Origin of the sequence: Orrella marina (assembly GCF_003058465.1) — a bacterium.
GTDB lineage: Bacteria > Pseudomonadota > Gammaproteobacteria > Burkholderiales > Burkholderiaceae_B > Algicoccus > Algicoccus marinus.
This window is the reverse complement of sequence record NZ_CP028901.1, coordinates 979,759-1,095,101: the sequence shown is the minus strand read 5'-3', so window position 1 is coordinate 1,095,101 and position 115,343 is coordinate 979,759. Positions and strand designations below refer to the sequence as shown.

Sequence of the window (115,343 nt, the reverse complement as noted above, 5' to 3'; positions counted from 1 at the left end):
CTGCGGTGTTGTTGTGGAACTCACGGTGCCTCACTAGCGCACTGAGTCTGGTCAATTCAACTATTCAAGATCATCGAAGTTCTTGCAGGATCAACACTAGCCAGAATTGCATCTGCTGCTTGAGACCACCGAAACGGTTTGGCGCTATGTGTGTTGTGGCTATCGATAAATATCTTGATGGTTTCTCGCAGATCTTTGACGCTGGTGAAGCACCCGTGATACAGGGTGTTGCGCTCCGGTTGACCTGTCCATCGCTCGATCACATTAAGCCAGGACGACCTGGTGAGCGTGAAATGCAGTTTGACGCGAGGATGCTTCTCCATTGAAGGTAAAAGGTCGGCTGCAAGGCGCTCAGGCGGCTACTGGCAAGTCGCCGGGTCAGGGCTTCAGTTTGTCCCGTGGCCAGATTCACCTATGATCTGGCTGCACCAGGGAAGGTGATGCTTTTGTGAAGGGCAGTGTTTTTAGTAACCGGTCGTAGCCAGTAAGGCAATTCCGGTGGTTTGTTGACACGAACCCTTTGTTCAACCAGTGCAAACATCCCTGCTTGAGCAATTGGATTGGGCGAATCGGCCTGCCAAGGCCAATACTCTCAGGGTGTCCTACGGGGCACCCTTTTTCATGGCATGCGATATCAGAGTGTGGCCACTATTCCTGGCTTGTCCTGTCTCTTTCCTTGTCCAATCGCAATCACTAGAAATGACCCGGCACGTGCGACTGTGTGCTGACCTCACCGACTTCACAAACTTCCTTTGCTGGTCAGGCCGTGCTGATCGGAATGACCAGCGTGTCGAGAATCTGCTCTATGCACAACTGCGTTGCTCGCACGATCCGACAGCCGTATCCCTTACCAGAAAGATCCTAAACCTCTTTGCAAGCCACTTTGCTTGCATCTCTTAATAGGTCAAATTGTCTGGAGGTCATATGAATGCAAAGCATTCGGGGCAGTAACGGCACGGCAGGTGGACAGCGCCTTCGCCGTCCAGTGACTTGCCAGACAATCTCCTTTACTTCACGTTCACGACCCGATGCAATTGTTCAGATGCCTGGGCACAGCCCTCTGGCACCATGTACTTACCCAGAAAAAAAGCCCCATACCTGTTGGTATCATGCCCGTTGGCACAATTGACAACAGCCACGAATGTTGTCAGAATAGCCAACATGAAAGCGGAACTCATCTACGATTTCAAAAACGTGACACCAGATGGCGGAATCATCCAGATGATCGTCTGGAAAGTTCCAAGCCCCGTGCCTCCCACCACGCACGGCTTCAAGTACCGCCTTGTGTATATCGTGCAAGGGCTGCGGGTAGTCGGATTCGACAACGAGCGCGGCAAGGGTGACCATTGCCACCTGGACGGAAAGCAGCTTCCGTATGAGTTCTCCAGCCTTGAAACGCTGATTGAAGACTTCATTCGTGAGGTCGACAAAAGGAGGAAATGACCATGGAACGCAAGCTGACAATCACAACACAGCGCGACTGGAAGAGCGCCCTTCGCGAAGCTGGCGCAACCGCCTCCAAGGGTGTTCTGAGTGGCCAGTACCAGGGCGAGTCGCTGAATTTCGAGTCACCGGGCGCGTTCTTCTCACGCCTGACAGCCAATCGATGGGCGATGCTGGCCGAGCTTCAAGGCGCCGGCGAAGTGGGTGTGCGTGAACTGGCGCGGCGCCTGGAACGTGATGTGAAACGAGTTCACGAAGATGCGATGGCACTTGTGGAGCTTGGCCTGCTGGAGCGCTCTGCGTCAGGTGCCCTGATCTGCCCTTTCTCTGACATCCATGTCGACATGCATATGGAGAAGAAAGTGGCCTGAGGGCCTGCTCGAGCCATCTTGACGTTCTCCGTGTTGTTTCTGGCAGAGGACTTTGACGTAAAGCGCTTCCCTTGCCGCCCGTATCAAATACCAGCATTATTAGCATTCCTGAATTTGACCTTTATCTGGCGTGCGAACCGCTATCGAGGTTGATATGTCTTCTCTCACATACCGGTGTAGGAGAAAAATCAAAACAAGCGTCATCACGCAGATGGTGCTGTTTTTGACTTGACAAGGAAGAAGATGGTGATCTGTGGACGCCCTCTGTCCACCTGGTCAACACACAATAGCGTGACTGGTCAGCCATGATCGCGTGTAGGTTTCGCTCCTGAAAAGAGGTGAGGTCTCGCCCTTGTCGGAAGTGACGGTCCAGGATCGATGTCAATCAATCACGGCCGACCGGCACGATGGATGGACCCATGCCGATGTTCGCGAGCGGAGTGCCATGTCAATGTGCTGCTCCAGGCCCCAGAGCGGCACCAGGCTCTGAAAACATGGTCTGCATGCCACCCCACTTCTTTCCTTGTCATGTCGAAAGTTGAAAAAGCGACCTGGTCGCTCGGCTTTTGCTGATATCGCTGGCTCCATATGCCGGACAGGCCATACAGGTCCGTGCGACCGGAATGCCTGCCAGTGAGTCCAGTTAGTACAAGATTTTCCTGCGCTGCCCACGACCAGCAGCAATCTTCTTTCGAAAAATTTCCTATACCTCTTTGCAAGCCACTTTGCTTGCATCTCTTAATAGGTCAAATTTTTTGGAGGTCGGATGTCAATAAATAAATCTGGGCAGGATCGGACGGCGTACGCGCTGGCATTGTGCAAGTTTCTCGGGTACAGCCTGGAGGAGGCAAAGCAGCGCCTCGCAGACCGGGACGGCAGTTCCGGAGAGGTGTACTTTTCGGACTGGATGATTGAGAAGCTCGAGGCCAATGCGAACGTCAAGTCGTCTTTGGCTGAAAGTGGCCATTCGAGTGTCGGGCAACGCATCATGCTGGCACGCGACTATCTTGGTCTGACCAGCGATGTCATTGCAGCCGATATCGGGGTAGAACTCGCCTTGGTCGAAGCGTGGTTCAAGCGAGGCACCAGCCCATCGAGGCTTGAGGCGCTGGCATCACTGCTTCGCGTACCGGTGTCATGGCTTTCCAGTGGTTCTTCGGAGGAGCTGCCTGCTGACTCTCATGTGGGTGTCTGCTGCGGCCCATCTCTGCGTCACTGGCTCGAGTACCTGTTTGGCATGACTCAAGCCACGATGAGTGAGCTAACCGACTCTGTGCCAACGGAAGAGCTCGGTTCTGTCCTTGAGCAACAGGTGCGGTCCAACCCTCATCTTGCAGCGGCAGCAAGGCGGTGTGGCGGTCGCTGGAAGATCTGCGGATCAGCTCTGCGGTTTGTTCCATGGGCTGACTCGCCGATGGCCTGGGTGCATCAGCACACCTGATATTTTGAGGTCAGTATGATCTGGACTCGGTGTCTCGCCAGCGCGGATGATCCGAGAATTGGTTGGCCCGAGCGATTGTCTCATCCGTTGCAACTGCACCGGTATGAAGCGAGAACCGGGTCGCGCAGCCTGTGATGGCTGATACTCAAAGGGTGTCCTTGCGGGCACCCTTTTTTCGGACAGGCATCATGGGTGCAGGCCCAATGGTCGCTGCCTCGACAAGCCAACTTGAACCAGACACGACCGGTACATGTTGAGTGTTCGTGGAGTCTCGTGACCCCAATCACTTCTGATTGCCTCGATATGATCCACCGCGAAGATGTGCGATGTTTGCGTTCACAAATCTGGCACACCAGCCCGACAATCACCGCTCATGGCCCTCCTCTCTCCTGCGATGGAACCCGTAATCACCATCGAGATTCAGGGTGTCCGTGAACGATCACAGGGCCTCGGACCCGGCAACGAAAACGCATATGGCATTGAATGTTTCAGGGCTCCTGACCACGTACCGCAATCACTTCATAAATCAATTGATCAGCCTGGCTTCGTGCCTTTGAGTGGGCATGGGATCTTGCTTGCGTGGCACTCGCGGTGCATCCATTCACGAACGTAAAAATGCGCATCATCCGTATCACGGGCTCCCGCAAAGCTGTACCTTCCGGCAGCTTCTGCCTGGGATTGATTCTGCCAGGAGCGCCAGTGCAAATGTATGGAACTTGCCGTGCTGCCGAGCGGGTTTCAGAAAGAATACATGGGGTCAACAATCGGGTCACCAATGCACGAGACGCTGGTTTCTGAGACAGCAGGCCTGTGCTGGGTTACCCGCCTTTTTTGGCCTGCCTGAGTTGGGGGCAAATCCCCACCTGCATGACTCTACTCTTACGTCGGCGGCCACAAGGGACCTGCCTGCCTACAGCCCTTGGCCAGAGGCCGGGCTGACGAGTAGGTCGATATGGGGATATGCCGCACCCTGCCACTGTGTTCCTGGGGGGGCTATGGCCTTGCCCACGCTTCGCGTACTGATCCCGGGGTGTGCCTCTGTCCGGCCTACACAGTAGCGGGTGTTTCAGCTGCAAGGTAGCAACCAGGGTAATGCCGCAAATATGTCGTTTCAGCTGGTCAGGAAATAGCCGCACCAGCACCATTTGAACCAGCGCCTTTGCTGCTGTTGGACTGGCTGTGTCGAGCCGTTTGCGCAGGCTGACGAGACGGACTTTCCGGGCCATGTGCACACCTCATCACGCGCGCCCGGAGCTGGCGAGACTGTGCCAAAGCCAGCAGGCTGTAGATGGCCAGCGTATCACCTGTAATGAAGTGAAACAGTACAGCTTCCAACTGGGGGCGTAACCTTCCGGGGAATACCCCGTCCTCGGTATACACAAACTCGCAGCCTTATTCCGGCAGTGCCTCGAATTGCAGTCAGGTGAGGATCATGGGGTGGTCATAGGGTGGTCGCATCGTGGTCGCATGGTAACCGCGATGTGGCCTTGTCAGTTGCTTCCCGGGCGCGACCCTCATCGCAATCCAGCAGGCTCGGAAAGGATGGTCCGATCGCCTTGACGGGAGTTTCCCTCGAGCTGATCAGCCAGCCAGGTGAACATCGTTCTCGCACTCACGCTGCCTCCTGACTCGACAATCATCGTATACCTGCCATGTCCGTTTTTGGCTGGCTGAAACGAAGGCCTAACCCTCCGGAATAAGTGCCGTACGGTCCGTGGCATTGAGAGCCGCGCAGGAAGAATGTACGTGTGCTTTGCAATGCTCGTCAGATGTCTTTGGGTATTCCTGCCAGTGACATGAATGAATGCGGATTGGTATCTGTTCCGTGCGCGGCGCATGCCTGCTGGTTCTACCGATCGGTGGCAAGGCTGAGTCGTTCCTGACACCCAAAGCAGATCACTCGATGTCGTGCTGGCTTGATGCTCGATGGTCTGTGCAAAAATGTTTCTGTGATCCGCCCTGGAAGCTAACCGGCAGGGCCATCAGGCCATGCCCCTGCACCGTGAGAGCAATGCCATTCACCCATAACCGAGCATCTATTGTCTCTGGATGAGCTGGGCAGATCCCAGCGCCACGGCGTTCAAACTCCACGCACTGTGAGCATGACGGTCGATCCAGATAATGAGTCAGGATGGTCCGGCATCTTGGCCAGGCCGGCTGGCAGATCGGCAGTCCGTCAGACACCAGTCGGAACATCCGGCAGTACCTATGCAGCCAGTCGAAACGCAACTCAGGAACTGCCTGGGACCACCCCTATCGTGAAACATCTGGTCGTGACACGGGAGTTTCCCAGTGTCATTCCAGGCAGAGGATCTGGCAGCCAGAGAATGGTCATTCCGGCAGCTGGACATACCTTGGCGTAGACTTGGTTCCGCCTTGCCGCAGATGCCCGCTTGCACAGTCGACACGGGTGGCCGACTGCGCGACACAGTCTTTGCTCTGGCGTGTTCACAAGGCTGGTGGTATGGCCGCCCCCGACCGATCGACTCGCAGACCGGGCAGCTCGATTGCCTGCGCGAAGCTCCATACCTTGGCGACTCTGAAGGTAGGCCCCTGCGTCGGTCACCCCGGAAACGGAGTTGCCTGCACTCGCCATCCAGTCCAGCAGTCGGTGAGTCAGACAGGTGTTCATCCCCACATGCGCCACTGAAGGCTGTTCGCCTGCCCACTCTTATCCTTGTCAAGTCAATGGCCATGCCCCGGGCAACCCTATATGTACAGTTCACTGGGCGCACGTTTGAGCGCAAACATGTCGTGAACCACTGACAGGTCGAGCTTTTTGTGCATGATGGTCAGCAACAATCCGGTCATTCGGGTGTTGGCCCTACCCTGCATCACCAGATAAGCCCGAGATAATTAGTGTAAAAATAGTGTACGGGACCCAGAAATGCACAAGGGGCTACAGTCTTTTGAACTGTAACCCCTTGATTTATATGGTCGGGACGGTGGGATTCGAACTCACGACCCCTTGCACCCCATGCAAGTGCGCTACCAGGCTGCGCTACGCCCCGAAAGAACGAAAGTATATCAGAAAACTTATCAGCTGTTTTTGATCGGTGGAACGCGTATCAGACGTCAGAGAGCAACTTCGAAATGGCAGTCAGTTCCGCACGCAAGGACTGCAATTCCTGAGCACTCAGTCTGACTGCTGCATCTGGATCGATCTGCGCATCCCCTCTTCCATCCGCAAGACGATTTCGGGCACCACTGATGGTGAATCCCTGTTCGTACAGTAATTCGCGAATCTTTCGGATCAGCAGCACTTCGTGGTGCTGGTAGTAGCGGCGGTTTCCGCGGCGCTTGACCGGATTGAGTTGTGTGAACTCCTGCTCCCAATATCGAAGCACATGCGGTTTGACCCCGCAAAGGTCACTGACCTCACCAATGGTGAAGTAGCGTTTGGCCGGAATGGTCGGCAATGGCTGTTTGGTCGTGTCGTTCTGGTTCATGACTACGAATTTGATCCTTGATCAGTCATTCTATACCCATTGCCTTGACGTCTGGCAACACCAGACCGCCGGATTCTTCAACAACGCCTTTGAGTTTCTGGCTGGCATGAAACGTCACCACGCGTCGTGGCAGAATTGGGATCACCTCCCCGGTCTTGGGGTTGCGTCCGGGGCGTGCAGGTTTGTCGCGTACTTGAAAATTTCCAAATCCAGACAGTTTGACCGTATTGCCTTCAGTCAGAGCGTCTCGAATCTTGTCAAAAAAAGTTTCGACCAGATCTTTGGCTTCGCGTTTATTCAGACCAACCTCTTCAAACAGCAATTCAGCCAGTTCGGCCTTGGTAAGTGTTTGTGACTCTGACATGTTGTTCTCTTTGGTTCTCTGGTGGTGCCGGGGTGATTCTTCTTACCTGGGCCTTGCATTATGTTGCGCCTGAAGAGCTTCACGCAGTTTCAGCATGCTGGCATCAACGCGTTCATCTTCAAGCGTAACGGCCGGGTCTTGCATCCACACCCGGAAGGCGAGGCTGACCTGGCGCTTGATGTCCGGACTGGTCTGCGACTGCTTGTCCTGCCAGACATCAAAAAGAGCAATCTCCTGAACAATCGACAGTTCAGGATCATTCCTCACCAAAGCTCTCATGGTATCAAGTAATTGGTCTGCAGGTGTATCCGCATCAACCCATAGTGCCATGTCGCGCTGAACGACTGGCTGCTTTGACAGCGCTTTCGGAGTGGGCATGCGAACAGCAGACAGGCTGTCAACCGGTAGTTCGAACATGACCGGTGCACTGGACAGTCCCTGGTCTCTCACCCAGCGAGGATGCATTTCACCCAACCATCCTTGTTGCGCACCATCGAGCATCACCCGCGCGCAGCGACCTGGGTGAAACAACGGATGCTCAGCAGCTTCGAATTTCAGGTCCTTCGCTCGGGGCCATAAAGGACTTCTACGTCACGCTTGACGTCAAAAAAGTCGACTTGACGGGCCGTCAGGCCCCACTGTTCGTAGTCAGCCGGTCCCCAGGCTGCACCTGCCAGGCGCAATGGCTGGCTCACACCTGCAACAGACAGATCTCCATCAGTTACGGACTCATCGCGCCAGTAGACACGGCCCAGCTCGAAGACTCTGACCCGAGTCTGACGTCGGTTGGCGTTGTAGGCAATATTACTCACCAGCCCCGGCAACAGGCTTGAGCGCATGACGGACATCTGGCTTGCAATCGGGTTCAGCAGTTCGATCGGATTGTCATGACCCAGCCACTGACGCTCCCAGTCTGCTTCCACGAACGAAAAGTTGATCACTTCCTGATAGTCGCGGGCGCAGATCGCCTGGCGTAGCACTCGCCCTGGCCGATACGTTTCCGGAACGAAGTCCATTTTTGCGGTGGCCAGCGGTGGTTTTGCGGGGATCTCGTCAAATCCGATCAGGCGAGCAACCTCCTCGATCAGATCTTCTTCAATTTCCAGATCGAAGCGATAGGACGGCGGCGTGACCGTGAACACACCCGCTTCAAAAATCCATTCAAGACGCAGGCTGTCAAACGCTGCGCCAACCTGTTCTTGAGTGCAATCGATTCCAAGTACTTTCTGGCAGCGGGCAAGACGCATCTGAACAGGCTTGCGCTCGGGCAGATTGATGATCTGATCATCCAGCGGGCCTGCATGGCCTCCGCATATATCGATCACCATCGACGTCAGGCGCTCAAGGTCTTCGACGATATTCGCAAAATCCACACCTCGCTCAAAGCGGTGCGCGGCTTCGGACGCGAGCTTCAGTTCGCGCGTGCGGCCAGCAATGGACTCGGGCCACCAGAATGCGGCCTCGAGATACACATCTGTCGTGTCGAGCGACACAGCTGTTTTGTCGCCACCCATGATGCCAGCGAGACTCTCAGCCTCGTCGCCACATGTGATAACACCCAGACCGGGGTGGAGCTCGACAGTTTCCTCGTTCAGCAGTTTGATTGACTCGCCCGTTCTGGCCCAGCGGACACAAAGGCGCGGCTCGGAGAGCTTGCTCAAGTCGAATACGTGTGTTGGACGACCACGCTCCAGCATCAGATAATTGGAGATATCAACCAGTGCTGACACACTACGCTGCCCTGCACGCTCAAGCCGTTGCACCATCCAGTCGGGGGTCTGGGCTCTGGCATTCACGCCACGGACAACACGCCCCGCAAAACGTCCACATAGATCAGGCGCTTGTATGTCCACTTCAATCCGGTCACTGATCGTCACAGAAGCCGGCTCCGGCTTGCGATCCGTAGCAGGTGTGTGTGTAATGGCAGCGACTTCCCGTGCGACACCGAGGATGGACAGGCAGTCAGCTCTGTTTGGTGTGAGCTTTAGAACAAACACCGTTTCGTCCAGCGACAACGCCTGCCGAAAATCTGTCCCGGGGATCAGATCCGCCGGAAGTGGCATCAGACCAGCGTGGTCTTGTGACAGGCCCAGCTCACGTGCGGAACACAGCATGCCAAAAGATTCGACACCTCGCATCTTGGCGCGACCAATCTTCATGCCGCCGGGTAGTACAGCACCAATGGCTGCCAGCGGTACAACCAGCCCTGCCTCGGCGTTCGGTGCGCCGCATACGATCTGCAGCATCTCGGGTTGTCCGGCGTTGACGCTGCAGATGCGCAGTTTGTCAGCGTTGGGGTGTGGCTCAACGGATTCGATACGCGCAACGACCACACCGCTAAAGGCAGGTGCGACCGGTTCGGTTTCTTCCACCTCCAAGCCAGCCATGGTCAGGCGATGAGCCAGTTCTTCTGTCGAGCAGTCAGGATTGACGAATTCTCTTAACCAGGATTCAGGAAATTGCATGCTTTATCTCGTCTGGGATCGCAGATCAGCGGATCGCGGAATCAGTGGAGTGTGATCGGTCGATGACACTCCGACAACAGAATCAGTCGGCGAACTGCGCCAGAAAGCGCAGGTCACCCTCAAAAAACTGGCGCAGGTCGTGCACACCGTAACGCAGCATTGTCAGGCGTTCCAGTCCTGAGCCGAATGCGAAACCAATGTATCGCTCGGGGTCCAGACCGAAGTTTCTGACCACCGTGGGGTGAACCTGCCCGGCCCCGGAGATTTCGAGCCAGCGACCCTGATTGGGACCCGTGGTAAATCGCATGTCGATCTCGGCCGAGGGTTCCGTGAACGGAAAAAATGACGGCCTGAAACGGATTTCCAGATCGTCTGTTTCAAAGAAACAGCGCATGAAGTCCGTGTACACGCCCTTCAGGTCGGCAAACGAGATGTTCTCGTCAATCCACAGACCTTCAACCTGATGGAACATGGGCGAATGAGTTGCGTCACTGTCCACCCGGTAAGTTCTTCCTGGAGCAATCACCTTGATCGGAGGCTTGTGCATGCGCGCATAGCGAACCTGCATCGGGCTGGTGTGTGTTCGCAGCAGTAAAGGCAGTCCTTCCGAGTCCTTCATGTCCACGTAGAACGTGTCTTGCATGGACCGTGCAGGGTGATTCAGCGGATTGTTCAGGGCAGTGAAGTTGGTCCAGTCGTTCTCGATCTCCGGGCCATCGGCGACCGCAAAACCGATCGACTGAAAAATGGATTCCACTCGCTCCCAGGTGCGGATGACCGGGTGAACCGATCCGCGCCCACGTCCACGGCCTGGTAGTGTCACATCAATCGTCTGCTCGGCAAGCTGGGCAGCTAACGCTGCGTCGGCCAGTGCCTGGCGACGTGCTGTCAGGGCCGCTTCAACCGCTTGCTTGGCCTGGTTGATGCGGGCGCCTTCTTCGCGCTTCTGTTCAGGTGAAAGTTGAGCCAGACCTTTCATCATGGCTGTAATGGCGCCCTGTTTGCCAAGGAACTTGGCCTTGGTGTTCTCGAGGCTGGCGCTGTCATGGCAGGCCTCGAATGCCTGACTGGCTTGCCCAATCAAATCATCTAGCGTGGTTGACATCGGATATCCGTGGTTGGAGAAAGCGGTTCACGAAAATAACCTGGAAACAGGCAATGGACTGTGTCTGGTACTGCCAAATTCTATTGCGCTCTATTGTGTTCTGTTGCGATCGTGCTTTCATCAGCTTGCGCCGGAACCCCAGGCTTTCAAGCCACAGTCAGGTATCTGACCTGACTCGTCTGCCGGGACCTGGTCGCCATTGTACGAGCCTGCATCACGCTCCGCCTGGAACTTGTCTGACAGAATGTTTGATGCATCGAGTATCGACACATCCCGGTTATCCGGGATCACCGACGGTGCATTTCAAGTCTGATTGCAACGGCAGCAATGCCTGCAAAAGGAAACGGAGCCAACCTGGCCCCGTTTACCTGATGCGTCAAAGCGCAACCATTTCACTCTATCGTGATCAGGCTGCCAGAGCTGCTTTGACCTGATTGACGATGGCCGCAAAACCAGCCTTGTCACGAACTGCCATATCGGCCAGAACCTTGCGATCAAGGTCGATCGAAGCCTTCTTCAGCCCGGCAATGAAGCTGCTGTAGGAAACACCGTGCTCACGCACTGCTGCGTTGATACGGGTAATCCACAGAGCACGGAATGTGCGCTTTTTGTTGCGGCGGTCACGGTATGCGTACTGACCAGCACGCATAACTGCCTGCTTGGCAATCCGGAATACATTACCACGGCGACCACGATATCCTTTGGCGGCGGCGATAACTTTCTTGTGACGAGCCCTTGCGGTGACTCCACGTTTTACGCGAGGCATACTTTATTCTCCTATCAAGCGAAGGGCATCATGGCGCGAACGGCGGCCACGTTGGACTCATGAACCGCTGTCGAACCGCGCAACTGACGCTTGTTCTTGGTGGTCTTCTTGGTCAGGATGTGGCGCTTGAACGCCTGACCACGCTTGATGGAGCCACTGCCCCGTACTTTAAAGCGCTTGGAGGCGCTTTTCTTGGTTTTCATCTTAGGCATGATGAGATTCCTGTTTTAATCAGTCACCTGGGTGGCATCCAGACCTCTGGAACGCACTTTGATACCCGGAGACGCTTTCTTGGGGCTTGTCACCCGGAAAAGTGACTCACACCCGATTCGCTTGCGGCTTTTGCCCAAAAAAGCTAAGCGCCACATGCGACGTATGCTTGCGACACACTTTTTATGGCTTTAGCTTTTTAAGCGAAGCCTTTGATTATAAACCAAATCGAACTTTGATGCGCAACACCCGCCCGGTTTTGCCTGTCAGTGCTCAATCAATTGTTGAGCGGAACGCCTGATGTCGCATCCTGACAGGCGACGGCCCGCTGTCAGTTCCATGCGCATCAGGCGCGATCCGCCTGCCTTGTTCCTTGAGTCTTTTGTCTGCACAGGACCTTCGGATCAGCCCTTGTCGTTCTCCAGAGCGGTCACTCTCATCTCGAGTGCCTGAATCTGCTTTTCGAGCGCATTGGTACGCTTGATCGCCTCGCTCAGCATGTCTGCCTGAATATCAAACTCTTCACGCGTGACCAGATCAAGCTTGCTGAATGATTGCGTCATGAAGGCGCGAACGTTGCGCTCGACATCGGCCGCGGGACTGCGGGCGATCAGGTCCGATACGTTTTTCTGAAACGCCTCAAGCCAAGGGTTGGATTGCATGAAACACCTCCATCAATGTGAAACAGCGCAAGTTTAGCGTTTGCGGGTGCGTTGTCCCTTCAAGGAACGACGGACAAGGCACTGTTATGGAGACTGTGCCAAGTTCAACACGACTTGGCAAGCATGGGCCGACTTTCCATGCGTCATTCAGGGATTATCCCGAGTGTGTGTTTGCACCCGCCCCACCGTGATACAGCCAGGCTTCGCGCGACGGTTCAGACGACCTCGCGTCCTCGCAAGCGCTAACACGCGGACGATGAGTATCAGGAGTGGACGTATTCATCGTCATCGGGTTCGAGCGTCATCTATCTGGCTGGATTCGTGCGCCGAGATGGCGCACGCACCAGTCTGGTGCAACCAGATGGATGCGTTCGTTTGCTTTGGTGCACCGTTGTGATGCACAAATCCTGAAACGAAGGTTTTTATGCTGTCGCGCATCAGGTGGTTACAAAGAACACCAGAGCACAAGCAAAGTTGGCATGCGAATTGCTTGATGTGATTCACCCGTACCTGAAACTGAGGAATGACCATGAAACTCATCATAGCGATCATCAAGCCGTTCAAGCTTGACGAAGTCAGAATCGCCCTGTCAGCACTGGGTGTGCAAGGGCTCACCGTGACGGAAGTCAAGGGTTTTGGACGTCAGAAAGGCCATACCGAGCTCTACCGTGGTGCTGAATATGCGGTGGACTTTCTGCCCAAACTGCGCATCGAAGCTGCTGTGTCAGACGACATCTGCGAGCAAGTCATCGAGACCATCGAGCAGTCCGCGAGGACCGGCAAGATTGGCGACGGCAAGATATTCGTTGCCGAACTCGGAGAAGTCGTTCGAATCCGCACGGGTGAAACCGGCGAAGCCGCCCTATAACCCAAACAATCACTGGAGCTTGAAATGGATAAAGCAGATGTCTCATGGATAATCGTCTCGACGGTGTTCGTCATCTTGATGGTATTGCCCGGGCTGGCCCTCTTCTACGGTGGCCTGGTTCGTTCTAAAAACGTGCTGTCCGTGCTGATGCAGGTCATATCGACCTTTTCGCTGGCTGTTGTCTTGTGGTTTATCTACGGCTATAGCCTGGCCTTCACAGACGGCAACGCCTTCTTTGGGGGCTTGTCCCAGTCGTTCTTCTCGAATATGTTTGATCCTGCGAGCGGCGAGTTTGCGCTGGCTGGTTCGATCCCCGAGATTCTGTTCGGTTCGTTCCAGGCAACCTTTGCTGGTATCACCTGCGCGCTGATCGTTGGATCCTTCGCTGAACGTGCGCGGTTTTCTGGGGTGCTGATCTTCACCGCCATCTGGATGACCTTCTCTTACATTCCTATCGCACACATGGTCTGGGGTCCTGGCGGCTTCTTGCTTGAGCGTGGTGCACTGGACTTTGCAGGTGGCACGGTGGTTCACATCAACGCCGGTATTGCTGGCCTGGTGGGTGCCTATGTGATTGGCAAGCGGATCGGTTTTGGTAAAGAGCCCATGCAGCCCCATAACCTGCCCATGACCATGATTGGTGCATCGCTTCTCTTTGTTGGCTGGTTCGGCTTTAACGGTGGCTCGGCGCTGGCGGCCAACGAGACAGCAACGCTGGCTGTGTTCAACACACTGATTGCAACCGCTGCCGCCGTGCTGGGCTGGACGTTCACTGAGTGGGTCGTGAAAGGCAAACCTTCCATGCTGGGTGCTGCATCCGGTGCTGTGGCGGGTCTGGTCGGCATCACGCCTGCGGCAGGTCTGGTTGGTCCGTTTGGCGCCTTTGTGATCGGTGTCGTATCAGGCGTGATCTGCGTCTGGGGTGTCAATGGTCTGAAGCGACTGCTACGTGCCGACGATTCTCTGGATGTCTTTGGTATTCACGGAGTGGCTGGTATTGTGGGTGCGATTCTGGTCGGTGTCTTCAATGCCCAGGCATTCGGCGGTCCTGGTCTGGAGTCGGCTGGCATGATCTGGGGTCAACTGTGGGTGCAGATCGAGGGTGTCATCATCACCATCATCTGGTCCGGTGTTGTTGCCTGGATTGCTTACAAGATTGCTGACGCACTGGCTGGTATCCGTGTGCCAGAAGATGTCGAACGCGAAGGTCTGGACATCAACAGCCACGGGGAATCGGCTTACCACAGCTAAACCGGTTCAGTGAGTCGCAGTGATTGTTAGCACAATCACTGCGCATCCACCCAAAAGAGCTGACCAAAGCCCCCAACGAGACGTTGGGGGCTTTGTCTTTAGGGCAAGTGTCCGCGCAAGATCTGCCGCTTGTTCTTTGCTTTGATGTGCCTCGCCAGGTCACCGTGTGCGATGCAAAAGCACGCGGTGACCTGGCAGTGTCAGCTAGACGTGTCAGTTAGCAGTGTTCATTGCAAGCGACTATTTGTTACCCGGACCGCTGGAATTTGTCGACGAACCCGCACCCGATTCGCTTTTGGCGACAAAATGATGAGTCGAGCGCGCTCTTGGATGTATGAAGTGATGACCGTCTTCCATGTTGTGTGCTTTGATGTGCACGAGGTCAACTGCCAGCTTCTTGCCTTTCTTGTCATGCAGTGCATAGACGATGAAGGGAATCGCGGCCACAACCAGAAAGCTGATAATGAGCAGCTCCAGATATGTGTCGTGGTTGGCCGCACCGGGCAAAGAGCTGGGTGGAACAAATGAAACTAAAAACGCCAGCAATGAAATCACAAATCCCGATCCGGCCAAGACAACTTTAAAGCCCTTGCTACCAGGCACATGAAACGCCCGCTTCTTGTCCGATTGCTTCAAAATCAGATGGATATATCCCAGAAACAGCATGAAATAAGAGCAAAGATAGATCAGCACGGTCAGCGTAAGCGCAATCATGAAGGACATATTGCTGCCGCCACCGGTGTTGGTCAGCACGATGAGCGCAACCGTCGTGATGCTCAACTGGAAGATGACCAGATTAACTGGCACATCGTTCTTGTTCACCTTGGCCATGCTGTGTGGCAGGATACCCTTCTGTGCGGTCACGAACATACCGCGTGAGGGTCCTACGATCCATGCAGCGATCTCGGCCAGTACACCAAGTACCAGCAAGGCCGCAATCACACGAACAGCCCATTCAAGTCCACTGCCAAAGTGCCTGACGAGCACCTCGAAAGTCTGCACCACACCGGCCGACAGGTTGATCTCGTGCAACGGGATCACTGCCGCCACAGACAGACCACCAATCGAACTCAGGCAGATTGCCGCAATCATCAGCATCACGATTGCGATCGGATAGTCCCTGCCGGGATTCTTCATTTCATTGACGTGCGTGGCGGACGCCTCAACACCCATATAACTGAGGATAAAGGCAACGAACACCACCAGAGTTCCCAATTGAGTGAAGTCCGGGAAGAACGTGGCAGCACTCATTTCGACGGCTAAAGGTGCTCCACTCATAAGATAGGAAATGGCCAGAAACACCAGAATGAGGGCTGGCAACAGAATCCCCAGAAAAAATCCCGCCTTGGCAATCTGTGCGGTGTGTTTGGTACCACCGAACTGCGTCAATGCCAGACCCCACAAAATCACCAGGCCAGCGATGGTTTTGACCGTCGGATCAGTGTTCAAGGCTGGCCATGCCAGAATATAGGATAAAGCACCAAGCACGAAATAGAGCATCGGAATAAACCCGATTGCGATCTGTAGATAACCAAAAGAGATGGCTGCAAAGCCCCATCGTTCGCCCAGCGTATTGCTGACCCAGGCAAATACCCCGCCCTCTTCCCAGCCTTCAACAGTGGCCATTTCAGCTGCACACAATCCGACCGGAATGAACCAGAGTAAACCACCCAGAAGCAGAAAGAACACGAGGCTAAACCCCGAGGTTGCAAATGTCGGGTACTCGTAAACAGCCATCACCATTGAGGCTGTGATCGCAAAAAAACCTAGCAAACTGAGTTGCTTTGCAGTGTTAGCAGGCGCTTGCGCCATGACGTTCTCCGAAAAAAGTCGAACACACCCGAACTCGCTCGATCGCACATCGCCCCGACTTGCGTCGAGTGATTCCTCGTATAGCCATCGAGCACATGAATCATCGATAGAGTTAGCGTCAGGCCGCAGAGACTGCGTTCCGCGATTGGCCTGATGTGAGAACCCACAAACCGCCGGGGTCATCCGCACCAGGCGGATAACCCCAATCTACCTGGCAGATCATCTGAAATCTGATCTGCCTCCCTGCTGGTGTACTACCGATCAGTGGCTGTAGCCACTACCTTCTTCTTTAGACAACGGCGTTGTCACTGGATGCTTCTCGAAGTAATCCAGTGCGCGGCGCATATCATCCAGCAGCAGAGAGGCCAGATCCATGCTGACGCCGTGGCGAACCAGGATCCGCTGAACCACCAGATCCTCACGCTGAGCGGGCATCGAGTAGGCCGGGACCTGCCAGCCACGACTGCGAAGACGATCGGCGAGATCGTAGAGCGTGTAGCCACCGATGGCAGCACCTTCCTTGAGCTTCCAGGCCAGCGCGGGAATTCCTTTCTGACTGTCGCCGTCAAACAGAATCTCGAATGGGCCCATTTTGGCAATCTCGGCCGCGAGGTACTGGGCGGTCGCATAGCATGCGTTGTGGATTTTGGCGTAGCCTTCACGTCCAAGTCGCAGGAAGTTGTAGTACTGAGCAATCACCTGCCCGCCTGGTCGCGAGAAGTTCAACGCAAACGTGGGCATGTTGCCACCCAGGTAGTTGACGTTGAAGATCAGATCTTCGGGCAGATCCTTGGCCTCACGCCAGACGACCCAGCCCGCACCCAGCGGCGCCAGACCGAACTTGTGACCTGACGAGTTGATGGATTTGACCCGTGGCAAACGGAAATCCCACTCAATGTCAGGTGCGCAAAACGGTGCCAGGAAGCCGCCGCTGGCGCCATCGACGTGAATCGGAATATCCAGACCAGTATCGGCCTGCAACTTGTCCAGTGCATCGTGCACTGCTTTGACGGGTTCGTACTGGCATGTGAAAGTCACTCCTAACGTAGGCACCACACCAATTGTGTTTTCGTCGACGCGCTTAAGTACTTCTTCCGGGCTCATGATCAGGCGATCACCTTCAAGCGGAATCTCACGCAATTCAACATCGAAATAGCGGGCGAACTTGTGCCAGCAGATCTGAACTGGTCCGCAGACCAGATTGGGACGATCGGTGGACTTGCCTTGTGCCTTGCGTTTGTTACGCCACTGCCATTTCAAGGCCAGGCCGCCGAGCATGGCCGCTTCCGAAGAGCCGATGGTCGAGCACCCAAGGGTTGTTTCCGCTTCTGGTGAGTTCCAGAGGTCAGCCAGCATGGCCACGCAGCGACGTTCGATCTCCGCGGTTTGTGGGTACTCGTCCTTGTCGATCATGTTTTTGTCGATCGAAAGTGCCATCAACTCCTGGATTTCGTCATCAACCCATGTCTGACAAAACGTAGCGAGATTCTGGCGTGAATTGCCGTCAAGCATCAACTCGTCGCGTACGGCATTAAACACATTGCGCGGATTCTCTTCGCGTTGCGGAAACCGGCTCTTGGGCAGGCTTCGGGACAGTTCCTGAGAAGCGTAAACGTCATCGAACGCCGATGCGTTGCGATTGTCAGACGTGTCATTCATGGTCGATCTCCTTGAAAAAGTAATATGCAATCTGGTTGTACAAACGCCCATTCATCCTCTTCTGCACCTGTATCGACCGTATCGACCAATACCGAGCCAGGCAGAGGCGGAAAGCGAGTCCAGGTGTATGACACCTTGTATGGATAGAGCGCAATCTGTCTTGCGTTACCTTGTTTCTCAACCGCCTGGCAAAAACCCGGGCCAGACGCCGTTATCATGCTCAAAAGTTGTAAGTCACCCCAAAGCCACCTTGCGGCTGAAAACTCCAGCCACCGACCGAGTCTCCCCATACCTGGTTCGAGTACTTCACCTGTACAAAGACATTGAATGACAACTTGTCATTGACGTTATAGGTCAGCATCAACTGAGGCAACGCGAAAAGGATGTAAGTGCTCTTGAAGTTGCCTGCCTGCACGGTAGGCCCAAGCCATTCATACTGCGCGTTGCTGGCGATGAAAGGTTCCCAGGAGCCATTCCGGTTTGAGGCCATGAATGGGTCGAGACCACCAATGAAGTTAAACGACAATGAGGTGTTCTGGTCGAACTTGAACAGCGTATTCTGATACTGCAGCCAGGCTAGCGCCACAAAATAGTTGGCACTGCTGTAGTTGCCGTTAGGCCCGCTGATCTGCAAGGCGCCGCTGTACCAGTCCTTGAATGCGTAGGCATTGAGCGTGAACGAGAAGTTGCCAGGCAAATCCCAGTTGGTGAGTAACCCGATACCGGCCGTGTTGATACTGCCTGACCCGCCCTGCGAATTCCATGCATGGACATACTGCGGTGCCAGTGCGAACTGGGTCGCCTTCAGGAACTCCGATCTGGGCAGATACTCCGAGAAATCAAAGAAGGTCTGGCCGTATACGTAGTTTGTGGAAGTGCCGGTCATGTTCGTCTGGTTCTCGAACATGACCGACGAACTCCAGTTGACCTTTGAGTCCCCTAACTTGCCGTAGTTGTAGGTCAATGTGCCTGCGGGTTGCGAGAAATACTCGTACTGTTGATTGGGTGCCCCTGTGTAGTCGTCATACAGTCCCCAGGTGCGGTCCCACACGAGGTTCAAATTCCATTTCGGTGCGAAGTTGTAGTTCAGCGACAAGGAAGGGTGTGCTGTCGCGGTTTTGTATCCACCTGAATTGCCGTAAAACGTTTGCGTCAGGCCAATCGAACCATTGGGCTTGAACCCCGGATCTGCCTGGGCAATTCCTGAGCACAGCAACAATGTGCCAAGTCCTGTCAAAAGTGATCTGCTCATTTACGCTTCCTTAAGCGATTTCCGTGTCTCAGAGTTTTGGCGTTATTCGTATCTGGCCTGATCGTCATATAGAGATCTTGCCAGCCACCAGCGCCATCACCACTGCTGCATCAACGATTAGCAGGATCAGCAGGTATAAAAGCTCGACTTTTGTGAAGATCGGTTGCCCGTCCTTCTTTTCGGTGCGCGACCAGATGTATACCGGCAACCCCAGTGTCATGAGGATGGGTACCAGCACGACATACTGCATCTCGCTGGCGTAGATGATGAACAGACAAAACAGCGAACCCAGAATCCCGCTCCAGAGCGCCATACCACGGCTCGCACCGCGGTAACTGCCATTCATGCAGCTTTTGGCAATGAATAACGTGGTGGTAATGTAGGCAGGCACCACCATCAGGGCGCTGATGTTGTACATCGTGTTCCAGGCATTGTTGGAAAAGTACACCAGCAACATCGCCACTTGCATGACAGTGCTGCTGACCCACAGGGAAACGCTGGCAGCATCGTTCTTGTTGGTTCGCGCGAAAGCTTTGGGAAATGCACCATTCTCGCCAGCGGCCATGGGGATCTCCGCGCATAGCATGGTCCATGCCAGCCAGCCAGCCAGTACGGAAATGATCAGGCCCACACTCATGAGCCAGTTACCCCATGCCCCATGGACCACATGTTGCAGAACCCCTGCCGTGGAGGGATTGGCCACCTGACTCAGTTCGTTCTGTGTCATGGCACCAAATGGCAACACAGAAAGCAGCATGTAAATGAAGAGGGCCAGTACGAAGCCCAGCAGCGTTGCCTTGCCAACATCATTGGTGTTGCGGGCTCGACCAGAGAGCACCACAGCGCCCTCTACACCAATGAACGCCCACAAGGTCACCGTCATCGGTGCCAGTATCTGAGACATCAACGACACAGATACCGTTTCCTTGTTGACCTCGGTGACAATCTGTGGGTCCGTTCCCCATACGTTCGTCAGCAACTGGGAGTAATCAATCATGACACCCAGAATCAGGACGAACAAGATCAGTGGTACGAGTTTGGCGAAGGTGCCGACCGTGTTGACAAAACCCGCAACTTTGGTGCCGGAAAGCACCAGGTAGTTGTAACCCCAGATCAGAATCGAACCACATATGATGGAGTTCAGGTTGTTGCCATCCGTGAACACGCCCGGAAAGAACTCGTTAAACGCATCCATCAGAATGACCGCAAACGCGACGTTGCCAAAGCAGGTCATGAGCCAGTAGCCCCAGGCTACGTTGAACCCGATGAATCGTCCAAATCCTTCCTGTGCATACATGTACACCCCGGCCTGCAGGTCTGGGCGGGCATCAGACAGCAGCCGAAAACAATTCGCGATGAAATACACGCCCACGCCAGCGATAATCCAGGCCACGGTGACCGGGCCAACGGCCGAGCTGGCGGCGGTGTTTTGTGGAAGACTGTAAACGCCACCGCCGAGCATCGAGCCGACGACGATTGCAATGAGTGCGATCAATCCGAGCTTGGCGGTTTGGTCGGTGCCTGATGAGGAACTCGTTGATTTGTCTGACATGACGGTGTTTTCCAGAATAAGCATGCGATCCGGCAGGATCCGCAGCAACTCAACAATGACTGACCTGCCACTTTTTTTCTCGTCAGATATATGCGGCTGGCTGGTCAGTCATGCCTGTATGGGTGCTTCCCTTCGACTATCTCTTGTCTTATTGACGGCCTTTCTTGTTCGATGAACTTGCTGTTTTGCGCAGTCGGATGTGCGAAGGCAAAGCGGTGGCCTCACGCTCATCCTCAATGATCGCGCGCACCCAGTAATCACCGTTCTGATCGACGCTCACGCCTTGAATCTCGTGTTCGAATCCGGGAAATTCCTTATCGAACGCCTGTAAGGCCTGTAAATATCCAATGATGCCGGTATCGTCGTCCGGCAGTCGCTCGCCAGGCATAAGAACAGGAATGCCCGGTGGATAAGGTACAAGCATGCTGGCTGCGATTCGTCCGGCAAAGTCTTTAAGTCGTACACGTTCGGTTTTGTAGCGCACCACCTTCTGATAGGCTTCGGCTGGTGTCATGACCGCCTGAGTAGTCGTGCTGACAGCGTCACTGATGTGCTTCATGAGGTCGAGTTTGCGCATGGTGTCATGCATCGACTGGCACAGTTCACGCAAGGTCATGCCTTGATAGCGACTGCCTGTTCTGCTCAGTGACGGAATCGCGTCAAGCGCCATCACGCCATTGTCATAACTTTTCTTGAACGCCAGCAAGCTTTCAATTAACGTGCCCCATTTTCCTCGGGTGGTGCCAACCGAGAACAGAATCAGCAAGGTATAGTCACCTGTGCGGGCCACCTCGGTGCGCAGATCGTCCAGGAACTTGGTGACCACGTATCCGGGAATGCCCATATCCTCGTACTGGCCCTGCGCAGTGATACCCGGGCATGTGATCGAGACCTTCACCGGATCGAGCATGCAGTCAGTCTGATCGATGTCCTCATCACTAAATCCGTGCCAGGTGTCACCGGCACGCAGACACCAGTTCTCGGGTGTATGGCTGAGTATGCTGATAGGGGCATCCTGGAAGGCAACTTGCTCGCCCGACGTCGGATCTTTGACAACGGTGGGTTGCAAAACATCGAAGAACCAGTCCGTCGGATTGCTCTGGATCAGATCCTGTTTGACCTTCACCACAGTCTGACGAAACGCAATCGCCTCTTCGATCGACTCTTGCACCAGCGAATAGCCAGCATTGCCTTGCATCATGCTGACCGCCACGTCGATCGAAGCAATGATCGGATAGAACGGAGATGTGGTTCCGTGCATCATGAATGCATCGTTGAAATCATCAAAGTCCAGCGGTGCCCGGTCGCTGTGCTTGACGTGAATCATCGAAGCCATGGAGAGCGCTGGCAGCATTTTGTGGGTCGAGTGAACCGCAAAGATGGTGGGACGATCCGGGGTCTCGTCACCGATGTCCATTGCAAATCGATCACGATACAGCGGATGAAAGCGAGCGTAGGCGTACCAGGCTTCATCGAAGTGCAATCGCGGCACGCTCGCTCCAAGGTGCTCGACAACGTCCCTGACGTTGTAACAAAACCCGTCGTAGGTGCAGTTGGTCACCACGGCGTAAGTGGGCGATGGACTGACAGCCCCTTGCGTGATCTGGCTTTGGGCTATGAGCGTGTCGATTGCAGATTTCTGGAGCCTGTGAGTGGGGATCGGTCCAATTAACCCGTAACCATTTCGGGTAGGCGTGAGGTAAACGGGCCTGGCTTGTGACAATGTCAGGCCATGGTTCAGAGATTTGTGGCAGTTTCGGTCCACAATCGCGATTTCGTTCGCACCAACAGCGCCTTGTACGACAATCCGGTTTGACCCGGATGATCCTGCAACGCCGTAAAATGTCCAGTCGGCTCCAAACAACTTCGCAGCGATCTCTTCAGACTGCTTCGGAGGGCCAGCATGAATAAGATAGTCGCCCATTTCGGCGGTCGCAACCCCGATGTCGGCACGCATGATGTTCTCACCAAAGAAATTGATGAACTCGACACCGACAGGATGCTTGAGATAGGCCATGCCACCCATGTGACCGGGGCAGTCCCAGTAATAGTCACCATCCTGGGTGAAGTCTTTCAATGTCTTGAAGTACGGCGGCAGCAATGATTGAGCATAGCGATGAACCGCGGTGTATACCCGGTTGGCGGTGAAATCAGCCGTTTCCGAATAAAGATGAATGTGCTCACCTGCTTCGCGCAATACATGCAGCGGAATGTCCGTGGTGAGTCCGGTCTCACTCATGATGAACACAGGGACGTTCTCGTTGCGTTGGCGGATTTTTGTCACAATCGAGTCAAACTGGCTTGCCATCTGCGGATGATTCGGGTTCCACAGAATCGCGATCGCACTATAGCGGGGGCTCTCGCCGATGTATCGGTTGCCATCGGCGGTGTCGGCTGCGCAATGAATTTGAAATCCTCTGGCCTTGAGTGAAGATTCCAGTGCGCCGATCGCATGTTGCACTGGATCAGAACTGGCAAGCTCACGCGACAGTATCAAAAGTATGTTGTGATTGAATTGCATGCAAGCACCCCTTGGTTAGTTTGAAAGCTCGGCCGTACTGCTGAATCGCTGAATTGGCGTGACTCACACCGTCATGGTCTGTCTGGTTTTCGTAACGCTGTTACGCGCCCGAAGACATCATGTGTTTACAAAACCAGTTTCCCTGAAACAAACAGCGCAATCACGATCAGGTCGACCACGCCAAGCACCGCGAGACCCATCCACTCCCATTTATGCAATGAACTGGCCGACAGCCCCTGCTCCTTTCGGGCAACAAAATAAAAAGGAATGCCGAGCGTCAGTAACAACGGTGTCATGGCGACATCATCAAAACTGCTCGCAAACAACATGAACAGACAGAAGCCGACCCCGATCAGGCCAGTGGTGAAGGTGAGCGACTTGCCGGCAAGTTCCTGATTTGCCCGCTTCTGTTCAAGGCTGAGCTTGCAGAGAAACAGTGAAGCTGCAAAGTAGGCAGGCAGAACGGTGATAGCTGAAATGGCCAGCAGATCAAGCCAGGCGTGTTTGGCGAAGTACACCATCAACAGAATCACCTGCATGATGGAACTGCTGATCCACAGCGCCGAAGATGCGGCCCCGTGTTGATTCTTGGTAGCAAATTTTTTAGGAAAAGTCCCGTTGATCGCTGCGACCATTGGAATCTCAGCGCAGATCATCGTCCAGGCGAGCCAGCTGCTCAGAATTGAAACCAGTACCCCAGCGCTGATGAACCACTCCGCCCAGGTTCCCATGAGATAGTTCATGACACCCGCGGTTGACGGGTTGTCAATTGCGCTTAATGCTGGCTGACTCAAGACACCGAACGGCAATACCGAAACCAGAAGGCAGATCACCAGAGAAATGACAAACCCGATGAAAGTCGCCCGTCCGACATCAGCTTTGTTTCGGGCACGTCCAGACAATGCGACGGCTCCCTCCACCCCAATGAAACACCAAAGGGCCACATAGAGCGGTGCCAGAACTTGCGAGGTGATCGATCCCAGCGGCTTCTCGTGGACGGCTGGGTGAGTGCCCCACACGTTTTGAAACAACTCGGCTGAGTCAAGATAATAGACAACGATTCCCACAAAAAACACCAGTGGGATGAGCTTGGCGACGGTACCGATGAAGTTGATCGATCCAGCAATCATGGTGCCGCGCAGTACCAGTGAATGGAAGCCCCAGATGAGCAAGGACGCGCCGATGATCGAAGCCACATTGTTGCCGCCGGTGAAATCCCCTGGCATGAAATAGTCCATGACGTCCATGACCATGACGGCAAAGGCCACGTTGCTAAACAGGGTCATGAGCCAGTAGCCCCAAGCCACCAGAAAAGCGGCAAGTGATCCGAAACCTTCGCGCGCATACATATAAATACCGGCCTGAAGATCGGGGCGAACGTCGGATAAAACGATGAAAGTCCGGGCGATAAAATACATACCGAACCCGCAAATGATCCATGCGATGACCACAGGGCCGACCGCGGACTGTTGTGCCATGTTCTGCGGCAAACTGTCGACCCCACTGCCAATCATGGAGCTGACGACAACCGCAACCAGCGCAAACAGGCCTATTTTCTGTTCGATGTGTGGTCCGGCATCGACTTTGGATTGACTAGCCAAAATGGCTCTCCACGTAGATAAGAAGCACGCACACCGGTATCAGATGGAACCTGGTTGCATGCCCTCACATCAAGGAAGGCATCGGTGTCTGGGAAGTGACAAACTAAAATTCAGTGAGTCAGATCGAATTTTTTCTAATCTTAACTTAGCGCGAGGCATCTACGCAACGCAAGAACCTGAAATATAGGGTTTGTCTCTAGATCGCCTGCTAATGACAGTGACTGCCCAGTAGAGAGTTCCATCAATACAGGTCAACATAAAGCATAACGGTCAGATGACTCTCATGTTTCCCGGAGGGAAGCCATCATGGCCAGATAAGCCTGTCGCACCGCTCTGATATTGATAGCAGAGCAGCGCGCAGTGCTCACGCAGCTTGCGGGCTCTCGAACCGCAAGCACACGCTCGAGGTGAGGCACACCGGACTCGCCAGGGCCGGCGAGATCACCATCTGGCGAATTCTGAACGAGAACGCAATCGAGCCACAAAAGACTCGGTACGACCCCGAGCGACAGTAGCCGGAATCACCGTCCTTCAGGCAGGGGAGGATGTCAATGTTGTGTGCAAGGATATTGATACGTACTATCCACACGAGTCGGTCAAACGGTTTGTTCTGGACAAGCACTTTTCGCACGTTTCAAAGAAGACCATGGCTTATCTGGCCACGCGCCCTGGTCAGCTTAAATACGTCCGCACACCCAAACGTGGATGGTGACTCAATCTGATCGAAAGTGCATTTTCGAAGATGGCAAGAACCTTCTTGCGTCACATCCGGAACGATTCGCTCGAGTGTTCGTCAGGTCGCACAAGCAGTGATTGTCAGCCTTTTGTCAAACGCCAGGGATTGATCAAAAAAGGGAGTGCATTGTGATGAACAGAATGAAGATGCCGCATGGCCGTTTTACCTTGAACACAAGCATCCGGGAGAATACGCCCTTCAGAAAGATGCCGCGCAACATATCCACAGGATCTGGCCTGGTGCGATCGTCGAGTCACTTGCTCTCTTTGTGCTCTTACCCGGCAAGTGACTCGGGATCAATGCTTTGAGCCCGGTTTAGAGAGATTGCGACCTTGGTCCGCAAGGCATTGGAATGCGCTCGCAAGATCTCCTGCTTCACATCGAGCAGCTGCCGTGGATGCATGGAGAACTCAGTCAGACCGAGCCCGAGCAGCAAACGAGTGAGGTGAGAGTCTCCGGCCATCTCGCCGCAGACCGAAACGGATTTTCGGAATCGCTCCCCGGCATTGATGGTCGACGCGATCAGTCTCAGGACAGCCGGGTGCAAAGGGTCATAAAGCGCCGATACGTCGGAGTCTGCGCGATCGATACCCAGAGTGTACTGGATCAGGTCATTGGTACCAATGGAAAGAAAGTCAAATGCCTCGGCAAAGGGTTCGATCGCGATCGCCATCGCCGGGACCTCGACCATGGCTCCGATCGGCACATGATCGGCAACCGGGATTCCCTTCGCCTTGAGCTCATCACGCACCGCGGCAAGAATCTGCCTGGTCGCATCGACCTCGGCCAGGCTGGTGATCATCGGGATCAGAATCCGTACCGATCCATAGGCCGATGCACGCAGGATGGCCCGCAGTTGAGTGGTAAACAGTTCGGGTCTGGCCAGGCAATAGCGGATGGCCCGCAACCCAAGCGCTGGATTGGTTGAAACCGTTGCCTCCCGTCCAGGGTTTTGTCCGAACCCAGATCGAGCGTACGGATCGTGACCGTGCGCCCGCCCATCTGCTGGGCCACTGATTGATACGCACCGAACTGTTCTTCCTCGGAGGGCAGATCCTGCCTTCCCATGAACAGAAACTCGCTGCGAAACAACCCAATCCCCTGTGCGCCCTGACTCAGTGCAAGTGGCACTTCATCGGGAAGTTCGATGTTGGCCATCAGACGGATTCGCACGCCATCCAGGGTCTGTGCATCCACATCGCGCAGGCGCATCAGACGCGTGCGGTAGTCGTCGTACTCGGTCGACAGTGTCTCGTAGGCTTCGATCTGGCTTTGGGACGGGTTAACCAGAATGGCACCCTGCTGTCCATCCAGAATCAGAAAATCCCCGTCCCGGATCACGTGACGCGCGTTGGCGGCGGCAACAACGGCAGGCACGCCCATGCTGCGCGCAACAATCGCGGTATGGGATGTGGGCCCACCAAGCTCGGTCGTGAAACCGGCAAACTTGGCACCTCGCAAGCGGATCATGTCAGCTGGCGAAATATCGCGTGCCACCACGATGAGTGGCTCATCGGTCTGTGCCATCTCGTCAAGCGTGGCCATGGTGGGGCTACCCGCAAGCACATGCAACACCCGTTCAACGACCTGACGGACATCTGAGCCACGCTCGCGCAGGTACTCGTCTTCCATGGATGAGAATTGCTCGCCAAGAGTCTGCCCCTGGGTGGTCAGTGCCCACTCGGCGTTGTACTGGCGCGCTTCAATCAGCGTCAGTGTTTCATCAGCGAGCAACGGGTCCCCGAGCAGCAACTGGTGCACGTTCAGCAAAGCAGCAAGTTCCCGCGGCGCATCGTCTGGCAACGAGTCGATCAAGGATTGAAGATCTTTGCTGGTGGTTTCAAGCGCCTGCGTGAAACGTGCTTTCTCTGAAAGAATCGCATCCTCGGAAATCCGGTAATGCGGGACTTCGAGCGCGGCTGCGCCCATCACCACTGCTCTGCCCATGGCGTAGCCGCTGGCAACAGCCCGGCCGTACAGGCAGATCATGGGTCCATTTTTGGGCAGTTCAGGCATCTTCACCAAACTTGTCATTAAAAAGTGCTTCGATATCCGTGAGGGCTTGCTCGGCGTCGGCGCCTTCAGCATCAACCCGGACCTCGGTACCCAGGCCAGCTGCGAGCATCATGACGCCCATGATGCTTTTTGCGTTGACGCGACGCTTGCCTTTCGCGATGAAAATCTCGCTGCTGAACTGGCCTGCCAGTTTGGTCAGGCGTGCCGCAGCCCGGGCATGCAAACCCAGCTTGTTGGAAATAGTGACATCAACGTAAGGCATGGAAAGTGTCCCGATTGTAAATTATTCTTTGTTTCTATGATCGTTCTGATAGTCGCACGGATGGCAGTACCTCTAATCACTTTCGCGAGATCAGTCGACACGCATCACCGTTTTCGAGGCGCCCTCAATCACTTGTTGAGCGAGTGACATGATGTCCTGCTCCCGATAGCTGATTGCCCGTAAAACCATCGCCGCGTTGACGCCGGTGATGACTTCGCAGGGAATGCCCTGCTCTCTGGCCATCTCCGCTGCGCTGGTGCAAACATTACAGGGTGAGGCGCCCGGCAGATCCGTCATCATCAAGACGCCAGAGCCCTGATTGAGCACTTTGAGCTGGTTGAGCATGGCACCGCTAGAGTCTTCGGCGCAGGCCCCTGGCAAGACGTCAATTGCGGTGATCGGAGCATCATGTCCAAACACATGCCGGGCGATATCGCGCAGTGCGCTAGCGAGTGGCGTGTGTGCCACAACGACCAGCGCAACAGGCGGATTGCCCGATTGCTTCGGAACGGATTCCCCGGCTGATTCCTGCTGACTGCCTGATGCGGTTGCTTTTGCAGCCACATCAGGCACAGTACAGGCACGCTGAGAACAGTCATCCATACCGGGCAGTGCCGGATCCTCCGGTGGACTGGGATCAGCTGAGCTGACCAGTCGTGAATCAGGCCCGGCGGAGTTCGCCGCCTGATCAGACTTGCTCTGCATGGGATCAACCTCCGCTTGACGCGCCCTTGCCGTCTGATGGCGCGTGTGCGCTGACAGCCTGCTCAAGTGCCTCGGCAAATCGCTTGCCAACGTCGAAATCAGTCTGTTCGGTGATTTCCACAAAACACGTCGGACTTGTGACATTGACCTCGGTCAGATTCTGACCGATGACATCCAGACCAATCAGCAGCAGTCCCCTGGCAGCCAGTCTGGGCGCGACCGCCCTGGCAATGGCCCAGTCGCTGTCACTCAGTGGCTGAGCGACCCCCGGCCACCTGCGGCCAGGTTGCCCCGGGTCTCACCGGCTTGCGGGATGCGTGCCAGTGCATAAGGCACAGGCTCGCCACCGATGATCAGAATCCGCTTGTCACCGTCGACGATCTCGGGAATGTAACGCTGGGCCATGATGCTGCGATGACCCTCGTGGGTGAGTGTCTCGAGAATGGCGTTGCGATTCGGATCGCTTTTAGTCAGACGAAACACACCACTGCCACCCATGCCGTCAAGCGGTTTGACAACGATGTCCTCGTGCTGCTCGTGAAACGCACGGATGCGTGCCATGTCACGACTGACTAGCGTGGGCGCGGTGAACTCCGGAAACTCCGTGATTGCGAGCTTCTCAGGGTGATTGCGGATTGCAGCCCCACTATTGAAGACGCGCGCACCCTGAGCTTCGGCATATTCAAGCAAATGGGTTGCGTAGACGTACTCCATGTCAAATGGAGGGTCCTTGCGCATGACCACTGCACCAAAATCCGACAAGGCGCGTTCAGAAGGCTGATCGGAGTTTTCCCACCAGCCGTGACCCTTGAGATCGGCATGCAGATGCAGGCTGATCGGCTGGGTGCGAGCGCGCACGACACCTTGCTCGATGTAAAGGTCACCGATCTCTGCAATGCTGATCGAGTGACCTCGACTCACGAGGGCACGCATCATTGCAACTGAACTGTCCTTGTAGGCTTTCAGTTGCGCGATGGGGTCGATAATGAAAAGAACGTGAATCATCCGTTCTGAGCGTCCGACTTGTTGCTGGAAGGCTTCTTCTTGGGGGCCAGCACCATGACCATCTGACGGCCTTCTAGTTTGGGCATGGCTTCCACGACTGCCAGTTCAAGCAAATCATCTCGCACACGCTCAAGTACCCGCATACCAATCTCCTGGTGAGCCATTTCACGGCCGCGGAAACGCAGGGTCACCTTGGCCTTGTCGCCTTCATCCAGGAAGCGTTTGAGATTGCGCAGTTTGACCTGGTAGTCACCTTCATCAGTTCCAGGACGAAACTTGACTTCCTTGACCTGAATAGTCTTTTGCTTGGCGCGAGCCTCGGCTTGCCGCTTCTGCTCCTGGTACTTGAACTTGCCATAGTCCATGAGACGGCAGACGGGCGGACTCGCGTTGGGTGCGATCTCGACCAGATCCACGTTTTCCTGTTCGGCGGTGCGCTGGGCGTCAATGGTTTTGACGATACCGAGCTGCTCGCCCTCCAGACCGATGAGTCGCACTTCGGGTACGCGGATATCACCATTGGTGCGATGAGGCTTTTCAGTTGCGATGTCTAGAACTCCTAAAAGTTGATAAAAATACTGCGTTTCAGTTTGTATTGCCAACCTGGCGGTGATCCGCCACGTCTTCTTCAAGCAGCGTGGCAAATGCTTCAGGCGTCATATTGCCATGATCGACGCCACCCCGGGCACGAACAGACACCATACTGGCATCTCGCTCCTTCTCCCCTACAACCAGAATGTAAGGGATCTTCTGCATGCTGTGCTCACGAATTTTATAGGTGATTTTTTCACCCCGTAAATCCGAATCAACCCTAAAACCTTGCTTTCTCAGGCTCTGAGTGATTTGTTGAGCGTAGTGCGCAGATGACTCTGAAATGCAACAGACCACGGCTTGCGTCGGCGCCAACCAGGGCGGCATCGCGCCTGCAAAGTTCTCGATGAGCATGCCGATAAAGCGCTCGAACGAACCCAGGATGGCACGGTGCAGCATCACGGGGACCTTGCGTGTGTCATGTTCATCGACATACTCGGCACCGAGACGGGCAGGCATTGAGAAGTCGACCTGTATCGTTCCGCATTGCCAGTGACGCCCGATGGCGTCCTTGAGCGTGTACTCGATCTTGGGTCCGTAGAAAGCTCCGTCACCCGGGGATACCTCGAACTCGCACCCAGTGTTGCGCAGACTTTCCATGAGCGCCGCTTCGGCCTTGTCCCAGCTTTCGTCACTACCGATGCGCTTCTCCGGGCGGGTGGCCACCTTGTAGAGCACTTCGGTAAACCCGAAATCTGCGTATACCTTCTGCAGCAATGCCGTGAAGGCCGCACATTCGTCCAGTAGCTGGTCTTCGGTACAAAAAATGTGACCATCGTCCTGTGTGAAGCCACGCACGCGCATCATGCCGTGCAGAGAGCCAGACGGCTCGTTGCGGTGGCACTGGCCAAATTCGCCGAATCGCAGGGGCAGTTCACGATACGAGTGCAGGTTTGCGTTGTAAATCTGCACGTGTCCGGGACAATTCATGGGCTTGAGGCCGTAGAGACGGTTCTCGGACTCGGTTGTGAACATATTCTCGCGATAGTTCTCCCAGTGACCGGTTTTTTTCCAGAGTGACAGGTCCAGAATCTGCGGTGCCTTGACCTCCTGGTAGCCATTGTCACGGTACACCTCGCGCATGTACTGCTCGACTTGCTGCCACAGCGTCCAGCCTTTCGGATGCCAGAACACCAGGCCAGGCCCCTCTTCCTGGAAATGGAACAGGTCGAGCTGTCGTCCGAGCTTGCGGTGATCGCGCTTTTCGGCTTCAGCCAGCATATGCAGGTAGGCGTCCTGGTCCTGCCTGGTTGCCCATGCAGTGCCATAAATACGCTGCAGCATCTCGTTATCGCTGTTACCTCGCCAGAAAGCGCCGGCCACCTTGGTCAGTTTGAAGACCTTGAGCTTTCCGGTGCTCGGCACGTGCGGGCCACGGCACAGGTCAATGAAGCTGCCTTCACGATAAAGGCTGATGGTTTCGTTTGACGGAATGGAGGCAATGATCTCGGCCTTGTAAGCCTCGCCGATGCCCTTGAAAAAATCCACGGCGTCATCACGTTTCCATTCCTCACGCACCACTGGTTCGTCCCTGGCGGCGAGTTCGGTCATCTTCTTCTCGATGGCCTGAAGATCTTCCGGTGTGAAAGGACGCTTGTAGGAAAAATCGTAATAGAACCCGTTGTCGATGACCGGTCCGATCGTCACCTGCGCTTCTGGAAAAAGCTCCTTGACCGCATAGGCCAGCAGGTGGGCGGTCGAGTGGCGGATCATGTCCAGGCCGTCTTCGTCCTTGGCCGTGATGATCGCCAGTCCGGTATCCGAGTCGATTGTGTAGGACGTGTCTACCAGACGAGTCTCGCCGTTACGGGTGATGCGGCCAGCCAGTGCGGCCTTGGCCAACCCGGTCCCGATGGAACGGGCCACTTCGGCCACCGTCACCGGAGACGAAAACTCTCGTTGCGAACCATCTGGCAAAGTAATTGAGATCATGCTCTCGGACTCGTCCTTCTGTGTCAGTTAAAAAATAAGTGAATCGGTAAAACCGAGACGTAGGCCCTGTTGATCAACACGTTGCGAATCAACACTCGCGGATCAATAGTGAAATCATTACAAACGTTAAAAATCAGTAAATACCGAAAACCCGGGTGCAGTCAGACAGAGTGCAGTCAGGCAAAGAGCACACACTGTGCGCACACAGTGTGTGCATTCACTGATCGCTCGATCAATGACCGTCTGGCCACTGATAATTACTGATGATTACTGACGGTTACTGATACGACAGTAATCCAGTACTCCTGCTATATCCTGCCCCTCAACTCAAATACTCAGGCAGCCAGCCTTCCTTAAAACTACCCATGGGAAGCCATGCAAGAAACTCAAGGCCTGCATCTGAACCAGCCTGTGAGGCACCGATCAGAATGACCTTGATACTTCCCCGACAGCTTGCGTGGCAGCTTGCACGAAGACCTTCAACAAGGCCCCGTACGCCTGCATTGACTTGTCCAGAGGGAATCTGCGAAACACAACGGATCAACAGCAGCTTTAAACGGGCCTCACCAGGCAGTTCGACATGGAAACGATGACCTTGCAGTCTGCCTCGCTCTCACCTCTCGCTGTCACCTTGCCGTCGGTTTGTCCAGCAGGATTATCCAATATTTACATATGGGCTCGAGTTTAACATTGCGCACCATTATCAGGTCTTGACAACCCTGTTTTTCTGGCTTTTAAGATGTTTTTCAGCTCGATGTGTTGGCCAGCGTTCACAGAATTCGTGCTGCGCGTTGCGGGACTCGTGGCCCATATGGTGGTTTCGTTGTCTGCTCTGTGTCAGATTCCGGCGTGGACTGGCGTCTGGCAACGCCTCTGGAGCCGCTTTGCGAGTTCGCCCCGTTCCAGCTTTCAACAGCATGTCCAGAGACTGGTTGCGCACAGCGCTGCATCAACGCTACGCTCAGTTCTGCAAACAGGCTGACCAGCAGAGAGCCTGCTGCCTCGGCGCCGTCGCAATCCGGCATTACGACACTTCGGGCACGTCTGGTGCTTCTGGTGCTTTTAATCACCCTGTCGACAGGGGTGACGTGGCGCAGGCTCGTCTGCATCCGTTCTGTGTTGCGTAGCCTGTAGCCATCACGCGCTTTTCAAGGAGATTTCTGTGACTGATGTTCCTGCCTATCTGGCATCCGCTGTCAACTTTGCTGTTGCCAACGAGGTTGGCTGGTCTCGCGACACGAAGGGTGTCTGGGGTGTGCATCAAGGTGATCCGCCGCCCTACAACCGGCTCTACGGGCCTGTCCACGAGCGCGGCGGTGTGAGTGGCGTCATTCGGCGAGACGGTGAAGTGATCGCCAGCTGGGGGGAGCCGGATCGTGCAGACCTGACTTTCAGTGTTGCCAAAGCGTACCTCGCCTTGATTGCCGGGCTGGCCTATGACGACGGTCTGCTGCGACCTGAGCAGCGTATTGGTGATGTGCTGCCGGGCATCGGTTTTGATGAAGGGCACAACCGGGAGGTCACCTGGCATCAGATGCTGCAGCAGACCAGCGAGTGGACGGGGTCGTGCTTTGATATTCCGGATCAGGTTGATCACTACCGCAGTCTGGCATTCTCCCCTGCTCCGGACGGTGTGAAGGGACAGGCCCGACCACTACAGGCACCGGGTAGCTACTGGGAGTACAACGATGTGCGCATCAACCAGCTTTCGCTGGCATTGCTGCATTTGTTCAGAAAACCACTTCCTGAAGTGTTCCGCGAGCGCATTGCGGTTCCGGTCGGCATGTCCGGGAACTGGCGCTGGGTGGGATACGATCATGCATGGGTCGATATCGACGGTCAGCGTATGCCAAGCGTTCCGGGGGGATCGCACTGGGGGCTGGCGTGTCGATCAGTGCCATGGATCAGTCGCTGATTGCGGAACTCATGCGCAATGAAGGGACGTTCAATGGTCGTCAGATCCTTAGCAAGGACTGGTTCGATCGCATGAGGGCACCTTGCGAACTTGCTCCGTTTTATGGTTACCTGGTCTGGCTCAATCACGAGCAGCGAATTTTTTCCTCTGTTCCGGATACCAGCTATTTTGCGTTTGGAGCGGGTGGCAACTTCACCTGGGTGGAACCGTCCAGAAACCTATCTGTGATTGTTCGATGGCTTAACGCAGATCAAGCGAACGAGTTTTTCGGGCGGGTCTTGCGCGCTTTTGACGCAAAGTAGAGGATAAGATAACCGAGGACCAAGATAACTGAGGACTAATATAAGCAATATAAGCAGGTCAGGCGTTTTCTTCATGCGATGATCAGAGTGGTCCAGAGGCTCAGGCATGACGGGAGCATTCTGAAGGACCTGTTTTGGCAGGTATGAGAGCCGCTGGCTTCAGACTGATATTGTGCTCTTTATCGTTGTACGCATTTTTTTACTTTTCTTCTTTTCAACCCACCGGAGTCTTTATGTTTCCTGAATACCGTGATCTGATCTCCAAGCTCAAGCACAACGACCACCATTTCACCCGTCTCTTTGACAAGCACAACGATCTGGACCACAAGATCAAGAATATGGAAGACCATATTTCCCCGGGGACCCAGGAAGAGATCGAAACCCTGAAAAAAGAGAAGCTTTTGCTCAAGGATCAACTGTTCGCAATACTGCAAAAACATGAACAGGAATCCAGCGGAAACACCTGACCCGTCTGAACGGTTTGCTGAACAATTCGCCTGACGACCTACGATGATCTACGACTCAACAGCCAGTTACCCACGTGACCTTGTTGGTTACGGTGCCAACCCACCACACCCGCAATGGCCTGGCGACGCTCGCATTGCTGTGCAGTTTGTTCTCAATTACGAGGAAGGCGGAGAAAACTCCGTTCTGCACGGCGACCCCGCCAGCGAGACGTTCTTGTCGGAGATGTTCTCGCCGCCGGCATTTCCAGCCCGACACATGTCCATGGAAGGGATTTATGAGTACGGGTCGCGTGCGGGTGTCTGGCGTATTCTGCGCGAGTTTGAGTCACGCGGGCTGCCGCTGACGGTCTATGCGATTGCCAGTGCGCTGGCCCGTCAACCTGAGGTCACTCAGGCGTTTATGAAGGCTGGTCACGAGATTGCGTGCCATGGACTTAAATGGATCCACTATCAGGATTGCTCGCCTGAAGTGGAGGCGCAGCACCTGCGTGAAGCCGTGCGCATTATTTGCGAGATGACCGGGGAGCCTTTGCACGGCCAGCGACACCTGCATGCTTTGGGGTGGTATACCGGTCGAGACAGTCCCAACACCCGGCAGATCGTCGTTGATCATGGCGGTTTCGAATACGACAGCGACTACTACGGTGACGACCTCCCCTTCTGGATGAAGGTCCGCCGTAGCAACGGAGAACTGGCATCGCATCTGATCGTTCCCTACACGCTAGATTGCAACGATATGCGGTTCGCCCTCCCTCAGGGGTTTTCGCATGCGGATCCGTTCTGGCTCTACCTCAGAGACTCGTTTGACGCACTCTATGCCGAAGGGGATCCGGAAGGCCTGAACAAGCCCAAGATGATGAGTATCGGCATGCATTGCCGGTTGCTGGGGCGACCTGGCCGCATCGGTGCACTGCAACGGTTCCTTGACTATATTCAAAGCAAACCGGATGTCTGGGTCTGCCGACGAATTGACATTGCTCGTCACTGGCGAGCCACTTTTCCCTGTGACATCTGACGTCTGGTCGAGAACGATCAGCTCTGCTCCAATGCGAGCCATCCTTGCCGTTAGCAAGTGCGCGCCCAACCATGGTGCATCGTCTGCACCAAATGACGCATTTGCGAGCCGTGTGACCCGTGTGACCCGTGTGACTCGCCACATGAACCCGGACAAGAGTGAGAATCCATCAAGAAGGAGCGTACCGCGGGCGGATGTCATCGCCTGATCTGGTTGACCGGGGTTTGGCTGGAATTCCAGGGTGACTCCAGGGGGATTCCAGGACAAGAACGCCAGACTTCCCGGGATCGAAGTCTGGCACGCGTCTTGCTGGACACCCGTCGCGGCACCCCGGCACGCGAGTTCTGGTTGCCGCCATGTTGTGGGTGACAATGACACGCGGCCACGACCGGCCACAGGGCAACTCATCTCGGGGGGTTGCAAGTTCGGCAGGCGTGTACCAAACTCTTGCACAACCTTGAACAACTTTCGCGCCGCGTTTTACTCACCACCCCCAGTGCTTCGAAATCAACTTTCTGGACAGACCTGTCATGACAAGTGCCAAGACGAGTGCAATCGATCAAACATCACAACCTGCTCAACCGGGTCATCCACCTGGGTGGAGCGTGCCCGAGACGTTCCCTTGTCTGAAACCACTGAGCGAACAGGAGCAGTCACTTGCCCTTAAAACTGCGTTGACCCATCTAGGGCATGCAGCCTGGCTCGAGGATGCTTTCAAGGGTCTGGGTTCCGGTATGACGCTCGCCTGTTTGAGAGAGCGAATCGCGACGGCCGTACTCAATGCAACTTTCGAGCAGCAAGAGGCGATTCTGAAAACCCAGATGGCGACCCCCCTGCCCGCTGCGCTTGCCCAGTCTGCCGAACGCTACGTGCAGCAATTCGGCTGGCCGCATCTGGTTGCGCTCGCCGGGCCCAGACGAGCCGGGATGACGCACGAAACGCTGGCCAGTCAACTCGAGCGCCGTCTGGCCCACCCCGTTGATCATGAAAGACGTGTCAGCGTACAGGAGGTCTTGCGCACCCTCGAGATCGCATTCGATCCGTTACTTAACACAGAGCCCGTTGTTGGAGATCGTCTCTGGGACTGGCACGAGGATCTGACACGGCATAGCGATCAGGAAGGCGCGTTGACCGTGACGTTCATGACCGCTGCGCATCAACAGGTCGCGCTGGATCTGGCCGACCGGATGAGCCAGTGTGGGTGCGATGAGGTCCACATCGACGATCTCGGCAATGTCGTCGGTGTGTACCATGGCCAGGATCCGGAGGCGCCCAGATTATTGACGGGCAGTCACTATGACACCGTGCGCAATGGCGGTCGCTACGATGGTCGTCTCGGAATATTGCTGCCGCTTGCATGCATTGACGTCATGCATCAGCAGGGAATCCGCCCTGCACGCGGGATCGAGGTGATTGGCTTTTCTGAGGAAGAAGGGCAACGTTTTGCGGCGACGTTTCTGGCAAGCGGGGCTGTAACAGGCAAGTTCAACTATGACTGGCTGGATCAGACCGATGCAAATGGCATCAGCATGCGAGAGGCAATCGAGGCGGCCGGCCACAACATTGAGGGCATTGCATCGATCAAGCGCGATCCCGCCAGATACCGTGGATTCGTCGAAGTGCACATTGAGCAGGGCCCGGTTCTGAACAACAAGGGACTGTCTCTGGGAGTGGTGACATCCATCAATGGTGGCGTACGTTTCAAGGGACAAATCAAAGGGCTTGCGGGCCACGCCGGAACCACGCCAATGATCCAGCGCCAGGATGCCGCCTGTGCAGCGGCACGCATCATCTTGCTGGCCCAGCAGTGCGCACTTGCGCATCCAGGGTCGGTTGCCACCGTAGGGATGCTTCAGGTCCCGAACGGATCAATCAATGTGATCCCGGGGTTGTGCGAGTTCAGCCTGGATGTCCGGGCGCCCACGGACGCGCAGCGCGACACTGTCATTGCAGCCATCGTAAAAGGAATCCGGGAGATCGAGGCCTCAGAGTCGGTCTGCGTCATCTTGAACGAAACCATGCGTGTGGCCGCTGCTCCGAGCGACCCCGCGATGCAGCAACACTGGGATAACGCAGTTCGTAGTCTGGGATTACAGCCGTTTGAGTTGCCAAGTGGCGCGGGTCATGACGCAATGAAGCTTGCGACTGTCATGCCACAGGCTATGCTCTTTGTCAGGGGAGAGAACAACGGGATTAGCCACAACCCGCTGGAATCCACGACTAGCCATGACATGGAGCTGGCAACGGCCGCGATGCTGCATCTGATCCAGTCAGTCTGATCCGGATCAGGCCCCGTCATCACGCGACGCAGGGTATGGCTGCAGGTCCAGTAGTGCCTGACTTCTGGTGCCAGATTACTTGCAACCACTGTCTGGCGCCCTACTCCTCGTGCACTGCGGCCGTTACTCTGCATTGATCGCTCTCACCGCTGGCATGTTGCTTGCTTATGGATTCTTATGGATTCTTTGCTTACGCATTGAGTTCCCGCATGTAGTGCCCGCAGTAATCACGCTCCACTTTATCCAGATAATCAAGCAACACACTCTTTCCGTTCCAATTCACCATGACACAACATTCTGGCCTCTCGCACCAACAGACCATGAACCAGCAGATCAATACGGCAGTGGCTTCTTCGTCCGAATCAACACCGAAAGAGGTTCTGATTGACGCGTGGGTTGCCCAGCATTTTGAGGAGGAGGTTGCCCTGCTCCAGAAGCTGGTTCAGACACCCACAGATACGCCACCTGGTGACAATGCACCACATGCGGAAGTCACGGCCAGATATCTCGAGTCACTGGGCTGGACGGTCGAACGCTTTGCGGTGCCTGCTGCTGATGTTCAGGCCGCAGGCATGCAGAGCATCACCAACCTGATCGTGCGTCGGGACTATGGCAGCGGCGGCCCGACCATTGCGCTCAATGCGCATGGTGATGTGGTGCCTCCAGGCGATGGCTGGACGCATGACCCGTATGGCGGCAAGATTGAGAACGGCTTCCTCTATGGTCGAGCCAGCGCTGTCAGCAAGAGCGACTTTGCATCCTATATTTTTGCCATCCGTGCGCTCGAGGCATGCGCACGCCCCACAAAAGGTTGCGTGGAACTGCATCTGACGTATGACGAGGAGTTTGGTGGCGAACTAGGCCCCGGATGGCTGCTTCGCCACGGGCACACGCATGCGGACATGATGATGGCGGCAGGATTCAGTTATGAGGTTGTGACCGCGCACAACGGTTGCCTGCAGATGGAGGTGAGCGTCTGTGGAAAGATGGCGCATGCGGCCATACCCGATACCGGGGTCGATGCTTTGCAGGGTGCGGTACACATACTCCAGGCCCTGTACGCCCGCAACAAGGACTACAAGTCAGTTTTTTCGGGGGTGCCAGGCATCACGCACCCTTACCTGAATGTCGGACGTATCGAAGGTGGAACGAACACCAATGTCGTGCCGGGCACAGTGAGCTTCAAGCTTGATCGCAGGATGATCCCCGAAGAAAACCCGTCCGAAGTCGAAGCGGAGATCCGTGAAGTCATCAGCAAGGCGGTTCAGACCTTCAACGATCAGAACTATCCGGGTCAGGACGGTGTGCAGGTTTCGATCAGGCGGCTATTGCTCGCTCACGCCATGCGTCCACTTCCTGCAAGCCAGCCGCTGGTCACAGCCATTCAAAAACATGCGCAGTCAGTCCTGGGTGAAGCCATTCCTGCTGTCGGCACACCGCTTTACACGGATGTGCGCCTCTATGCGCAGCACGGCATTCCAGGTGTCATCTATGGCGCAGGGCCAAGAACGGTGCTTGAGTCCAACGCCAAACGCCCGGATGAGCGAATTGCCCTGGCTGACCTGAAGGCTGCCACATGCATTGTTGCCAGAACACTGGCAGACCTTCTGTCCGACCCAGGTTCGGAACCACTATCGAGTCAGACTGCACAAGCGTGATTGCGCGCCCACTGCCAGACGTTCATCTCACTGACGCGATGACGGCAAGCGAGCAGGCGGGTCTCCAGACGCGCTGGTCTTCAAGCGCTTACTTGGCAATATTGCCGGGGAAGCACAGACCGCCGGTGATCTCGATCGTGGTCGCGTTCAGTGCTTCATTTTGCGCACAGTAGGCGATCATGTCGGCGATTTCCTGCGGTTTGATCAGTCGGCCAAGATGTACGTCCTTGAGGATGGCCTGCAGGGCGTCCTGGTTCATCTCGGTCAGAATTTTGGTCTCGGTGTAGCCAGGTGCGATACCGACACAGCGGATGTGCCGGATCTTGCGCAGCAGAAACTCGCCCACAATGATCTTGGGGAAGCGCTCGAGTGCCGCCTTGGTGGCAGAGTAGTTCAGCTGCCCAACCTGTCCGATCTTGTTGACTGACGAAATCGGTACGAGCAGACCATCCCATCCGCCGTTGACCATTGCCTCGGCTGCATCACGCAGCGTGAGAAATGTGCCAGTCAGATTGACGTCGATCACCGAGTTCCACTTATCAAGACTCAGCTTGCGCGAAACCTTTCCGGTCTCGCGATCAAGGTTGAGCATGGTGCCATCCCGAATGATGCCGGCGCAGCTGACTGCGATGTTGAGTTGACCAAATGTCTCGACTGTCCTGGCGACAAAGCGGGCAGTGTCTTCCTCTGATGTCACATCGGCGGCAATCGCAACGCACTGTCCACCGGCAGCCAGTATGTCCTGCATGACGCGTTCGATCTGTTCTTCATCCCGATCGACCAGGGCAATGCGGGCGCCTTTGGCTGCCAGGGTCTTTGCGGTGGTCTCACCGATTCCGCTGGCTGCGCCAGTTACCAGAGCAACACTGTTTTCTAATTGCATAGGATCACATCCGTTCGTGGTTCAAATGGACCGCAGTGCATCTTGCGGCGCAGCAAAGTTTAGCAGTTGCAGCGCAGCATTTTTGTTGCGACAGATCAGGATTAACCCAAACAAAAGCTTTGCTTTCGGAGTCTCCACCTGACCGACTGACTGCATGTGTTGGTCCCTGCCCCTGACCGGTCTCGCCGCGTGCTGTGCCACCTCTTGTCATGTGGCGTTGGTTCGCCGACACTTTAAACTTGCCGTGGCGCGGATCATGAGGCAACGCGGCGTTGATCAGTGGGTGTCATGAGTGGCGACTGACCTGGGAAGAACTCCACAGGCTGTCTCAGGACTTCATGTCTGCAATTTCTAATTTTCTCCTGCACCGTTTTCATTTGCCGTCATTGCATTAACCGAGTTCCGTGAACATCCCTCCTGTTTCAGATCTTTAGCGCACTTTGCTGCCCGCCATGTGTTTCACGTACTTCACATCTTTCGCTTTTTCACTTTTTAACGAATCTTGATTCTCTGTCGAGGAGCCCTCATCCATGCCATCCACTCCATCCCCAGTCGTCTCACCTGATTCGCCGGTTTCGGGTGCGATGCCCGCCCTGCGCGTCGATCTCGTCAGTGACACCTCGACCCGACCTTGCCATGCGATGCGGCAGGCCATGGCGCAGGCGCCAGTTGGCGATGAACAACTGGGTGAAGACCCAAGTGTCAATGCATTGACAGCCCGTGTCGCCGATCTGCTGGGCAAGGAGGCAGCCTTGTTTCTACCCAGTGGCACCATGGCCAATCAGATTGCGCTGGCGGTTCACTGCGATCGGGGTGACGCGATTCTGGCCGCCCGAAACTCGCATATCATCGAGTATGAAGGAGCCGGTGCGGCGGTGTTTGCGGGGGCATTTGTGATGGGCATTGACTGTCAGGACGGGATTTTCGGGGTAGAGGATCTTGAAACCCAGTGGCGATCACAACGGGTCAAGACGCCGAGATCCCGGGTGGTGTCTGTCGAGCAGACCAGTAATCTTGGCGGTGGCTCAATCTGGCCACTTGAGGTGCTACAGGATGTCTCTCGATTTGCGAGGGCGCATGACCTCGTAATGCATATGGATGGAGCTCGACTGATGAATGCGGTCGTCGAAAGCGGTGTGAGTGCGCGTGACTATGCCGCTACCTGCGATTCGGTCTGGCTGGATCTGTCAAAGGGGCTCGGGTGTCCGATCGGAAGTGTGCTGGCTGGAAGCCAGGCCTTTGTTGACCAGGCCAACGTGTGGAAGCATCGTTTTGGTGGAGCGATGCGCCAGGCGGGCATTGTGGCCGCCGCCGGTTTGTACGCACTGGAACATAATATTGACCCGCTCGCCCACGATCATCGCAGGGCCCGAACATTCGGTGCGTTCCTTAAGAGCCTGGACGGGGTGCGTCTGATCCATGAGAAGATCCAGACCAATCTGGTGTTTTTTGATGTGAGCGGCACGGGTAAGCGGGCACCGGATATTGCCCGGTCTTTGCTCGATCACGGGGTGAGGATTGGCGCATCATCTGACACACGGATGCGAGCAGTGTTTCATCGGGATGTCGATGACGGCGGGCTGGATTTGGCCATGAAGGCAGTCAGCCATGTGCTTTGCGAATGAGTATTAACCTGAATCTGTTCGAGACGTTTCTGGTAGTGGCCCAGGAACTGCATTTCGGGCGGGCTGCGAGACGGCTCAATCGATCTCAGTCACCCATCAGTCGCCAGATCAGTCAGCTTGAGCATGAACTCGGGTTCGAACTATTTCGGCGGAGTACCCAGAGCGTCGCATTGACACATGCAGGTCAGGTTTTGCTCAAGGAAATCGCACCAGCCTTGGAAAAGGTTCACGAGGCGGTCAGGCTCGCGAGGCGGGCATCCCAGGGTGAGGTGGGTTCGCTTGCGCTTGGAATCAACCCGTCCATCATGTTCGGTGTGTTGCCAGGACTACTTGAGCAGTTTCGTGCCAGGCATCCCGACATTACCATCAAGATGCACATGCGCTCGAAGTTCGAACAACTGCAGGCGCTCAGGAACGGTTCGCTGGATGTCGCGCTCGTTCGCTCGTTATCTCAGGATGCTGAGTTTTGTTATGAGTTGCTGCTAAGCGAACCCATGGTGGTGGCAATGGGACCGAAGAATCCGCTCGGTGCAAAAACGGAAATACAGCTGTCCGATCTGAAGGGGTACGGCTTCATAACCTACACTGGTCAGTCACAGATGAGTGCCAGCGATCTGATCCTGGCAGCCTGTCATCAGACAGGATTCGCACCGCGCATCGTGCAGGAAACAGACGACATGCAGTCGGCAGCTGCGATGGCCGCGCTGGATGTGGGTGTCACACTCATCGCGGCCTCGCTTCACAAGCTGGGTCTCGCCGGCTTGGTTTGCCGGCCTGTCGTGGCCGGAAATGCCCGGCTCACTGTACCTTTGTATGCCGCGTACCGACGAGGCATACCAGAGCCACCTCTGAGCAAGTTTCTGGAGATTGCCAGGCAGGTCTGTCGTGCCTGGTCGCCCGGTTCCCTGCCTGGTTGATCAGTTCGGTTCAATACCCAGTTGCTTGACAAGATCGCCCCAGCGGCTGGCATCCGACTGCATGGTACTTTGAAGCTCTGAAGGCGTCATGACCAGTGGCTCGATCTTGATTTTGCGGAAACTTTCCTGCACATCCGGATCATTGATCTGAGTGGCGATGGCTGCAGACAGTCTCTGGATTGCGGCATCCGACATGCCTTTGGGTGCGAGAATGCCATACCACCAGTCCACCTCGTAGCCGGGAACGGCTGAGTCGCCAATCGTCGGCAAATCAGGGAAGGCATCGGTTTTTTCCGACGTGGCAACAGCGAGCGCACGCAAACGACCGTCCGCAACAAACGGCGCGGCCGAAGTCGAACTGTCAAACATCAGATCGATCCGACCGGCAACCAGATCCATGATCGCGGGTGCCGATCCGCGGTATGGGACGTGGGTTAGATCCAGGTCTGCCATGGCGGCAAACATTGCGGCGGCCATGTGCAGCGAGGTCCCTGTTCCTGCCGAACCGTAGGTGACCTTACCGGGGTTGGCCCGGGCGTCTGCCAGCAGATCCTCCACGGACTGGTACGGCGAACTGGCTGGGACGACCAGCACGTTGGGCACCACGGCCATGGTCGCCACTCCATCAAAATCAGCGAGTGGATCATAGTTCAACTTGCTATGCAGATGGGGTGCAATGACGTGGCCCATGGCCGTACCCAGCAGTGTGTGGCCGTCATTCATCCGCGCTGAGGCTTCTGTCCCGACCACGCCTCCTGCACCCGGTCGGTTCTCGACCACAAACGGCTGGCCCAGTTCTTTTTCCAGGCGAGGCGCGATGAGCCGGGTCATGGTATCGATTGCGCCGCCTGGCGTGTACGGAATGATGATTCGCACAGTACGCTCGGGCCAGTTGTCCGCGTTCTGGCTGGCCACCGGTGCCGCAACAAATAGTGCGGTAGTTCCGATCAGCAGGGATTTACCAAGCGACTTACGTGGTTTGGTCGAAACGATCCATTCGAGGGTTTGTTTGCAAATCTGTTTCATGGTTGTCTCCATTGTGGTTGTGTAGTGCAAACGTGTAAGCAAGAAATCGGGTATGAAGAAAGCTGCCTGATTGATCGTTCTAAATGAAATTTCAGATTTAAGGATCGGTGGACTGAGGGTGTCTGAATCCTGAAGACTGATCCCGGGCGTTCATAATGTGGTTTGTCCAAGAATGCCTATGCCTCAGACCGGACCACCAGACCATCGATTGCCACCCCTCCCTTGTTGTGAAGGACGATGGGATTAATATCGATCTCGGTGATTTCCCCGGCAAGGGCTGCCGCCATTTCGGACACTCTGGCGACTTGTTGAGCGAAATGTTCGATGTCGCACGGTTTGGCGCCCCGGACACCATCAAGAAGTTTGCGCATCTTCAGCCCATCCAGATTTCGACGCACTTCCTGTGCACTGACAGGTGCCAGACTGACAGCGACATCTTTGAGAACTTCCACCAGCGTGCCTCCGAAACCGTAGACAATCGTGGGTCCGAATGCCGGGTCGAGACGGGTACCAACGAACATCTCGACACCCGGCTCGATCATTTTCTGGATACTGATGCCCTGAATGCCGTTCGGTAAATCCAGCCCTGATACCGAGTTCAGGATGTCGACGTAGGCCTTGCGTACCGCCTGTTCGTCCTGGAGAGCGAGCTTCACGCCGCCGACATCGGACTTGTGCTGGATGTCCGGTGCTTGAATCTTGGCAACCACCGGGTATCCCATTCGGGATGCGCTCTCGGCCGCTTGCCCGGGTGACGTGCACAGCGCCTCTTCGTTGCACACAATGCCCCAGATCTGTAGCAGGTGGCGGGTCTGCGTTTCCGTCAGACATGCCCCAGGTGAAAACCCCTGCAAATAGTCCCTGGCTTGTCCGGTGGCTGCTTGCTGGTCGAACCCCTCGGTGGGGTCTGATGTGTGGCCGAGCGTTTCCTGATTGGCCAGTTCACGCCTTTTGCGCCCGTATTCAAACCAGAGACGGTACGCACTCATGCACCGGTCAAGTGATCGAAATACGGCAAGGGTGGTACTCTGGTCATAAACCCGGGATCCAATGCCTTCGTACCATTCGTTCATCCATACAAGGCTCAGCGGCTTCTCGAGCCGCCCGGCCAGTTCACTGATACCTTGCGCGCGACGTATCGCTGGTTCTCCATGTGCAGATGGCATCAGTATCACGATCCCTGCAAACCCGGTATCAGCCGCGAAAATCTCCACGCACTCTTCGTACATTCCTTCATCACGGATGGACTCGGCAGTGATGTCAGCAGGATTGGCAAAACTGGCAAACGCCGGCAAGCGCTGACGCAAGGCCGCAGCGGTTTCGGGCTGGGGTTCTGGCAGGCTGATTCCGTACGTATCGGCCTTGTCAGCGGCCATGACGACCGAACCACCTGACCCCGAGATGATGCCCACGCCTGAGTCCATCGTCGGAGTTCCTGATCGCGCGAAAAACACTGCTGTTTCTAGTAAAGCTTCAAAACAGTCGACCTGGATTGCACCTGTTCGTGCAAACAACGCCTGGTAGGTTGCGGCGTCACCGGCCAGCATGCCAGAGTGCGATAGTGCTGCTTTCTGGCCGGATTGAGTCACCCCGATCTTGTAGACCACAACTGGCTTGCCAGCTTCGAACGCGCGTTGCAGCGCCGCACGCAAGCGGGGACCGTCCGGCACACTTTCAAACAATGTCGCAATTACCTTGGTATGCGGATCATCGATCAAGTAGTCAATCAGATCGGCGATATCCACGTCGCTAGAATTGCCTGTGGAAATCAGGTGGCTAAAGCCAACTCCGCGGTGCATGGCCTGAAACACGACGTATCCGAGCGCACCACTCTGCCCAACCAGCCCGACGTCACCGGGTACCAGTGGAAGCAACTTGACGCTAGGCAGGATATTGCAGCTTGCCCCGGATCGAACATTCACAATTCCGGTGCAGTTTGGACCCAGCACGCGAATGCCTCGTGTCCGCGCGATCTCGGCAATTCTGTTCTGCAGGGCGATGCCTTCAGGGGTTCCAGTCTCCGCAAACCCTGACGAGAATATGATGGCACTGGGTATTGCGCAGTCTGCAGCCTGAAGCAGGACATCGGGAACGGCTCGCGATGGAACGGCAATGCAGACGCAGTCTGGTTTCTCCGGGAGTGCCTGAAGGTCTGGATAGCACGCATAGCCGTTGATCTCTTTGTACTGAGGATTGACAGCACAGACTTTGCCTCTGAAATGCTGGGCGAGATTAGCGAGTACTGCTCCGCCGAATGAGCCCGGTTTTGGAGAGGCACCCACCACGGCAATGGTGCCTGGGTTGAGCATGGACTGAAGTGGGTGAGTCATGATGTCGAGTGGCAAGGGGGTTAAGTGATCATGAGAAGACATATGGTTGTGACTCGATTCAATCAGGTCCATGACCGTTTGAGCCAGCGACCGCCATCAACGGTCATGTCGCAGCCTGTAATGAAATTCCCGGCACTTGATGCGAGAAATGCGCAAGCCTGTCCGATATCATCTGTTTGCCCGAAGTGCCCGACTGCAACCCGCTCGAGTTCCTTTTCTGCCTGACCGCGTTCCTCATACAGGCGTGCAAGGCCTTCGGTATTCTCGATCGGGCCAGGCAGGACGTTGTTGACGCGAATGCCATGAGGGCCCCATTCGACGGCCAGACTTCTGGTCAGCGTTGTGACGCCGGCTTTGGCGGAGGCTGCGTGGGCACTGCCAGGCCATCCCGAGAGCACCTGCGCCAGAGAGATGTTGATAATCCGCCCACCGAACGTCGATTGCCTGAGACCTTCGAAGGCTGCGTGGCAATAATTGAACGTGCCGTTCAGGTCGATATCGATCACCGCTTTCCAGCCATTGGGCGAGAGTTTTTCAAACGGACAATGAAAGTTTCCGGCGGCGTTGTTCACCAGAATATCGATGGCACCGAAGTGCTCGATGGTCCTTGACATGACATCAGTGGCTGCCTCATAGCTGCGCACATCGGATGCAATGGTCAGAATCTCAGCATCCGTTTCGGCCAGCAAGCTCCTGGCCTCATCCAGCTTGTCAGCTTTTCTGCCCACGATGACCAGCTTCGCGCCCAGCAGCCCAAAAACCTGCGCAATGCCCAGGCCAATGCCGGAGCTGCCGCCGGTGACGATGGCGGTACGCCCTTTCAAGGTGGATGGGTTCAGAACAAGGCGTGATGCAATGTCCTGCGTTGGGACTGGTTTGTGTTCCATATGCTCCTCCTGCATGCCGATTGTGATGTTGTTGTTAGCGTTTGATGCTTGTCCAGTGTAGAAGTCTTGCTGCAACGTCTTTTCCGGAATCGGCAACGCTTATTGTCTTTTTTGCAATATGCAAGCATCTGGATTGAAAGTTCGCTTGAAGAGCATCCCGACACTCAGGAACAAAGATCTCATCAGTGACCTCCGAAACATCAGATATGGCCGGTCAGGCATGAAATTTGCTTATCTTGTTCTTGCTTATCTTGTTCTTTTTTGTTTGCTTTCCCGTATTTGCTTTGGGATGCAGAGTCGGGCGATGCGCGATACCCAGCCCTTCTAAGGTGGGCGACACAAACTGATGGAGACAGCACTGTGCCAGAATCTTGCAACCGTTCCCCAGATGCAACCCGGCCTGGGGAATACCGGATCGTTCCCCGGATTGTGGTCGCTCAGCCGCTAACACCAGAGGTGTTTGCACCGTTTGGTGAGGTCATTGTCATAGAGCATGCTCCGGGCAGAACTTATTACGATCAGGCGCTTGGCAACCTTCGCCAGACGGCCAGACCCAGCGTCTCGATCATGGTGGCACAGCCTGTGCCATCCGACACGCCGCTCGTCATCAAGACGCTGGAGCGGCACGAATACTCCTCTCAGACATTTATTCCAGTTGCCGATGTTCAATGGCTGGTGATAGTCAGTCCTCATCTGCATGCGTCGCAGGGACCCGGACCTGATATCGATAAAACGAAGGCTTTTATTGCAAATGGGCAGCAAGGGGTCACCTATCGACCTGATACCTGGCATCACGGTCTGACGGTGCTGGAGGGCAATGGCCCGTTCGCCGTCTTCATGTGGCGTGACGACTCCTCTACGGATGAGGAGTTTGTGGACGTTCTGCCTTTCGAGGTCAGATGGCCTTGAGTGCAGCGACTGGTGTGAATGGTGCACGCCGTGCTTTTATGCTGTGTGTACGATTTGTCATTCTTTGCTTTATAGATCCCGGCCTCTGACCTGCACCTGTGCAGTCAGCAAAGCTGGCTTGATGGTCTGGCCTGATGGTCTGGCCTGATGGTCTGGCCTGATGGTCTGACTTGCCTGTAGACGGATGAAACGCCACTCAGCCCATCAGCGAGGTGACTGCTGATGGGCAGATGGATGCCAGGCAGTCGTCAAACGATCGCTTTCAGCGCAAACTACGTTAAAAAATGTTGCATCTGGCCTTAAAGTTGTTTTTTTTCATCGTATCATTGGGTGGGTTTTAGTCCACTTTCCGCCAGTTACACTCCTCCCACTGCCTGATGACACTTGTTCTGATCCTTGCATTGCCATTTCTGGGAAGTCTGGTTGCCGCATGCCTGCCCGAGAATGCTCGCAAGCTCGAGTCATGGCTTGGCGGAATGATCGCACTGACCTGTGCTGTTCTGCTCGCAAGCCACTTCCCATCCATTCTTGACGGTGAAGTCTCGCGCGCCAGCGTGGCCTGGATGCCCGAACACGGCGTGAACCTGAGCCTGAGGCTAGACGGGTTTACCTGGCTGTTTGGCATGATCATCACGATACTCGGCGCTCTGATTTCCCTGTACGCACGCTACTACATGTCGCCCGACGATCCGGTCGCACGCTTTTTTGCGTTCTTTCTGGCCTTCATGGGTTCGATGCTAGGTGTGGTCATGTCGGGCAACCTGGTGCAGCTGGCGATTTTCTGGGAGTTGACCAGTCTGTCTTCGTTCATGCTGATTGCCTACTGGCATCACCGGATTGATGCCAGGCGTGGGGCTCGTATGGCACTCACGATCACTGGTGCGGGCGGCTTGTGTCTGCTTGCGGGCATGCTGATGCTCGGACATGTGGTCGGTAGCTACGATCTGGACGATGTGTACGCAGCCGGTGATGTCATCCGTAACCATGAGTGGTACACCGCGATCGTGATTCTGGTTGCCCTGGGCGCACTCACAAAAAGCGCGCAGTTTCCATTTCACGTCTGGCTGCCCAACGCCATGGCTGCACCCACTCCTGTCTCGGCTTATCTGCACTCGGCGACCATGGTCAAGGCTGGCGTCTTTCTGCTGACGCTTCTGTGGCCGGTTCTGTCAGGTACCCCGCAATGGACGTTGATTCTGGGTACTGCCGGTGCGGCCAGTCTGTTGCTTGGCGCTTATGCCGCGACGTTTCAGACGGATATGAAGGGCGTGCTGGCCTACTCCACGATCAGTCATCTTGGGTTGATCACGTTGCTGCTGGGTATGAACAGCACGCTCGCGCTGGTGGCGGCGGTGTTTCACATCATCAACCACGCCACCTTCAAGGCGTCACTTTTCATGGCGGCGGGGATTGTCGATCATGAAACCGGTACGCGCGACATGCAGCGTCTGTCGGGGCTGGCGCGCAGCATGCCGATCACGGCCACGCTGGCAGTGGTTGCCGCAGCCGCCATGGCGGGGGTGCCGCTCCTGAATGGTTTCATTTCCAAAGAGATGTTCTTTGCCGAGACAGTCTATGCCAGTGAGCATGGCATGGTCGGCGTGGGTTTACCTTTGCTGGCAGTGGTTGCAGGCGCCCTCGGTGTCACGTACTCGTTACGATTCATCCGCACTGTGTTTTTTGGCAAGCCTGCGCAGGACCTGCCGCGTGCACCCCATGAGCCGCCGCTTATGATGCTGATCCCGAGCGCGATTCTGGTGCTGACCTGCCTGGTGGTGGGGATGCTTCCAGGGGTGCTGCCGGGTGTGTTCCTGCATTCCGCGGTCGATGCTTTGCTTGGCGACAATGCGCCGGTTTACAGCCTGTCGGTCTGGCACGGGCTCAACCTGCCCTTGTTGATGAGCTTTGTCGCGCTGGTCTGCGGGATTGCAGTGTTCTACCTGTTCAGAGCCCGCCAGCATTCTCATCCCGGAAAAACGCCGTTCATTCACCGCCTCAATGGCGAGGCAGTTTTTGAAGCCATAATGGAGTGGCTCGACCGGTTTAGTGGATTTGTCTTGAAGTGGACCCAGTCGCCACGCCTGCAGGTGCAGTTGTTCATCCTTGTGCTTGTGACACTGCTGGTCGCGATGCTACCGCTGTTGCGCGGTGAGTGGCTCAAGCCAGAAGTCTGGACCACGCCGGAGCCGTTCTTTGCCATGCTGTGGATTGGCGGCGTGGCTTGCGCGATTGGTGCCGCGGTGCGCGCCAAGTATCATCGCCCTTCTGCGCTGCTGCTTGCGGGTGGTGCCGGGCTCTGTACGGTCATCACGTTTGCCTGGCTGTCTGCACCGGATCTGGCACTGACCCAGCTCACTGTCGAGGTGGTTACCATGGTGCTGATCCTGCTCGGTCTGCGCTGGTTGCCACCGCGGGTCCCGGTTGAGGGAGAGGACGAGACCGCAATCCGCAATGTGGTGTTTGCGTTCTTGCGGCGTTCACGCGACTTCATTCTGGCGATTGCGGCCGGACTCGGTTTCACCGTGATTGCCTATGCCATCATGACCCGGCCACGGCCTGATGGAGTGTCATCTTTCTTTGTGGAGCAGTCCATTCCGCTAGGTGGCGGGGCCAATGTGGTGAACGTGATTCTGGTCGACTTCAGGGCATTCGACACGTTTGGCGAAATCACCGTGCTGGCGATTGTCGCGCTCACGGTCTACGCACTGCTCAGGCGGTTTCGGCCCCCTCCAGAGACGTTGCAACTACCCAAGGCTCGACAGTTCAATGTTCCTGATCACACCCTGTCAGACCGGTTCGGTGAGCCGAGTACCGATGCCTTGCTGCCTGACGGCGTGATGCGAATTCCTTCAGTGCTGGTACGACTGCTGCTACCGCTGGCCGCCATGGTGTCGATTTATTTTCTGATTCGTGGTCACAATTTGCCTGGCGGTGGATTTGTCGGTGGCCTCATCATGGCCACTGCTATCATCATTCAGTACATGGTAGGCGGTGTGATCTGGGTGGAGTCGCGCCAGAATCTTCACCCTCAGACTCTGCTCGGTGCTGGCCTGCTGGCTGCGGGTAGCGCCGCCATGCTGGTCTGGTGGGTGTCCAAGCCATTCCTGTCGTCGGTCGCACTGGATCTGGCGTTGCCCCTGATCGGTCACGTTCATTTGTCATCGGTGTTGCTATTCGATATCGGGGTCTACACGCTGGTGATCGGTGCCACGGTCCTGATGCTGATTGCACTCGCGCACCAGTCAATACGCGTGCACCGTCGGACCTCAAACAGAGTGGATAACCGCGGAGGCAGAAAGAACGGCCTGAAAGCCAGCCGAAATGCCGGCCACGGGACTGGTAGAAAAAATGCAGACAACAACGCTCAGTTACTTGAAGATAAAGCTGTTTTTGGGTCATCAGCAACTACCACGCCTGGCTCGACACCTGATCTGAAGGAAGGGCACTGACATGGAACTGATACTGTCTCTGGCCATCGGTGTTCTGGCAGGTTCGGGAGTCTGGTTGCTGCTTCGGCCCAGAACATTTCAGGTCATTATTGGACTGTCGCTGATCTCTTACGCAGTGAATCTTTTCATTTTTGCGATGGGGCGCATCACGCTGGGCTCTCCGCCGGTGATCGATACCGACTGGGCTGCTGATGTGGCGCACTATGCCGATCCGTTGCCGCAGGCTCTGGTACTTACCGCCATCGTGATTGCATTTGCGACCACGGCATTGTTTCTGGTGATCCTGCTGGCAGCCCGCGGCTTGACCGGAACCGATCACGTTGATGGAAGGGAGACCAACAAGTGACCGGTCTCATGAGTCATCTGCCTATCTTCCCTGTCATCGTCCCGCTGCTGGTAGGGGCGCTCATGTTGTTGTTGCGTGATAGCAGCCACGCATTGCGCACGCTCCTGGGGCTGGTTGCGATTCTGACTCAGCTCGCTATCGCCATTGCTCTGCTTCTCTATGTGGGTGGCTACGTCACAGGGCCGTGGCCCGATGGCGTCGGTGTCTATCTGCTCGGTGACTGGCCGGCACCCTTTGGCATTGTGGCTGTTGTTGACCAGTTGTCAGCGATCATGCTGCTCCTGACCTCCGTGCTGGGGCTGGCAACCTGGCTATACGCCATCACCAAGTGGGATCGCGCAGGTGTGCACTTTCATCCCCTGTTCCTGTTCCTGATGATGGGTCTGAACGGTGCATTCCTGACCGGCGATCTGTTCAATCTGTTCGTTTTCTTTGAAGTGCTGCTGGCTGCATCCTATGGACTGGCATTGCACGGCTCCGGACGTCAGCGTGTACGGGCGGGCCTGCATTATGTCGCCGTCAACCTGGTGGCGTCGTTTCTGTTGCTCATCGCCATGGCGATCATTTATGGCATTGCGGGGTCATTGAACATGGCCGATCTCGCGGCACGCGCGGGTGAACTGAGCGGGCCAGACAGACGGTTGTTCGAAACCGGAGCTGCGATCCTCGGCATTGCCTTTCTGACCAAGGCGGCTGCCTGGCCACTGAACTTCTGGCTACCCGCGACGTATACTGCGGCCGCCGCTCCGGTGACTGCCGTGTTTATGATTATGACCAAAGTGGGCGTGTATGCCATGCTGCGGATCGGTTCATTGTTGCTTCCGACGGGTGCGCCTGCCGGATTTGGTGGTGAATGGATGTTTCCGCTCGGCATTGCAACCCTGTGCTTTGGGGTGGTCGGGGTCATTGCCACCCAGCCCCCGCAGCGTCAGGCCAGCTATTGCGCCATCATGTCCTCGGGCACCTTGTTTGCGGCACTCGGCATGCCTGGCGTGATGTTGACTGGTCCGGCCCTGTTCTACCTCATCTCGTCGGTGCTGGGTCTTGGTGCGTTTTTCATGTTGCTGGAGATGATCGGGCGTACCCAGCGCTTTGGTGCACAGGTGCTCGCCGTCAGTCTGGAGGCATTCAAACTCACTGACCCCAAAGCGGCCGACAAGAGCGACGACGTGGTCGGCGTAGCCATGCCCGCGGTGATGGCATTTCTGGGACTGTCGTTTGTGGCGTGCGCACTGATCATTGCCGGGCTGCCTCCCCTATCGGGTTTTGTGGCCAAGTTCACACTGATCGCTGCCGCGCTTCAGACCGATGCCGGCACCTTGCGCGACAACACCTGGATTTTCATGGGTGTTGTCGTATTTTCCGGTTTTGCGAGTCTGATTGCGCTGTCTCGCACCGGTGTTCGTTTGTTCTGGAACTCGAGCAATCTGATCATTCCGCGACTGCGAGTGAGCGAAGCCGCACCGGTGACCTTGCTGATCGTGGTCACCATTGCCATGTCGGTCTGGGCCGGCCCGGTCATGCAGTATCTGGATCGAACGGCCAGTTATCTGGACAATCCTGGCGCCTATATTGATGCGGTTCTGAGCCAGAACCCGGGGCGCACAATCATTTCCTCGGAGCGTTTGCCATGAGGAGCCTGATGCAATGGTTTTATCTACCGACGTTGCTGCTGGGACTCTGGCTACTGCTCAATGACAGCCTGTCTGTCGGCAACATTGTGCTGGGGTTGATTCTGGCACTTTTCTTCGGGTTCGGTTCGTATGCGTTGCGCCCGCTCAGAGCCAGGCTATCGAGTCCGCTGGTGGCCTTGAAACTGGTGTTCAGAGTCGCACTCGATGTGCTGCGCTCGAATATGGAAGTGGCCAGGATTGTCTGGTTCACCCGGGATCAGGCTACGCCGGGATTCATCAGGATTCCACTTACCATGACCGATCCTCATGGACTGGCGGCACTGTCGTGCATCATCACTTACACCCCGGGTACAGTCTGGTCCGAATTCGTTCAGGAAGAAGGTCTGCTGACCCTGCATGTTCTCGACCTGAAGGATGAAGCGCACTGGATTCACAAGATTCAGCACGATTATGAACGTCCGCTCAAGGAGATATTCAAGTGAGCTCGATTGTCAATCTGGCCTCCATCTTCGCGCTGGGCTGTTTTGTGCTGGGCATCATGCTGGCGGTGTACCGTCTGAGCACGGGCCCCACCATGGCAGACCGGGTGCTGGCACTTGACACCATGTATATCAACGGCATGTTGGTGTTGCTCACACTGGGTCTGAGATTTGATTCTGCACTGTACTTTGATGTGGCCTTGCTGATCTGCGTGTTTGGTTTCGTCGGGTCGGTTGCGATGGCAAAGTTTCTGTTGCGTGGGGAGGTGATCGAGCCATGATGACAGACCTGCCCTTGTGGGCCGAGATCATTGTCTCGCTGCTACTGGTGATCGCCGGGTTCTTTGCGTTCACGGGATCGCTGGGACTCATCCGCCTGCGCGACTTCTACAGCCGCATCCATGCCCCTACCCTGGGCAACACGCTGGCGTCGTTTTGTGTGGTGGTCGCCATCATATTGACCGCGTTCTTTACCGAAGACAGGTTTGTAGCCCACACCCTGTTGGTGAGCTTTTTTCTGATCATCACCTCCCCTATCACAGCGATGTTGCTCATGCGGGCAGCCATCAAACGGGATGTCCTGCGCGAACTGCAAAAGCAGTCGGACAAGACCAGGGAACGGGCGAATGAGCAAGGCAATACCGAGGCTGGCAAGACGCCGTAAAAGGATGCAGGCAGCTTGACCGGTCTTTTGACCGGCCGCTGAACCGCGCTCTGGCACCAGGGCCTGAGTTACTGGGGGTCCCCCCAACCTCGCACCTTCAGCCTTCACTTCTTCACCGTGCGCTTTCTCACCTGACATTTCGCGCCAGGGGAATCGGAACCGGATTGCGCGGAATCACCTGGAATCACCTGGAATCACCCGGGTCAGACGATGCTGGACTTGCGCAGAGAATCAATCGTTTCTTCGTTATATCCGAGATTCATGAGTATCGCCTCGGTATGCTCACCCACACGGGGCGGGGGTGTCCGGATCTCGGGTCCGTCAGTCTCGAACTTGTAGGCTGTTGCCAGAGGTACGGTGATGCCTTTCGACAGACCGCACTCATCGGCAGAGAAAGATTTGAAATAGGCGCGCGTTGCGACCTGCGGATCTTTGACGACGTGGTCAACCGTGACGACCTCGCTTGCTGGCACCCCGGCCTCGTTCAGGGCACATGCCCAGTGACTAGCCGGGTGCCTCAACAGTGCACGAGCGATGGCGTCTCGCAACACTTCGGTATGTTGGCGTCGCGTTGCCGCATCTTTGAATCTTTCATCGCCGAGCCAGTCGCCGAGTCCGACTGTTTGCATCAGGTGTTCGAACTGGTGTTGTTCGTTGATTGCGATTGCCAGCAATCCTTCGCTTGTTTCGAATGTGGTGGATGCCGGAGAGCGACTTGGGGCTTCGTTTCCTCGCCGCCCTGGCACTGTGCCGCTATTCATGTGCGTGGTTAGCAAGGAGGCCATCAGACTCAGGTTTGTGTCGAGCATCGAAAGATCGATGTGCTGGCCCTGACCGGTTCGTTGCCGGTGAAACAGTGCGGCCGCAACGGCAAATGCACCTGCGTGACCCATTGCGTAATCCACAACGGGTGGCCCCGCTTTCAAAGGACCACTCGCATCGGTTCCCGTGACACTCATCAGTCCTGAGGCTGCCTGGATCACACTATCGTATGCCGGGTACCTTGCCTTGGGGCCCTTCTGTCCATAACCAGTCACCGAACAATAAATGATGCCGGGATTGACCTTTCTGGCATCTTCATACCCGATACCCCGTCGGGCCATTGAGCCCGTTCGAAGGTTTTCGATAACGACGTCAGCACTTTGCACCAGTTTCAGGAAAATCTCCTGCCCTTTCGGTGTATCGATGTCCAGCGTCAGCGAGCGCTTGTTGGAACCCTGCGTAATGAATGATGGAGACATGCCCGCATTGCCAAGAATCACATCACCTTCGGAACGCCAGCGAGTGGACTCGCCTTTTATGACTGGCTCGACTTTGATGACGTCTGCTCCAAGCAGAGCAAACTGGTAGGAAAGGTAGGGTCCTGCAAGAACCCGTGTCAGATCAATAATCCGAATTCCTTCAAACGCCTGCATATGATGTTCCTTTTATGAATTTTCCCGCCGGTTCGAACGCGAGCCTCGCCTGCGAACTGAACTATGCCATGGAGGGCGTCTGCCTCCATGGCATAGTGGAGCAATCCTGTCGCTCAGTTGATGATTGCGCCACTACTTTTAACCAGATCCCTCCAGAACTTGTTGTTTTCCTGAAGGAACTCAGAAAACGCTGCTGGCGACGCAGAAACCTTCACGTCGGTGCCAGCCGATTGAATATTCTTTTGAACTTCTTCATTCATCATGGCAGACTCTATGGCAGTGAAGAGCTTCTCGACAACGTCTTGTGGCGTGTTGGCAGGCGCAAAGACGCCATTCCACTGGAAGATCTCGTAGCCTGGCAGCCCAGCTTGTGCCATGCCCTCCAGTTCTGGCACGAGAGCAGTCGCCTCACGGGTAGTAACTGCCAAGCCAACCAGTTCGCCACTCCGGATCAAGCCAAGCGAGGTGGGCGTTGTCGCGAACGTGACCTGTGTATCACCAGCAAGGACAGACGTCACGGACGCTGCGCCGCTTTTGTAGGGCACATGGGTCAGGTCAACGTCCGCCTCCTGCTGGAAGTAAACACCTGCCAGATGCGGGCCAGAACCAAGACCAGACGAGGCGAAGTTCAAAGCGCCAGGATTCTCTTTTGTCCTGGCGATCAAGTCAGAAACCGAACGAATCCCCAGATCCTTGTTGACAGCGAGTAACAACGGGGCGGTCGTTACCTGCGCAACCGGTGTGAAGTCGCTCTGCGTGTAATCGAGTTTCGGGTTGATGGCCGGGCTGATGGTGACGCTGCTTGCACTGGTGAAGAGTAGCGTGTAGCCATCTGGTTTTGCCCGGGCAACATAGCTCGCGCCAATCGATCCGCCGGCGCCGGGCCTGTTCTCAACGACAACAGACTGCCCCAGCTCCAGAGATAGCTGTTTTGCGATGGCGCGTGCAACCACATCTGTCCCGCCACCCGCACCGAACCCAACTATCAGGTGAACAGGCTTGTCTGGAAAGTTATCTGTTGTCGCATGACTTGCGCTGGTGGAAAGAAGCAACAGGATTGACATCGCGAGGCTTGAACTGATCAATGAATGTTTCATATTTGTCTCCTTGTGGTCTAGCAGCAAACGCCGACAGGAGACAACAATAGGTTGCAGAGAATGTCAGGGCAAATGCAAATCTGCATGTCAGAATGCAAGATTCACATACTGAAACCGGACTCAGGCTACAGACTGGGCGTTTGGCTGTATGGCAAGTTGGTGCGATTTAGCGCCTGTTGGATCTGAATCCGGGTGATATGCGGAGCAAATAATCGAATCAGTTCATACGTGAAGTTTCGCAGGTAACTATTCGGGCGCATTACGACACACAAGCTGCTAGAGCTGAACAGGTGACTCGCATCCACTCTGCGCAATCCTGTATCTTTGTCCGGATCGAAGGTGACCGAGGCCAGTATCGCGATGCCAAGCCCCATTTCGACATAAGTCTTGCTGACGTCGGCGTCAATTGCACTGAGTGTGACTTTGGGTGTCAATCCCGCGGCTTGAAACGCACTGTCAACCACAGATCGACCGTTGAAGCCCTCTCCGTAGAGGATGAGGGGATACTGGCAAATGTCCCCAAGTGTCAGCGGGTGTCGGCTCAGCAATGGATGGCCTGGTTGCGTAACAACAATGCGCTGCATCTGATGGCAGGGCAACTGAATGACATCGTCCCGATCGTACACTTCTGCACAGACGGCCAGATCAGCTTGCCCCCTGGCGACCATGTCGCAACACTGGACGGGGCTTCCCTGCAACAACGTGAGCTCTACTCGATCATACTGAGCCATGAAACGCTGGATTGTCCGAGGTAGCGTGTAGCGGGCCTGCGTGTGGGTTGTGGCTAATGTCAGCGTACCGACGTCCTGGTCTTTGGCGTCTTGCGCGAACCGGCGAAGGTTGCTCGCGTCTCCTACGATGCGGCGAGCAACCTCGACAATAAACTCACCATGGGGCGTGAGTCGAAGTAGTCTGTTTCGACTCCGTTCAAACAGAATCGTGCCGAGATCCTCTTCAAGTTGCTGGATTTGTCTGCTCAAGGCCGGTTGCGAACGATGTAGTGCAAAAGCTGCGTCAGACAAATGCAAGTCTTTGTCAATGATTTCGCAAAGTGCTTTCAGGTGGCTGAGCTTCATTGCATCCTTTCCGGTGAAATCGACTGAAACAGACACGGTAAGGCAGCAGACCGCGCCACATTCGCCCGCTCGGCGCAAACGCGTCGCCCGAAATCCGCCAGGTGCCGGTTTGGCCCGGTCAGCACCCGTCAGTCGTCACCCGTCAGTCGTCACATATCGGGTTAATGTCATGACCGACTGCTTTCTTCAGGCGGTTCTGATTCTTTCCTGACGGCGCATGGTCCAGAGCCAGGTCAGACCCACTGCGATCACGACCAGCGGCACGATGGAACCCACATTGAGCCAGAACCAGCCTCGCGTGGTGACCAGTGCACCGGAACTGAAGGATGAAACGGCCATGATGAAAAACACGCTGAAGTTGATGGCAGCCTGGGCCTTGTCTTTCTCTTCAGGTCTGTAGGACTGCATCGCCAGGTTGGTTGCCCCTGTGAAGAGGAAGTTCCACCCAACACCTAGCAAGAAGAGAGAAATCAGGAACTGCTCATAGGAGGTACCCGAGAGTGCCACCACCACACAGACAATGTTCAGCAGCAGTCCCACCCACATCACTTCCAGTGTGCCGTAGCGCTTGATGAGTGAACCTGTAAAAAATCCCGGGGCAAACATGCCGATCACATGCCACTGGATAACGGTTGCCGATTCGGCAAACGAGAAGCCTTGCACATCCATGGCAAGCGGAGTGGCCGCCATGAGAAGATTCATAACGCCGTATCCCAGCGAGCCACCGATCATTGCAACGATGAAGATGGGTTGACTGATGATCTCTGACAGTGGTCGGCCCGAACTGCTCGTGGTTTGCGACCTCACTTCATCTGGAAACGAGATCTGGGTCATGACGATCAACCCGGTGATCCCGACAATCGTGAGAACCAGATAGGGGCCCAGGAATGGGACAGCCATGATGTCCTTGGACCATGAAGCAAGGTTGGGTCCAGCGACCGCGCCGATCAGACCCCCAGCAAGTACCCAGGAAATGGCTTTCTCGCGATGGGTGGCAGCTGTCAGTTCAGGGGCCGCAAAGCGGTAGAGCTGGCCATTGGCACTGTAGTAGCCCGCGATGAAGGTTCCTGCAACCAGAGTCCAGAAACTCTGGCTCCAGGCCGCATAGGCACAGATGAGCGACGATAAAATTGCCACCAGCAAACCGATCTGGAACGATCGCTTGCGTCCATAGCGGCTTTGCGTCCTGGCCACTAGCGAAGTCGAGAGCGCCCCACCGACCACATAACCCATGACGGGCAAGGTCGCCATCCAGGGAATGGGGGTCAGGTTGAACCCGACCAGTCCGTTGATAGCGATGAAAGTGACGTTGTTGATCAGAAACAGTCCCTGGCACAGGATGAGAAGAACCAGATTCTTGTTAAAAAAACGCGGGTCAGTTGTCATGGGTGTCTGAAATATGGGCCAGTAGCCGGGTCAGCTCAACGATCAGGTGCGACGCTCGATCAGCGGCTGTGTTTTAAGGAATATTCTATAAATTAGTAAACAATAATACTATCTGGCGAACCTCAGATCAGAGAACAAGGTGTCGCCAGACTCATTGAGCTGTCTCACATCCTAATCAGCCCGGATTTCGAATCCGGGCTGCGCACCTGGCTTCAAGTACTCACCTGGCCCGTGATTGCAGGTGTGCAAGGACCTGCTCGGATACAGGCACCCCTTCAGCAAGCGCCTGTCGATAACGATCGAGCTCGATTTCGCCAGGGACAATCACTGGACGGTCCGGATCCGATGCCGGGGTGTCATGCAGAATCCCTGCAAAGTCCTGCATCCGCTCGGTCAGCCACTCTGTGGAACCCAGTTTGCGCGTATCGATCAGCAAGAAAAAATGGCCAAGTTTCGATGGCTCACCCGGCTCATCAGACCAGGACTTCACGTGAGTGAGGTAAGACGAACCGGATAGCAATCCTGCAAACAGATCCACGGCCAGCGCGAGCCCATACCCTTTGTGTCCCCCAATGGCGAGCAGAAACCCGCTCAAGGCCCTGGCCGGATCGGAGGTCGGTCGCCCTTCGATATCGGTGGCCCAGGTGTCGGGAATGGACTCTCCTTTCTGCATGGCCTGACGTATCTTGGCGCGCGCGGCCACGCTTAAGGCCATATCGAGAATGAAGGGATCTCCCCCAGGGTTGGGAACGCCAAACGCCAGAGGGCTGTTACCCAGCCTTGATTCCTTGCCGCCCCAAGGGGCTATCGTCAGGCTGGCGTTGCTGCAGATGAAGGAAGCGAAACCTTCCTGTGCTGCCAGGTAGCAATACGGTGCGATCGGCCCGAAGTGATTGCTGGCGCGGGCGAACACAGCCCCTACCCCGGCGTGGCGTGCCTGTTGCATTGCCTGGCGCAGACTGATTTGTCCGACCAGCGGCCCAATGGCGTCGTCCCCATCCACTCGACTCATGGCCAGCCCGACCTCTTCAATACGAATGTCGGGGTCACGCTTGACGCCGCCAAGCTCGATGCGTTCACCATAGGACTGCACGCGGCTCAATCCATGGGTATGCAGGCCAAACATATCGGCCAGGACCAGAATCTCGGCAGTTTGTTCGGCATGCGACGGGCTCAGTCCGTACGACTGCAAGGCACTGACAGCGAGTGCTGTCAGCCGGGTCTGTTCAATTCTGTCCACGATGCTGCTTTCCACGTTAGGTTGTCTGGTGTTCGTACTGGTTCCTGCCACGGCGATTGGTCGACACGTCGAGCCATCGGAGTTGTGCCGGCGCTTGCGATGGTGGCGATCTGGCGCCAGGGCCTCTCGTCATTTCGCTTTCATCGTCTTGACTTGATGCATCACTCCTACCACCACCTCGGCGAGGGCCCAGAGAACGAATGTGCAGTATGCACGGCGGCATGATGTCGGGCAACAGGATCGTGTGTGATCATTGAGAGAAGGTACGTGCGAAGTGGCCTGCTTAGCCGGGAATTAGCCGGGAATTAGCCGGCAGTATGAGACATGAGGGATGTTGCCCACGGGCAGCGCTCCAGGGACGTCCGCTCGTCAGAGTTCCAGGGATTTATCCAGCAACGAGTACCGCAACGAGTACGCAAGCGTGTCTGGAAGTCAGTGGATGTGAGTGACGGGATATTCGGTTGAGTTGTCTGGAGCGACGCGCCCACGCTACGACCGATGTTTGTCTGATTTCTGAAACATTTCAGCTGTCTGGTCCATCACGCGGAACACTCAGGGTTGTCTAATCTGCAAAATTGTTGATTTTGCTGTTAGCCTTGGCGCAGCCATATCAGGCGAAGTGCGATGTTAGTAGTACCAGGTGTTCAGGAAAGTGTACGCAGTACCGCGTTGCCAGCCCCTACCGTGTCACAGCCTGCACTTTGTGATGCGATTGTTCAGTTAGCTGCGTGCGGTATGCTCCATGCATACTGTTCTGACCGCCCAGGATCAGTACGGGTAGTTTCAACGTTCGAAGTTTGATGATCAATCACTGCTGTCCGGTTAACTTTCGAATAATTTCAATTGCTTAGGAAGATCGGTTCGTTCATTCTGGTCATCAGTCTCTCGAAAGACGCATAAAAGCTGGGTTTTCTCGAAGACAGACACCGACAGAATCTGTAGCAAAGTGTAGAGTGAGGCCTCAATTTGAAGTTCCTTTTTCACAATGGCAATCAGTACGTAGGTCGAGACAGCGCACCAGATCTGCGTCTTGACCGCGTTCTCGCTGTTGCCCAGGAATTTCTTGATCCTGAGGTGTTGCTTGATCCACTTGAAGAACAGTTCGACCTGCCAGCGATTCTTGTAAAGCGTGGCAATCGTCAGGGGCGCGAGCGCAAAGTTGTTGGTCAGAAAGACCAGCGTTTTGCCCGTCGTGGGATCTTTGAACCGGATCCTTCGCAGTTGCTCTGGGTAGTGTCGTGCGGCAAGAAATCCGTTGAACACCACCGTCTGATCGCAGATGACGCCACTCTGTCGATCGGTACGCCGCGAGTAGATCCTTCGCATCCGGGTATTGGACTTGGCTCGGGTGACAAAGAACGCGCCGCGCTGATGCATCGCAAACAGACGAGCAAAGTCGAGGTAGCCGCGGTCCATGACATAGAACGAACCTGCCTCCACAGGCATGACGTCGAGCACGTTGACGTCGTGCATCTTGCCGTTGCTGATATGGATGAAAGCCGGGATGCTTCCTCGAAGATCGAGCAGTGTATGCATCTTGACCGCTGCTTTGGTCTGTCGAAAGCTGGCCCAGTCGAACAGACTCAGGCAGAGGTCGATCGTAGTGGAGTCCAGTGCATAGACTGTGTTCTTGAGATCGAGGCCGACCAGATCCGTGTCGCTGTACAGTTTGCGGGCACGTTTGATCAGCAACGCCGCAAGATCGGACCAGATGCGCCAGTCCCGAGACTCGTTGGCATCGGCCAGGGTCGAGCGACGAATGCTGTGACGAAAGCCCATACCGTAGAGCTTGCTGGGATGTGCACCGAGCGTGACTTCGATATCTCTCAGACTTTCTCGCCAGGTCAACTGCGCAAAGGCCATGACTCGAAATTGCTCTGCACAGCTCAACCGGCGAACCCGTGTGTTGCCACCGTAGCGCTCGACAATCCGGCCAAAGCTCGTCCAGGGCACGAACTCCATGAGTTGCGCAAACAAGGTCTTGCCGACGTTCATGAGCCACTCCCAAAAGGTCTACCCTTTCGAAAGTACTCAAAAATGAAGAATTCAGTTTCAAATCGGCACCAAACAAAATCGTCTCGAAAGCCGCGCCAATACTGGCTTTCACTGAAAAAATTACCGGTTTAACCGGACACTAGTGATGATCAATATATCGTTCTTTCAGTCCATACCGGAGATAAATCATGAACAAGCCCAGTCTTCACAAGCTGTCGGCAGTCGCGCTACTGACCGGTGCAATGGCGATGAGCATTGCGCCTGCACCCGTGTCAGCCCAGAAGGCTCCGTTCGAGAACGCAACCATGATGGTTGGCTTCTCGGCTGGTGGTGGTACTGACACCACGACCCGTACTGTTGCCAACCAGGTTGGCCTGGACAATGAGGGGCTGGCGATTGCAGTATTGAACCGTCCCGGTGCCGGTGGTGTAGTGGCCCAGCAGAGTCTGTTGACGGCACCCAAGGATGGATCCACCATCATGCTGACTTCCGTGGGGCCGCTCACGGTGCTGCCTCATCTGTCAAAAGTCGGCTTTGATGTGAAGCAGGACTTTGTCCCAATCTCGATGGCCGTGAACTTTCCCAACATCCTGGTGGTTCCGTCTTCGTTAGGTGTCAAGACATTTGACGAGTTCATCGAGTACGCAAAGAAGAATCCTGGCAAGGTGAACTACGGCTCTTCAGGGATTGGTGCTGCTTCGCACATGGCAGGCGAGATGCTCAACCAGCGGGCTGGCATTGACATGCTGCACATCCCGTACAAGGGTGGAGCACCCGCAATGAACGACCTGATCACCGGTCGGGTGGATGCCTACTTTGGCGTACCCTCTTCAGTCAAGCCGCACATCGAATCTGGTGCGCTGATCCCCATCGCATCGTCTGGTGAAACGCGTTCGATCCATTATCCGGACATCCCTGCGCTGGGCGAACTCTATCCAGGATTTAACGCAACCAACTGGTACGCATTCATCGGACCGGCTGGCATGCCGCCCGAGACAGTACAGTGGTGGAACCAGGCAATCGTCAAGGCTCTCAAGAACCCGGATGTGCAGGAGCGCCTGAGCAAGGTGGGCCTGGATATTGAAACCTCGACGCCCGAGGAACTTGCCAGGATCATCGACAGCGAGTCGCAAATGTGGTCTGCCATCATTCAAGAGCGTGGTATCAAGCTCAACTGATGTGAACAATGCAGGTGTGGGTGTGATCAGTCGATTTCGCTGATGAGCTTGCATCGGACCTGACTCTGCCAGAGCAATCAGATCGATGTGATTCACCGAGTTCACTGCAGATCGATCCGATCCACCCGTTTTTATGATGCGCCTGTGACAGTGATGTCCGGGCGCATTGTTTCTGGGTCCAGGGACACTGGCGAGCCGTCTTTATGTCGAAACGGTGGTCTCGGGACCACTCCAGCGCAGTGGCAATCTCTGGATGGCTCCGAGCCTGTTCCTGTTCGCTGTCGACACACTGACCAGTATCCCTGAATCCATCGAACTTTCCGATTGAGCGTATCAAACATGTCTGTAGCATCCCGAAGCGATCCCGTCGCCGTTGAGCTGGCCCGTCGAATTGTGAGTTTTGAGGTTGACCGTATTTCTGAGCAGGCGATTGAGTCATCCAGACTGGCGATACTGGATACCGTCGGTGTCACACTGGCGGGTGTGAATGAAGCGAGTGTTCGCAAACTGATGGCGGCCATCGGTGTCTCTGGCGAGTCCGGACCGGCAAGTATTCTTGGTACACGATTACGGGCAACCCTGCTCGATGCTGCCATGGTCAACTCGACCGCGTCGCATGCGCTGGATTACGATGATTTCAGCCAGCCAATGGGCGGTCATCAGTCGGTTCCGCTTGTCTGCTCGTTGCTGGCGCTGGCTGAGCAGGAGGCGCGTTCCGGACTGGATCTCATCCGGGCTTATGTGATCGGGATTGAAACCGAGATTCGTGTTGCCCGATCCGTGAATTTTCATCACTACGACAAGGGATGGCATCCAACTGCGACCATCGGTATCTTCGGGACGGTGGCAGCATGCGGTTACCTGTTGAGTCTGTCTCAGGCGCAGATGGCGACTGCGCTGGCGATCGCCACCTCCATGGCGAGTGGGATCAAAGCCAATTTCGGGACGATGGTCAAGCCATTGCATGTCGGCCAGTGTGCGCGCAACGGCCTGCTCGCCGTCCTGCTGGCGCGCGAAGGGTTTGATGCCAACACCACTGCCTTTGAGCACAAGCAGGGATTTTTCAATGTCTTTAACGGTACAGGCAACTTCAACCCCGACAGAATATTCGAGGACTGGGCTGATCCGCTTGAGGTGCTTGGCGAGCAGATGGGTCTGAAGCAGTTTCCAAGCTGTGGTAGCGCTATTCCTGCCGTGACCATGATGCTGCAACTGCGCAAGGAGGAGGCATTTTCTCTTGAGGATGTTCAGGCCATCGAGATCCTGTTACACAAGCGACGCCTGGTCCATACCGATGATCCGGATCCGGGAACGCCTATGGCCGCAAAATTTTCGGCTCAATATGCCGTGTGCCGGGCACTGGTCAGTCAGGCCGTGAGGATTGCCGATTTCGAGGGGGATGCATTTCACGATCCAGAGGTCCGGGCCATGATGGCGCGTTCTACGACTCGCGCGCATCCCGACATGGCAGACGACTCACCAAACCAGTTCGGTGCCGAGGTTCGCGTCACCCTCGTTAACGGTACGGTTCTGTCCAGAAAAGTCGATAACCTTCCGGGTCGTGGCATTCACTATCCAATGACTCCGGCGGAGTTGTGGGATAAATACAGCGACTGTGCACAGGTCTCTCTTCCGTCTGCTTGCGTCAAGGCGTCGTTTGATCGTCTGCTGGGTCTCGAGAAACTTCGAGATATCCGCGAACTCACTGCTTTGCTTCGTCCCTGACGCACAGGCCGCTGACCTGGTCCTGAACCCTATAGCGGTCGGGCAAGCAGTGCGAGCAAGGGTTCGACTGTTTGCGCTTTGTCGATCGTTTCGGTCAGTCGAATGTATTCATCAATGGTCGAGCTATTCAGAATCCCGCCAACGACGTGTCTGAACTTGTAAACCACTTCATCATGGGACAAGGGATTCTCAGGGCTGCCACGGCGGTTCAGGATCTCGTGGTGGACTGTTCTACCGTCTGTCAGGTCAATCTGCACCCTGGCTGCATGGCGGTAGCCAGGGCCCATGGCATCAATCTCCGGGTCGACTGATGCTTGAATCTTCTGGATAAAGTTCATGATCGCTGGATCGGTGATTCGGCTCTGGTCGTACTGGGCAACGAATGCCATGCCGTCCAGTGCGGTGACCGCGATACCGTAATAGAGATTCATCTGTGCCGCGGTGACGCCTTGCGCCCGGTACTCCCAGGCACAGTGGGTGTGAGTCATCTGGCTCACGCCAATCCTGACTTCACGAATCTGATCCGGGGCGATTGAGTGGGTTTGAAGCAAATGGGCAAACGCATCCAGCGCACTGTGAATACTGGTGACGCAGGCGTGAGGTTTGTATCCAACCTTTGCCGTTTCCCACTGGACTCCCAGGCCATCGAGCAGTCGTGAATAGTTCGGTTTGCTGGAGTAACTGTTCAGATAGCCGCCATAGGGTGCCTCCAGAACGTCCTCGATGCCTGTGAATCCACGTGCTGCCAGCAGGGCTGAGTAAACACCGCTCTGCGCTGCCCGGCCGCTATGAAACCGCTTGACCATGGCGCCTTCTTGCGCTGCCATCAGTCCGCCTGCCTGGGAGCCCACAATACCCAGCGCATGTAGCGTTTGCTCGGTGTCTAGATTCATCATGCGTGCCGCGCAGGCTGCCGCCACAAACACGCCCGATGTCCCTTGCGGGTGGAACCCGCGAAAGAAAAGGTCCATGGTCGCCGCGTTACCGACCCGGGTGCCGAGTTCGTAGCCGGCAACCATGCCAGTCAAGACATCCTGTCCTGAAACAGATTTGGCCCGTTTCTTATCACCCACCGTCGGGGAGAATCCGGTTCGTGCGAGCTGCGCATAGCCGAGCACAATGGGTGTTGCAATCGAACCGGCGTGGATGATCGATTCCTTATGGATATCGTCCAGCTCAAACGCATGACCGGCAGTCGAATTGACCAGCACTGCATTTGAGAGGGATGTCCAGCGATCCGTCCCCCAGATCGAGACCTGCTTCACGGATTCTTCAAGGTCAACCATGTCGCTGACGTGACGCGTCCAGGGTAGTGTCGCCCCATAGAGACAGCATCCGATACTGTCCAGCATGCTGGTTCTCATGCGAGCGATGACTTCGTCAGGAATATCGTCAAACATGAGACTGGAAACAAACGTCGCAAGCGCTCTGCTCTGGCCCTGGCCGGGCTCTGCTCCCACTGCCGTCGTGGTACTGGTGTTTTCGTCTGGACCTTGGTATGAAAGGTCATTGCCTGTTGAATACCCGGTCTGGCTGCCTGCAGTTGTCATGTTGTCGTATTCCCCGTCCAGTCATATGGTGCATTGTGCGAGGTGAGGCCCCGAAAAGCCTTTCTCGCTGGCATAGCTCGCTGACACTGCTGTGCCGCATTAACGCATCCTCCCCCGCCAGGAGCAAGTCTGCTAACGGCTTCGCATCTGATTGCGTACATGATACGGTGTGCTCTGCCCGACCGGATAAACGCTGTGAACTGCTGCGTACATCAAGGAGAACGTTCGGATCGGTGTAAACCAGGCGAGGCGTTGAGGTCAGTCACCCGCGAAGCAGTATTCCAAAAAGAACAACTCAATGGAACGATGCAAGCCGTCCCAGGCTGCCAGGGGCCTTGAAGGGCCGCCGTATCGGCGATACGTGTACGTGGAGTGGTGCACAGCGACTTGATGTATATGGATTGGTGCACCTCACCGCACTAGTTACTCAGAGCTGATTGGCAAATGCGGTCAGCGTGTTATCAATCAAATCCGTGATCAGGTCGATCTCCTCGCGTGTCACAATCAAAGGTGGCGCAACCATGAGCCATTCTCCGTAACGCCCCTGGGCGGTCCGCCGTGAGTACAGGAGCAGGCCTCGTTGCATGGCAAGGTTCACGATGGTCGAGATGGCATTGATGCCCCCCGGGAAAACAGTTTTGGACGCTTTGTCAGAAACGATCTCCAGCGCCATGAGCAAGCCTTTGCCGCGCACGTCACCGATCACTTCGTGCCTGGTCTGCAGGGCAAGAAGCTTCTCACGAAGATACTCGCCCATAACGGCCGAGTTATGAGGGAGATCATTGTCAATCGTTTCCTGCATCGTTGCCACGCCGATCGCACATGAGAGCGGATTCGACGAGTAGGTGTGGCCGTGCATGAATCCGCCAGTTGATGAAATTTCTTCCACCATCGAACGGGATGCAAGCACTGCACCAAGCGGTGTGTATCCCGAAGCAAGACCTTTGGCCAGTGTCACCAGGTCTGGCTGCACATTCTGAAACTGGTGCGAGGTCAGAAATGTACCTGTTCGTCCGACACCACTCATGACCTCATCGAAAATCAGCAGTACACCATGGCGGGTACAGATCTCCCGGACTCGGCGGCAGTAGGCTTCGGTCGATACCAGCGCGCCTGTGGCGAGCCCTCCAACGGGTTCCATGATGAACGCCAGCACGGTCTGAGGCCCTTCTTGCTCAATGATGTTTTCAAGTTCGTCCGCACACGCCATAGCATAGGTCTCGGCCGTCTGACCATCCGGTATCCGGTAGCTAAACGGTGCTGGAGCCTTGGGCATGATCCGGGTCATCACACCGTACATACCTTCTGATACGAAGTCTCCGCTCACGCCGACTGCACCGAGCGTCGATCCGTGATAACTCGGATTACGGGAAATAACCTTCCAGCGCGACGATTCTCCCCGTACAACGGCGTGTTGCCGGGCCAGTTTCATCGCAGCTTCGGTGGCTTCGGAGCCGCCTGACACAAAAAATGCGCGTTCCAGTCCCGGTCCAGCGTGTTGAGCAATCAGATCGGCGAGCTGCGCGTTCGCGTCGTTCTCAAAGAATAGCCTGCTTGCATAGGAAACCTTTTCCATCTGGCGCATCGCTGCCTGCATAACACGCTGGTTGCCATGTCCAATGTTGACGGCAATCGGACCGGAGGATGCATCCACGTATCGCTTGCCTGTCGTGTCCCAGAGGTAAATGCCCTCTCCTCTGGCGACCGTGGGTCTTCGGGCCTCAGTGGGACTCTGGTAGAAGAACTGAACCGGGCCTCCTTGTCGAGGGCGTGCGTCTGCTGAACTGGAAGGATGGCTTGCAGTGCAGGACTGGGATGGGCTGCCAGATTCGCTTCTGTCTGAGGATGTTCGCGTACTCATCGCATTTGTCCCTGATCATCCATCGCGGCCATCTGGTCTACATTGTTGTCAGACTGTGTGCTCTCATTTGCGCGCATTGAGCTCACCCTCAAACAGCCTTCCGTACTGGTCCACGAACCGTTGCACTGCCCGCGCGAGTGCATCGAATTCGGTGTCGCCCATGGGCAAGGAAAGATTGAGCATGCCCCGACGAGTCGGCCAGATATTCTGCTCCAGCAACTCAAAGTAGAACAGGTCTCTAAGCACTGCGTTGCTGTGGGTTAAATCGCGGATGCTTCGTACCGGTTCAGACGTCATGTGCACGTTCATGAGGGACCCTATGCCGGTGAACTGCATCGGAAATGGCGCGTTTTGCGCGATGCGATTCAAACGCGTGCGCAAAACATCTCCCCGCTGGTTCAGTGCTGTAGCCGCTTCCTGGGTGTACACCTGACTCAAACCGGCCGCGCCGGCACTCATCGTGAACACGTTGTTGTTGAATGTGCCCGCATGCGCAACATAGCCTGGCTGTAGCGGGTCGTAGATCTGCATCAGATCCTGCCGCCCACCAAATGCGCCAAAGCTAAAACCGCCGCCGATGTACTTTCCCAGTGTCGTCATGTCAGGGGTGATGCCGTGCAGTTGCTGCAATCCACCGCCAGAAAGCCGGGAGGTCATGACCTCATCAAAGATGAGCACCACGTCGTTCGCTGTGGTCCAGTCTCGGATCGCCTGCAAGAACGCAGGCTCGGCAACAATGCACCCGGCAGAGCCTTGCATGGGTTCGATCAGAACGCATGCAAGGTCATCCGCATTGGCACGCAGTAACGCTTCTGTGCCTTCCCAATCGTTATACGGAGCTCGGACGAACTCGTACGGTGCCACGATCGGACTAGGCGTTGCACCAAACATCAGTACGCCGCCATGATAGCCCCCTTCGAACACCATGACTTTCGATCGCCCGGTAACCGCGCATGCCGTAGAAATCGCGTACAGATTGGCTTCGGTTCCGGAGTTGGTGAAGCGGACCATTTCAACACTCGGGAATCTGGAGCAGATCAGGCTGGCGAGCGTCTCCTCCTGGGGGATGTGCCCTCCCCTGACCCATCCGCTATCGAGCGCGTCGACAACGGCTTGTCTGATCACCGGGTCGGAGTGCCCGTATAGGCCGGCGGTGAATTCTCCGAGATAGTCGATGTAGGTGTCGCCGTCGATTGAGGTGACTTGGCATCCCTGCGAGCAGACCAGTGTGATAGGGAACGGGTCACTGAAAAGGACGGTTCGAGTATTCCCGCCAGGCATCACCTTTGCTGCTTTCTGGTGTTGAGCCAGGCTCAACGGATTACGATTTCGGTAGCGTTCGTGAGCTTGTTCAAGCGCGTGATTCTGAGCGTCGGAACCGGCTCGGTCTGACTTGTCCTGATGTGTTTGCTGGGTTGACTTCGTGACTGCTGTTGCCGTGCCGGACATGGTATCTCCTGAAGAGGTGGGGTGCGGCTTGGAGGAATTATCACGACCTCATATGTAGTATGGAGTATTGCCCGGGTCAAGCTTTGGTACATGGCTCAGATCTCTTGTATGCCTTTGCGTGCATACCTCTGCGTGTCTGGAATGCATGTTCCCCGCGGATCCATCCATGACAACAATGCCGGGCGAGTTTCCAGCATCTGTGCTTTTGCAGGCAGAGCCTGCTGGTAAAGGGGGCCGAGCCCCTTTATTTCATCCATTGAATGAAATCTATAATTTAACCGCTTGATATAAAAAGTTGTTTAAACAAACGTTGGAAATCCCCCTGCTCTGCCGGGGTGGCAGTAGAAGTTTGACATTTACGGGAGTCCATCGATGAAACTATCCGGGTGAGCCGCCAAGCACACTCGAGAAAAGGAGTTTCACGATGGACGAGTATGAAAGCCTAAGCCATAGCCGTTGGGAGTGCAAATACCATGTGGTGTTTATTCCCAAGTGTCGAAGAAAGACGTTGTATGTCAGTTTGAGAAAGCACCTGGGTGAGGTGTTCAGGCAGTTAGCCCGTCGTAGGGAGAGCGAGATTCTGGAGGGTCACCTGATGCCAGATCATGTGCATATGTTGATCGCGATCCCGCCGAAGTACGCGCTCTCCCAGGTGATTGGGCACATAATGGGCAAAAGTGCGATTCACATCGCCCGGGTGTATGGACAGAGGAGGCGAAACTTTGTCGGGCAGCACTTTTGCGCCCGGGGGTATTTTGTTTCGACGATTGGGAGTGACGAGGGGGTCATTCGGCGTTACATCCAGGATCAGGAGAAAGAAGACTCTCGACTGGAGTAATTGAATCTGCCCTGAATCTGGCCACCGAACGGTGGCACAAGACACGGAGCCGCGTTAGCGTCTTTGTAAAGCCGCTTTGAGCGGCTTACAAATGAAGGCCCCCGGCTTTGCCGGGGGCTTGTTACTCAAAATCTTTTGGTTACGTCAGTTATTGGTTCACTTGTGAATCAGGTCAGGATTATCCTTGACCAAGGCTCTCCATGACGCAAGCTGCATCTGAATCTCTTCCCGCAACGCTGCAATCGAGCTCCACTCAGAAATACCACCGATTTTAGAGACACGTGCGACAAACTCAGGGTCCTCTGTGACGGCCTTGGTCGCAGCATTGATCTTCTCCGCCAGTTCATCCGGGATACCAGCCGGCGCGTAGACGGCAAACCAGGTGTCAAGCTGAAAATCGATTCCGTTCTCGGTAAACGTCTCGTAGCTGCCGTACGCAGGGAGTCTTTGCTTTGAACTCAGACCAATTGCCTTCAAAGACCCCGCCTCGACCTGAGGGATCAGAAGTGGAGCGAGCGCAAACACCATGTCAACCTGACCACCGATAGCAGCGGTCGTTGCCGGACCACCTCCTTTGTATGGCACGTGCAACAAGTCCAGGTTGGTCTTGTTTCGCATCAAGGCGATGTAATGATGCAGCTGCGCGCTGGCGATGGTGTACTTGCCGGGACTTTCTGACGCAAGCTTCTGCAACTCTTTGACAGTTGAGAATGGAGCATTGGGATTGGCTGCGGCCATAAAAGTCAGTCTGGTGATCATGCTGATCGGAGCCAGCTTCTTCTCGGGATCGAAAGTGGGCTTAGGACCGAGGATGGTATTCAGATAGGGACCAAAGCTACCAAACAGCAGCGTGTAACCGTCTGGTTTGGCAGTTGCAACAATGCCTGAGCCGATGTTGGTTGCAGCCCCCCCTTTATTGTCGACAACGACGATACCGTCGAGCTTGGATGCGAGAGTATCTGCATAGATGCGGCCGATCATGTCAGTCGTCCCTCCGGCAGGGTAAGGGACTACCAGACGAATCGGTTGCGACGGGAAATCAGGGCTGGCTACGGCCGGAACTCCTATGGCGGTCATTCCGGAAACTGCGGCTGTCAGGAGTATTTTTTTAAGTTTGAACATTCAGATGTCTCCATCGTCATCATTGTGGTTGCTTCACAGATTGAGCGAGACTTGTCAGGGCGGTTGACTTCAATGCTCGAAAGGTACCACCCACTGATCAGAAAAAACTGATTGTCAGCTCACTTGCTTCGCTCAATCATGTCAGGTGGCGAATTGCCATCGTTATCATCACTGATTGGTGTGCGATGGCATGATTCAGTCAGGCTGCATGCCCTTCTTCCAAACGGGCGAGATAAGAAAAACGGAATTCACGTGCATTCTCAAATACTTTGGGGAGTGGTCTGCCATTCTCCAGTGTCAACCAGGTTCGTAACAGATGACGTTTCATGCCGGGGTCGTCATGATCCAGATACTTAGTTCTTGAGTGCAGAATACCGTAGTTGTTGCCCATCTGGATGTCACCTGCCTGCATGCTGAAACTCAGCTGAAACTCCGGGTCATGACAGATCTTCTCGAAAAGGTTCATGGCTTCAATCTGCTGTTCAGTAAGCCTTGGAACTTCTTCAAATCGCTGGGCCGTTTCGATGTAGCGCCGTTTGTAAAGCGCGCTGACCTTCCCTTCGTGCACATTCATGATGGGAATGCTCTGAATCTTGAGTCCGAGCGGATGCTGCTCGCGGGTATCGAAATGGAAAGGTTGTTGAAGGACCTCCACCAAGTCTGGACGTGTTCTGAGGATCTCGTTGAAGATGGTGGCAACGCTGACCAGTTTGCTAATACCGCCTTCTTTTGCCGTGCGAAGGCACAAGAGCATGAAGGCGTCCCCGCCGTCATTATGAAACGACAGCTCATCATCAGTCTGGAATCCACGCACCTCACCAGTCGTTGCGACCTTCCTGCCGGTGTTGGTCACGTCGTGCAGAAGACTGCCTGCCTTGTCCTGTGGCTGCGGAGTGCCCAGGTGTGAGGCAAGCGCCCAGAAGATCTTTCTGGCCTGGTTCAGTGAGTACTTCTGAACCGGGACTCCCCGAAGCACGGCAAAACCCCTGCCGCCCTCAAGTTGCTCCCTGATATCGACAAATTTCTTGTCAATCAACGGCAGCTTGAAGTCTTCCTTTCCCATGTTTAGCAAATCTGGAAAGGTCACCTCCTTTCCTTGGGCGATTGCATCAATTTCTTGTAACTCGGCCTCAGTGAAACGTGTGACCCAGTCATCCCTTCCTTCGAAATCCTTTGCGGTCCAGGCTTGCAAGCCTGTAAAAATCGAACTCATCAGATGTGTCCCCTTGACCTATGCTTTTTGTAATCAGTTAACTTGGCGTGTTGTGTAACACGGGGACCGACCGTACCACTGAGGGCTGGGTGAGGACAACAGTTTCTATCCGAAAGCAGTGATATCTGGAATTAGTCGACAGAAACTGGGTTCAAATCTCGTCACAAGAGCCTAAGCTTGGGTTCCAGGTCGATCTCAATGAGAATCTTCGGGCAATGCGGATCAAGCCGGTGTTGCGTCCTCGGTCATGCATTCTATGCTGCACAGCCTTTGCTGCTCCTCACTGTCCGTCATGGCATGAAGAAGATGAAGTGACCAACTCAATGTGGGGGCTTGATCAACTGCGCTTGCTGGTGTCGTCAGAAACCGGCAGAGGTCGATGATGTCGCAACGATGCGTGTCAGCCATCACATCAAATAGAAGGATATGGGACGGGACCGGGCGACAGAACTCTGTCAGTGCACGGAGACAGAGCACAAAAACAAAATTGGCCGTCCGGTTTCCACTTTTTTGGAGTGGACCTGAACGGCCAATTTTTGAATACTGGTAGGCGGTATTGGAGTCGAACCAACGACCTCCACGATGTCAACGTGGCGCTCTAACCAACTGAGCTAACCGCCTGCGAGAAAAAGATATTAACAATAAACGACCCTGTCTGTCAAAACACCCTGCGCAATCCTGAAAGATGCTCGAAGAGTCGGTGATATTTGTCTCAGTTTTGCAACAAATTCTGTTGACGCTTGACGTCTGCACGGCGGACAGCCTCAATGAAGGCACGCATCTTGATGGGGCATTTCTCCCCCGGTGCGAGTTCGATTCCGCTACTGATATCGACGGCCCAGGGTTCGATTGTTGTCACGAGCGACCCGACGCTCTCTACGTTCAGCCCCCCGGAAAGAATGACCGCCCTGGATTGCCCGTCATTCTTGATGTCATCGAGCAGACTACGGTCAAATCCGTGTCCACTGCCTCCGTAGGCTGGGGTATAGCTGTCAAACAACCAGCCTTTGGCGTTTCCGTATGCATGGCAACTAGCCAGCAGCGCCTGCGCTGTATCCATGCCCGGTGCACCGACCCGGAATGCTTTGACATACGGCCAGGCAAAGGTGTCGCAATATTCCGGGGACTCTGCACCGTGAAACTGGAACAACCCAGGCTGCATGGCATCGATCACCTCGTGAACAAACGCTTGCTCTGGTTCGACAAAGAGTGCCACCGTGGTGACGAAGGCCGGAATATCCTTCACCAGACGGTGAGCCGCTTCGGGGTCCAGATACCGTTTGCTTTTTGGGTAGAACACAAATCCCAGCGCGTCGGCACCCAGCAAGACTGCGCTCTCGACATCTTTCTGGCGAGTAAAGCCGCAGAGTTTGATGCGAGTTCTGTGATGAATCGGCCGGGTCGTGTCTTCTGATGCGTGGGTCATGTCAAGATTCTGGGTTGTGCGCATAATTCCTGACCGGGAGTTGCAACGTGTCGGTGTCGCACCGGCCAGGTGTCTGGGCCTTGTTCCATGTAGGTAGTATGAATCGGATTTTACGGTCGAACAGGCTCTAGACGGTCAAATGGAACGGGTCAGGACCGGATTAGATAGGCTTATGAGTCAAGTCAGTGCTCTGCTGGGCCTGTAGGACTGAGGGCTGGCTGCCGACACTCAAAAGCGGCAGGATGTCCGGTTGTTCCGGTACTTCAAGCAGTTCGGGGGATAGTCTACCCCCGTCAGATAAAGCCCGCCTGCGGCATAGGTCGGCGCGGCAACGGTTCTGTCCTTAGCCTTGATCACGGCTTTGAAATGTTCCAGCGTGGTCTTTCCCTGGCCAAGATAGACCAGTTCACCAACCAGGTTTCTGATCATGTGATGCAGAAATGCATTGGCTGAAAACCGGAGAATCACAAATGTCCCTTCACGCTCCACCGTCGCCTGTGTCATGGTTCGAATGGGACTGGCTGCCTGGCACTGTGAGGAACGGAAACTGGAGAAGTCGTGTTCCCCAAGCAGCAACTGGGCGGACTCATGCATTCTGTCGGCATCCAGCGGTCTGAAACACCAGCCAGCCTTTCCAGCCCATAGCGGGTGGCGAACGGGTGTGTTCAGTATCACGTAGGTGTAACTGCGGCTTGTCGCTGAAAACCGGGCATGAAATGCCTCAGAGACGGGGCTCGCCCATTGAACGCTGACTGATTCCGGCAGATGGCTGTTGACCCCCTGACCCAGGCAATCGGGTCCCGTTCGAAGGGTGCATCAACATGAACCACTTGTCCGAGTGCGTGTACGCCGGTATCAGTGCGACCTGCACAGATCGTGGGAAGCTTCTGGCCGGCAAAGGCCTGAAGCGCCACCTCGAGGGCATCCTGTACGGTCTGCCCACCGGTCTGGGTCTGCCAGCCACGCCAGGCGGTGCCATCGTACGCAATGCCGAGTGCGACACGCCTAGTCGGATCTGTCATCACCGGGAACGGCCTTTGCCTTTTGAGCGATTGCCCCCCGTGCGAGCGGATTTGCTCGCAGTCGAGCCGGTTTTACCCTTGTCTTGAGCCTTGTCCTGAGCCTTGTCCTGAGCGCCACTGCTGACCGATGAGTCAGAAGAGCTATCGTCGCGAACAGACGCAGCAGTGGCCACGGATGAGGCCGAAGGGGCATCTGACGGAGGGTCATTCAGATCGAGGCTGATTCCCTTGAGCTTGCTTTCGAATGCTTTGGCCTGAGGACTTTCTCCAATGGGCGGCAATTCCGGGGTTGATGGGTTGTCACGAGTGGTGTTTTCACGAATGGCTGATGAGCGCATGATCCAGGCAAATATCAAAGCAAAAAGCGCCAAGATTAACGCACCTGCAGCAAGTGTGTTGTCCGAGATCCATTGACGGACCTGCTCCACTGGACTGTCCGAGTTCACGACAGACGTCTGATCGTCTGCGACAGGGCTTGATCCTGACACTGAACCTGAGTCAGGCCTGGCCGTTGACGTCGTGCCTGCTGAAGAACCATTCGAAGAACCGTCCGAAGAACTGTCCGCGGAGCTATCCGAAGACGTGCTGCTGCCAGGCTCCGCCTCACCCGCCATTTCGCCGTTGACGCCCGATGGCTTCTGAGAGCCAGCACTGGATCCGGACCCGCCGCTAACAGATGCCGCTGCTCCTGAGCTTGAATCCGGACTTGGGGTTGCGTCAGCAGTCGCACCTTGCCCAGCGTTCGAAGCGTTCGAAGCGTTTGAAGCGTTTGAAGCGTTTGAAGCTTTCTCAACGTTCGAAGCACCTGAAAGACTGGCACCGGAGGATTTGACTCCATTCCTGGTGGTATCACCAGAAGCGACTGCGCCCTGCTCGTCGCTGTCCTGCACGCCAGCGTCCGAGACTGCCGAACCAGTCACTGCATCTGTTGCCGAGCGCGCCTGTGAAGCGCCATCCTCGGTCTGCCTACCTGATGATCCATTGGCACTACCGTTCACACTATTTGAGGCGCCAGATCGGCTGACCGATCCATCAGCGGCACTTGACGATGGTTCTGAAGACGATACCACTCCTCCAGCACCTCCTGCTGCCCCGTCTCCCCCGCCGTTTTTCAGGCCGTTTTCTCCACCGCTTGTCCCGCCGCTTGTCCCACCGCTTGTCCCACCGTTTGCCCGGGCGTTGGCCTCACTTCCAGCACCACTTCCAGCGGTGCTTTGAGGCCTGCTATCGGAGCCGCTCGCAGTGGTACTTCCCGCGGTGTTGTCCAAAGTACCTGGTGAAGAGGCAGAGGATGTCGCTTGTTGATCGGAGGAGCCAGAGGCGTCTGCTGCCTGTCCATTGATGCTCTGCCCATTACCTGTGTTCTCGGCACCATTCGCTTGATTGTTCTGTTTGCTCTGGCTGGCCTGATTGTCCTGGCTGCCCTGAGAACCATTAGTTCCATTACTTCCATTATTTCCATTACTTCCATTGCTTGAAACCGGCTGGGCGCTGGCTGTATCTGTGACTGTTCCGGCAGCTGCGAGCGCGCCTTTTAGTGCCTCGATATTGCGTTCAAGGTCCTCGGTTCTCGATCGTTCGTCCTGTCTGGCAAGCTCCTGGCTACGCTTCTGATCCGCAGCGACGTTAGCCGCAGCTGAGCCAGATCCTGATCCAGTCTCTGCTCCTGAGATCCCGTTGCCACCGCCAGAGGTCGAGTTGGCTGTCGTTGCGCCATTCACACCTTGACTGGCAGGGTCGACCGATGACAATCGGACACGATCGACCACAGGCGGGGCGGGTAACTGCTTCGCAGCAGACTCTACTTGCCCACTCGATTTCGCGTCAGGGGCTTCGGCAGCTTGTGCTGCTGTGCCGGGTGCTGCCGGAATGACATTTGTACCAGGACGGCCACGCGATGCGTTGTACGCCCGGACGTGGGCAAGATACTGTTGACGCGCGTAGCGCGCATCAACCGCAAGCACCTGAGCCGCTGATGGGATATTAAGTGACTCGCCAGCGCGCAGAAGATTCATGTTCTCTTCGATGAATGAGCGCTGGTTCGCCTGGTAAAGCGCCCAGAGAGTCTGATAGAGCGTCGCACCCTGAACAGGGAACTGTTTTGCGATGTCGATCAGTGTGTCGCCACGCATCACGTCATAGGTCTGGCCTGCAAGGCGCACTGGAGGTGCTGCATGCGAGATGACGCTGGACTGCACCAGCCGCTGAGTAGTCGCACTGCTGACATGAATCAGCAGATCAACAACGTTGGATGCAGGCGATGCGTTAGCCCGCACCTCAATGACACGGCTGTTTGGTTCAGGTCCGTCGATCACCCTCGCCGATAGTCCGGAAAGCGCAACAGGTGGAGTCAGTCCCGCCTGCACCCACTGTTGTTCATTTGCCACACGAACGTTCAGACTTTGCACTTCTTCACGCGTCAGGTCACGCAGCGGAATGCTCAGTCGCAGGGGCTGACCGGGGCAGAATCCAGGTGAGCACGGCCAATTTCCATCGCGCAAACAGGGCCCGCGACGGATACCGCCAAGCCGACGGCAAGCACACGCAGTATCGCCAGGCTCCGCCCACCTGATGGCTGGATATCCCTGTGCCGGGTCATAAACGAGTATTTGACGGCACTGGAGAATCCAGTATTTTTAGAACCTTTTTCTTTGTTGATCATGTGGCTGGCGTTCGAACTTAAAGAAATCTGTGAAGCTGATGACCGATATGAATCACGCTGCAGGATGGGCGCATCTGGAGTCTGGCCAAGGCTGGACTCGTACCGCGCGCCATGCCGGTACGGCAGGAAAGTGTCCTGCTCGATCTTGTCGGGTCGTCTCATTAAGGGGATCTTGAATCAGGCGAGGATGCTAACTAGCGGCGTACACTGTAACAAATCGTGAGATTCGTTACTCATACTCTGCCACTGAAATGCCTTTGAAACAAGACAAGCAACACTTGGCGGCTCGCAATACCCTGCCCCCGGAATCAGTCTCAGACTAAAAGACGTCGGTCTGAGTCGAGCGTATGCTCAGACCACCAGGCGGCCAGGCCGGATCATTGCGGCGCGACCAGCAGGGCTGTGCTCAATGACCCCTGAAAATTAAAATCGGTCGCACTGGGATGTTCCAGTACGACCGATTCAGTTATCAGCCCGCAGCCCGCAGCCCACAGACCGCAGCCCGAACTGCGCCGCCTTGCGAGCGAGATGCTCAGGCGCGCTTTAGTACGATATTGAGCATGCGACGCAAGGGTTCGGCAGCACCCCAGAGGAGTTGATCACCCACAGTGAAGGCGCTCAGGTACTGAGGACCCATCAACAGCTTGCGCATGCGACCAACCGGTATGTCCAGCGTGCCTGTTACGGCCACTGGCGTGAGGTCCTTCATGGACGCTTCTTTGGTGTTGGGAACGACCTTGGCCCAGTCCGTACCCTGCGCGATCATGTCGTTGATCTCGTCCAGCGGAACGTCTTTGGTGAGCTTGATGGTCAGTGCCTGGCTGTGGCAACGCATGGCACCGATTCTCACGCACAGGCCGTCGATCGGGATAGCCGGGACATCAAACCCATCACCACGACCGAGGATCTTGTTGGTTTCAACGCCACCCTTCCATTCTTCACGGGAGACACCGTTCTCCATGTCCTTGTCGATCCATGGGATCAGGTTGCCCGCAAGTGGCACCCCAAAGTGTTCCTGTGGCAACTGGCCGCTGCGCTGAAGATCCAGCACACCGCGGTCGATTTCCAGAATCGCTGAGGCAGGATCGTCCAGCAGACCTTTGACCTGGCCGTTGATCAGGCCAAACTGGGTCAACAACTCACGCATGTGCTGTGCACCACCGCCAGAGGCAGCCTGATAGGTCATGCTCGTCATCCACTCGACAAGCCCGGCTTTAAAGAGGCCGGCCATGCCCATGAGCATGCAGGACACGGTGCAGTTTCCACCGGCAAACGAAACCACACCCTTGGAGAGGGCTGAATCGATGACGTTACGGTTCACGGGATCCAGAACAATGATGGTTTCGGGATCCATCCGCAGCGTGCTCGCGGCGTCGATCCAGTATCCTTTCCAGCCCGCTTCGCGCAGTTTTCCATAAACAGCAGTGGTGTAATCACCGCCTTGGGCAGTCACAATGACGGGTAGCGATTTGAGGGTGTCAATGTCGTAAGCGTCTTTCAGCTCACCGCCACCCGCCCACTCGGGAGCCTTGCCACCCGCGTTGCTTGTAGAAAAGAATACCGGGTTGAGCGCCGCAAAATCGTTCTCATCACGCATACGCTGCATGAGGACGGAACCGACCATGCCACGCCAACCCACGAAACCGACTGATTGATTCATTCAGGACTCTCGCTTTTGTTGTCGTGCAGTCCGGAAATGAATCACGGACTGCGGTTAAGTCAAACGCCCTATCATAACGCGGCCAGTACCGCATCACCCATTTGACCCGTCGAGACCTTGTGGGTACCGGGTTCATAGATGTCAGCGGTGCGTAGACCGTCAGCCAGCACTTTGCGTACCGCTGCCTCGATGCGCGCAGCCGCTGCTTCCTCGTTTAATGAGTAGCGCAGCAGCATCGCTGCCGAGAGAATGGTGGCAAGCGGATTGGCCAATCCCTGGCCGGCGATATCCGGTGCCGAGCCGTGACTGGGCTCATACAGACCCTGTCCCGATTCGTTCAAAGAGGCCGATGGCAGCATACCGATCGAACCAGTGAGCATGGCTGCTTCGTCAGACAGAATGTCACCAAAGAGGTTGCCGGTCACGATCACGTCGAATTCCCGTGGTGCACGAACCAGTTGCATGGCAGCGTTATCGACGTACATGTGCGAAAGTTCGACTTCCGGATAGTCCTTGGCCACTTCGATCACCAGGTCACGCCAGAACTGCGAAGTTTCCAGCACGTTGGCCTTGTCCACACTGCACAGCTTCTTGCCACGCTTCATGGCCGCCTGAAACCCGATATGGGCGATCCGGCGAATCTCTGTCTCGGCGTAGCGCATGGTATCGAACCCCTCACGCTCCCCCTTGAAAGGGCCGTCTTCGGCTGTGCGCATGCCGCGCGGCTGACCGAAGTAGATGTCGCCTGTGAGTTCGCGCAGGATCAGAATGTCCAGCCCCGAAACCACTTCAGGCTTGAGTGACGAGGCGTTGGCCAGTTCGGGATACAGGATCGCCGGGCGCAGGTTGGCAAACAGACCCAATGCTTTTCTGAGACCCAGAATAGCCTGCTCGGGCCGGTGCTCACGTGGCAGCTTGTCGTACTTCCAGTCACCGACGGCACCAAACAGCACCGCTTTGGCGCGTTTGGCCAGCGCCAGCGTTTCGGGTGGCAGCGGGTGACCGTGCAGGTCATACGCCGCACCACCGACTGGTGCGGTTTCCAGTTCCAGCGGCAAACCCAGCGCGGTCAGCACCCGGGTTGCCTGTTCCATGATTTCGGGGCCAATGCCGTCGCCCGGCAGGACTGCAATCAAGTGGCTCATTAGCGGGCTCCTACGGGTTGAACGTCAAGCCATGGATGGCGGGCCAGACGTTCGGCTTCAAAGGCGCGGATCTTGTCTGCATGCGTCAAGGTCAGACCAATGTCATCCAGACCATTGACCAGTGAATGCTTGCGGAACTCGTCGATTTCGAAACTGTAAGCTCGCCCATCGCCAGTGCGAACCACTTGCTCGGGCAGGTCGATCGTGAGCTCGTAGCCGTTAAATCCGTTGACGTCGTCAAACAGGCGGGCGACCTCGAGCTCGGACAGGCGGATGGGCAGCAAGCCGTTCTTGAAGCAGTTGTTGAAAAAGATGTCGGCAAAAGACGGTGCAATAACGGCCCTGAAACCGTACTGCAGCAGCGCCCAGGGCGCGTGCTCACGACTCGATCCGCACCCGAAGTTTTTGCGTCCGAGCAGGATTGACGCACCTTTGTAACGAGACTGGTTCAGCACGAAGTCCGGGTTCAGCGGACGCTTGCTGTTGTCCATGCCGGGTTCGCCATGGTCCAGATAGCGTAGTTCGTCAAACAGGTTGGGACCAAAACCCGTGCGCTTGATGGATTTGAGAAACTGCTTGGGAATGATGAGATCGGTGTCGACATTCTCGCGATCAAGCGGCGCGACCAGACCCTTGTGTACGGTAAATGCTTGCATGCTAAATCCTAATCTTTGACGTGTTCCTGCAGATGATCGGCTCTCAATGAGATCCGATTATCTGGATGGAAACTTAGCGAAACGAACGCACATCCACAAAATGCCCTTCAACGGCTGCGGCGGCTGCCATGGCCGGGCTCACGAGATGAGTGCGCCCGCCCTGCCCTTGCCGGCCTTCGAAGTTGCGGTTCGAGGTCGATGCGCAACGCTCGCCGGGCTCCAGGCGATCGGCGTTCATGGCCAGACACATGGAGCAACCAGGCTCACGCCATTCAAATCCAGCTTCGATAAAGATCTTGTCCAGACCTTCGCGCTCGGCCTGCATTTTGACCAGGCCGGAACCCGGGACCACCATCGCCTGCTTGACGTTGGAGGCGACTTTCCTGCCACGCGCGACTTCGGCGGCAGCGCGCAAGTCTTCGATGCGCGAGTTGGTACAGGATCCAATGAACACCCGGTCTACCTTGATCGAGGTGAGCGGCGTATTGGGTTCAAGGCCCATGTACTGAAGCGCACGCTCCATGCCACCACGGCGCACAGCATCTTTCTCCTTGTCGGGGTCTGGCACACGGGCATCAACCGGCAACACCATTTCGGGCGACGTGCCCCAGGTGACTTGCGGCTGGATCTGGGTGGCGTCTATTTCGACCACCCGATCAAACTTCGCACCCTCATCCGTGTGCAGTGTGCGCCAGTAGGCAACCGCAGCATCCCACGCTGCCCCTGTCGGGGAGAATGGACGCCCACGGAAGTAGTCAATTGTCTTGTCGTCAACGGCTACCATGCCTGAGCGTGCACCGGCTTCAATGGCCATGTTGCATACCGTCATACGGCCTTCGATCGACAGATCGCGAATGGTGCTGCCACCGAACTCGATCGCATAGCCCGTGCCGCCGGCGGTGCCAATGACACCGATCACATGCAGGACCACGTCCTTGGCGGTGCAACCCTTGGGCAGCTTGCCTTCGACCTTGACCAGCATGTTCTTGCTCTTTTTGGCCTGCAGGGTCTGGGTGGCCAGCACGTGTTCGACTTCTGACGTTCCGATACCGTGCGCGAGCGCACCAATCGCGCCGTGGGTGCTGGTGTGCGAATCACCACAGACCACGGTCATGCCTGGCAGTGTTGCGCCCTGCTCCGGTCCGATCACGTGCACGATGCCCTGGCGCAGATCATTCATCTTGAATTCGGTCACGCCATACTTTTCGCAGTTGTCGTCCAGCGTGTCGACCTGCAGTTTGGAGATCGGATCGTCAATGCCACCGGCGCGGTTGATGGTCGGCACGTTGTGGTCCGCCACGGCCAGGTTGGCACTCACGCGCCACGGCTTGCGACCGGCGAGCTCAAGACCTTCAAATGCCTGGGGGCTGGTGACTTCGTGCAGGAGATGACGATCGATGTAGAGAATGACCGTGCCATCTTTCTCCTGATGCACGACGTGTGCATCCCAGAGCTTGTCGTAGAGTGTTCGTTTCATTTTGAAATAACCATCAATAAGTGCTTCGGAATCTGTGTTTCTGAATCTGTACGGACTATATCAGTCGTGCGGGCGTTCGAGTATGTCGTCGATCGGTCCCGCATCAGTCTTTCATCTGGCATGAATCGAGTTCGCGCTGGGCAAATGCCGCTGATCGACTTGACCAACATTCGTGACTGACTTCTGTCAGCAATCCATGTCACCGAATTCTGATTCGACTGGGTCAACCAATGATCATACCCGGCAAGAGGACTTTGCAAGCCGGCGAGCCGGAAAATTGATCATCGCCTGACGACATCACGAAGGTATTTTGCCTGAACGTAGCTGGCCCAAAAAGGACGACCCTTCACTTGATATTGCACATCGTCCGAGCATATCGACAATGCAATGCAAGGCAAGCTATCCCACACAGTGAGTCGTACATCGTCGTGACAGTCCCAGTCATACGATTGCCGATCACCGATTACCGACCGCCATTATTTTGAGGCAAATCACACGCGTCAAGCCATCACCTCGGACCCATCAGACTGGGATGTGAGAGCGCTTGCTCCAGATGGATTGAACGGCGATGCCAGCGATGTGTTGGTCCGGCTCCACTGACCTCACTCGCTGATCGCGATCACAGATTGTTAAAGCGTCCGACGGACTGGATTTGCCCAGACCCGTGTCGTTCCTGGCAAACAGGCCGCATCAAGACAGTCAAGCGCTGACTGTGAGTCGTCAACTTTGCGTGAGCTCTGAACCGTCATCTGTGCCATGCGGCAATTTTACGCACGGACAAACGTGTACCGTACGGGTATTGCCATTTCTTCCAGCCCCCTATTCTGTTGGTTCACCTCCGACCGTGCTCCGGCGCCAAGGGCATCCAGGCATGGCATGCAATGCCGAGACATGGGATGCGGCAGTACCGGAACACGGGAGGATCGACTCAACGTGAGTGGATTGAAACGGCTGTATGCATATTGATTCCAGTTATCGCCTGTTATTGGCAAACGAAGTGATGGTTCGGGACTTGCTGGCGCTGCCTGAGCTGGCGTTTCTCTCAGCGACGATGGATCTTGACTCCCTGATCCAGGTCCCGTCGGACATGGTCTCTAACACTGGCACCCAGCGTCGTGCCGATCTGGTGTGGCAGGCGCGCGCCATGGATGGGCCGCATGCCCGGGCGCATCCCCATGTCTACGTCCATATCGAGCACCAGTCCAGCGGTGATCCGCAGATGGCGTTGCGAATGCTGACCTACCGTGGCTTGATCTACGAAGGGACGCTGGGCAAGGCCGGCGCTCAGTGGCTGCCAGCGCTGATACCGCTCGTGCTCTATAGCGGCGAGGAGCCATGGAAAGTGGACACGGAGGTCAGAGACCTGGTTGTTCCTGTGGGTAATCAGCTCGAGCCGTTTCAGCCTAAATTAAAGTATTGCTTGGTGGATCAGAAGCGACTGGTCGAGCGCTGGGCGCGCGACAAAGCGCCGGGTGGCGCGTCTGAAGTCAGGCCAGACCAGCGCGACGGACAAGCCCAGTGTAGTGAGGTCGCACTGGCTGTCGACTCTCCGGATCTTTCGAACAATCTGGCGTGGTTGCTGTTTCGTCTGGAACACAACAACGGGGTCGAGGATGCACTCGAGTTGTTGCGCCAGGTGGACCGGGTGACTGCGCAACCTCGATACGAGGAAGTGCGCAAGGCATTTGGTTGCTGGGTCCGCACGGTATTGCTGCGCCAGGTGGCCACAGCGAATGAAGATCAGGAAAGTCTTGCAAAAGCGGGTTTCAAGGAGATGATTGACATGTTGGCAGAGAGATCGCACGGATGGCATCACAAGTGGATGCGTGAGGGCATGGAGAAAGGGATCGAGCAAGGACTGCAGAAGGGTCTGGAACAAGGTCTGGAAAAAGGCCTGGAGCAAGGTCTGGAGCAAGGCCAGCGACGTATGCTTCGGGCCATGCTGGTTCAAAAATTCGGTCCGGTTGATGAGGCCGTCCAGAACCGGATTGAACAAGCCAATCGCGAGACAATCGAGCAATGGGCCTTGAATGTCCTGAATGCGTCGCGTATTGAGGACGTGTTTCGGGACTGAACAATCCACACAAAAATCCATCGGCTAGGTCGGGTGAGACACCCAGGCTCCAGGCCAGGGAATAGAATGGCCAAGCCGACGATCAGCTGATTGGTTTCGTGAACCATGCCGGGCCGGAAGATCCTGATGTTCCGGTTCGGATCAGGGCTTAAACAGTTTAATCAGAGACATGCGTAGGCCCCAGAGTACATCTGCCTTTACCTCCCGACAGACATGAGCAGCTGCCCAAGCACGAGCATCAGTGACTTTTGAAGGTGCCGCCATCAGGCGTGGAAAACAGTCACGCTGCTTCTCTCGGCCTCAATATCCCCTTGGCAATGGTGTTGCGCTGGATTTCGCTCGTGCCAGTGACGATTCGGTAGAGTCGTAGTCTCCTGAAAATGAATTCGACGGGATGGTTTTTGGTGACACCCACGTTGCCGTGAATCTGCATGGCCTGGTCCGCGACCCGGAAGCAGGCTTGCGAGACAAACAGTTTGCACATGGAGGCTTCGGTCCGTATGTCCTGTCCTGCATCTGCCAGTCGGGCTGTCGCAAGAATCATTTGCCGACACGCGTAGAGGTCAGTTGCCATATTGGCCAGCATATGCTGATAGCCCCGGACGCAAGTGTATCGCCCACGCTGCAATGCCCTGCCTGCTCTCACCCTCTTGGCTGTCCTCAATAACCACACTGCCCGCGATGGCGTAAAGCGTGATCCATGAGCACAATAGCCAGCAAGGCTTCAGCAATCGGTGTGGCACGGATGCCCACACAGGGATCGTGTCGACCCAGGGTTTGCACTTTGACGGGCTCGCCAAGCTTGTTGATGGAGTCGCGTTCAACCCGGATACTCGAGGTTGGTTTGATGGCCAGACTCACCGTGACGTCCTGGCCTGTCGAAATGCCACCCAGAACGCCACCGGCGTTGTTGGTGCGGAATCCTTCCGGTGTGATCTCGTCTCCGTGTTCAGAACCACGTTGAGTCACGCATCCGAAACCAATGCCAATCTCGACACCCTTGACGGCATTCAGACCCATCATGGCATGCGCGATGTCGGCATCCAGACGGTCATACAACGGCTCGCCAAGACCCGGCGCAACGTTGCTGGCGACGACCTCGATGCGGGCCCCGATCGAATCGCCGTCACGCCGAAGCTCATCCATGTAGGCTTCGAGCTCGGAAATGATCGTCGCATTGGCTGCAAAGAACGGGTTCTCAGGTATCTGGTCCCAGCTTTCGAACGGTATTTCGATGGGACCAAGCTGACTCATGTAGCCGCGTACGACCACCGCGTGGTGTTCAGCCAGCCATTTCTTGGCGATGGCACCGGCCGCAACGGTTGGAGCAGTCAGCCGTGCAGAGGAGCGCCCGCCGCCTCTGGGATCACGGATGCCATATTTTTTCCAGTAGGCATAGTCCGCATGACCGGGGCGAAACGTTTCAGCAATCGCCGAGTAGTCTTTGCTGCGCGCATCGGTGTTGCGGATCAGCAGCCCGATGGGTGTGCCGGTGGTCTTGCCCTCGTACACCCCGGAAAGAATCTCGACCTGATCGGGCTCACGCCTTTGTGTGACGTGTCGGGAGGTTCCGGGTTTGCGTCGATCGAGTTCTGCCTGAATGTCACTTGCGTCGAGAGCCAGCCCAGGTGGGCAACCGTCCACTACGCAACCGATTGCCGGTCCGTGAGATTCCCCGAAATTGGTGACACGAAACATTTCACCCAGTGTGTTTGCAGCCATGATGCGCAGTACCCGATAGCGATGTGAGATCAGTCTGTTCAGCCGTGGCGATCAAGGAAAATCCTTCCAGAGCCCTGCAAGCTGATCTTTCACGTTGTGTTCAATGATGATCGTCCCGGTGGCAATGACCTGCACCACCGTCAACACGAATCATACCTGCTGGTATGCCGGCACGCATGGCCGGACCGGTAAATGCTGCCGGGACAGGATGGATCGCGGATGCAAAGTGGGGGCAGACCGGTAAAGTGTTCGAGATCACGGTATGAAAAGGCGCTAGTCTTCGCTTTCGAATGCAGATGAATCAAAGCACCTCACCTGCTGCTTTTCAATACAACGGGTTTAAACCAGACGACCGACAGACTGAGAGCGGCCAGCGGTGGTGATTCGCTCATCCACTTCAAAAGAGTGCAGTGTAGTCGTTCAGATCTCTGGCCAAATAGCCCTTTCGCTCCAGGTGCTTACGGTCTCCCTGGGAGAAAGCGGGTGAAAAAAGAACCATCTCTTTGCTCCAGTCCAACAAATAGTTACTCGATACACTTTTGACCCTCGCGGCAAAATCCGAGGTTGCCTGAAACCGGCTGGATTAGCTTTCTCCTCTGCCCTGCTCAGCCGCCTTGCGTTTCTGCCTTGTGTTTCTTGCTCTTATGTTTCTGCTTGTAGGCTTTTTTGGCGGGTCTGAGGTAGGCCAGTGCCGCCACAAAGAAAACGCTCGACAGCACGATCTCGATCCAGGCCATCAGAATGCTCGGACCTGGGGGATCGGACGCCACTCTGACCACGCCTTCCATGAAGTACAGCAGGATCAGCATGCTGGACCATTGCAAGGTGTACAGACTGCCTTTGGCCACGCCACGTATCGCGAACGCCAGAGGCAATGCCTTGAGAAACATGAAGGTGCCACCGGGTTTCAGGGGCGCGAGCCAGATTTCCCACGCAATACACCACAAAAACAAGGCGACCAGACTCACCAGTGCCGTCTTTTGCCACAGCGGATTAAGCGAAGCCGGCAGACTCTCGAATGCCTCGACATCAGCAAGGGGTCTTTGGTCAGAGCGGTCAGATTGGCCAGATCGTTCCGAATGCCCTGATACGGCACCAAGGCTTGCAGGAGCATCGACTTGTTCGGGGGGCTGCATGCCGGTCTGGCCGGCGGCCTGGCGGCTGGTCGATGGCCCGTCCGAAGTTTGGCCTGGCACTCGGTCCGGTGCTCGGTCTGACTTTTTCGCTTCGTTCATTAAAATTTGCTCTGCGTCCTGGTGTGCTGTGCTGCTGCGGGTTGCGTTCAGATCACCCTATTGTAATGACCCCGATTGCACGGACTCCTGATGCGGATAGCAGACGCCAACTTTGAGATGGCAATTGTCTGGATGGTTGTCAGCATGAAGACAATGGGTGGCTGGTCTGTGGTAGGTGTGCTTGACCGGATATGTTCCAGTTTCGGAACATGTCGAAATGTGTCTGAATATGTCTGAATGTGACATGTCCGATCGGGCGCTGATGACTCCCAGGCGACGAGGCACTTGCTATCATGCAAGGGTAACTAGCAATGGTCATCAGCGTTGTGTATCGCTTGTGTATCGCTTGTGTATCGCGTTCGATGTCTGTGTCAGGAGATTCATTCCGGATGTCATTTGAGCCGTCCCAGTCCTCAACCGTTCAACGCTGGGCAATACGGGCCCGCCATGCCTGCATGCGCATAGGCAAGGCCGCCTGGGAAGATCGATTACTCGAGATGAGTTCGGCGCTCGCGTTCACAACCATCCTGGCCATCGTTCCCTTACTGGCGGTCACGCTGTCCTTGATGACCGCGTTTCCGTTTTTTTCTGATTTTGAGGAAGCGCTTCAGACGTTTCTGCGCAGCCAGTTGATGCCCGAAGCGTTCTCCGAGACGGTGATGCGTTACCTGGACGAGTTCGTTGCCGGTGCAAGCAGGCTGTCTGCGATTGGCGCGGTGTTCCTGGTGGTGACCTCGGTGCTGGTCATCATGTCGATCGACGAAGCCTTGAACGACATATGGCATGTACGCAATCGCCGTTCAATCGGTCAGCGGTTTCTGATTTACTGGGCTGTCCTGACTCTGGGGCCTCTCATTCTGGGCGGCACGCTCTGGGCTTCGGCAGTGGTGGCCAGAGAGGCGGTTGCCCTGCCCGGCTCGGAAACCCTGCATGTCAGTGCGCTCGTGCTCTGGCTTCCTTACCTGACCAGCTGGGTGGGTTTCTGCCTGTTGTTCATGGCTGTGCCCAACCGGCGCGTTCATTTCTATCATGCCTTGTTCGGGTCGTTCGTTACCGCGTCTCTGTTTGAGCTGATCAAGTGGGCGCTGGGTATCTACTTTGCACTCTTTCCGACTTACACGCTGATTTATGGGGCGTTCTCTGTTTTGCCAGCATTCCTGCTCTGGGTCTATTTCTCCTGGATGGCGGTGCTTGTAGGTGCGGTCGTGGCCGCCAACCTGCCAGAGGATGGTCTGGGCTTGCATCGCAACACACAGGCCAGGCATCACGATGATCCGGCCAAAGGTATGAAGGAACACCACGAGAAGGAACACCACGAGAAGGAATACCACGAGAAGAAATACCACTAGAACTCGCCCAATACCGACTCATGACAGAATCGCCAGGGGCTGGCACCGTGACAATGGCTCAGGTCAGTCAATGTGGGGTACGGATGTGTCTCGAGATGCGATGAAAGGCAATGAGTATGTCAGCCACCTTAGAACGGCCAGCGCACACCGCGCCGCAGATTGATTTGCTGTCTATCCGCCGCCGGTGTGCTCAGGAGGTCGTTATTGAAGTGAACCTTGTTGTGACCTGACGTTGTCTCGTTGGTCTGAACGACACAATAGTGCTACTGAGGGTGATCCTGAACGCTGTTACCAGAAAAACACGCACTTCAATAGTGCATACAGCGCGCCCTGAGAGTAAAGTATCAGCAAGGCGAATAAATCAAGCCGAGAATGTCGTCTGAAACGCCTTCATCAATGCGTAGAGCAAGCACCCTCAGAAAAGCAGTTTGCCGGATGTAGATGAGGTGAGCGACGCGACCATAGACATCATTCATGTGTGTCAGGTCATGTCAGACGGAACTGTGTAATCCTGCAGGTTCGATCAGGATGCTTTCAGGATTTGTTGAGCGGAGTAACCATCATGTTGAAAGTCAGTGAAATCCTTCGCGTGAAAGGCAACACGCTTTTTACCGGTCGTCCTGACATGCCTGTCATGGAGGCGATCCGGACGATGAGTGAGAACGACATTGGTTCGCTCGTCATCATGGATCACGGCACACTGGTCGGCATGCTGACCTTCCGTGAGGTCATACGCCTGCTTCAGGACAAGAATGGTCAGGTGGGCGACACGACTGTCAGATCGGTGATGGACGATGCGCCGGTCAGCGTGACGCCCAACACGCTGGCTAATGAGGTGCAGCGTCTGATGCTGGAGAAGCACTCCCGGTACGTGCCGGTCATGGACGGCCCGACACTCCTGGGCGTGATTTCGTTCTACGACATGGCGCAGGCCATTGTGGCTGCACAGCAGTTTGAGAACAACATGCTCAAGGCCTACATCCGCGACTGGCCGTCGGACCATACCGAGAACCAGAACTGACCAGCTCCTGAGGTCGGCGCAGGAGCCGATTCGAAAGTTTCTTGCGCACCGGGCGCCTGCAACGCCCGGTGCCTGGCTAACATGTCTCGACATATCTTGCCTGGACCACCGAATCGTGCATGGGTTACCTCCACATCATGAGTCACCTACGTGGATTCTCGCTGCTGACTCCTGAGGTTCTGCCCCTTCCCTCCTGTTTTTCTGCTGTTTCATTACTTTGATTATTCGGCCTACTCTGCTTCGCTTTTTTGGTGAACTGATACGCGTGACCATGTCCTGAAATTCTTGACCACTACGTAAGGGTCGGAAGCGCTAACGATCAATATCAATGCACGTATGTCGGGCACGCACGCACCCCCCCGAACACCTCAGGTATTGTCATGAATCCAAGACGAGACGCCGGGCCTTACCTGGGTGCTGATGAACATGGCCATTGCGGGACGTAATATTTGTCTACGCCATTGCAGGACTCAATATTTATCCACGCATTTATCCAGGCATTTGTCCATGGATTTTTGATGGATTGTTCCATCGATCTGTGAACGGTAAGGCCAGGCGTGACGCTGCCGGGTTATGCAGATCACCGCTGCGTGACTTGACAGGAAAACCACGCAATTGAGTCAGACTGCAGCAGTCGAATTCCGGATGGCAAGCGCCCGGACATCATCATTAAGGAGAAGTTGTGATCATCGTGTGCAACAACGAAGGAACAAAGGGTATTCCCGTCACCGCCAGGATGTTGTCCGAGGGTGCACGGGGACTGGATGCCATTGAAGCGGGTATCCGGGTTGTGGAGGACGATCCGGACGTTCGCACTGTGGGTACAGGAGGCTGGCCCAATCTCCTGGGTGCGGTGGAGCTGGATGCATCCGTGATGTGTGGGTCGACCCTTCGCACCGGTGCGGTCGGCGCACTCAAGGGCTTTACACATCCGGTCAGCATTGCCAGGCAGGTGATGGCGCGTTTGCCGCATGAGTTTCTGGTCGGCGAAGGTGCCGCAAGGTTTGCCCGGGAGATCGGTGCCGAAACGGGCGATCTTCTGCGTCCCCATTCACGTGAGAGCTGGCAAAAGTGGTTTGACGCGCGCGTCAAAGCCGAGCACCAGAAATCATGGGCGGATGCCCCTTTGATCGATTACTGCCAGGAAGCGGTCGATCCTGAAATCGGCAAAGACACCACGGTATTCCTGTGTATGGATAGTCACCATGATATCTCCAGTGCGACCAGTACGTCAGGCTGGGGCTGGAAGTATCCCGGTCGTCTGGGGGACAGTCCGGTCATAGGGGCCGGATCCTACGCTGACACCCGCTATGGGGCATGTGCCTGCACCGGTGCAGGTGAAATGACAATACGGGCAGGCACCGCCCGGGCTGTGGTGTTGTACATGAAGATGGGGATGTCGGTGCAACAGGCAGTCGAAGAGGCTGTCAATGACATGCGCGCACTCAAGGGTGGCCTCATCAGCAGAGTCACCATTCATGCGATCGACAATCGCGGCAATCATCACGTGGTGGCCGTCAACGGAACTCCAGAGAATTACTACTGGTTCTGGGTGCCCGCGATGGCCAGACCGGAAACACGGCCGGCAACGGTTATCCAGATCTCGGATGACACCCCAAAACCCCGATCAGTGGATTCCTTCAAGGCGTGAGTGCCTGGGTCAGGAGCAAGTCAAGGAGGTTGATCAACCCACGCGATCGGCTCGGTTTTTTGCCGTATTTGCTGCCTTGCGGGCATGTTCTTCGGTTGCTTTCGCGGTCAGCACACGCACACGTATGGGCAAGTACAGGCAAGCACAGGCACGTACTGGCAAGTACTGGAAAGTACTGGAAAGTACGGACAATTACTGTCTTCAGGTCTGCACGGCCAATGCTGGCACCGTTGCCAGCGGTGCCAGCATATTCAGCGCGATGCCAGAAGTACGTGTGATGAAACCGCGCCAGATGTTCGGTAAGTTGATTCCTCGCCTTGTGTGCGCTGGCCATTCTGAGACTGTTAATCCGTACTGGAACATCATCGGCAAAATATCAAGGGCTGGATAGATGTCGATCAGCCAACGCGCCTGATCAGCTTCGCCACCGAACTCGATCAACTGGTAGCGTCAGGCAACAAGGCATTCTGCGAGGGTGGGTCTCCTTGATGTCATCAGGCAGTTCGGTCACCAGGCTATTCCGGCGACAACGTTATAAGCCGATACGTTGTCACCAAAGCAGCGTATAGATTATTTGAGAAGCCATACAGTAGAGCTCGATTGGTAAGAGTCTTGAATATCCTACAACTAAAAAATTCTTGATAAAATGGTTATGTCGAAACCGGCTATTGCGCTGCTATTGCGACAAGATCCCGTTACAAGTCCCGGGCTTTAGTATGGAAGTAATCATCTCACTCTTCTCGAACTGGAGTATCAATGAACGACACACAGCAGTTGGTAATTTTTGAAGGAGAAGCCGGTCAGGTGGAAGTCCGGCTGGAGGGTGAGACTATCTGGCTTTCACAGGCACAAATGGCGGAACTCTTCGAGACCTCCGTCGACAATGTCAGTCTGCATCTTAAGAACATATATAAAGACAAGGAGTTGCACGAGGATGCAACTACCGAGGATTTCTCGGTAGTTCGTCAGGAAGGTGGCCGCCATGTACAGCGAAAGCTCAAACACTACAACCTCGACGCCATCATTTCTGTAGGTTACCGCGTCAATTCGTCTCGCGCCACTCGCTTTCGCCAATGGGCCACCGGGGTTCTCAAAGAGCACCTGACCCAGGGCTACACCCTCAACCGACAGCGCTTCGAACAGAACGCCGCCGAACTGGAGGCTGCCATGGCCCTGGTGAAGAATGCCACAGTCAGCGATACCCTGACCACCGACCAGGGGCGTGGTCTGGTTGATGTCATTGTCCGCTATAACCACACCTTTTTGTGGCTGCAGCGCTATGATGAAGGTCTTCTGACTGAGCCGCCAGGTTGCCCTGGCGGGACGCTTCCGTCTACTAACGAGGCCCGCGATGGTATTGCTCGCCTTAAGGCCGACCTAATGGCTCGGGAGGAAGCCACGGACTTGTTCGGCAATGAACGCGAAGACGGCCTGTCTGCCGTCCTGGGCAACCTGGAGCAAACCATCTTTGGCGAACCTGCCTATCCAACAATCGAGTCCAAAGCCGCGCACCTGCTGTACTTTGTCATCAAGAACCATCCGTTCTCAGATGGCAACAAGCGGATAGGTGCCTATCTGTTCGTAGACTTTCTGGCACGCAACGGTCGCCTGCTGCGTGACCGTGCCCTGGTCATCAACGATGTCGGTCTGGCTGCTCTGGCTTTGCTGGTGGCGCAGTCCGACCCGAAGTCGAAAGAAGTGATGATCCGTCTGATCAAGAACATGCTGGCACCCGGCCAGATCAGAGTGAACCCGTAGCAAAGAATCCTCCTGAAAAAACTGCTTCTCACGACCATTTCCATCCGGGCGACCCGGAACCACGCGGCGTACCCGGGCAAAGCATAAGCCCTGTCTGATCACACCCGGCCGACCCTGAATCTAGCCACAGAATCAGGGTCCCAATCACGTCTGCAAGTGCAATCTCCCGCAAGATCGACCCAGCCTCTTCCCTAATCATCGACCCAGCCTCTGACCTAACCGCTTGACACAACCGCCAACCCAACCTCTGACCCAACCGCTGCCTCGAAGGTGCTCACGATCTCCGGAATGCCCGGCAGCCCATCGCTCGATCTTCCGCATCAAGCCATATCCAGCAACCTCCAGCAACCTCCAGTTTCACCACTCCTTCATCACCCCTTCCTTCGTCTGCCAGTTCATTTCGCAAATTTATTGAACCATTCCCGGAAATCCCTCTACTACCTACATAAGCAAGCCACCTTCTGCAAGAGGATCAACAGCTAAACGGCCTGCAGTTCTGGGACTCAAAGTCCCATGAAGAGTGCTTGCCTGCCCATACATGTTTCAAAGCAAGAATGAAAAGACGGGTTTAGCAAGATATTCCACTGGTGGGATTGAGTCCGACACGATCCTGACGCAATACAAGGGCAGGATTGCAGGCACCCGGATGTAGGGGTACTCGGGTGCTCACCAGCGAGGCGGGTTTTGAGTAACGATGGATCAATGGAGCATTCGTGATCGGTACGGTCAATTACAGGTACGGACTGAATGCGGAAAAGTATCACTGAGAGAGAAGGCACTGAGAGAGATGGCACTGAAAGAGATGGCGCCGAAGGGAATGGCACTGAAAGGGATGGGCACTGACGGGAATGAACAAGAGTGAAAAGCGACTGAAACACGAGTAGAGCGCAAACCGCGTAACTCAAATCACACGACGCAAATCACACAACGCAAACCAGCATGCAATCAGAGCGAACGACACGGATCGACGCAGGAACACCCGATCCGTAGCAATCCGGCGAATTCATTGAATACGACATCTCCTCAGGAGCAATCAAGTGGCAGTTGATAACAACAATACGGGAACCGATATGGGAGCGAACATGCAATCTTCTACCGTATACAACATCCAGTGGCAATGGGGGCAGGATCTCGAGCTGTCATTTAACCCAGACAAAGACATCCTGGATTTTGGGTGGTTTTCAAGTAACAGCTTCACCCTCAGTGAAGTCAACGGCTCTCTGGTGATCTCGATCCCGTCGAACCAGCAGACCTATACACTCAAAAACATCACGCTCGCAGACCTGAGTGCGCACAACATTGTTGCCAAGGACAGTCAAACTCAGACTTTCTGGACGCAGACGCTTGAAGAAAATCAGGACAACCCGGCTCCAGATCCAACCCCGGACCCCACTCCCGAACCCGATCCCGATCCCGACGAACCCGGCACCCCTCCTTCACCTCCCGTCACGGGTGCGGACATCGTAGGCAGCTTTTCCATGACCTGGGCCTGGAATCAGCACGCCACAGTGGCATTTAATCCGCAGACCGACAAGATCAATTTCGGATGGTTTGGTCCGGACAATTTCTCGGTTGCAGAAGTCAATGGCTCCGTGGTTATCTCCGTCTCAGGGAACCAGCAAAGCTACACCCTTGAAGACATCACACTGGATGAACTGACTGCCGCCAACATCGTTGCACTGGATAGCGGTACACAAGCCAAATGGCAGGCGTTACTCGACAACTCAAACGAGACCCCAGAACCCGAACCCGAACCCGAACCAGAGCCAGAGCCAGAGCCAGAGCCTGAGCCTGAGCCTGAGCCTGAGCCTGAGCCTGAGCCTGAGCCTGAGCCAGAACCAGAGCCAGAACCAGAGCCAGAACCAGAGCCAGAACCAGAGCCTGAGCCAGAACCTGAGCCTGAGCCTGAGCCAGAACCTGAGCCCGAGCCACCGATAGACGATTCGGATCCAGTCAATCCTGGTGATCCAGGCGATGGTGGCACCGGGACTGCTTCACCCATTATTGCTGCGTATTTTCCGGAATGGGCGATCTATGGTCGTGACTTCAACGTCTCGGACGTGCCCGCCCAGGATCTCACCCATCTGATCTACGCTTTCTCCAGGATCGATGACAGCGGCCGCATGAGTCTCTTTGACTCATACGCCGCAGTAGAAAAGACCTTCAGTGCCGGTGACAGCGTCAGCGGTGTCGCAGACACCTGGGATCAGACCCTCGCCGGCAACTTCAATCAACTGGCCCAGCTCAAAGACGCCAACCCCGGTCTCAAGAACCTGATTGCTGTCGGCGGCTGGACTCTTTCAGGCCCGTTCTCTGATGTCGCCTCGACCGCAGAAGGACGAGAGAACTTTGCGGACTCAGCAGTCGAGTTCCTGAAGACCTACACTATGTTCGATGGCCTGGACTTCGACTGGGAATATCCCGGTGGTGGCGGCCTCGAATCCAACACAGTACGACCCGAGGACGGTCAGAACTACGCCCTCCTGCTCGAAGCCGTGCGCGAACGACTCGACGGACTCGAGGCTGAAACCGGGCGTCAGTACGAGATTTCAGTGGCCTCGCCCGCCGGTTCTGACAAGATCGTCAACTTCAACCTCGAAGGACTCGAGCCCTACGTTGATTTCTTCAACCTGATGGCGTACGACTTTCATGGCGGGTGGGAGAACATCACCGGTCACCAGGCCCCCATGTACGACACCATTGGCGGTGATTACGACATCGCCACCGCTGTGCAACTTTACAAGCAAGCCGGTATCGAAGGCAGCAAAATCGTTCTGGGTGCACCGGCCTATACCCGGGCCTGGGCAGGCGTGAACGACAGCGACGGGGATGGTGGCTGGCAGGAGACCACCAGTCAACTGGCCCCGGGTACCTTTGAACGCGGCGTCTATGACTACAAAGACCTGGCGCAGAAAGTCCTGGATCCCGACAGCGACTGGAAACTCTACTGGGACGATGAAGCACAGGCCGCATACGTCTACAGTGAGTCTCAAGGCATATACTCCACCTTCGAGACACCGACCAGCATTGCTCTGAAGTCCGAATGGGCCCAGTCCGAAGGCCTTGGAGGCATGATGTTCTGGGATCTCTCAGGTGATGTCACCCAGGGCCCGGAAAGTCTGACCAACGCCGCCTATCGCAGCTGGTTTGAAGGCGCCTGTGTTGAGGAAATCGCGCAACTGTCCGCACTCCAACCCGATGTTGTGATCGGTGGCAATGGGCTGATGGACAGCTTTGTCGACTTCGAATACACCCCACCCGTTCTGGAACCCGATCTTGGATTGCCTGGGGAGGATGACCCAATCGGTCCCGACACGGGCACTGATGATGGCGCCGGAAACGACGACCCGCTATCCGGCATCGATCCAGGCGACGTGTTCTCCATCAACTGGAATTGGGGTGCGAATCAGACTCTCGAGTTTGACCCCGCAGCAGACAAGCTGGATTTCGGGTGGATGGGTGCTGACGCCTTTAACCTGGCAGAGGAGGACGGATCAGTCATTATCAGCATTCCGGCCAACCAGCAGACATACACCCTGCAGGATGTTTCCACGAATGAACTCTCACTATCCAACATCCAGTCTCTGGATGCCTCGACGATCGCTGAATGGGGGACGTTCCTTAGCTAAAGTTAGCCGCACAACACCGCTGAGCGAATCGGCCAGACAAAACACAAATTTAAACCTAAGCCCGAATTGACTGGTCCGTCAAGGTAGCAAGAGTATGCCCCTTCTCCTGGATTGATCGACATCAAATGGGTTGTTTGCGAACAACGAAAGTTGTGAAGGGAGAGCAAGAAGTACACAGAAAGGTAACCGACCCGGATAACTTGGTACTATCACGCGCAATGATTGCAGTGCAGCGATCCCGGTGCCATGCCTGCAAAGATGGATCAGTGCGTCCGGTGAAGTGCGACGGATCAGAGTAATTCTGCTCGCATCAGCACTGAGGCGAGTTCCGATTGCCGTCTATGCTTGATGAAGGCTGAAGACGACCCAGCATCCGATCCGTTTCTGACTGACTTCTGTTTTTCGCCAGACTCATGCCGCTTCCCGCATCAGACAAAGATATCGATCAATGGCTTGTCCGCTTATGTGAAGGGGATGAACAGGCCGTGATCGCGATCTATCACGGGTACATGCGCAGTGTGACGGCGTTCGTGCGTCTGTATGTGGACGATGTCGTTGCGATCGAGGAAATCGTGGACGACACCTTTCTGGCCATTTTTAGTAAACCCGATCAGTTCGAGGGGCGATCAAGCTTCAAGACCTGGTTGCTGGGTATCGCCAGAAACCAGTGTCACAACTGGCTCAGAAAAGCCAGAAAAGAACCCGCCATCAATGCCCGGACCGATGATGCCTTCGGAACCCTGGTCGACCCCACTCCTCCCATACTGGATCATCTTGAACAACAGCAAGTCAGACAGATCGTACGCCTGTGCCTGATGCGTCTGCCCGAAGCGCAAAGGCAAGTCCTTTACTGGGTGTTTTACGAAGAGCTTTCGGTTAACGAGACAGCTGAGCAAGTCGGCTGTGCTCCCGGCACCGTCAAAAGTCGCATGTTTCATGCCAAATCCCGCATGGCCGACTGCGTCCGACGTCGACTTGATGGAGGCATTGCCTGATGACCTCCAATACTCACCCTCCGTCAGAGACTGACCGACCCGATGATGCTGACTCCAGACCGCCTCAGACATCATCCCTGCAATCCGACACCACACTACCACCTGACCAATGGCGTCGTTTCAAGGAACTGCTGCCCTTTTACGTCAACGGCAGCCTTGACAGACCGCGAGGCCCCAAAGTCCCCTTCTCTCAGCACAATCAGGCCAGTCCCGAAGCCGAGTTGCCAAACGAATCACCCGAGAAACTTCCAGAGAACCCGTCAGTAACGAGCGGTGACGCCCACAACCTTGATCGCCTGTTTGTAGAGCAGTGTCTGCAGGTGGACCCTGCTGCACGCCAGTGGCTGGCGTTCTGCACCCACCTCCAGGACGTTGTTCAATCTCATCCCCGTGAGCGAACACAAGCCGAACCGGATCGTCAGACCTCTACCCCGAGACCGGATTCTGTGAGCCCTCCAACCGCAGCCAGGCAGGCAGAAACGCTAGCCCCGGGACGAGACCTGGTTGACGAGCATCTGCGCGAACGCACAGATCGTCTGCTGTTGCGATGGCGTGCTCTCCAGCATGGTGAAGACACCCGCTCAGACGGCAGAGCTGCAATTCAAAACGAAACGCTGCAACAGGACACCGTTGCGGATCGTACTCCCACCAGACCAGCCACTCGTTCGCAGATGAAACAACGTCTCACCAGAAACGCTGGTTTTGCAAACTGGTGGCCCGCCTTGTTTGGGGCAGGATTCGTAACCGCAGCGCTCGTGCTCGCTACGATAGGACCCTTCGCCAATGTCATGCTTCATCACGATGACTGGAACGGGAATCCCGACATCGAACTGGTGCTCGCACAGGGTGTCACTCCGGAACACGAGACCGTACTCGCTCATCTGGACAACTACCAGGGAAAGGTCCTCAACCATCGACTGGAGGATGATCGATATCGGGTATCTGTTGATCTCAGGAACCGGTCACACAACCAGCGACCGCTCATCGACGCATTGAAGGCAGATGGGCATCTTGAGGACTATGTGCTACTCGCGAATCGGTGATACAACGCGTGCGAGAATTTTCCAGTTGGCAGCCTGAGGTTCTGCCTGGGCATCACATGAACGGGAAGATATATCCCGTTGCGAATGAAGAGCCCGTTACGGGCCATCCCAATAGGATCGTCCGTATGTCGTTATGCGGTCGGAAGAAACACCGCCAAAGTTGCTCTGTGGAGGACGTCTGGCCTGATGAACGACGAGCACACGTTTGTGAACAAACTGACCCGCTCTGAAAAAATTCCCGTAGAAATCGGTTCACCCGGTCAAGCGTGCCTTACTTTACCAAGCCTTCTGGTGTACCCCGTGTCCAGCGACAACCTCTGACCTGATAAACAAAGCACGTTGTTTTACGACTTCACAGATTGCTTGAAACAACAGAGAATGCCTCCCCGCTCCAACGCATCCCTTTGCATCTGGAGACTCGATCAAGCCTGGCTCAACGTGAAGTCACCGAGGGGTTCATGAATCAAGCATCTATCGCTGGCCATCATCCCGGCATGGGAAGTGCTCTCCTGCGCCCAGGATTGAGTTCGGCGCTGCGACTCAATTCACACATGGGTCAACCCTCTGTTCCGCATTCAACTCTGCGCCAAGTTCTGCGTTCACCACAGCAAGGCATACAAGAACCCGGGAACGTCTCCGTTCAACAGCGTCCGGACGTTCCTGCCCAGTGCGGAGCTCACGTCGCTCAACGATGGTCAGCCTTGTTTTACAGATCCATGAGAGGGAACCCTCTGGTCAGTTCTTGCATTCTACGGATCCGGAACCCCAGTCTTCAGCGTTATCACCACATGATCCCCTGCGAGATTCGTACGCCCTGTTGTCATTGACAGTCAAGGTCGGTCATTCATAGGCAGATCCACAGATCGTCAGCCCTTCACTGAAAACAACCCTGCTTCTTGTAAAGGTGCAACCACGAAATGAGCGCCAGCGGGTGGTCGACTTCAGCCCAGTCATGCACTGAAGTCGACCACCCGCCAGCTCATGCGTGACACCCACGGGCACGCGATGGCAGTCGGCTGGGATGGGTTGCCACGCGGTGTCAGGGGCTCCATTCAGTGGTGGTCGCTCCGTCGTGATCGCTCGATGGAAACCATGGTGATCCGTGAGCAGTGCCGAATCAGTACTTGTGATCGGTGAACCGTCGTAATCTGTGCAACGCAATGATCGATGGCCTGACAGTCAGTGACTACTTTTCTTGTATCCATTCACACAGAAAGTGAGTCTATGAAGAACAGTCCCAACCGTAATCCTCAGCAAAACACTGACGCATCGCTGCTTGAACCGGGATCAACTCCCTATGTCCTGGAACCCTTTGACACCCATCGTGCACGGTCCAGACGGCGCCTGGTCATCGCGGTGCTTGCATCAGTGCCATACACTCTTGAGTTCAGCAAGCTTGTGAGTGACTTGCTCCACGCCCCGAAGAATGCACACCATCTGGTTCCTCAGGCACTCTACCTCGCAATCCTCATCGTCCTCATTGGTTACATCCCGAGGCTGTTTGATAAACGCATCGCCCGCAAAGTGCTTGCCTGGCTCGGATCGTCTGGTTCCTTTGTGTCGCTCGCTTCACTTTCGTCACCTGCCTCAGCTGGCTCACTCGGATCACGCTTCCCCGTTCACATAAGCAAACCGACGTTGACCACGATGATGTCGCGGGCATCAGGTGTCTACGTGACAGAAACGGGCCATTCTCAGGACCGCACGCCAGGTGGACTCAATGGATTCAAGGATGATCACCAGGAGATGCAACCGAGCATGCCTGTTAACAAGCAGGCTAATCAGCAAGCCAGTCAGAAGTTCCGTCAGAAAATCAATCAACCCATCAATCAGAGCGCCGACAACGACCCTCCTCGTAGCCCAGCTTGCAGCAAACCGGCTGATCAGCCTCGCCAGCAGCCAGAGGGACAATTCGTCGTTCAGGCGCACAACCCGGAATCTGTCCACCCGAACCACAACGCCCGCAACGAAGAATGGTCCGAAAGACAGTGGCTTCACTTGGAGTTTCTTGATGACGTAAGTCATCAAGAAACTCGAGAGACTTACAAGTCCCTCAAATCAAACGGAGCACAGAAACCGGGAAACACCAACTCGCGCAGTACCGGGCAGGACCAATGCTCGGCAGGTGTTTCGACAGGTGTCTCGGCTTTTGACTCGACTGGTGTCTCCAAATGCGACCCGCTAATCGATCCGCAACCCGACCAACCTGATCCACTTGACCATCTTTCAGAACACCAGCGTTATGAAGGCAACCATAGAAGCAAGTCGGATCGCAGAAGCAAGGGCAAGTCAACGTCAACAAAGCCAGCCCATACAAACGATCACCTTGAAACACAAGAGGCTCTCGAAAAAGTCGAATCCAATGCTTTGAAGTTGCTGAACTCCATCCTGCGTCTGGCCGTGTCAGTCGCGATCAGGGCGTTGCGAGGTCTGATCAAGTAATTCAGCCTGAACAGGCAAACACTCAAAACCGTCAAAGGACGCGTGACAGGCGTCCATTAAACAACCACAAGAATTTTGTACAACACAGCCTGAGGCCGTTTCTTTTTTTAATCTATACAGTTTATTTTCATACCATTATAATGACTAATGTGATCAGAAAAAGAACCATAGGACATGGAAATACATCGCTCCCGAACAAGTCGAAAACCGTCATTCCTGCTGCTCGACTCAACAGAACGTGTGGCTGTTCTACCTACAGACTTCATTCAGAGCCTCGAGCGCTCGCCTCAAAAAAAAGCAGAAGGCACCCTTGAACTATATGCGGGCCGTATTCGTGATTTTTGTTCCTTTCTAGAGAATCATCCTGTTTTTGGGCAAGTTTGCGTGGATGATGCTCTGCGTGCGATGGGGCTCCCCCTTCTGGATGAGTTTTACCGCACGTGTTTGGCGCGAGGTTTGGAGGCAACGACCGTCCGTGGATATGAAGTAACCCTAAAGTCGTTCACAGATTGGCTCACCACTGAAGAAGCGTCCAGGGCCAGGAAAACCGCACTCTACGAGAATATCCCTTATCGGACACCTAGGCCCAATAAGCGAATGCCACGTTACCTTACTGTAGACCAAGTCATTACTCTCCTACAGGGAATGCACTGGGAATCGCAGCGGCTTATTGGCCACTTCATCTACGACACGGGACTTCGCGTATCTGAAGTACCGAGAGTTCTAAAGAGCGACCTGCCGCTCATCGAACAATATCCTGCTACTCAGATGTATTACCCGTTATTCGTCCGGGGAAGCAAAGGACTTGGCGGTGAAATCAAACAACGGTACACCATGATTTCGAGAGCAGTGTTGAGTCGGCTTAACCGATACTTCAAGACTCGCGTTTACTTCACCAACCATGATTGGCCAGAAACTGAAAAGCCTGCATTTTTGAACATTTTTGGGGAACCCATCACTGCAGTGGCCATACAAAAGTTTATTGCAGATGCCCTTGTCAGAACCCACCTCAAGGAGGCCTCACCTCATCGGCTACGTCATGGAACGGCCTATTCGATCATGAAATCCGAACAAGGAAAGACATTGTTGGACAACTTAGTCGTGCTTCAGCGGGCACTTGGACATAATCAGCTATCTACTACCGAAATTTACACTCATATTCCTGCGCCCGTTCTTCATCGCATGTCAGTGGATTGTGGCGAAGGGGAAACCCTGTTCCGATTTGAAGAAGCCCAAAAAATTCTGGACGCCACTTATATCCCCGAGAAGAACCAGCCTAAAATAAAGAGGATTGGTACCCACAATGGCTGAAATTGCTAGTATCACCACTCTTGACTGGCACGAATATGACCGGCCACCCAACCCATCGAAAGAGGCCCCCTTTGCACAACTTGAATGGATATTCAACAAACGCAAAGATCGTATGGCCAATGAAAGCACCAAGGAAAACTACAAGGTAGCCAAGGCTTTCTACCTACAACACATCGAACTCACGGAAGGGCGCAAACCCTATTTCCTGGCGGAAAAATGGGATGAATTTGCACTAATCCGGCTTAAGAAAGAACTCCAAGACCGCATCGATGTAGGGAACCTTAAGGCCAGTTCGTACACGCTAACAGGACACTTCAGCGCGGTGCGGCAAGTCATGAACGAAGCATTAGCCTATAACCTGCTGCGCACGCGCGTAATTCACCCAATCAATTGGGGATCCACCTTTAGCGAGACAGATGCCCACGCCAGCTACTCCGACAAAGAACTAAGTCAAATCTTAGCGGCAGTCGCTGAAGAACTACGATTTACTTACAAGGTTGTCGCTGGATACACCAAACAATCTCGGGACGAGGGACGAGACCCACGACTTAAACCTAAACTTGGACGGAAAAGTGGCTACGGCTTCGGCGTCGAGGCCAATATGCGTTGGTACTTCGAAAACGTACTTAACTGCGAACCGATAGTTGGCATCGGTAAAAACAAAAAGCAACACGCCCGGTTCCTAAAGGCAGCGACCGATGAACACGGCGGACTGCACAATCTGTACCGTAGTTGGGGGGTTGCGGCGAGTATTGATGAAAACCTCGTGATCCCGTTGGCCGTCAACCTCCAGTATCTGACCGGCCTCAATCCGTCATCTCTCCTGAGCCTCAAAACCGACTGCTTTCGTGACGAACACCCGGCGACTGGGATGCCTTACTTACTATTCGAGAAGAATCGGTCAAATGGTGAAAAGGAAATGCATCTCCCCTTGCTCGATAAGCGTGAGGAGCGAGGTCTAAAACGCAAGCAAACGCTACAGGTCAAACGTGTAATTTCCACGCTGTTGACTCTTACCAAAAGTCTGAGAAACGGTCTTCCGGAGGGAGACCCTCTACGAGGCCTTTTGTTCATCTATTGTTCTACTGGACCCAATGCGTTCAACCAGACGCTGCCGCTAAACGAGCGTAAAACGCATGCGTGGTGCAAGCGGATGGTTGAAAAATATGACCTTCGAAACGATAACGGCGACCCTCTCAATTTCAATTTCGTCCGCTTTCGGTCAACAAAACTAACCGAGATGGCACTTGAGGGGCGCGACCTCTTCGAAATCCAACAGGTGGCGCGGCACAAGTCGATTACTCAGACGGTGCGTTATATCGCAACCAATCGGCTTGACGCTCCTGCGAGAAAGGTCGTCTCAGACGCACTAGAGCGAATCCGCACCAATCAGGAAGAAATAGCTGCATCAGCGTCTAGTCCACCAACAGGCAAGCATCAGCCAATTCATCTTTTCAAGGGTCTCGTCGCCGATTGCAAGAATGTTTTTGACCCTCCTGAACGAGTCAAACGCGCTGTGGATTATGTACCTGGTCAAGCCTGCACACGGTTCAACCTGTGTCTGTTCTGTCGCAATGTTGTTGTCCTGAAGGAGCACCTGCCTACGCTGGCTGCTTATCGTGCACAAATCATGGCTTCCCAAGCAAATAACGTACAGAACCTCCCCCACGCTCACATTTATAACCAGACACTGTCCATTCTCGACAATCTGCTTGATCCTAACGTCAGCCAGTTCACCCCCGATGAAATTGAATGGGCTATGAATATGGCGACGTCGATCGACATGGTGGTCGACCCATTGCTTTATCGTGGAACTTGCCAATGAATGCCAACCAATCACCCGTAACAATTGAAGATGTGATGGCTGGCCGCACATTATTTGATGCGAACACCCGGGTATCAAACAACTCACGGTTTGGGGATGATTTCTGGGACTTCACGAATCCACAGATAGCACGCTTTTCCTCTGTGCCCAACGGCCGCCTACGCCTTGACTGGGCGATGTATTGCACTGTCAGCGATGACAACACCTTCAGTGACCACCGTGGCGCGCTCATTACGAAGGAGATGGTTCAAGAGCTCAAAGTCTTCGCCTTTCTCTACCTGACTCTCCCGTCAGCTTTTGGCATGCGTGGTGTTCAATCCGCCAAGCCCCAAACCGTGGTTATCACAGTTAGAGCTCTTATTGTCTTGTTTTCGGATGTCCTGCGGCACCATCGACTACTCGGCCTCGAGCAGCAACCGCAATTAAGCTCGATTCGCTACCTGACTGACGTGTCTTTGCAAGACATTCGTACAGTCTTAAAAAATTTTCCGAGGGCAAATGGAGACACTCTGAAGAAAGGGCTTTCACTGCTCGCACACCCTCAAATTGCCCGTGCGATTTCAGTGAAATCCTTGCAGTGGAATGCCCGAGACATTAAAGGGCTAGCATTCAAATTTCCCGAGAAGCGGACTGACTACGAAAAGGTAATGCCAAATGAGCTTTTCAGGTTCTTGTCCAACTCGGCCTGTGCAGATGTCTTGAGTTTCCTAAGTTTTCTCGGTGAAAGCGCTCACGACCAATCTGGCCAGCCCTCGACTCCACCGATAGGTTTAAACTGCAATGGCGCTCAGATGCTCTCTGACTACATTGCCATCCGAGAATTTGACAGAAGTTATTCTGCTCGCCTTGGCAAACGGGGATCCTCGACAGCTTGGCAACGAAAGAAGTTCCGGTTGGCCTATGGCGTAACTCCGAAAGAGATGTTCCTCTGGCTTTACCGCGTCCAACGAGCCGCGTTCACAGTTATCGGGCTCTACACCGGTGCCCGATACAGCGACCTGACCTCCTTCACCACCAACTGCATCCATACATTTCATGGCCAGTTCGTTTTGACCGGAACTCTTGTGAAAAATGAATCACTGGACGCCCAGGAAGGCAAAGACCTTTGGCCTGCAATCCCCATCATGCGGGACGCCATGGTGTGCCTTACGCATATTTCAAGAATAACGCACAACCCATACATCCTATCCGGCTGTGAGACCGTTCCAATTGGAAAACCACCCTATCCGCTCTCGCTCAACGGATTTTCTGGCGCAATATCCAACTATCTGCACGAAGTGGATACTGCGGGCCGTTGGGTCGACTGGCACATTAACGCGCATCTACTTCGGCACACGCTTGCCCACCAACTCGCCCGGGCAGACGTCGGGCTTGTCTTTATTGCCCACCAGATGAAGCACCTGCATACAGCTTTGAATGCCTTACCTCCTGATGTGACAATGATGTACGGGAACGTCGGGGAACTTGCAACCCAGAGAGCCCTTCATTCAGGATCTGCTTATCTTGAGGCAGCAAAGGAACTCTACAGCCCAGACCGCCCTGTCGCTGGCGGTGGCGCGGACGCCTTCATAGCTCGACGCAAGGCCTACTTCGAAGGTATGGCAGCCCAAGGCTGGACAGTAGACGAGGTATTGACAAATCTTGCCATGCAAGGCCTGCCGTTTGCTAGCGTCGGCATTGGCTATTGCGGTGGAGTGCGCGATACTTTGCTCAAGGATGGGACAAAGGAACGACCACCTTGCATTGGTTCCCTGCAATGCAATCCGATTCAGTGCCAACAGGCCGTGATTACCAAGACCCATGAGCCTGCTTGGCAAAAAGTCGTAAGCCAGAACCGCAACCTTGCTGCTGACCCCAGAATGGCCCACGCTAAAGAACCACTACTGGAAGCAATGAAAGCTGCCGAGGAAGTGTTGGCTCGGCTCAACCCGGAATCTGGAGTTTTGCAGCAATGAGCGAATCCGGCATTCCAGCTGCACTGTACGAAAAAAACGCCCAGGAGTTTGTCGAGGTAACTCGAAGGATTCAGGAAGCTCTCGTGCGCCTTGAGAGTGACACCAAGCTCAAAGCCACCCAGGAAGTCCTAGCCCAGCTGGCCAATTGCAGTCGTGGCACCTTGAGCAACCGGCGGTGGCCGCTGGAACGCCTAAGGGAAATTAAGAATGCTCGCAAAGTCCCCAAGCAACCCATTACCGATGGATCCAAAGCTGCTGTCAATACTGCATCCCGCATCGAGCGCTACAAGGAGCAGCTATATAACAGTCGGGAAGAAGTCCTTATCTGGAAAGCCCGCTACGATCAGGTCAGTGAACGTTTGGCAGAGTCTCTTAATGTGGCCCGGGTACTACAAGCGCGCCTCAAGGAAGCCGAGGACGAGCTTACCAACCTTAGAAGTAATTCCAGACCGAAAATTATAGATTTCTCGGTCAAATCACCAAAATGACACACTTGACTGGCAAGCACACTTTGACCTACATAGAACAAGCCAATAGCTATGCGTAGCACAAGCTCGCTACCAAGGGATAATATATGCAACAGTATCTAAGCCTCATTCAAGAAATCTTTGACAACGGCTCCTGGCAAGACAATCGGACAGGGATCCGCACCCTTAGCATTCCGGGCGCCATGATGAAGTTCGACCTTCAGGCAGGTTTTCCTGCCGTCACCACCAAAAAACTGGCTTTCAAGTCCGCCATCGGCGAACTGATCGGCTTCTTGCGGGCATACCGTAACGCAGCCGACTTCCGTGTATTGGGCTGCAAGGTTTGGGACCAAAATGCCAACGAGAATCCTCAATGGCTGGCCAGCCCCTACCGGCTCCAGGATAACGACCTCGGCTCCGTGTACGGTGTTCAATGGCGCCAGTGGCCGGCCTGCAAGCTGATCGACCTCAGCCAATCGCAGAGCACAGCTCAGGTTGCCGATGCACTACGACGAGGCTACCAGCAGATTGGCAATCTTGACAGTATCAGCGAAAATGGAAAAACCACCAGCACCCTTCTTTACAAGGCTATCGACCAGCTTCGGCAGTGTCTAGACACCATTATGACTGACCCCGGCAACCGCCGTATTCTCTTCCATGGATGGAACTGGGCTCAGCTGGAGGAAATGGCTTTACCGCCATGCCACCTCTTATACCAGTTCATGGTCAATCAATCAAAGCGTGAAATCTCGATGTGTCTATACATCCGCTCCAACGACGTTGGTTTGGGAACCCCATTCAATCTGACTGAAGGTGCCGCGTTGCTGCATCTGGTCGGTCGACTGACCGGATACACGCCTCGATGGTTCACCTACTTCATTGGTGATGCTCACATCTATGAGAACCACGTAGATATGCTTCAGGAACAGCTTCGTCGCAAGCCATTCCCAGCGCCAAAGCTGGTTCTGTCTGAACGGATTCCGGACTATGCTGTCACCGGAAAATACGAGCCAGAATGGTTGGAGAAGGTAGAGCCAGGTGACTTCTGGCTAGAGGGATATGAACACCATGCGCCACTCACAGCACCAATGGCGGTTTAATTTGTATTTATTCGTTGTGCTTTATGCCCCACCTTTGGCAGACACTGATGACCGATACAAGAAGTGGCAAGACTATCGGCCAGAAATATCTGAGTCGCATTCAGTCTCACCTCGCCCGATCGGAATGTCTGCCGTTACCTAGTGACGGCATGGTGAACATGTCGTCAATTGCGACCGCCACCAACATTCCTAGACAGTCGCTCTACAAAAGTCCGTCCATTCGTAGCCTGTTAGCTGACAGAAAAGATAAGAGCGAGGACACGCTACGAAAAGACACCAAACTCAAAGGGTAAAGTGGACCCCAGTTTTCAGACACCGGTTTAAGCTAATGTCCCTGGAGGGCAATAGCATGACGGAAGGTAAGAAACGCAAGGTTCACAGTGCCGACTTCAAAGCCAAAGTGGCATTGGAAGCCGTACGCAACGAGATGACGATCAACGAGATCGCACAGAAGTTTGAGGTGCATCCGATGATGGTTCGGCAGTGGAAAAAGGAGTTCCTGGACAATGCAGGCAGCGTCTTTGCCAACAAGCGTGGCCCCAAGCCAGTCGAGCACGCCAAGGAGGACGCCTTGTATGGCGAGATTGGTCGGCTCAAGATGGAGCTGGATTGGCTTAAAAAAAAGTCCGGACTATGAGCCTGGAGACGAGAATGGGCTGGATTGATCCGTCGAATAGTCTCTCGCTGGTCAGGCAATGTGCGCTGGCGGGTGTTTCCCGTGCGACCTGGTACAGCCACCAGAGCCTCAAACCCGCGAGTGGCGATGATTTGCAAGTGTGCCACCTGATTGATCAGGCGTACACGCAGCGTCCCTTTTATGGCAGCCGCCGCATGGTGCGCTGTCTGAAAGATCGTGGTCTGACGGTCAACCGCAAGCGGGTACAGCGCCTGATGGCGAGCATGGGGCTGGCTGGGATGGCTCCCGGGCCAAACACTAGCAGGAAGCACCCGCAGAACAGGATCTACCCATACCTCTTGCGTGGTTTGCAGGTCGTCAGGCCGAACCAGGTGTGGAGCACGGACATCACGTACGTTCGTCTGGCACGAGGGTTCGCCTATCTGGTGGCCATCATCGACTGGTACTCACGCAAAGTGCTCTCCTGGCGCATCAGTAACAGCATGGACTCTGCATTCTGCGTTGACTGCCTGGAAGATGCCCTGGCAACTCACGGCAAGCCTGAGATCTTCAACAGTGACCAGGGCTCCCAGTTCACGAGCACGACATTCACCGACATTCTGAAGCGTGAAGAGATACGGATCAGTATGGATGGTCGTGGCCGTGCACTGGATAACATCTTCGTGGAACGGCTCTGGCGCAACGTGAAGTACGAAGACGTGTACCTCAGGGGCTACAGCAGCATGGCCGAGCTGACCGTAGGTCTGGCCGAGTACTTTGCGTTTTACAACACTGAACGACCCCATCAAGGGCTGGGCTACAAAAAGCCCGATGAGGTCTATGCCACCTGCGAAGGCGGTGGCGCGAGCATCCCGGATCACTTCAGAGACACGAGGGGTGAATCCCCCGTTTCGCTACGCTCCACGGGGATACACCCCGGGAGCAAACAGGGCAGCGCTGTACCGCTGCGGTTGAAGAAATGGACTTAGCTTAAACCGCAACAGATTCTGTCTTGACAACAGGGTCCACCTTAGGGTTAGCAGCAACCAGCACCGAAGCCATTTAAGAAAATAAGGGAAGAAAGCTGTCGGAACGGCGGATCAATCAACTTAAACAACAAAATGCTGCCTTGGTTGCCGTAAACGCGGAACGTCGCCGGCAGCTGAAATCGCTGCGCCTCCAAATGGGCAATGAAGACATGCCTGTTCATTCACACTTGATGAAACCACCTGCATAGCGGACGGTTGACCATGTGACGACTAACCGCTTTGCGGCGGCTCACTTAGGAGGTGCATCGAGATCGTAGTTCGGTTATGTCAGGGTCTCACCCAGCCAATCGGGAAAGCTGCGGATCGTTGCGCATCAACAAGCACCAACGAGCGACTGAAGCGCCCCGGCTTTCGTGGAGGCTGGTTGGTTTAAGTTAGACCTCGACAGCGACCTTTTCAGTCAGTTGCCGATAATAATTTTCTTCAGCTTCTGCCAGTGGAATATACCCGATAGGCGCCAACAGGCGATGGTGGTTGAACCACGAGACCCATTCGAGCGTAGCCAATTCCACGGATGCCTTGGTTTTCCAGGGGCCACGCCGATGTATCACTTCAGCTTTGTATAGACCGTTGATAGTTTCCGCTAACGCATTGTCGTAGCTGTCTCCACGACTGCCCACAGAGGGCTCAATACCGGCCTCAGCGAGTCGCTCTGTGTATCGAATACTGACGTATTGGGTGTATTCAACCGGTCGTCGCAACACTGGGCTGTTGGATGGATTGTAGATGCTCGTTCAAGGTTTCAGCCGGAGTCTTCCAACCAAGCGTTTTCCGAGGCCTAGCGTTCAGCGTGTGAGCAACGGCTTGGATCTCCTCAGCACTCCATCGAGACAGGTCAGTGCCTTTCGGGAAGTATTGTCGTAGAAGGCCATTCGTATTCTCGTTCGTGCCACGCTGCCTGGGGCTGTGGGGATCGGCAAAAAAGACCTTCACCCCAGACTCGATGGAGAACCGGGCATGATCGGATAGTTCCTTGCCACGATCCCAGGTCAATGACCGCCATAATTCAGCAGGCAGTGCCGTCACAGTTCTTTTGAGCGCATTGGCCATGGTGACCGCCGCGTAGCCAGCCAGTGCCGGGCCGTTTTTCGTCCGAGGAACCAACCCATAACCACTCTCGCGAGGCAGATGGACGAGCATGGTGAATCGGCTTGATCGCTCGACCAGCGTTCCGATCGCCGACCGGTTCAGACCTATGATCAAATCACCTTCCCAATGTCCAGGCACAGCTCGGTCTTCTGCCTCTGCAGGGCGACTGGAGATCATCACATTCTCGCTGACATGCGCCCAAGCCTTGGCCTGCGCTCGGGCTCTTGGCACGCGCAATGCCCGCCCAGTGCGCAGGCAGTGCACCAGCTCGCGTTTAAGAGCACCGCGTCCCTGAATGTAGAGGGCTTGATAGATGGCTTCGTGAGAGATTCGCATCGTTTTGTCATCTGGAAAATCGATCGGAAGTCGGTTGGCAATCTGCTCAGGTGACCAACCATTGACCCATTTTCGATCACCGCGATGTGGTTTATTCCGACCCTTGAACGGTGACTGCCCAGGGCCTGCAATCTCGCGACCCTTAGCGTCACGAATCTTGCCGACTAAGCGATCTTGGACGTAGTGGCACAGTTGCGGGTTGGTCACCAGTTTCGACGGCTTCGGCCTCTTGGCAACTAGCTCTGCCTTCCACTGTGCAACCGAAGCCCGATACTCGAGCCGACCGCCGCGAGTCGCAGCATTACGTGTCAGCTCCCGCGAAACTGTCGACGGACTTCGACCAAGCCGGCGAGAGATCTCGCGTATGCCGACGCCTTGGATTCGGAGCAGTCCGATCTCTTCTCGCTCTGCGAACGACAAATATCTTCCGGAGATGGGGTTAGACATAAACAATGGCATCCCGCCACGATAACGGAACCAGCGGGAGCCGACTGCTTGCGACACGCCAACCGCTTCAGCAGCCTTCTCACTTGTGATCCCGGTCGCGATCTGATCCCAAAACCTACGTTCAATCTCACACCGAAGTGACGGCGCACCAGGCGAGCGCATCGCCCCTCGCCCTGTCAACTTCTGCATCCACCCCGCTGGTCGTCCCATAAAACACCTCCATGATTAAAGGTGTTGCGACGACCGGTTGAATACACCCAATACGTCAGTATTCGATACACAGAGCGACTCGCTGAGGCCGGTATTGAGCCCTCTGTGGGCAGTCGTGGAGACAGCTACGACAATGCGTTAGCGGAAACTATCAACGGTCTATACAAAGCTGAAGTGATACATCGGCGTGGCCCCTGGAAAACCAAGGCATCCGTGGAATTGGCTACGCTCGAATGGGTCTCGTGGTTCAACCACCATCGCCTGTTGGCGCCTATCGGGTATATTCCACCGGCAGAAGCTGAAGAAAATTATTATCGGCAACTGACTGAAAAGGTCGCTGTCGAGGTCTAACTTAAACCAACCAGCCTCCACGAAAGCCGGGGCGCTTCACACTAATGGCCTGCCTAAAGCTACGTGAAGATATGACGCAATGAAGAAGATCGCCATAGTCCAGTCCAACTACATTCCGTGGAAGGGCTACTTCGACATGATTGCAGCTGTCGATGAATTCATTCTTTACGACGACATGCAGTACACGCGCCGCGACTGGCGCAATCGAAATCAAATCAAAACGCCCCAAGGGGTTCAGTGGTTCACGGTTCCTGTTCTGGTGAAAGGTAAGTACCACCAAAAAATCAGAGAGACTGAGATTGATGGCACTGACTGGGCCGCTGCACATTGGAAAGCATTGGCGCAGAACTATCGCCGGGCTCCCCATTTCTCGGAAATCGCTTCATGGTTGGAGCCGCTGTACCTTGAGCAGAACTTCACTCACATTTCGCAACTCAACCGTCGTTTTATCGAAGCTATCTGCAATTACCTGGCAATAAAAACCGCCATTACAAGTTCTTGGGATTACACGCTGCTTGATGGGAAGACGGAGCGGCTCGCAGATCTGTGTGTGCAAGCTGGTGGCACCGAGTACATCTCAGGACCGGCAGCCAAGGACTATGTCGATGAAAAGGTTTTTTCGGATCTGGGGATTAAGCTGACCTGGTTCGACTACGCCGGATACCCCGCGTACCCACAGCTTTGGGGTGAGTTCACTCATGGTGTCACAATCCTTGATCTTTTGTTTAACTGTGGCAAAGACAGTCCTCGATACATGAGGTATGTGGCATGACGCTTTCAATAGTCGCAACCCTCTACCAGTCTGCTCCTTATATCAACGAGTTTCACGAACGTGCGAGCGCTAGTGCAAAGCGGATGGTTGGAGACGATTATGAAATTGTGCTTGTGAATGATGGGTCACCAGACAACAGCCTGGATCTGGCTGTCAGACTCACCGAACAGGATTCACACGTTGTTGTAGTTGATTTGGCCCGTAACTTTGGGCATCACAAGGCGATGATGACTGGATTGGCGCAGGCCAAAGGAGAGCTGGTTTTTCTCATCGATAGCGACCTTGAAGAGGAACCGGAGTGGCTAGAGGCGTTCGCGCAGCAGATGAAGCAAGACCGCTGTGATGTCGTTTACGGAGTTCAGGAGCGCAGAAAAGGAAACTGGTTTGAGCGTTGGAGCGGTCAGTGGTTTTATCGTTTCTTCAAAGCGCTAACGGGACTTGCGCTACCAGAAAACGTAGTGACCACTCGGCTGATGGCGAGGCGCTATGTTGATGCGCTGTTGTGTCATCAGGAGCGCGAAGTTTTTATGGCGGGCCTGTGGCACATCACCGGTTTCGACCAGCGCCCTCAGGTAATCAAGAAGCACCATACCAGTGAAACCACTTACACCTTCCGCCGGAAGATGTCATTGCTGGTCAACTCGGTGACGTCATTCAGCAATGCTCCGCTGGTCAGCATTTTTTACATCGGCGTAGCGATCTCGCTGTTTGCTCTAGCTTACATCGTGTATCTGGTTACGCACTGGCTATTCCTTGCAAAACCCATGAGCGGATGGACATCAGTCATGGCCTCTATTTGGCTCCTTGGAGGCATGGTTATCTCTTTTATCGGTGTCGTGGGTATCTACCTATCCAAGATATTCTCTGAAACCAAGCAGC

The 115,343-nt window shown here is 55.3% G+C and carries 86 protein-coding genes, 2 tRNA genes and 8 pseudogenes (1 of these 96 running past the window's edge); 43 read left to right on the top strand and 53 right to left on the bottom strand.

What is annotated here, in order from left to right:
• The first annotated feature begins 1,161 nt into the window (after positions 1-1,161).
• The 3 genes from DBV39_RS04865 to DBV39_RS04855 all read left to right on the top strand — a co-directional run bounded on the left by DBV39_RS04865 (position 1,162) and on the right by DBV39_RS04855 (position 3,255).
• Entirely contained in the window at positions 1,162-1,443 is a 282-nt protein-coding gene (locus tag DBV39_RS04865) for a toxin-antitoxin system TumE family protein (RefSeq protein WP_108620581.1), read from the top strand.
• Between the two features lie 2 nt (positions 1,444-1,445).
• Entirely contained in the window at positions 1,446-1,814 is a 369-nt protein-coding gene (locus DBV39_RS04860) for an HVO_A0114 family putative DNA-binding protein (RefSeq protein ID WP_108620580.1), read from the top strand.
• Positions 1,815-2,580: 766 nt separating this feature from the next.
• Positions 2,581-3,255 carry a helix-turn-helix domain-containing protein gene (locus DBV39_RS04855; protein ID WP_108620579.1) on the top strand — a complete coding sequence of 225 codons (675 nt, stop codon included), beginning with the start codon at positions 2,581-2,583 and terminating at the stop codon, positions 3,253-3,255.
• A 2,934-nt stretch (positions 3,256-6,189) separates the two neighbouring features.
• Here DBV39_RS04855 and DBV39_RS04840 read toward each other — a convergent pair.
• From DBV39_RS04840 to DBV39_RS04805, 8 genes and pseudogenes are all read right to left on the bottom strand, one after another.
• Positions 6,190-6,266 (bottom strand) — tRNA-Pro (locus DBV39_RS04840).
• A gap of 57 nt (positions 6,267-6,323) precedes the next feature.
• Positions 6,324-6,704: a MerR family transcriptional regulator gene (locus DBV39_RS04835; RefSeq protein WP_108620576.1), complete on the bottom strand. Its 381-nt coding sequence runs from the start codon at positions 6,702-6,704 to the stop codon at positions 6,324-6,326.
• A 25-nt stretch (positions 6,705-6,729) separates the two neighbouring features.
• Positions 6,730-7,068 (bottom strand): integration host factor subunit alpha, encoded by a 339-nt coding sequence (locus tag DBV39_RS04830; RefSeq protein ID WP_108620575.1) that lies wholly within the window; start codon positions 7,066-7,068, stop codon positions 6,730-6,732.
• A gap of 42 nt (positions 7,069-7,110) precedes the next feature.
• Positions 7,111-9,533, bottom strand: a pseudogene (pheT, locus tag DBV39_RS04825) (phenylalanine--tRNA ligase subunit beta).
• 82 nt (positions 9,534-9,615) lie between these two features.
• On the bottom strand, positions 9,616-10,638 hold the full coding sequence (pheS, locus tag DBV39_RS04820; RefSeq protein WP_108620574.1) for a phenylalanine--tRNA ligase subunit alpha: 1,023 nt from the start codon (positions 10,636-10,638) through the stop codon (positions 9,616-9,618).
• A 406-nt stretch (positions 10,639-11,044) separates the two neighbouring features.
• Positions 11,045-11,404 carry a 50S ribosomal protein L20 gene (gene rplT, locus DBV39_RS04815; protein WP_108620573.1) on the bottom strand — a complete coding sequence of 120 codons (360 nt, stop codon included), beginning with the start codon at positions 11,402-11,404 and terminating at the stop codon, positions 11,045-11,047.
• A 14-nt stretch (positions 11,405-11,418) separates the two neighbouring features.
• Positions 11,419-11,616 carry a 50S ribosomal protein L35 gene (rpmI, locus tag DBV39_RS04810; protein ID WP_108620572.1) on the bottom strand — a complete coding sequence of 66 codons (198 nt, stop codon included), beginning with the start codon at positions 11,614-11,616 and terminating at the stop codon, positions 11,419-11,421.
• A 402-nt stretch (positions 11,617-12,018) separates the two neighbouring features.
• A complete protein-coding gene (locus tag DBV39_RS04805) occupies positions 12,019-12,276 on the bottom strand; it encodes an accessory factor UbiK family protein (RefSeq protein ID WP_108620571.1) in 258 nt (85 codons plus the stop codon).
• Between the two features lie 529 nt (positions 12,277-12,805).
• Between DBV39_RS04805 and glnK the strand changes: the two genes are divergently transcribed.
• Both glnK and DBV39_RS04790 read left to right on the top strand, forming a co-directional pair.
• The gene (gene glnK / locus DBV39_RS04795) at positions 12,806-13,144 is read left to right on the top strand and encodes a P-II family nitrogen regulator (protein ID WP_108623089.1); all 339 of its coding nucleotides are present in this window, start codon (positions 12,806-12,808) and stop codon (positions 13,142-13,144) included.
• 24 nt (positions 13,145-13,168) lie between these two features.
• Complete coding sequence (locus DBV39_RS04790) at positions 13,169-14,395, top strand: ammonium transporter (protein WP_108620569.1); 1,227 nt, start codon at positions 13,169-13,171, stop codon at positions 14,393-14,395.
• A gap of 240 nt (positions 14,396-14,635) precedes the next feature.
• Here DBV39_RS04790 and gadC read toward each other — a convergent pair whose 3' ends face one another.
• The 6 genes from gadC to DBV39_RS04755 all read right to left on the bottom strand — a co-directional run bounded on the left by gadC (position 14,636) and on the right by DBV39_RS04755 (position 24,792).
• On the bottom strand, positions 14,636-16,207 hold the full coding sequence (gene gadC / locus DBV39_RS04785) for a glutamate:gamma-aminobutyrate antiporter (RefSeq protein WP_108620568.1): 1,572 nt from the start codon (positions 16,205-16,207) through the stop codon (positions 14,636-14,638).
• Positions 16,208-16,468: 261 nt separating this feature from the next.
• Positions 16,469-17,866, bottom strand: a complete 1,398-nt coding sequence (locus tag DBV39_RS04780) for a glutamate decarboxylase (protein WP_108620567.1) — start codon at positions 17,864-17,866, stop codon at positions 16,469-16,471.
• Positions 17,867-18,086: 220 nt separating this feature from the next.
• Complete coding sequence (locus DBV39_RS04770) at positions 18,087-19,118, bottom strand: FomA family porin-like outer membrane protein (protein ID WP_108620565.1); 1,032 nt, start codon at positions 19,116-19,118, stop codon at positions 18,087-18,089.
• A 64-nt stretch (positions 19,119-19,182) separates the two neighbouring features.
• On the bottom strand, positions 19,183-20,670 hold the full coding sequence (locus DBV39_RS04765) for a basic amino acid/polyamine antiporter (protein ID WP_193853048.1): 1,488 nt from the start codon (positions 20,668-20,670) through the stop codon (positions 19,183-19,185).
• Positions 20,671-20,818: 148 nt separating this feature from the next.
• A complete protein-coding gene (locus tag DBV39_RS04760; RefSeq protein WP_108620564.1) occupies positions 20,819-23,191 on the bottom strand; it encodes an Orn/Lys/Arg family decarboxylase in 2,373 nt (790 codons plus the stop codon).
• Between the two features lie 125 nt (positions 23,192-23,316).
• Entirely contained in the window at positions 23,317-24,792 is a 1,476-nt protein-coding gene (locus DBV39_RS04755; RefSeq protein ID WP_227870813.1) for a basic amino acid/polyamine antiporter, read from the bottom strand.
• Positions 24,793-25,360: 568 nt separating this feature from the next.
• On the opposite strand from DBV39_RS04755, the pseudogene DBV39_RS20585 reads away from it, so the two are divergent.
• Positions 25,361-25,579, top strand: a pseudogene (locus tag DBV39_RS20585) (IS630-like element ISCARN21 family transposase); the annotation flags it as partial.
• A 223-nt stretch (positions 25,580-25,802) separates the two neighbouring features.
• Here the strand turns inward: DBV39_RS20585 and ptsP are convergent.
• From ptsP to DBV39_RS04710, 7 genes and pseudogenes are all read right to left on the bottom strand, one after another.
• Positions 25,803-27,517, bottom strand: a pseudogene (ptsP, locus tag DBV39_RS04745) (phosphoenolpyruvate--protein phosphotransferase).
• A gap of 19 nt (positions 27,518-27,536) precedes the next feature.
• Positions 27,537-27,806 carry an HPr family phosphocarrier protein gene (locus tag DBV39_RS04740; protein WP_108620562.1) on the bottom strand — a complete coding sequence of 90 codons (270 nt, stop codon included), beginning with the start codon at positions 27,804-27,806 and terminating at the stop codon, positions 27,537-27,539.
• A 90-nt stretch (positions 27,807-27,896) separates the two neighbouring features.
• Complete coding sequence (locus DBV39_RS04735; protein ID WP_159078805.1) at positions 27,897-28,511, bottom strand: PTS sugar transporter subunit IIA; 615 nt, start codon at positions 28,509-28,511, stop codon at positions 27,897-27,899.
• A gap of 4 nt (positions 28,512-28,515) precedes the next feature.
• A pseudogene (gene gshB, locus DBV39_RS04730) lies at positions 28,516-29,513 on the bottom strand (glutathione synthase).
• On the bottom strand, positions 29,513-30,112 hold the full coding sequence (gene infC, locus DBV39_RS04725; RefSeq protein ID WP_227870894.1) for a translation initiation factor IF-3: 600 nt from the start codon (positions 30,110-30,112) through the stop codon (positions 29,513-29,515). Before infC ends, gshB begins: the two are co-directional and overlap by 1 nt.
• Entirely contained in the window at positions 30,102-32,039 is a 1,938-nt protein-coding gene (thrS, locus tag DBV39_RS04720; protein ID WP_108620560.1) for a threonine--tRNA ligase, read from the bottom strand. Before thrS ends, infC begins: the two co-directional genes overlap by 11 nt.
• 770 nt (positions 32,040-32,809) lie before the next feature.
• Positions 32,810-33,148, bottom strand: coding sequence for a hypothetical protein (locus DBV39_RS04710; RefSeq protein WP_108620558.1), 339 nt, complete (start codon positions 33,146-33,148; stop codon positions 32,810-32,812).
• Positions 33,149-33,222: 74 nt separating this feature from the next.
• Between DBV39_RS04710 and DBV39_RS04705 the strand changes: the two are divergent.
• The 5 genes and pseudogenes from DBV39_RS04705 (at position 33,223) to DBV39_RS04685 (ending at position 39,675) form a co-directional block, all read left to right on the top strand.
• Positions 33,223-34,256, top strand: a pseudogene (locus DBV39_RS04705) (serine hydrolase domain-containing protein).
• 233 nt (positions 34,257-34,489) lie between these two features.
• Positions 34,490-34,723 (top strand): YdcH family protein, encoded by a 234-nt coding sequence (locus DBV39_RS04700; protein ID WP_108620557.1) that lies wholly within the window; start codon positions 34,490-34,492, stop codon positions 34,721-34,723.
• A 43-nt stretch (positions 34,724-34,766) separates the two neighbouring features.
• Positions 34,767-35,738 (top strand): allantoinase PuuE, encoded by a 972-nt coding sequence (gene puuE / locus DBV39_RS04695; RefSeq protein ID WP_108620556.1) that lies wholly within the window; start codon positions 34,767-34,769, stop codon positions 35,736-35,738.
• A gap of 530 nt (positions 35,739-36,268) precedes the next feature.
• Entirely contained in the window at positions 36,269-38,017 is a 1,749-nt protein-coding gene (locus DBV39_RS04690) for a hydantoinase/carbamoylase family amidase (protein ID WP_108620555.1), read from the top strand.
• A gap of 284 nt (positions 38,018-38,301) precedes the next feature.
• Positions 38,302-39,675 carry a M20/M25/M40 family metallo-hydrolase gene (locus tag DBV39_RS04685; protein ID WP_227870812.1) on the top strand — a complete coding sequence of 458 codons (1,374 nt, stop codon included), beginning with the start codon at positions 38,302-38,304 and terminating at the stop codon, positions 39,673-39,675.
• A gap of 88 nt (positions 39,676-39,763) precedes the next feature.
• Here the strand turns inward: DBV39_RS04685 and DBV39_RS04680 are convergent, their stop codons facing one another.
• Entirely contained in the window at positions 39,764-40,558 is a 795-nt protein-coding gene (locus tag DBV39_RS04680; RefSeq protein WP_108620554.1) for an SDR family NAD(P)-dependent oxidoreductase, read from the bottom strand.
• 530 nt (positions 40,559-41,088) lie between these two features.
• Between DBV39_RS04680 and DBV39_RS04675 the strand changes: the two genes are divergently transcribed.
• Positions 41,089-42,183 (top strand): threonine aldolase family protein, encoded by a 1,095-nt coding sequence (locus DBV39_RS04675; protein ID WP_227870811.1) that lies wholly within the window; start codon positions 41,089-41,091, stop codon positions 42,181-42,183.
• On the top strand, positions 42,180-43,100 hold the full coding sequence (locus tag DBV39_RS04670) for a LysR substrate-binding domain-containing protein (protein WP_108620553.1): 921 nt from the start codon (positions 42,180-42,182) through the stop codon (positions 43,098-43,100). Before DBV39_RS04675 ends, DBV39_RS04670 begins: the two co-directional genes overlap by 4 nt.
• On the opposite strand, the gene DBV39_RS04665 is transcribed toward DBV39_RS04670, so the two are convergent.
• The 3 genes from DBV39_RS04665 to DBV39_RS04655 form a co-directional block, all read right to left on the bottom strand.
• Positions 43,101-44,126, bottom strand: a complete 1,026-nt coding sequence (locus DBV39_RS04665) for a Bug family tripartite tricarboxylate transporter substrate binding protein (protein WP_159078804.1) — start codon at positions 44,124-44,126, stop codon at positions 43,101-43,103. It lies immediately after the preceding gene.
• Positions 44,127-44,302: 176 nt separating this feature from the next.
• Positions 44,303-46,498, bottom strand: coding sequence for an acetate--CoA ligase family protein (locus DBV39_RS04660; RefSeq protein WP_159078803.1), 2,196 nt, complete (start codon positions 46,496-46,498; stop codon positions 44,303-44,305).
• Between the two features lie 20 nt (positions 46,499-46,518).
• A complete protein-coding gene (locus DBV39_RS04655) occupies positions 46,519-47,343 on the bottom strand; it encodes an SDR family oxidoreductase (protein WP_108623083.1) in 825 nt (274 codons plus the stop codon).
• A gap of 360 nt (positions 47,344-47,703) precedes the next feature.
• Between DBV39_RS04655 and DBV39_RS04650 the strand changes: the two genes are divergently transcribed.
• The 7 genes from DBV39_RS04650 (at position 47,704) to mnhG (ending at position 54,824) form a co-directional block, all read left to right on the top strand.
• On the top strand, positions 47,704-48,252 hold the full coding sequence (locus DBV39_RS04650) for an ureidoglycolate lyase (protein ID WP_159078802.1): 549 nt from the start codon (positions 47,704-47,706) through the stop codon (positions 48,250-48,252).
• Positions 48,253-48,629: 377 nt separating this feature from the next.
• Positions 48,630-51,701 carry a monovalent cation/H+ antiporter subunit A gene (locus DBV39_RS04645; RefSeq protein WP_108620549.1) on the top strand — a complete coding sequence of 1,024 codons (3,072 nt, stop codon included), beginning with the start codon at positions 48,630-48,632 and terminating at the stop codon, positions 51,699-51,701.
• 1 nt (position 51,702) lies between these two features.
• The gene (locus DBV39_RS04640; RefSeq protein WP_108620548.1) at positions 51,703-52,047 is read left to right on the top strand and encodes a Na+/H+ antiporter subunit C; all 345 of its coding nucleotides are present in this window, start codon (positions 51,703-51,705) and stop codon (positions 52,045-52,047) included.
• 8 nt (positions 52,048-52,055) lie between these two features.
• Positions 52,056-53,681: a monovalent cation/H+ antiporter subunit D gene (locus tag DBV39_RS04635; protein ID WP_407669241.1), complete on the top strand. Its 1,626-nt coding sequence runs from the start codon at positions 52,056-52,058 to the stop codon at positions 53,679-53,681.
• Between the two features lie 8 nt (positions 53,682-53,689).
• A complete protein-coding gene (locus tag DBV39_RS04630) occupies positions 53,690-54,163 on the top strand; it encodes a Na+/H+ antiporter subunit E (RefSeq protein WP_265416037.1) in 474 nt (157 codons plus the stop codon).
• Positions 54,160-54,441: a K+/H+ antiporter subunit F gene (locus DBV39_RS04625; protein WP_108620545.1), complete on the top strand. Its 282-nt coding sequence runs from the start codon at positions 54,160-54,162 to the stop codon at positions 54,439-54,441. Before DBV39_RS04630 ends, DBV39_RS04625 begins: the two co-directional genes overlap by 4 nt.
• Positions 54,438-54,824: a monovalent cation/H(+) antiporter subunit G gene (gene mnhG / locus DBV39_RS04620; protein WP_108620544.1), complete on the top strand. Its 387-nt coding sequence runs from the start codon at positions 54,438-54,440 to the stop codon at positions 54,822-54,824. The genes DBV39_RS04625 and mnhG overlap by 4 nt, the downstream gene beginning before the upstream one ends.
• A gap of 203 nt (positions 54,825-55,027) precedes the next feature.
• Here mnhG and DBV39_RS04615 read toward each other — a convergent pair whose 3' ends face one another.
• From DBV39_RS04615 to DBV39_RS04595, 5 genes are all read right to left on the bottom strand, one after another.
• Positions 55,028-56,239, bottom strand: a complete 1,212-nt coding sequence (locus tag DBV39_RS04615; protein ID WP_108620543.1) for a CaiB/BaiF CoA transferase family protein — start codon at positions 56,237-56,239, stop codon at positions 55,028-55,030.
• Positions 56,240-56,352: 113 nt separating this feature from the next.
• Positions 56,353-57,336 carry a Bug family tripartite tricarboxylate transporter substrate binding protein gene (locus DBV39_RS04610; RefSeq protein ID WP_227870810.1) on the bottom strand — a complete coding sequence of 328 codons (984 nt, stop codon included), beginning with the start codon at positions 57,334-57,336 and terminating at the stop codon, positions 56,353-56,355.
• Positions 57,337-57,461: 125 nt separating this feature from the next.
• Entirely contained in the window at positions 57,462-58,412 is a 951-nt protein-coding gene (locus DBV39_RS04605) for a LysR substrate-binding domain-containing protein (protein ID WP_108620542.1), read from the bottom strand.
• A 186-nt stretch (positions 58,413-58,598) separates the two neighbouring features.
• Positions 58,599-59,798 carry an MFS transporter gene (locus tag DBV39_RS04600; protein WP_108620541.1) on the bottom strand — a complete coding sequence of 400 codons (1,200 nt, stop codon included), beginning with the start codon at positions 59,796-59,798 and terminating at the stop codon, positions 58,599-58,601.
• Between the two features lie 220 nt (positions 59,799-60,018).
• A complete protein-coding gene (locus DBV39_RS04595; protein ID WP_227870809.1) occupies positions 60,019-61,038 on the bottom strand; it encodes an Ldh family oxidoreductase in 1,020 nt (339 codons plus the stop codon).
• A 324-nt stretch (positions 61,039-61,362) separates the two neighbouring features.
• On the opposite strand from DBV39_RS04595, the gene DBV39_RS19420 reads away from it, so the two are divergent.
• On the top strand, positions 61,363-61,503 hold the full coding sequence (locus DBV39_RS19420) for a hypothetical protein (RefSeq protein ID WP_159078801.1): 141 nt from the start codon (positions 61,363-61,365) through the stop codon (positions 61,501-61,503).
• Positions 61,504-61,860: 357 nt separating this feature from the next.
• Here DBV39_RS19420 and DBV39_RS04590 read toward each other — a convergent pair whose 3' ends face one another.
• Positions 61,861-63,033, bottom strand: coding sequence for an IS4 family transposase (locus DBV39_RS04590; RefSeq protein WP_407669199.1), 1,173 nt, complete (start codon positions 63,031-63,033; stop codon positions 61,861-61,863).
• 188 nt (positions 63,034-63,221) lie between these two features.
• Between DBV39_RS04590 and DBV39_RS04585 the strand changes: the two genes are divergently transcribed.
• Both DBV39_RS04585 and DBV39_RS04580 read left to right on the top strand, forming a co-directional pair.
• Positions 63,222-64,211 carry a Bug family tripartite tricarboxylate transporter substrate binding protein gene (locus tag DBV39_RS04585; protein ID WP_108620540.1) on the top strand — a complete coding sequence of 330 codons (990 nt, stop codon included), beginning with the start codon at positions 63,222-63,224 and terminating at the stop codon, positions 64,209-64,211.
• A 339-nt stretch (positions 64,212-64,550) separates the two neighbouring features.
• Complete coding sequence (locus DBV39_RS04580; RefSeq protein ID WP_108620539.1) at positions 64,551-65,936, top strand: MmgE/PrpD family protein; 1,386 nt, start codon at positions 64,551-64,553, stop codon at positions 65,934-65,936.
• Positions 65,937-65,965: 29 nt separating this feature from the next.
• Here the strand turns inward: DBV39_RS04580 and DBV39_RS04575 are convergent, their stop codons facing one another.
• From DBV39_RS04575 to DBV39_RS04565, 3 genes are all read right to left on the bottom strand, one after another.
• A complete protein-coding gene (locus DBV39_RS04575) occupies positions 65,966-67,486 on the bottom strand; it encodes an MmgE/PrpD family protein (RefSeq protein WP_108620538.1) in 1,521 nt (506 codons plus the stop codon).
• A gap of 427 nt (positions 67,487-67,913) precedes the next feature.
• A complete protein-coding gene (locus DBV39_RS04570; protein ID WP_108620537.1) occupies positions 67,914-69,347 on the bottom strand; it encodes an aminotransferase family protein in 1,434 nt (477 codons plus the stop codon).
• A 63-nt stretch (positions 69,348-69,410) separates the two neighbouring features.
• Positions 69,411-70,796, bottom strand: coding sequence for an aspartate aminotransferase family protein (locus tag DBV39_RS04565; RefSeq protein ID WP_108620536.1), 1,386 nt, complete (start codon positions 70,794-70,796; stop codon positions 69,411-69,413).
• A 424-nt stretch (positions 70,797-71,220) separates the two neighbouring features.
• On the opposite strand from DBV39_RS04565, the gene tnpA reads away from it, so the two are divergent.
• Positions 71,221-71,634 carry an IS200/IS605 family transposase gene (tnpA, locus tag DBV39_RS04560; RefSeq protein ID WP_108620535.1) on the top strand — a complete coding sequence of 138 codons (414 nt, stop codon included), beginning with the start codon at positions 71,221-71,223 and terminating at the stop codon, positions 71,632-71,634.
• Between the two features lie 156 nt (positions 71,635-71,790).
• Here tnpA and DBV39_RS04555 read toward each other — a convergent pair whose 3' ends face one another.
• The 12 genes from DBV39_RS04555 to leuC all read right to left on the bottom strand — a co-directional run bounded on the left by DBV39_RS04555 (position 71,791) and on the right by leuC (position 84,017).
• Positions 71,791-72,756 (bottom strand): Bug family tripartite tricarboxylate transporter substrate binding protein, encoded by a 966-nt coding sequence (locus DBV39_RS04555; protein ID WP_108620534.1) that lies wholly within the window; start codon positions 72,754-72,756, stop codon positions 71,791-71,793.
• A gap of 199 nt (positions 72,757-72,955) precedes the next feature.
• Positions 72,956-73,969, bottom strand: a complete 1,014-nt coding sequence (locus tag DBV39_RS04550) for a TauD/TfdA family dioxygenase (RefSeq protein ID WP_108620533.1) — start codon at positions 73,967-73,969, stop codon at positions 72,956-72,958.
• Between the two features lie 544 nt (positions 73,970-74,513).
• A tRNA-Val gene (locus DBV39_RS04545) sits at positions 74,514-74,590 on the bottom strand.
• 91 nt (positions 74,591-74,681) lie between these two features.
• Complete coding sequence (locus DBV39_RS04540; RefSeq protein WP_108623080.1) at positions 74,682-75,395, bottom strand: phosphoribosylanthranilate isomerase; 714 nt, start codon at positions 75,393-75,395, stop codon at positions 74,682-74,684.
• Between the two features lie 228 nt (positions 75,396-75,623).
• Complete coding sequence (locus DBV39_RS19850) at positions 75,624-76,070, bottom strand: tRNA pseudouridine synthase A (RefSeq protein WP_227870808.1); 447 nt, start codon at positions 76,068-76,070, stop codon at positions 75,624-75,626.
• A complete protein-coding gene (locus DBV39_RS19845) occupies positions 76,067-76,417 on the bottom strand; it encodes a tRNA pseudouridine synthase TruA family protein (protein ID WP_227870807.1) in 351 nt (116 codons plus the stop codon). Before DBV39_RS19845 ends, DBV39_RS19850 begins: the two co-directional genes overlap by 4 nt.
• On the bottom strand, positions 76,417-78,825 hold the full coding sequence (locus DBV39_RS04530; protein ID WP_108620532.1) for a FimV/HubP family polar landmark protein: 2,409 nt from the start codon (positions 78,823-78,825) through the stop codon (positions 76,417-76,419). The genes DBV39_RS19845 and DBV39_RS04530 overlap by 1 nt, the downstream gene beginning before the upstream one ends.
• A gap of 32 nt (positions 78,826-78,857) precedes the next feature.
• Entirely contained in the window at positions 78,858-79,241 is a 384-nt protein-coding gene (locus DBV39_RS04525) for a hypothetical protein (protein ID WP_108620531.1), read from the bottom strand.
• 370 nt (positions 79,242-79,611) lie between these two features.
• On the bottom strand, positions 79,612-80,739 hold the full coding sequence (gene asd / locus DBV39_RS04520) for an aspartate-semialdehyde dehydrogenase (RefSeq protein ID WP_108620530.1): 1,128 nt from the start codon (positions 80,737-80,739) through the stop codon (positions 79,612-79,614).
• Between the two features lie 71 nt (positions 80,740-80,810).
• Positions 80,811-81,884 (bottom strand): 3-isopropylmalate dehydrogenase, encoded by a 1,074-nt coding sequence (leuB, locus tag DBV39_RS04515; protein ID WP_108620529.1) that lies wholly within the window; start codon positions 81,882-81,884, stop codon positions 80,811-80,813.
• Entirely contained in the window at positions 81,884-82,540 is a 657-nt protein-coding gene (gene leuD / locus DBV39_RS04510) for a 3-isopropylmalate dehydratase small subunit (RefSeq protein WP_108620528.1), read from the bottom strand. The genes leuB and leuD overlap by 1 nt, the downstream gene beginning before the upstream one ends.
• 73 nt (positions 82,541-82,613) lie before the next feature.
• Entirely contained in the window at positions 82,614-84,017 is a 1,404-nt protein-coding gene (gene leuC / locus DBV39_RS04505) for a 3-isopropylmalate dehydratase large subunit (RefSeq protein WP_108620527.1), read from the bottom strand.
• A 955-nt stretch (positions 84,018-84,972) separates the two neighbouring features.
• On the opposite strand from leuC, the gene DBV39_RS04500 reads away from it, so the two are divergent.
• Positions 84,973-86,091, top strand: a complete 1,119-nt coding sequence (locus DBV39_RS04500; RefSeq protein WP_108620526.1) for an Rpn family recombination-promoting nuclease/putative transposase — start codon at positions 84,973-84,975, stop codon at positions 86,089-86,091.
• Positions 86,092-86,371: 280 nt separating this feature from the next.
• Here the strand turns inward: DBV39_RS04500 and DBV39_RS04495 are convergent, their stop codons facing one another.
• From DBV39_RS04495 to DBV39_RS20580, 3 genes are all read right to left on the bottom strand, one after another.
• Positions 86,372-86,764, bottom strand: a complete 393-nt coding sequence (locus tag DBV39_RS04495) for an acyl-CoA dehydrogenase family protein (protein WP_227870806.1) — start codon at positions 86,762-86,764, stop codon at positions 86,372-86,374.
• On the bottom strand, positions 86,752-87,813 hold the full coding sequence (gene aroC, locus DBV39_RS04490) for a chorismate synthase (protein ID WP_108620525.1): 1,062 nt from the start codon (positions 87,811-87,813) through the stop codon (positions 86,752-86,754). The genes DBV39_RS04495 and aroC overlap by 13 nt, the downstream gene beginning before the upstream one ends.
• 605 nt (positions 87,814-88,418) lie before the next feature.
• Positions 88,419-89,048 (bottom strand): DUF2069 domain-containing protein, encoded by a 630-nt coding sequence (locus DBV39_RS20580; RefSeq protein WP_407669235.1) that lies wholly within the window; start codon positions 89,046-89,048, stop codon positions 88,419-88,421.
• A gap of 389 nt (positions 89,049-89,437) precedes the next feature.
• On the opposite strand from DBV39_RS20580, the gene DBV39_RS04480 reads away from it, so the two are divergent.
• Complete coding sequence (locus DBV39_RS04480) at positions 89,438-90,397, top strand: YihY family inner membrane protein (protein ID WP_159078799.1); 960 nt, start codon at positions 89,438-89,440, stop codon at positions 90,395-90,397.
• Positions 90,398-90,741: 344 nt separating this feature from the next.
• On the opposite strand, the gene DBV39_RS20240 is transcribed toward DBV39_RS04480, so the two are convergent.
• Positions 90,742-90,873, bottom strand: coding sequence for a hypothetical protein (locus DBV39_RS20240; RefSeq protein ID WP_265416036.1), 132 nt, complete (start codon positions 90,871-90,873; stop codon positions 90,742-90,744).
• A gap of 86 nt (positions 90,874-90,959) precedes the next feature.
• On the opposite strand from DBV39_RS20240, the gene DBV39_RS04475 reads away from it, so the two are divergent.
• On the top strand, positions 90,960-91,418 hold the full coding sequence (locus tag DBV39_RS04475) for a CBS domain-containing protein (protein WP_108620523.1): 459 nt from the start codon (positions 90,960-90,962) through the stop codon (positions 91,416-91,418).
• A gap of 682 nt (positions 91,419-92,100) precedes the next feature.
• A complete protein-coding gene (locus DBV39_RS04470) occupies positions 92,101-93,069 on the top strand; it encodes a N(4)-(beta-N-acetylglucosaminyl)-L-asparaginase (protein ID WP_108620522.1) in 969 nt (322 codons plus the stop codon).
• A gap of 201 nt (positions 93,070-93,270) precedes the next feature.
• Here DBV39_RS04470 and DBV39_RS04465 read toward each other — a convergent pair whose 3' ends face one another.
• A complete protein-coding gene (locus DBV39_RS04465; protein WP_108620521.1) occupies positions 93,271-93,510 on the bottom strand; it encodes a hypothetical protein in 240 nt (79 codons plus the stop codon).
• 315 nt (positions 93,511-93,825) lie between these two features.
• Here DBV39_RS04465 and rhuM point away from each other — a divergent pair, with 315 nt between their 5' ends.
• The 12 genes and pseudogenes from rhuM to DBV39_RS04405 form a co-directional block, all read left to right on the top strand.
• Positions 93,826-94,827 carry a virulence protein RhuM/Fic/DOC family protein gene (gene rhuM, locus DBV39_RS04460; RefSeq protein WP_108620520.1) on the top strand — a complete coding sequence of 334 codons (1,002 nt, stop codon included), beginning with the start codon at positions 93,826-93,828 and terminating at the stop codon, positions 94,825-94,827.
• 1,082 nt (positions 94,828-95,909) lie between these two features.
• A complete protein-coding gene (locus DBV39_RS19695; RefSeq protein WP_193853047.1) occupies positions 95,910-98,456 on the top strand; it encodes a glycoside hydrolase family 18 protein in 2,547 nt (848 codons plus the stop codon).
• Positions 98,457-98,941: 485 nt separating this feature from the next.
• The gene (locus tag DBV39_RS04450; RefSeq protein ID WP_159078798.1) at positions 98,942-99,451 is read left to right on the top strand and encodes an RNA polymerase sigma factor; all 510 of its coding nucleotides are present in this window, start codon (positions 98,942-98,944) and stop codon (positions 99,449-99,451) included.
• Positions 99,451-100,494 carry a hypothetical protein gene (locus tag DBV39_RS04445; RefSeq protein ID WP_108620517.1) on the top strand — a complete coding sequence of 348 codons (1,044 nt, stop codon included), beginning with the start codon at positions 99,451-99,453 and terminating at the stop codon, positions 100,492-100,494. Before DBV39_RS04450 ends, DBV39_RS04445 begins: the two co-directional genes overlap by 1 nt.
• 1,224 nt (positions 100,495-101,718) lie before the next feature.
• Positions 101,719-102,936: a hypothetical protein gene (locus tag DBV39_RS04435; protein ID WP_108620515.1), complete on the top strand. Its 1,218-nt coding sequence runs from the start codon at positions 101,719-101,721 to the stop codon at positions 102,934-102,936.
• A 174-nt stretch (positions 102,937-103,110) separates the two neighbouring features.
• A complete protein-coding gene (locus tag DBV39_RS04430; protein WP_108620514.1) occupies positions 103,111-104,247 on the top strand; it encodes a tyrosine-type recombinase/integrase in 1,137 nt (378 codons plus the stop codon).
• A complete protein-coding gene (locus DBV39_RS04425; RefSeq protein WP_108620513.1) occupies positions 104,240-106,072 on the top strand; it encodes a site-specific integrase in 1,833 nt (610 codons plus the stop codon). The genes DBV39_RS04430 and DBV39_RS04425 overlap by 8 nt, the downstream gene beginning before the upstream one ends.
• Positions 106,069-108,027 (top strand): tyrosine-type recombinase/integrase, encoded by a 1,959-nt coding sequence (locus DBV39_RS04420; RefSeq protein ID WP_159078797.1) that lies wholly within the window; start codon positions 106,069-106,071, stop codon positions 108,025-108,027. Before DBV39_RS04425 ends, DBV39_RS04420 begins: the two co-directional genes overlap by 4 nt.
• Entirely contained in the window at positions 108,024-108,515 is a 492-nt protein-coding gene (locus DBV39_RS04415) for a hypothetical protein (protein ID WP_108620511.1), read from the top strand. The genes DBV39_RS04420 and DBV39_RS04415 overlap by 4 nt, the downstream gene beginning before the upstream one ends.
• A gap of 86 nt (positions 108,516-108,601) precedes the next feature.
• Positions 108,602-109,594, top strand: a complete 993-nt coding sequence (locus DBV39_RS04410) for a thymidylate synthase (protein WP_108620510.1) — start codon at positions 108,602-108,604, stop codon at positions 109,592-109,594.
• A 47-nt stretch (positions 109,595-109,641) separates the two neighbouring features.
• Positions 109,642-109,887, top strand: a complete 246-nt coding sequence (locus tag DBV39_RS19410) for a hypothetical protein (protein ID WP_159078796.1) — start codon at positions 109,642-109,644, stop codon at positions 109,885-109,887.
• 56 nt (positions 109,888-109,943) lie between these two features.
• Positions 109,944-111,112 (top strand): annotated as a pseudogene (locus DBV39_RS04405) (IS3 family transposase); the annotation flags it as partial.
• 521 nt (positions 111,113-111,633) lie between these two features.
• Here DBV39_RS04405 and DBV39_RS04400 read toward each other — a convergent pair.
• Together DBV39_RS04400 and DBV39_RS04395 are read right to left on the bottom strand one after the other, a co-directional pair.
• Positions 111,634-111,939, bottom strand: a pseudogene (locus DBV39_RS04400) (integrase core domain-containing protein); the annotation flags it as partial.
• 4 nt (positions 111,940-111,943) lie between these two features.
• Entirely contained in the window at positions 111,944-113,320 is a 1,377-nt protein-coding gene (locus tag DBV39_RS04395; RefSeq protein ID WP_193853065.1) for an IS30 family transposase, read from the bottom strand.
• Positions 113,321-113,386: 66 nt separating this feature from the next.
• On the opposite strand from DBV39_RS04395, the pseudogene DBV39_RS04390 reads away from it, so the two are divergent.
• The 3 genes and pseudogenes from DBV39_RS04390 to DBV39_RS04380 all read left to right on the top strand — a co-directional run.
• Positions 113,387-113,692 (top strand): annotated as a pseudogene (locus DBV39_RS04390) (integrase core domain-containing protein); the annotation flags it as partial.
• Positions 113,693-113,771: 79 nt separating this feature from the next.
• On the top strand, positions 113,772-114,464 hold the full coding sequence (locus tag DBV39_RS04385; RefSeq protein ID WP_108620508.1) for a WbqC family protein: 693 nt from the start codon (positions 113,772-113,774) through the stop codon (positions 114,462-114,464).
• Positions 114,461-115,343, top strand: partial view of a glycosyltransferase family 2 protein gene (locus tag DBV39_RS04380; protein ID WP_108620507.1) — the 5' portion only. Its footprint extends 47 nt past the window's final position; only the first 883 of its 930 coding nucleotides appear in the window; its start codon is at positions 114,461-114,463; the stop codon falls past the right edge of the window. Before DBV39_RS04385 ends, DBV39_RS04380 begins: the two co-directional genes overlap by 4 nt.

Coding starts and splice junctions, on each gene's coding strand:
- DBV39_RS04765 (WP_193853048.1), bottom strand. CDS start 20,670: ATGTCAGACAAATCAACGAGTTCCTCATCAGGCACCGACCAAACCGCC.
- DBV39_RS04685 (WP_227870812.1), top strand. CDS start 38,302: ATGACACAACATTCTGGCCTCTCGCACCAACAGACCATGAACCAGCAG.
- DBV39_RS04555 (WP_108620534.1), bottom strand. CDS start 72,756: ATGTTCAAACTTAAAAAAATACTCCTGACAGCCGCAGTTTCCGGAATG.
- DBV39_RS04430 (WP_108620514.1), top strand. CDS start 103,111: ATGGAAATACATCGCTCCCGAACAAGTCGAAAACCGTCATTCCTGCTG.
- DBV39_RS19845 (WP_227870807.1), bottom strand. CDS start 76,417: ATGACAGATCCGACTAGGCGTGTCGCACTCGGCATTGCGTACGATGGC.
- DBV39_RS19420 (WP_159078801.1), top strand. CDS start 61,363: ATGAGGGATGTTGCCCACGGGCAGCGCTCCAGGGACGTCCGCTCGTCA.
- tnpA (WP_108620535.1), top strand. CDS start 71,221: ATGGACGAGTATGAAAGCCTAAGCCATAGCCGTTGGGAGTGCAAATAC.
- thrS (WP_108620560.1), bottom strand. CDS start 32,039: ATGATCTCAATTACTTTGCCAGATGGTTCGCAACGAGAGTTTTCGTCT.
- DBV39_RS19410 (WP_159078796.1), top strand. CDS start 109,642: ATGACCGATACAAGAAGTGGCAAGACTATCGGCCAGAAATATCTGAGT.
- DBV39_RS04410 (WP_108620510.1), top strand. CDS start 108,602: ATGCAACAGTATCTAAGCCTCATTCAAGAAATCTTTGACAACGGCTCC.
- DBV39_RS04420 (WP_159078797.1), top strand. CDS start 106,069: ATGAATGCCAACCAATCACCCGTAACAATTGAAGATGTGATGGCTGGC.
- DBV39_RS04855 (WP_108620579.1), top strand. CDS start 2,581: ATGTCAATAAATAAATCTGGGCAGGATCGGACGGCGTACGCGCTGGCA.
- DBV39_RS04605 (WP_108620542.1), bottom strand. CDS start 58,412: ATGAAGCTCAGCCACCTGAAAGCACTTTGCGAAATCATTGACAAAGAC.
- DBV39_RS04865 (WP_108620581.1), top strand. CDS start 1,162: ATGAAAGCGGAACTCATCTACGATTTCAAAAACGTGACACCAGATGGC.
- DBV39_RS04550 (WP_108620533.1), bottom strand. CDS start 73,969: ATGAGTTCGATTTTTACAGGCTTGCAAGCCTGGACCGCAAAGGATTTC.
- DBV39_RS04565 (WP_108620536.1), bottom strand. CDS start 70,796: ATGTCCGGCACGGCAACAGCAGTCACGAAGTCAACCCAGCAAACACAT.
- DBV39_RS04630 (WP_265416037.1), top strand. CDS start 53,690: ATGCAATGGTTTTATCTACCGACGTTGCTGCTGGGACTCTGGCTACTG.
- DBV39_RS04670 (WP_108620553.1), top strand. CDS start 42,180: ATGAGTATTAACCTGAATCTGTTCGAGACGTTTCTGGTAGTGGCCCAG.
- DBV39_RS04780 (WP_108620567.1), bottom strand. CDS start 17,866: ATGAATGACACGTCTGACAATCGCAACGCATCGGCGTTCGATGACGTT.
- DBV39_RS04640 (WP_108620548.1), top strand. CDS start 51,703: ATGGAACTGATACTGTCTCTGGCCATCGGTGTTCTGGCAGGTTCGGGA.
- DBV39_RS04700 (WP_108620557.1), top strand. CDS start 34,490: ATGTTTCCTGAATACCGTGATCTGATCTCCAAGCTCAAGCACAACGAC.
- DBV39_RS04680 (WP_108620554.1), bottom strand. CDS start 40,558: ATGCAATTAGAAAACAGTGTTGCTCTGGTAACTGGCGCAGCCAGCGGA.
- leuB (WP_108620529.1), bottom strand. CDS start 81,884: ATGAGCCACTTGATTGCAGTCCTGCCGGGCGACGGCATTGGCCCCGAA.
- DBV39_RS04500 (WP_108620526.1), top strand. CDS start 84,973: ATGCATATTGATTCCAGTTATCGCCTGTTATTGGCAAACGAAGTGATG.
- DBV39_RS04600 (WP_108620541.1), bottom strand. CDS start 59,798: ATGACAACTGACCCGCGTTTTTTTAACAAGAATCTGGTTCTTCTCATC.
- DBV39_RS04475 (WP_108620523.1), top strand. CDS start 90,960: ATGTTGAAAGTCAGTGAAATCCTTCGCGTGAAAGGCAACACGCTTTTT.
- DBV39_RS04580 (WP_108620539.1), top strand. CDS start 64,551: ATGTCTGTAGCATCCCGAAGCGATCCCGTCGCCGTTGAGCTGGCCCGT.
- DBV39_RS04655 (WP_108623083.1), bottom strand. CDS start 47,343: ATGGAACACAAACCAGTCCCAACGCAGGACATTGCATCACGCCTTGTT.
- DBV39_RS04735 (WP_159078805.1), bottom strand. CDS start 28,511: ATGCAGAGCAAGTCTGATCAGGCGGCGAACTCCGCCGGGCCTGATTCA.
- DBV39_RS04760 (WP_108620564.1), bottom strand. CDS start 23,191: ATGCAATTCAATCACAACATACTTTTGATACTGTCGCGTGAGCTTGCC.
- DBV39_RS04665 (WP_159078804.1), bottom strand. CDS start 44,126: ATGAAACAGATTTGCAAACAAACCCTCGAATGGATCGTTTCGACCAAA.
- asd (WP_108620530.1), bottom strand. CDS start 80,739: ATGAATCAATCAGTCGGTTTCGTGGGTTGGCGTGGCATGGTCGGTTCC.
- DBV39_RS04570 (WP_108620537.1), bottom strand. CDS start 69,347: ATGAGTACGCGAACATCCTCAGACAGAAGCGAATCTGGCAGCCCATCC.
- DBV39_RS04660 (WP_159078803.1), bottom strand. CDS start 46,498: ATGTCTTCTCATGATCACTTAACCCCCTTGCCACTCGACATCATGACT.
- aroC (WP_108620525.1), bottom strand. CDS start 87,813: ATGGCTGCAAACACACTGGGTGAAATGTTTCGTGTCACCAATTTCGGG.
- DBV39_RS04435 (WP_108620515.1), top strand. CDS start 101,719: ATGAAGAACAGTCCCAACCGTAATCCTCAGCAAAACACTGACGCATCG.
- mnhG (WP_108620544.1), top strand. CDS start 54,438: ATGATGACAGACCTGCCCTTGTGGGCCGAGATCATTGTCTCGCTGCTA.
- DBV39_RS04710 (WP_108620558.1), bottom strand. CDS start 33,148: ATGCAGACGAGCCTGCGCCACGTCACCCCTGTCGACAGGGTGATTAAA.
- DBV39_RS20580 (WP_407669235.1), bottom strand. CDS start 89,048: ATGAACGAAGCGAAAAAGTCAGACCGAGCACCGGACCGAGTGCCAGGC.
- rplT (WP_108620573.1), bottom strand. CDS start 11,404: ATGCCTCGCGTAAAACGTGGAGTCACCGCAAGGGCTCGTCACAAGAAA.
- pheS (WP_108620574.1), bottom strand. CDS start 10,638: ATGTCAACCACGCTAGATGATTTGATTGGGCAAGCCAGTCAGGCATTC.
- DBV39_RS04770 (WP_108620565.1), bottom strand. CDS start 19,118: ATGAGCAGATCACTTTTGACAGGACTTGGCACATTGTTGCTGTGCTCA.
- puuE (WP_108620556.1), top strand. CDS start 34,767: ATGATCTACGACTCAACAGCCAGTTACCCACGTGACCTTGTTGGTTAC.
- DBV39_RS04610 (WP_227870810.1), bottom strand. CDS start 57,336: ATGAAACATTCATTGATCAGTTCAAGCCTCGCGATGTCAATCCTGTTG.
- DBV39_RS04830 (WP_108620575.1), bottom strand. CDS start 7,068: ATGTCAGAGTCACAAACACTTACCAAGGCCGAACTGGCTGAATTGCTG.
- DBV39_RS04835 (WP_108620576.1), bottom strand. CDS start 6,704: ATGAACCAGAACGACACGACCAAACAGCCATTGCCGACCATTCCGGCC.
- DBV39_RS04860 (WP_108620580.1), top strand. CDS start 1,446: ATGGAACGCAAGCTGACAATCACAACACAGCGCGACTGGAAGAGCGCC.
- DBV39_RS04575 (WP_108620538.1), bottom strand. CDS start 67,486: ATGACAACTGCAGGCAGCCAGACCGGGTATTCAACAGGCAATGACCTT.
- DBV39_RS04675 (WP_227870811.1), top strand. CDS start 41,089: ATGCCATCCACTCCATCCCCAGTCGTCTCACCTGATTCGCCGGTTTCG.
- DBV39_RS04385 (WP_108620508.1), top strand. CDS start 113,772: ATGAAGAAGATCGCCATAGTCCAGTCCAACTACATTCCGTGGAAGGGC.
- DBV39_RS04415 (WP_108620511.1), top strand. CDS start 108,024: ATGAGCGAATCCGGCATTCCAGCTGCACTGTACGAAAAAAACGCCCAG.
- DBV39_RS04805 (WP_108620571.1), bottom strand. CDS start 12,276: ATGCAATCCAACCCTTGGCTTGAGGCGTTTCAGAAAAACGTATCGGAC.
- DBV39_RS19695 (WP_193853047.1), top strand. CDS start 95,910: ATGCAATCTTCTACCGTATACAACATCCAGTGGCAATGGGGGCAGGAT.
- rpmI (WP_108620572.1), bottom strand. CDS start 11,616: ATGCCTAAGATGAAAACCAAGAAAAGCGCCTCCAAGCGCTTTAAAGTA.
- DBV39_RS04395 (WP_193853065.1), bottom strand. CDS start 113,320: ATGCAGAAGTTGACAGGGCGAGGGGCGATGCGCTCGCCTGGTGCGCCG.
- leuC (WP_108620527.1), bottom strand. CDS start 84,017: ATGAAACGAACACTCTACGACAAGCTCTGGGATGCACACGTCGTGCAT.
- gadC (WP_108620568.1), bottom strand. CDS start 16,207: ATGGCGCAAGCGCCTGCTAACACTGCAAAGCAACTCAGTTTGCTAGGT.
- DBV39_RS20240 (WP_265416036.1), bottom strand. CDS start 90,873: ATGAATGATGTCTATGGTCGCGTCGCTCACCTCATCTACATCCGGCAA.
- DBV39_RS04540 (WP_108623080.1), bottom strand. CDS start 75,395: ATGACCCACGCATCAGAAGACACGACCCGGCCGATTCATCACAGAACT.
- DBV39_RS04740 (WP_108620562.1), bottom strand. CDS start 27,806: ATGCCTTACGTTGATGTCACTATTTCCAACAAGCTGGGTTTGCATGCC.
- DBV39_RS04645 (WP_108620549.1), top strand. CDS start 48,630: ATGACACTTGTTCTGATCCTTGCATTGCCATTTCTGGGAAGTCTGGTT.
- leuD (WP_108620528.1), bottom strand. CDS start 82,540: ATGCAAGCATTTACCGTACACAAGGGTCTGGTCGCGCCGCTTGATCGC.
- rhuM (WP_108620520.1), top strand. CDS start 93,826: ATGAACGACACACAGCAGTTGGTAATTTTTGAAGGAGAAGCCGGTCAG.
- DBV39_RS04425 (WP_108620513.1), top strand. CDS start 104,240: ATGGCTGAAATTGCTAGTATCACCACTCTTGACTGGCACGAATATGAC.
- DBV39_RS04615 (WP_108620543.1), bottom strand. CDS start 56,239: ATGCAGGCGTTTGAAGGAATTCGGATTATTGATCTGACACGGGTTCTT.
- DBV39_RS04690 (WP_108620555.1), top strand. CDS start 36,269: ATGACAAGTGCCAAGACGAGTGCAATCGATCAAACATCACAACCTGCT.
- DBV39_RS04525 (WP_108620531.1), bottom strand. CDS start 79,241: ATGAGACGACCCGACAAGATCGAGCAGGACACTTTCCTGCCGTACCGG.
- glnK (WP_108623089.1), top strand. CDS start 12,806: ATGAAACTCATCATAGCGATCATCAAGCCGTTCAAGCTTGACGAAGTC.
- DBV39_RS04635 (WP_407669241.1), top strand. CDS start 52,056: ATGAGTCATCTGCCTATCTTCCCTGTCATCGTCCCGCTGCTGGTAGGG.
- DBV39_RS04445 (WP_108620517.1), top strand. CDS start 99,451: ATGACCTCCAATACTCACCCTCCGTCAGAGACTGACCGACCCGATGAT.
- DBV39_RS04585 (WP_108620540.1), top strand. CDS start 63,222: ATGAACAAGCCCAGTCTTCACAAGCTGTCGGCAGTCGCGCTACTGACC.
- DBV39_RS04480 (WP_159078799.1), top strand. CDS start 89,438: ATGTCATTTGAGCCGTCCCAGTCCTCAACCGTTCAACGCTGGGCAATA.
- DBV39_RS04790 (WP_108620569.1), top strand. CDS start 13,169: ATGGATAAAGCAGATGTCTCATGGATAATCGTCTCGACGGTGTTCGTC.
- DBV39_RS04590 (WP_407669199.1), bottom strand. CDS start 63,033: ATGAACGTCGGCAAGACCTTGTTTGCGCAACTCATGGAGTTCGTGCCC.